The sequence below is a fragment of the Lactiplantibacillus songbeiensis genome (assembly GCF_005405125.1).
In the GTDB taxonomy this organism is placed as follows: Bacteria; Bacillota; Bacilli; order Lactobacillales; family Lactobacillaceae; genus Lactiplantibacillus; species Lactiplantibacillus songbeiensis.
On record NZ_BJDL01000009.1, the window covers coordinates 1 to 115,343 of the forward strand.

Consider the following 115,343-nt stretch of genomic DNA (forward strand, 5'->3'; position numbering starts at 1 on the left):
AATGTTCAATCAACAAATTTAGCCGAGAGGTTGGTTCCTAAAATGCTCAGCCGTGTCGTTGGCCTTAGTGCGAGTGGCCTTGGCGTTCCAGCGTTTTAGGAACCAACCGGCAGGCGAAAATTTCAACTAGCACCAAGCGTAGAGAATTAATTCAACAGGAGGTAAGCCTATGACTAAATTAGCAAGACTAGCACCAACAGAACTCGATACGTATCTATCTAAACTGTTTAAGCAACAACTTGCAGATCATCAGATTGATTACCAGCGACAAATTAGTGAGGATGTCGCCATCGGGGCGTATGACGATGAGGGTCAGTTAGTCGGCGGTTTATTGATGAATCGGCGATACGACCATGTTTATATTAGTCGCTTGGCGGTTGACCCGACTTATCGCGGGCATCGGTTAGGGACGCAACTTGTGCAGGCTGCGGAAGCTTGGGCGCGTGAGCAACAAGTGTTAACCATTACGCTGTCGACGCGTGATTATCAAGCGGTCGATTTCTACTTGAAATGTGGGTTTCAAATTTACGGGAAAGTGGCCGATTTACCATTCAAAGGGGTTACCACTGTTTATTTCGTGAAACGTTTAATTGATTGATCGTACCAAAACAACCCTAATGCCAATAACTGGAATTAGGATTGTTTTTAATTTTCGGTCATCGTCACAGCCTGAATATAGTGTTCACCCCATTGGTCCATTAGTTTGATAATTGGTACTAGACTTTTGCCCAATGGGGTCAAGCGATAGCTGGTCTTAATTGGCACATAGCTGGCATCAACTTGTTTTTGAATAATCTGATCCGCTTCTAATTGAGCCAATTGCAATGACAACATGCGACGGGTACAGCCGGGTAACGTCTTCAAAAGTTGCGTATATCTTAATTCTTGTTGCATTAAACGACAGAGAATAATTGACTTCCATTTACCGGCTAAAAGTTGCAAGGTGGTGTCTAAAGGACAAACTTCGCCGTGACGAGTTTGCCGAGTTACTGCGTCCATCATTAAAACCTTCTTCGATTGAATTTAGCTCAAATTATAACTGATACAGTTTATTTTGACTGCTTAGAACGATTGGTTAGTAAGGGTAATTGCTAGTACCAAGTATCATTAAATTCCCGTATTGTGTTTGTGGCAGCTTCCATTAAGATTGGCATTAATGGGGGTGTTGATTATGGGCTTAAAAGTCAAGTTATTAGTGAGTGGGTTATTTTTAATTGTTTTCGTGATTGGGGCGGATTCGTTTATTATTGCGCCATTGTTGCCGGCGATTGAACGTAGTTTTCAAATCACGGTCAGCCAAGCGGCGTTTTCAGTGTCAGTCTATGCATTTTGTTATGCTGTTGGGGCACCATTATTTGGACCATTTGGTGATCGCTATTCACGCAAACGATTGTTGTTGATTGGTATTGGATTCTTTTTAATCGGCAGTTTGGGTTGTGCGCTGGCCGTTAATGTCATGAGCTTTTATGTTTTTCGTGCCTTAGCCGGGATTGGTGCTGCGCTGACTTTGCCGAATGTCTGGGCCCTAATTGGTCAAACGTTCCATGGGCAACAGCTAAACTTAATAATGGGCATAACGATGTCAGCCTTGTCATTGTCGATTGCCATCGGGGTGCCATTAGGTTCGGGGTTGGCTCAATTGGCTAATTGGCATTTAGTATTTTGGACATCAGCTGTTTTAGCGATTGGCACCTTAATTTGTTTGTGGTTCGTCGTGCCGACTAGTCAACCGATAGTTAAACCGCAACGATTAACATATTTGCACTCATTTAAACTGGTTTTTAAAGCGCAACGGACTAGGTTGCTCTTAACAACGACTTTAGTTTGGATGTTAGGCTTTTATTTGGTATATACATTTTTAGGTAGTTACGCGATTCATCAGTTTCGGCTTAGTCCGTTTCAAGTTGGAGGTTTGTTCAGTCTTTATGGTTTCAGTAATTTTGTGGCGAGTTTTTTAAGCGGCTATGTATCAGTGAAGCTTGGATCTCTGCGGGCCGTTCAACTTAATGGCGGTCTTTCGGCACTGCTCATTATTGGCTTAGCGTTTAATCACCAAAGTATGGTTTGGCTGGCAATTTGTTTAGTCTTGTTAGCGTTTGTCCAGGGTTTTGGTGTAACGGCGTTAAATACGGTGGTGGTGAACCTAATCCCATCACAACGATCAACGGTAACGGCGTTCAATAGTTCATTTTTATATTTAGGATTAACTTTAAGCTCAGTATTAGGTGGATTGTTATATACAATTATTGAATTTAGCGGGATTTGCGTGGTTGCTAGTATCGCCTTATTGTTAGCGGTTGTGGTAACTCAATTAGTCGTTAAACAAGTTTAAAATAGTCTTCTTTAAGGTCAATAAAAGCGCCAACCTTATTTAATTTTCAGAATAAGGTTGGCGCTTTTTGAAGAGAATACATTTAAATTAATGCTATTGTTTAGCCAGCATCTCAGTAGCGAATTGCTTAACTTCATCAATTTGGGCTGGCTTTAAATTGCCACCACTGGAACCTAACAACTTCATCCCTTTACCACCCATTAATTGATGGAAGTGACCAATAACTTGAATCCCCTTTGACTCGGCAATTTTAGTCAACGCTTTGTCGGTTGGGGTCTCAGGACCACCAGAAGTTGTGAAAAGGGCGATTTTTTTAACTTTATTGCTATCCAAGGTTTCCATAAACTTAGAAGCAGCCTTGTCCGGACGCATGAAGTAGGTCCCACCACCCATAAAGAGTAGGTCGACTGGTTCAAGGTCAGCTGGTACTTGCTCGGCTGGTACGCCAGCGACGGCGGAAATTTGTTCGGCAAATGCCTTAGTATTGCCATTACGAGTTTGATAACGAATTGCGACTGTCATAGTAAAGCCTCCAAATTGGTTAGATATAAATAAATCGTTTCATCATTTCTAGTATAGACGGGTTTGAAAACGATTGCAAAAGCTGGCCATCCATAAGCTAAGGTTACTTAACTAAAGGTGTTTTGACGGTAACAAATTCACCAAAACGATGATGCCAAATCTGGGCATGATGTTGTTTGATCTGCGCCGCGGATAACGTCGTACTAGCCATCGTCGTAATTCCATCCATTAAGAGATCAATCTGAAAGCCAAGATGAAAGGCCACACGAACGGTCGTGTCTACACAATATTCAACTTGAGCGCCGCAAATCTCGATATGGTTTAGATGATTCATTTTAAGGTAAGCAGCTAAACCAGTCTGATAGAAAGCATCTGGCTGGGTCTTGATGTAGTAAGTATCGTTGTCACCGTGATGTAGTTCAGTAAATAACTGCCAATTTGGACTACCCACGGCCATGCCTGGTTCAGTATGTTGGATGAAAATAATTGGTCGTTGGGCGGCTCGATATTGGTCAATTCGTTTATTGATAGTAGCTACAACCTGATCCCGATGTCATTTAATTTTGTGGAAACTTTTCTAGGCGATAGAGTTGCTCATCGTCTACTTGTTGGTTTTGATTTTTAAAGTGGTAGCCAAGGTGTTGATAAAAATTGACGGCGGTGATTGATGCTGGAATTTCAACGCGTTGGGCTTTTTTGAAGTAGGCGTCTTGTTCCAAGGTTTCGATAATTTGTCGCCCAATCCCACGACCTTGGTAAGTAGGTAACACAAAAATAGTGAATAAAGAATATTCGGTGGTGATGCCCCAATAAGATCCAATGGCTCCGGTACCAACTAGTTTGGCTTGGTCACAAGCCACATAGAAGTGGGTTTGTTGGGCTTTTTCGATAAAAAAAGCGGGTGACATGCGATCAATTTCTGTTTGTAAGTAATGGGCTGAATAATCTCGGCGGTTTGACTGCTTAAGGGTCGTGGCAACTAATTGGGCCGCCTGTGCTGCATCAGTTGATTGAAAGCGTCTCATAGTAATCATTAGCAAGCCTTCTTTTAGTTAGAATAGCATTTATTATACAACAAGTTTAGCGTGGAATTCTAATCGATTTTTAATTTTTCGGACGATTAACAAGATAATTTACAAACTATTTATCAAGTCTTTACAAGAATACGACTGGGTCTCAACAATCGAGATGATGCTTGGTTTATTAACTGAACTTGCTGACCACCGTTTTTTCGTCAATCGGTTTCGATATAGTATAAAACTAATAATCGGGGTGCTAGTACTAATTAAGGAGATGAACCATAGCAACAGTTTGAGTGGGGGCTCATAAACGGCTATGTTACAGAACCGTTACAAAATGTTTCTTTCAGAAAACGGAAAGGCAACAAATAAGTCTTTTCAGGTGTATTTGGACATTCTGTTTTTATTGCTTGGTAGACTGGTTGATGAATCAAGGTAAACTTTAAGTATCAGATTAGTTGGGGGATGTCAGGTATGGCAAAACGAGCTTTAAATTTCGTTATTCAGCATTTAGGAGTGTGTTTGTTACTCACATTGGTCTTGGTCATTGCGGTTGATGCTAGTTGGGAGGTCTATCGTTATGGTGGCGAAGCTTATTATTTACGGATTAAGCGTTCAGCCGGAACCGTTGCGTTAACAAAACCGGTTGGCATGACGATTACCGGGTACCGTTATCAGGGGCAAGCCACTAATGCGCAAGGACAAGTGCGGGCAGTGGCATTTAAAACGTTTCCAGATAACCCGGGACCACTTCGGCGTGGGGAGTTTGTAAAAGTCACGGTTAATCCACATTATGGGGTCACGGACTATCAAGTTGTTCGATCGAGTCAGGTGCCGGTTAAGGCAGCCAGTTATATGAACTAAAATTAGAAAGACCGGTCAATCCATTTTGTTGGATCAACCGGTCTTAAATTAATTTAGAACCAAACTTGTGATAGGAACGTTGCTGTAGCAACCCCTTCATAAGCTTGGGCGGTTTTGGTCGTTGCTTGGAATAACTTAGTTACTGTAGCGGGTACCGCCAATTTGTGGGTAAGGGTGAATCGTGATAAATAGTGGTTAACCTGCGTCGCAACCAGCTGATAATTTTCATCTTTTTGTAGTTGCGTGGCATAACTCAGAATTTGTGCCTGTAATTCTGGATATTGTTGTACTTCAGAATCCCCATAGACGGCACTAAGTTGTGTTAATAATGTTTCAGCTTTTGGATCTTTTAACATGATAACTCCCCCCTCATAGATGTCCTCATTATAGGCGTCTCGATTAAAGGCTACAAGTTGATTAATTAAATTTAACAACAATTATTTTGGGCTGTTTTCATTAGTCACTAATGAAATATCAGTAGTTAGTTGCTTTAAAAAGGCGTTGGCCGCAGCCGATAAAGGGCGGCCTTTCAGCCAAACTAAGCTGGCGGTCGATACCAGACCAGGAGCCAATGGGACAAAGGTTAAAGCGGTGTGATCGGTATTAATGATACCATCCAGACACAAAGCGGCGCCAACGCCAGCTGAAACTAACATCGAAGCATTATAAAGCAAATTGTAGGTGGACACGACTTTAAAATTAGCGGTACTGTGTCCGAGCCAATCCTCAAATAGCGTATTCACACCCTTTTGTTGGGGCACAATTAAGTCCAACTTAGTTAGGGTCGCAGCGTCAATTGTCGAGCGGCCGGCTATCGGTGAACTACGGGGAACTAAGACCCCCCAGCGACTCACACCAGGTAGGCGGATGAAGTCGTAACGGTCGGACATTAAAGGTGACATCACAATACCAAAGTCAAAAACACCGGTTTGAAGCCGTTCGGTGACGGTATCGCCATTGGTGCTATATAAGTTGACTTGGACGCCAGGATGATCGTGTTTTAACGTGTTGATCGTACGGGCCACGGTCCGCATCATTTGAGCTTCGCCACTGCCAATCACAACGGTGCCACTAATGGTTTTGGCGCGGTGAATGTTGGATAGTGTTTTATCAACTAAATCGGTGATCTGTTCCGCTTGATGGGCTAAGTATTGCCCGTCTGGTGTTAAGACAATCTCACGACTGCCGCGTTCGAATAAGCTAACGCCTAATTCATCTTCTAAATCTTGTAACTGCCGTGAAACGGTTGGTTGGGAGACATGTAACTGGCGAGCGGCTCGGCTAATATTCTTTGCTTGAACCACCGCTAAAAAATAAGATAAGACTCGCAGCTCCATAATGTAACCTCCAGTATAACTAAGTTGTATATGTATCCATTTTACATAAGCATTAGACATGTTACAAGTCAGTTATTATACTTGGTTTTGTCATTAAGTCTAAATTAAAGAGGTTATTAAAATGATTAAAGATAAAGTTGTTGTTATTACCGGCGCTTCCAGTGGGATTGGGGCGGCAACTGCCATTCAATTAGCGAGTCAAGGTGCAAAAGTTGTGTTAGCGGCTCGTCGTGCTGATAAGCTAAAACGATTAGTTGAACGGATTGAACGACTTGGCGGCCAAGCAGCTTATCAAGTAACTGATGTGGTCTCACCAACTGACAATCAGCGGTTGATTGAATTTGCTAAGGCAACGTATGGTCGGGTTGATGTGCTATTTTTAAATGCTGGTCTGATGCCGAATTCACCTTTGTCCGCTTTAAAAACGGATGAATGGAATCGCATGGTCGATGTGAACTTAAAAGGTGTCTTAAATGGGATTTCATCTATTTTACCGACCTTTAAAGCCCAAAAGGTTGGCCAAATCATTACGACGTCTTCGGTGGCGGGTTTAAAAGCTTATCCTGGTGGTGCCGTTTATGGCGCAACCAAATGGGCGGTCCGCGACTTGATGGAAGTCCTACGCATGGAATCGGCACAGGAGACTAGTAATATCCGAACAACAACGATTTATCCGGCGGCGATTAAGTCGGAACTATTAGAAACGATTACTGATCAAGATGTCGCTAAAGGAACTGCTGATTTGTATGATCACTACCAGATTGCGCCTGAACGGGTGGCAAACTTGGTGGCTTTTGTGATTGATCAGCCAGCCGATACCACGGTTAGTGAATTGACAGTTGGACCGACGAATCAGCCTTGGTAAACTGAGTGTCAGACAAGCACGCCTTTAAGCTATAATGGTTTAAAAAGGGGTGGTCAATTGACAATACCAGCAGCAAACGCAATCTATCCGAATCCAGCAATTAAAGAAGTTGTCTTCATCAAGAATGTGATTAGGCGGCCGAGTATTGAGGTTGGCGATTATACTTATTATGATGATCCGATTAATCCGACTGACTTTGAATCACATGTCACGCACCATTATGAATTTTTAGGCGACAAGTTGATTATCGGTAAATTTTGCTCAATTGCGAGTGGCATTGAGTTCATTATGAATGGCGCTAATCATGTGATGCATGGTGTTTCAACGTATCCATTCAATATTTTGGGTGGTGATTGGCAGGCCTTTACGCCCGAATTAGCCGATTTACCGTTTAAAGGCAATACGGTCGTGGGCAACGATGTCTGGTTTGGCCAACAGGTGACCGTTTTGCCGGGAATCACGATTGGTGATGGGGCCATCATCGGTGCGAACAGCACGGTGACAAAAGATGTCGCACCTTATACAATTGTTGGCGGTAATCCCGCGCAAGTGATTCGACCACGCTTTGCTCCAGAAGTTATTCGGGCACTTGAGAAATTAGCGTGGTGGCAACGTGACCTTGATTGGATTACGACGCATATTCCAAGGTTGACACAAACGACACCGACCGTCTCGATGATTGAACAATTGATGGCTGATACAAGCGTTACGGATTCGAAATCTGAAAAGTAATTGTTACCTACAAAGTTCCGACCGATAAGTAAACCTCGGTCGGGACTTTTATGCTTCATCGTGCTTCTTCCAGAGACTGTTTACTGATGTGTTTGTCAACAATTCCAATGCAGAAAAGCTGTAAACTACCAAGCATTAAAATAATGGAAATGTTGGCTATGAATTTTTTGGACGGCTTGATAAAACGATAGAATAGATTCCGGTTCGCTGTATCAAGGAACAATTGATGAGAGCTCTTTCATAGGTCACGGCTTCTTTCACTTAGCACTATCTACAAGACCTTAACGACATCTGGAAGTTGCTCAGAAAAGCTGACCAGTAATTTGTTTGATTAATAGTATAAAAGATTTTTAAAATCAAGGGTTTCAGTTAATCGTCAAGTGTCCTATTATAGTCAATGTAGTTGAACTAATTAACTTTGGAGATGGAAAAATGAAACGACGACAGTTATTATGGATGACGTTGTTGGGTGTTTTAGGATTAGTGCTTGGTACTAGCATGACGATGACAGCGAGTGCTAAGTATGCCGGTCATAGTGCAACACCAACCGAATTACGGGGAACGTGGTATCAATACCAGGGTCACCATAAGTGGGAAAAGATTGTGATTACTAAGCATGCGTTTAAGCGGAATGGAAAGACTTTGTATACGCCCTACAAGAAATCGTGGCATAAACTAGATGTAAAGCGTAGTAAAAAGGGTCAAGGGGCTGGCTATGGTTTAAAGGGCTATGGCGGCACCAACTATGTCTTTAACGGTAAATTTAAGTATGATTACCAACATCTAGGTTCTTTTTGGCTGTCATCTAAAAAAGTAAATGGCCATCGTGTCATGAAATCGTACTACAACATGGGTTACTTTAGTGTTTATACGCATCAAAAATTAAAGCACAATTACAGTTATGAATATAAAGGCAGTCAGTATATGAATCAGATTGGCCGTTAATTTTTGTGATTAAAGCTAGTAATTGACTGCTTTAGGGGAACCGATAAAATCGTGGGGCGATAGTCATGGCATCCAGAACCAGAAATCTTTACGGTGTTGTCATTAATTTTGTTTTAGTACCGATAGTTTTAATCCTTTTTCCGTATCTGGTTAAATCTTTTATTCCAGAAAGCTTCGGTCAGTTGGCCGATGATGTTGCCATTGTGGTAATTGCAGGCTTACTCAATCATTATTTGTGGCATGTTAAGATTCAATTATTTAATCGCCAGCGACTGGGGATGCAGCTGTTGCAGTGTTTACCTGCAATCCTATTTCTATTGTTTTCCCGGCTACCCGTTTGGCTAAGTGTATCGTGGCAGCGGCTGAATATTCGAATCCTATTGACGGTTATTTTTGTTGCACTGGCCGAAGAGTTGGTTTTTCGAGGCTTGTTATTACCATTAAGCTTGTCAGTAACGCATCAGCATGACTTTTTGGCGGTGGTGATTAGTAGTATCGGTTTTGGCTTTGCACATATTGTGAATATCGCGCATATGCCAATCACCGTGGTCCTTTTACAAATCATCTTAGTCGTGGCGACTGGTATCTTGTGGGGGACGGTCTATCTAGCAACGCATAATTTGTCGTTAACGATTTTGCTACACATCTTGGACGACCTACCGTTATTCCTGACGAAATCAGCCGGGGGACTTTCAAACGTGAGTGCCAATCAACTGGCATTAGCGGCCGTGATTTACTTGGGTATCACGCTGCTTTTCTGTGGCGTTGCCTTGTTACAACTTCATTGGGCACATTTAGCCGAAGCTCGGTATTAATAGTATACAAAAGCTTGGGAGATACCAAATCTTTGGTGTCTCCCAAGCTTTTGTAAGCTCAGCTAGACCAGAACTTATTAAAGAAATTTTAAGTTGCCGCTTATTTTGTCTATCATCATCGCCAACCACCCTTAAAATCGCTTACAATAGAATTAAGTTGAAAAAGGGGGTCGCTCAGATGACCGAACGTACCACATCACTGGAACAAGGGTTAACAGCGGCCGAGGTGCAGGCCCGGATTGACGCGGGCCAACAAAACGAACCGTTACCACCATTAACGCGGTCGACCAAACAAATCTTTCGGGATAATCTATTAACGCTATTTAATTTAATTAATGTCATTTTAGGTGGCTTGGTGTTCTTCACCGGTAGCTATAAGAATTTATTGTTTTTAGGTGTCATCGTAATGAATACTGCGATTGGCATTTTCCAAGAGCTACGTTCCAAACGGCAAGTCGATAAATTAGCCATTCTGTCGGCGGCTAAGAGTCAGTTATTACGCGATGGCCAAGTTACGGCGCACGACCAAGCTGATATTGTTCAAGATGATGTGATTCAAGTGACGCGGGGCGACCAGTTACCCGTTGATGGCTTAGTTCGCGAAACGACTGGATTAGAGGTCGATGAATCTCAAATTACCGGGGAAGCTGATCCGGTCATTAAAGGGATTGGCGATGCGATTGTTTCTGGGAGTGTGATCCTCGGTGGTCATGGCCTGATTCAAGCTACAGCGGTTGGCCATGGGAGTTTCATTAAGAAGTTGGCCCGTTCGGCGAAGTCGAATCGCCGGACAACGAGTCAATTGTTAACGATTATCAATCGGATTATCAAAATTCTGACGGTGACAATCATCCCCTTAGGCGCGGCGTTATTTATTTCGACACTGTTACGTGGTGAAAGTCAGACTCGGGCCATTTTGGGCACAGTGGCGGCGATGGTCGGCATGATTCCAGAAGGTCTGGTCTTACTAACCTCCGTTGCGTTAGCTGCCGGGGCGTTCACGTTGGGCCGACATCAGGTCTTAGTTCGGGAGTTACCCGCGATTGAAGCTTTAGCGCGGGTCGATGTCTTGTGCTTAGATAAGACCGGGACGATTACGAGTGGTCAATTAAAGTTTGATCACGTGGAACCGTGGGCAGATGCTGCCGCTGACCAAGTCACAGTGACGTTAGCACAAGTCGTGACCGCCATTAATGATGATAATGAGACGGCGCAAGCCTTGCGAACCGCGTTAGGACCAACTAAAGTAACTGCAACAAAAGTCTTACCATTTTCGTCAGCCCGTAAATGGAGCGGCGCTAGTTTTGACGGCCAATCTATTGTTATTGGGGCGCCCGAGTTTATTTATCAAACGGTACCAACGGATTTAAAGCAACGAATTCAACAATTAGCACAACAAGGGTTTCGGGTCTTAGTGATGGCTCAGGTTAGAGAACTAACCACGCCAAAACCAACGGATCCAACGGCACTAGGCTTAATTTTGATTACTGATGAATTGCGACCACATGCGAAAAATACGTTTGGCTACTTTGCCAATCAAGATGTGGCTTTAAAGGTCATCTCAGGCGATAATCCAGTGACAGTAGCTAGTATTGCGGATCGAGCGGGAATTGCTGGTGCGCAACAACTGATCGATATGAGTACAGTCGGTCCAACCCCGGATTATGACCAATTAGTGGCGGATTATACGGTCTTTGGCCGGGTAACGCCACAGCAAAAGGCCGGCCTGATTAAAGCCTATCAAACGGCGGGACACACCGTTGCGATGACGGGCGATGGGGTCAACGACTTATTAGCGATGCGGCAGTCGGATTGCAGTATTGCGATGGCGACTGGTAGTGAAGCGACGAAGAGTTTAGCTGATTTTGTGTTGTTAGAATCGAATTTTGATGCGATGATTCAAGTCTTGAATGAAGGTCGGCGCGTGATTAATAATATTGAACGGGTGGCGGCCTTGTATTTGATTAAGACCATGTACTCGGTCGCTTTGACGTTGATCTTTGTGTTTATGAGTCACAGTTACCCGTTTGAACCGATTCAGTTGATGCCGATTTCATCATTAATGGTGGGCATCCCAACGTTTTTCTTGGCGCTACAGCCGGACTATACCCGAATTACTGGGCGTTTCATGAAACAAGTAATGGAGATCGCGGTTCCGGCAGCAATTTGTGTGGTCGGTTATATTATCGTGATCGACTTACTAGGGACTGAATTTAACTTGGACTTCGCCACGACGTCCACCTTGAATGTGCTAATGACTGGGATTATCAGCCTGAACGCCTTGTTGATTGCGGCGCGGCCGTTGAGTCGCTTTAAGATCGGGTTAGTAGCGGTGATGGCGAGTTTATTTGTCATTTGCTTCTTGTTTGCGGGGCAGATCTTCTCATTGGTTAACTTGCTAGATTGGCAGTTGGCGATGATTTATTTACCGTTAATGCTGAGTGCTTATCCGGTCTTTATCGGGTTGCAGAACGGCTTAGGTAAACGGGTCCTGAGTAAGATTCGTTGGCGATAGAATTAGTGGAGTGAGATATTTGTTTTATAATTTGCTATACCGTATGTTAAAAATTTATATTTACCAATAATAGTATTCGGGTTCGAATTTATTCAGAACCCGTTTTTTGTATTTAATTATGTTTTTGCTATACTAAAGCAATGCTGTATTAGCATAGTAAATCAATTATTTCAAAATGGCTTTTAATTAAAGAATGCAAGGAGGTATACATTGACAACGGATAAATTTCAAAATCCCAAAAATCCTGTTACATATTTATCCAGTTTGGAGCATAAAGTGACATACCAGGGTATTGGAGCCGCACGTACTGCTACTCAACTACAACAATCTTCAAATTTTATGAACTCTGATAAAGCAAAAAGAATGTTAGCGAATTCAGATGGGCTGTCGAAGGCAGTAAAGTGGCAGAATGATTTATCAGGATTAATGCATACATCGATGGAAGATTATATTAATATTGAAAGTGCTTTAACAGCAAACAATAAATTTCCGACTATTCCGATGAATACTTTTAATAAAGATATGCGATACTTGGAAAAATTTTCACCCCAAAATATAGGCCTTACACAATTTGATTCACCTTTTTCGAGTTTGGCAAAGAGTTACCAAACTCCAAGAATACCAAGCTTAGCAGATCTGACAAAAAAGGTTTCGAAGATTTCACCTAATTATGGTGGCCTTAGTGATGCTATGAATCACCTGAACTATAAGAGTGCTATTTTTACGAGAAATCCGTTAGCCTATACTACGAGTGAGAGTATAAGTCGAAGAATGGCCAAAAATGTTCTAGGTGTACAGTATAATAGACAGACTCGCGATAAATGGGGGAAAATAATTGATTCTAATTATGTGAATCACCCTAGTTTTAATGCGAGTTTGAATGCAGTAGTTGAGAAAAATACAAATAAAGAAATAAATGACTATACACCTAATGAGCAGCTTTCTGTAGCGGCAACTGAAGACCTTTTAAAAAATAAAATAGCTGGTGCTCCTAGTCTAAAATTATCTTCCGAAGAATTATATAAGCTACAATCGTTTTTATCGAGGACACCAGCTTTAGCTTTGAATAATGAGACGGCTAGAAAACTCTATAATTATTATTCAAGTGTTAAAGTTGAAAAACAATATATTAAAGATCGATTGTTTCATGGACGCTCTAGAAGTTTGTTTAAAAGGAAAACTCCATTTGTTCAGGATGAGTTGGAATCCACAGCCCCATGGGGATTACCATCACAGGGAAGATTTAATATAGCTAATCAAAATTTATATTATGCATCAGATGATATGGATTCATTAGCTTCCGAGTTAAAGTTGCAAGATGGTGAAGTCTTTGACGCAATAGAGTTTGAAACAAATGAAAAGTTAGGAGTCTTAGATTTAACAAATGGAGATCAGAATATATTGAGCTTTTGTTTGCAAAAAGTATCGTCGGGGAGTAATGCTCGTGTTGAGTATCAGATTCCTGGGTTTATTACACAGTGTTTGCAATGTAACAAAGATATTCAGGTTATAAAAATCAAAAGTGCCGTATCAGATACTGCAACAAATTATATCTTTTTGAATCCATCTTTTAGGGATTATATGAATCAGGATAATGTTAATTTTCATTTGTCTAGAAAGTAAATTCAATGTTTGACAATATTGATTTAACTTTTCTAACGGAGGCGCACAACGCGTGAGACTGCAACAGCTGACTGAAACTGCGATTGGGGCGGCTTTAGCGATTATTTTAAGTTATTTGATTATTTTTCGGGCACCTCAGGGCGGCTCGATTTCATTAGTGATGGTACCAATTTTATGGATTGCGCTTAAAAATGGAGTGTGGGCGGGACTGCTCTGTGGCTTGATTACCGGATCGGTCACATTCATGTTTGGTGGCTTTTTTGTAGCACCGCTGCAAGTCCTGTTTGACTATGTTTTGGCTTTTGGGTCAATCGGACTGGCCGGACTATTTTCTAAACCGTTGTTAACGGCGGTTAATCAACATCATCAACGCCGACTCGTTGGAACGGTGATTCTAGCTGGCAGTTTGGCTGGTATCAGCCGCCTGTTATTTCATACATTAGCCGGGATTGTGTTTTATACCTCATACGTGCCTAAGGGTCAGCCAGTGTGGTTATATTCGCTCACTTATAATAGCTTGTATGTGATTCCCGATACGATTCTGGCGATTGTCGTGGTGTTACTATTGGTTGCCCGGGTACCACGGTTGTTGTTGCGTTAGTCTTGATTGACAAGGTAATCGTTATCATGCTAAACTAACAACAATTAATTTGAGGAGGGTTGTCGTATGTCGGTTAGTCGTTAAGCTTTTGAGCAACGATGTAAAAGTGGGAATAAGCCCACCTTATTTTCGTGTACCCTAAAGACTTAATGATTTAACGCGACAAACTGACACCCGTAAACGGTCTTTTTTGAGGTGCAGTGAGTAGCTAACTTACGGCGCTTTTTTTGTCGCCTGATTTAGGGTACCGGTATGAATGAAAGGATTATTAAAATTGACAATTGATTTAAAGAATTATGGGGTAACACCTCATTTTGAAACGGCTGCTAAAGCTCAGCCAGAATTAGTTTTAGCCCGGGTGACAGAACAACACCGAGAACAATACCGGGTAGTGACAACTCAAGGTGAACGCACAGTGCAAGTTGCAGGTAAGTTCAGCCATACCGTTGAAGATGTGACGAGCTTTCCAGCGGTTGGGGATTGGGTGTTAATCACGCCAACCAGTACGGCTGATGAACAAAGTGTTATCCAAGTCGTGTTACCACGTCAAAGTGTACTGGCACGGGCCGCTGCCAGTAATGGGCAGACTGGTCAACTAATTGCCGCTAACTTAGATACGATCTTTATTTGTATGTCGTTAAACGCGGACTTCAATGTTCGGCGAATTGAACGTTATCTAACGATGGCTTGGGACAGTGGCGCCATGCCAGTAATTGTGCTGACCAAGGCAGATTTATGTGACGACCTGTCTGATAAGTTAGCAGCTTTGGCTGAAGTTAGCATGGGTGTCGACGTAATCACTTGTTCTTCAGCGACTGAAGCGGGTTTTGATGAACTACGAACTTATATCGGCAGGGGCAAAACAATTGCGTTTGTCGGTTCATCGGGGGTCGGCAAGTCCACCCTGATCAATCATTTGCTAGGTAAGACCCTGCTAGCGACGAAGACGATTCGGGCTGATGATGATAAGGGTCGCCATGCCACCACGGCGCGGCAATTATTAGTTTTGCCAACTGGTGGTGTGGTGATCGACACACCGGGTATGCGGGAACTGCAGCTATATACGGGTGATTTATCGAAGACATTTGAAGACATTACCGCCTTAGCGCAGCAATGTAAGTTTCGGAATTGTTCTCATCAAAGTGAACCCGGTTGTGCCGTACAAGCGGCGATTGCGGCGGGCACGTTGGATGTGAAACGGTTCAAGAGTTATCAGAAATTACAAGCTGAAATGGCGTATAGTGGAATGAACGCGCGCCAGCGGGAAAATGAAAAGATTAACCGCTTGTTTGGCAGTAAGGCCGCGATGAAAGTGGCAACGCGAGCGTTTAAAAATAAATAAGCAGATGACTAAAAGATGCGCCAACCAATCGTAAATGCGACTGGTTGGCGCGTTTTTTGCGTTAAGCTAACTGACTGGCAATCGTTTGGCTACAACGGGTTAACGCGTTGGCCAATTGCTTTAACTGATGTCGGGGTAACTGGGCGATTGACCCGGCAATGCCTAATGATGCAATCACTTGTTCATCTTGGCGAATCGGAACGGCCAGACAGCGAATACCGAAGCTACTTTCTTCGTCATCTAATGAATAGCCTTGGGTACGAATGACCTGAAAGTTTTGGGCCAGCGCAATGCGGTCGTGTAAAGTATATTTTGTCGGCTGACTCGTCAGTTGGGTCAATAAATAATCACGCTTGGCACTCGGCAGGTAAGCCGCAATACATTTACCGAGGGCGCTTTCGTTGATGGGTGCCGCCAAGCCAATCTTATGGTATTCGGCCAATGAGTGATGGTCGTCGATGACTTGGGTAATGACCACATCGGGACCGTTTAAAATGCCAATATAAGCCGTGACGTGATATTTTTGCGTGATCTGTTGAGTAATTGGTACGGCGATCCAATTGAGCTTTGGCCGGTTAAATTGGGTTAGTAGCTGATTCTTAGTGGCTAACATATAACGTTTATCGGTTTTTTTGACGTAGTTTAGTTCAACTAAGCTAGCTAACAGCCGAAACGCAGTCGTCTTGTTCAGATCCAAGTCGGTCGCAATCGTCTGGAGTGAGGCTGAGTCATGGCGGGTCAAATATTCCAGAATTTGCAGGCCTTTTGCTAAGGTACTCGATAAGTATTGTGACATTAAAAATCCTCCGGGCTTTATTATATTTCAAATAGTGAAACTTTTCGAGCTGTTTTGCCACTGATCACTAATCGGCAGTATGGTAGCCCCATACCGAATCAGGTAGTCAAACAAACTTAAGGGGTGTCATACTAATGAAAACAGTAGTTATTACCGGTGGCGTGTCAGGAATGGGGCTTAGCGCCACTAAATTATTCCTAAAAAACGGTTGGCAAGTTGCGATGGCTGACTATAATGCCGACCTAGGAAAAAAGGTTAAGACTGAATTGACGAAAGACTATCCAGCAGAACGACTCTTATTTGTTCCAACCAACGTTGCGGATGCAACTTCCGTTAATCAGTTGCAGGCAGCTGTGGTCGACAAGTTTGGACAGGTCGATAGCGTGATTAATAATGCAGGCATTTTTACAGGCGGTCAGCTGCATGAAGTGGCTGAAACTGATTGGGACCGGATTATGGCAATTGATGTCAAGTCAATCTTTTTGATGGCTAAAGCTTTTGTGCCGGGGATGATTGCGCAAAAGTCCGGGACGATTGTCAATACAGCGTCCATTTCCGGGTTAATGGGCGATTATCAGATGGCAGCTTATAGCGCTGCTAAAGGTGCGGTGATTAATCTGGTCAAATCAATGGCGCTAGATTATGCGCAGTACCATATTCGGGTGAATAATGTGGCGCCCGGGCCAACGAATACGCCAATGTTTCAAGCTAATCCGCAGGCTGTGATTGATCAATTTATTGCGGCGAGTCCGTTGAAAAAGTTGGTTGAACCGGACGATATTGCGCGGACGATGTATTTTCTAGCAACCCCAGCGTCTGATCCAATTACGGGTCAGACGATTCCGGTCACAGCTGGTTTTGGACTGTATAGTGGCCAACCGGTGCAATAAGATAGTTAAAAAATGTGCGTTTGTTTTTTAGCTTAATCTTGATAATTAGGAAGTTGTTGTTCAAGCCGCGACTGAGAAGTTAATGGCCATGGTCGAAGCTTAAAAATAGAGGGTTGAAAAAAGTTGTTTGGTTAGCCTTGACGGTAATCAAGCAACTTTTTTTGTGGCTACTGGGTTGTCAGCCGATGAAAAAGATGTTAGTGTACTAACTGTAGTGGTACACGTGATACACAACCTGAAATGAGGTGACAAAATGGCTTTTGCAACGAATGGTGCGCCGTATTATGAACAATTAGTGATGCAGATTAAACAGCAGATCGTTCAGGGTAGTTTACAACCGGGGGATAAATTGCCATCAATTCGTGCGATGGCAGCGGAGATGCATTTGAATCCGAATACCGTGAGTAAAACGTATCAATTATTAGAAAGTCAACAGGCCGTTTATACGGTGAAAGGACGGGGAACGTTTGTGAATCAACCAACGACAACGCAGGTTAATCCCATCGCGATTGATGATATGCAAACAAAATTACAAGATTTATTAACCGAAGCACAATTCTTGGGGGTTACGGAAAGTCAGGTCAAAGATTGGGTCAAAAAAGCTTATCAAACAGGGGGAAAATCAGATGAGTATTCAAGTTAAGGGATTAAGCAAACAAATTAATCGTCAACTGATTATTGACAAGATCAGTTTCGATTGGCAGCCAGGCCGGATTATCGGTTTGGTGGGACGGAATGGCGCCGGGAAAACGACGCTATTTCGTACGATGGCGGATCACTATTTATCAACGACGGGGACGCTGGTTATCGATGGTCAAGATGTGAAACAGGCCCCACAACAACGGCAACAGCTTTTCTATATCGATACACAAAATAACTTTTTCAACAATCAAACGCTGGCTCAAATCGCTGCCGTCTATGCATTAGGTTATCCCGCGTTTGATCAGGACCGGTTTCAGCACTTATTAACGGCTGAAAGCTTAGCCGGGACGAGTCGGTATCGGCAATTGTCAAAAGGCCAACGGATGTTATTTCAAATTTTACTAGCCTTAGTCAGCGGGACTCCTTATGTGATTTTAGATGAACCATTTGACGGGCTTGATATTTTAGTTCGGGAACGAATTGTGGCTCGGATTGTTAGTGAAGTGGCTGAACGTCAGACGAGCTTTTTAATTTCATCGCATAACTTAGAAGAATTAGATGGGTTGTGTGACCAAGTCTTATTCTTAAAGGATCAACAGCTTGTTGCTAATTACGACCTGGAGGATTTACGTGAACAAGCTCGCAAATTCCAATTAGTCTTTCCATCCAAAACGGTACCCGCCGTGGTTAAGACGGATGGCCAGTTAGTTAAAGTCTATGGTCGCGTCTTAGAAGTGTACTTTGATCATTATACCGACGCCATCGATGCGGGTTTAAAAGCAGCGCACCCAGTAATGATGACAGCGTGTCCGTTGACAATTACTGATGTTTTTCGGGTGAAGTTAGGTGATCCACGGGCCGTGATGGTGGGTGATTAGGATGAGTAACCAAACTGTAAATCGATTATGGCGGTCGCAAAGCAAGTCGTGGTTCCGCTGGCTGATGATTACATTAATCCTCATCGGCTGGGTCACGGCGATGCAGACGACGCAAAGTCAACATTCAGCGGTGACCATGACGCGTAGCGAACGACTGCGCCAAGCTAAAGATTATCGCCAACATCCTAAAGAATATCGGGTGCATGGTAAAGTGGTTAGTCTAACAGTTTATAATGATAATCAAAATCAGTTCTTCTTAAAAAATCAGTTCAAGGTCAAGGGTATGGATCGGACTATTGAGCGGAATCCTACAATTGGCTATTATAGCGTCCTCATATTAGCTGGGCTATTCTTGGCCTTTTGGGGTCGCCGGACGCACTATACTGAGTTTTTACTCAGCCTTGGCGCGACCCGGACACAATTGTTTTTAGTCCAATTACGGCAATTAGTTTGGTTGGTGGGAACCGTTGCGGTGGCCCAATTAATCCATTGGGGGTGGATTATTGGCGTTATTCCAGAAAAGTATCAACGGTATCGCTCGCTTAGCGGCCTGTTCGGTAATAGTGTGTCGGTTGTGATGATTGGCGCTGGTCTCTTAGTATTGGGCTGGCTGATTGGTCAAGTAACGCCACAATTTTGGCTAGCTGGTGTGTTGGGGTTACTTAATTGGCGGTTTTTTAATGGGATGTTTACCAATTCTGGTTATCTCAGTTTCTTTCTGGGACCGGACGCACCGATTCCCGCTGGCTGGTTCTATGAACATTATTATCTGGCTAGCTTAATGATTGGTATCGCGACGGTACTAGGGCTAATTTTGATTTGGTGGCAGTCGCAACAATGGACGGCTGATGAGATGGCCGGACCGACGCAGCGACTACTAGCAACGAGTCTATATTGTGCTAGTTTTGCCATTGGCGTGGGGTCAATTATTGGTGACGTCTTTATTCAATCACTAAATCTGTTCAATTCATCAGCACCGTGGTACGAATTGGTAGGTATTGTTTTAGCGCTAATGGTTAGTTTGGGTTGGCGTTACAATCAAATTCGCCGTTTGAAAGGGGTGTCCCAAGTTGCCTAAATCATTATCAAAATTAGTTTTCCGCCAACATTGGCCACTTTTGTTAGGGCTACTAGTGATTTTAGTCGGCGCCGGGGTGTTCCAAGGGTTAAGTGGGACCCAAATGTGGCATAGTCAAAATTCGACTGAGTTTATGCAGATGTCGATTGATAATGAGCTACATTATCAACATGCGAGTCATCAGTATGTTGACAGTGATGGTCGGCGATATGCGTCAAAGAAAGCTTTTTATCGTGAGTGTCAGCAATCAATGTTGCAATTATATCGCCAGAATCCAACTAAAAAGACCAATTCAATTCGTGGCATGTTCGGCACCGGTGTTAATGTGTATTATTTTGTGATTGCAATGATTGCGGGTATTACCATGATCTGGTTGACGCGTCGACGCTATTTAAATGAATTCTTACAAGGCGTCGGTTATCGGCGAACTCAGATCTATCAGCAACAGACGCTTTTCTATGGGGTTACCACAGCACTAGGTGTGATTGTCGGGAGCATTGCCAATCTGGCCATTTTAGCTGCCAGTATTCCACAGCAGTACTTTGCGTATTTCAAGTGGTCTTTTTGGCTACGCGATTTAACCAACGATGTCTTGATGGCGGTGATGTTACTGTTAGTAGCCGGGTTACTCAGCCTAACGATTAATAACGGGGTGATCGTCTTTGCCTTTCTGTTTGCAATGTATTTGGATTGGTGGTTACCGTTGGCGGTCTATCGACAATCAGGAACGCACTATGGGGCTAACTTCTTATCTCGAAACTGGGTCTTAGGAGATAGCTTAGTCGTGTTATTAGGTCTGGCTGCTTGGATTGTGGGGCGCTGGTTGAGTCATCGTTATTCCAATGAACAACGCCAACAAGTCATTTTAGTTGCTGCGCTACGACTGCCGGTAATCTTATTATTGAGCTTGCCGGTTGGTTTACTGGTCAGTCAAGTCATTAATGGGTTGCTATCCGCAGAACATGGCCTGATCAGCTTTGCCATTAGCTGGGTCCTGGGAGTTGTTGGACTGATTGCATGGATTTATAGGCCTAAATGGAGTCAACGCCTTTGGCAAATGGTTGCGATGTTACGCTAGTGGCTAATTAGTGAACTAAAATTAAGGCAAAATTAAGAGCCCAAGGGAATGAAGTGCAATCACTTTAATCCCTTGGGCTCTTTTTCTGCCTTAAATAGTTATAGATGAGGTATTTGACAAAACGAACGTGATTATCTGAGTCTGGGTAGATCGGTTAAGAAACTGTAGCAGCTCGCTTTATTCGTAATGGTTTTTGCAGGCAACAACGATTAAACGCTTGTCCTTAACTGCATAAACTAATCGATCTTTACTATTGATTCTTCTTGACCAGCCGTCTTGATACTTCAATCGTTCGGGCTTTCCTAGACCATTTCCTAATCCGTCTCGTTGGATTGACTTAATTAAGTTGTTGATTCTTTTTAAAGTCTTGCGATCTTTGTTTTGCCAATCGATGTATTCAGTCCAAGCTTCATCTAAAAATTCAATTGGCATTGGTTATTCCTCACTGTTTTCTAAAAGGTGATGAGCATGAAGATCTTGGTTGCTATTCACTTTTTTAAAACGTCGGTTAAGTTCTGTCTGATTGGCTTTACCATAAAATGGATCTTTAACCTCAAATGGTAAGCCACCTTCAAGAATACTTTTTTTAATGAAGATATTAATCGCAGTCGAAAGGTTAAGGCCAAGGTTATCGAATATTTTTGCAGCTTGTTCCTTATCTGCAGGGCTAGTTTTGACAGAGATTGAGACTTTCTTTTTTTCAGTATTTAACATAATGTTCACCTCATTAGAATAGTAACACGAAACACATACGCCGTATATTAGTTAGGCCTATATTGTGCCTGAATAATCAAAAAGTGACAATCGGATTAATTTTTTATAGGACGATTTATCAGATAGCACCTGTTTTGCAAGTCCCCCCTAAATTCTTGTGTAATTAAAGATATTATACTTTTAAAACAATATATTTATGGTAAGATATAGATATAGTATAAGTGTTTAATAATAGCGGATGGATATTCTTTATATGACGTTTATTACAGGGCCTGCTTGATTACTGCAAATAGTTGTCAGATAACTGTTTGCAGTTCTTTGAAAGTTGATTTTTATACGTTTATTTAGACTTTTTTGGTGGTTATGGATAATTTTTAAACCTTTAACAATGTGTTTGAGGGACGCATTAATTTCAGGCTAGTTAGATTTTTGGACGTTAAATAGTTAAAAAGATGCTAGGGGGATTTATTGTGAGTAATATGAAGCAACACTTTAAGATGTATAAAAAAGGTAAAAAGTGGCTAGTGGCGGGAATTGCAACTTCATTTCTAGTTTTTGGTAGTAGTGACTTAATTGGTCGAGCAGATACGGCAACGAGTACGCCAGCCAAAACTAATGACGCCGCCGAACAGGTGACTGAGACACCAGCAGCTACGAAGACGGTCCCACTTAAAGGTGAGTCCGCTTCGCCCGCAACAGCGAGTGTCGATCAGTCGTCGTCAACAAGTGTGCCAACTACTGAGACACAATCGTCAGCTGGTAGTGACTCCTCCTCAGCCTCCTCAGCCACCAGTGAGACTAGTACACAGTCGGCGACCTCAGCGACCTCAACCGTGTCATCGGATAACGCGAGCGAAGCCAACAGTAATCAATCACAGTCATCCGCCCAACCGGAAGAAACTGAACAGTCAGTTTCGAGTGAGGCTGGTTCGGCCCAACCGGCTGCGGATAAATCAGCAGCAAGCAACGTCACGTCAGCGGCAGCCACTACACCGCAAGATATTAGCGCTAATACCCCAGATGTTAATCAGATTAAGACAGTCACACCAATGCGGATGCGGGCCTTGGCCCAACCGTTAACTAAGGCTGCCGATGAAACGATTGATCAATGGATGCCAAATAAGACCTTACAAACGGCAATTTTGAATGCGCTGAATAAAGGAAATTATGGCAAGACGTGGGCCAGTGTAGCTGATATTCAACAGTCGGATTTACTGTTATTAGATAAATTAGATATGAGTACCTATTTAACCTATATTGATGGAAAAAGTTCTTTTTCACTTGAAGGCTTACAGTATGCCTCGAATTTAACTGATTTAAATTTGGCTAATGATTTAGATAGCAATAAGTATTTTCGTGGCGACATCACGGATATTTCACCGTTAGCGTCATTGAAAAACTTAACTCGTCTTCAATTAGTTCTCCAGCGGGTTTCTGATATAACGCCGTTAGCAAATTTAACGAAATTAGTCGACTTGAATCTTTCAAATAATGAAATTGCCGATTTCTCGTCACTAAATGCTGCCCAGTATACAAAATATTTTTATTATGCCGCGCAAAATGTTTTAGCGGATGTCGTGTACATCCCAACCACCGGCAAATATACGGTGACTAGTCCAGTTAAACCACCTAAGGGCGTAACTTTCCACTTGGATACACCGGTTAACGGGAAAGCAATTTTTGTCGTTTCAGCGAATCAGCCGGATGCGTCAGTCAGACTTTATTACAATGGTGGAACTGATACGCTGACGGGTGATCAGCTGAGTTATCAAGTGACTAAAAATCAGGTGATGCCCGGACCAGCCAGCATCCCCAATTTTCAATATGCGATTATTCAAAATCCATATGCTTATTACATGATGTCGACTTTTCTTGATGCCAGTGGTAGCGACATTGCAGAGCTGTTTATTCCCTACATCGTCGCAAATTACGCCAAAGATGTCACGGTCAATTACGTCGATGAGCAAGGTAACACGTTGGCACCATCCGAGACCTTATCAGGACTGATTGGTGAGAACTATACGGCCACGGCTAAAACATTAACCGGTTATCAACTCGATGATCAACCTACAACCATCACGGGTGCCTTTTCGGATGTTGAACAAACTGTGAACTTCGTTTATAAGATGGCTTATTCAACCGTGACTGTCCATTATCAAGATGCCAGTGGTCAGACTATCAAGCCAGATGTCACAGTAACTGGCCAGATTGGGACAGACTTCGCCATTGATTATCCAAGTATTCTCGGCTACACGTATGCGTCTACGCAAGGTAATGCGACTGGGACGTATGGTGACCAACCGACGGAAGTAACGTTCGTTTATAACGCAGCTTATTCAACGGTGACCGTGCATTATCAAAATGCAGCCGGTGATACGATCAAAGCTTCAACGACCGTTACCGGTCAGATTGGGACGGACTATGCGATTGATTACCCGACAATTTTAGGGTATACGTATGATGCCACGCAGGGTAATGCGACCGGAACATATGGTGACACACCGATAACCATTGTCTTCATTTATAAAGAAGCTTACTCAACGGTAACGGTACATTATGTTGATTTGCAGGGCCGGTCGATTCGGGCTGATCAAGTCTTAACGGGTCAGATTGGGACGAGCTTTGACATCAACTACCCAGAAATTCTTGGTTACACGTACCAGACAACCCACGGTGAAACGACTGGGACGTATGGTGACACGCCATCAACGGTGACCTTTATCTATCAAGCCGCTTACTCGTCGGTTCTAGTTCATTATCAAACGGCTGATGGGCAGTCCATTCAACCTGATGCGACGATTACCGGCCAGATTGGAACGGATTATCAACTTACAGCGCCAGACATTCTTGGTTATCGGTATCAATCAACCCAAGGGAATGCCAGTGGCACGTATGGGAACACGCCAGCGGAAGTCACCTTTATTTACACCGTGGCTAAGTCAACGGTAACGGTGCATTATAAGGATGCGGCGGGTCAAACCTTGCAAGCTGATACCGTGTTAACGGGTCAAGTTGGGGCGTCATATCAAGTCACAGTGCCAACTTTATCCGGTTATCGGTATCAAAGTACACAAGGTAACGCGACTGGCACTTATGGTGAGACGCCAATTGAAGTCACCTTTATCTATGACCAAGCGCACTCAACCGTGACCGTTCATTATCAAGATGAAGCTGGCCAAACGTTACAAGCTGATACCGTGTTAACAGGTCAAGTTGGGTCAACCTATCAATTGACGGTGCCTGATATTGACGGTTATACGTATTTGGCAACGCGTGCTCAAACTAGCGGTGTCTACGGTGAAATGCCAATTGAAGTGACCTTTGTTTATCGAGCCAATGCGGTTACACCGCCAGTAGTTACCCCGGATCAAGCAACGACGATCACCGTCCATTATGTGACGGCAGCTGGCACGCAATTGGCAGCCGATAAGCTATTTACCGGTAAGCCTGGTGATCCGTACGCCACGACGGCGGCGATAATTAGCGGTTATCAACTGATTGCACAGCCAACCAATGCCAGTGGGGTTTTAGGCACGGATGACTTCGAGGTTACCTATGTTTATGAACCGGCTACGGATACCGGAGTTGGTGATCAGATTAATCCGGATGACGGCGATGATGTCGATAACCAGCAACCAGAGCCAGGCAAACCTGGAACTAAGCCAACTGCTAAGCAGCCGGTTACGCCTGGGCAGCCAACAACGGAAGCTTTAGCTGCTAGGATTACGCCAACGGCTAAGGCTCAGGTGACAAAAGTCAAGTTGCAACCGGCGTCAACTGGTAAAACACCAGCTGCAACGCCACACGCCGTCGCAACTTTACCACAGACTGATGAAGCCAAGTCGTCACCGGCATGGGGCTTAGCAATTTTAGGTAGTTTGCTAGGTTTAGCTGGCTTGAAGCGGCGCCGTCATAACTAAATGATCGTAAAAGCGTGTTAGCTCTGGTCAAATTGACCAGCTAACGCGCTTTTTGCGATCAATCATCGGAAGGGTAATTAGCGAGGCTAAAAGATGCTACTTACCTAATATCGGTGTACTATATAGGATCAGATATATAAATGGAATTAAATAACAAAGGAGATTTTTAAATGACCCCAATTAAAATGAGTGATCGTCTGGTCACCTTATTACAACAAAAACAATTTACGACGCAAAACTTAATCTTATTCGCTGATGACGGCGGTGGTAAGTACTCGCTACATGGTGGCGCCTGCTCAATTGGCACCAAGTTTACGATTGCGGCAGTTGACCAGCCAGATCCAGAATATTCAGTACCGTTAGCCAATACAGCCAACTTGAAGTTATGGACATCAACTTATGACTTAATTTTCTTCACAGATGGCCTGGTCATGGATTATCAACAAGGTCGGATTTCGCTTAAAGATAATGCTCACATGCTAGATAATGCCGTTCAACTAGCACATGGCGCTGAAATTTTAGCGGCGTTTGAACAAGGTGTGCCCGCTGATAACTTAACTTGCTAATTGTAAAAAAGACTGACAACCGCCTGTTTGTCAGTCTTTTTTAGACACTAGCGGCCATCAATTGCCAAATTGCTTCGAAACGTTGCTGATAGTCAGGCAAGTTCCAAGTGGAGCTAAAGTTTGGCAACATAAACGTTGCAAACGCTGATAGAATCGCTTCAGCCGTCTGGGTATCCGTTGTGGGATAACCCATGATCGTATTAATCGTCTGATAGGCCGGTTGTAGCACAGCTCGTAAAACCAAGGGATTATTGTCCACGTAACGGGTGTTCAAGTCAAACATCGGTGGATTCGTATTAAAAGTTTGTTTCTTAGCATTGACCAAATCCCAGAGCCAAGTGTGTAGTTGCTCAGTCGGCGTAGCGGCGGGCTTAGGTTGAACCTGATGAAGAATCGTTTGGCTAAACCAAGTCATCGTCACAGCTTCCCAGAGCGCTTGTTTGTTTTTAAAATGTTTGTATAGCGCGGCATGCGTCATGCCGAGTTCTTGGGCAATTTGCGCTAGGGTGATGTCAGTGCTACCAGTTTGATCAATCAAATCGGCGGCGGTTTGAATAATTTTATCACGGGTCGATTGGGTCATGTTGCGGTCATCCTTTCGTTTAGTTCAGTTTAACATATTTTAAGCAAAAAGTTACTTTATATTATTTTTGTAACTTAAAGTAGCGCCGGCTTTTTTCGATTTGGGTAATCTGTCAACTGCTAAACTTTATCGAAAATTAATAACTATTTATTGTTTATCAATAATAATTGTGTATAATTAAGTCAACAGGTGAGGGGTGCTAAAAATGAGAAAACGAACGAGTTTATTGAAATTAGCCTTAATTGTCATTAGTCTAGCAATCTTATTGGCAGCAATTTTTGTGGTTCCCGTGATGATCCAGATGGGAAACACTGATTTACAAGGTTGGGGCTATCCTTTAGGCGTCGGTTTATATGTTTTATTAGGCTTAGTCTTAGTGGCGATTGGGCAGTCATGGCACTTACTACGACTGATTGAACAACAGGCCGTTTTTTCGGCGGATTCCGTTGTGGCGCTAACTTGGATTAAAAGGTGTGCGTATGGGGTCACAGCAATTTTTGTGGTGACTTGGCCACTATTTTATGTGATTACTCAGGCTACGGATGCGCCGGGAATTTTACTGATGGCCATTATCCTGACGGGGATTGCGTTAATCATTGGCATTTTTGCCAGCATCTTAGCCCAGTTATTAGCAAATGCCGTGCAGTTGAAACATGAAAACGAGTTGACGATATGATTACGGTAAATTTAGATGTGATGTTGGCAAAACGGAAGATGAGTTTGACTGAGTTGTCGCAAGCGGTTGGGATTACGATGGCGAATTTATCGATTTTGAAGAATGATAAAGCTAAGGCCGTCCGATTTTCGACATTGGCAGCCATTTGTCGGGTGCTGGACTGTCAGCCGGGTGATATCTTGGTTTATTCGGCAACGTGACGATGACCCGCAATGATAATATGTGACAATTAGTTAATTTACCAGCAATAATTAAGGCATATGCACAATTCAAGTGATTTAACCCTAACTCGGCCTTGACATTTTAGGTCAATAGCCTTTTACTAATAAGAGTATTACTGGTTGTTTTTTGAACAAAATTCGGCTTTTTGTCGGCTAAAATAATTAATCAGTAACGGTAAATTTAACTTAAATTTCCAGGCGTTTGGTCTGAAAAACTAACAAACTAAGCAATAAAGAAGGTTGATCAATGACTTGGTCTAATTGGCATGTTTCGCCATTTTTAACCAGTGTTTTCTTTACTTTAGGAGTATTAACGCTTTATTGGGTCTCGTTTAATTGGCTCACATCGTGGCTGCGTTCGCGACATATCTCGTTTGATGAAGATCGACTGAATGCGTGGTATGGTGTCATCTACATGGTGGTCTTTGTGTTTTCAATTCAGATGATTATTGTGGGTAAAAACTACTCATGGCAGTTTATGAATTTTGAACTGATTGCGATTGTTTTCTGTGCGTATTTCTTGAATATTCACGTCCCATATTACTTTTTCTTTCCGATCCTGTTGGTCTATATGCTATTTGACCACTCAATCGGTTATTGGCAATCATGGGGCCATGCCCTGACGTTAGCGGTTTTCTTTACCGTTTTAAATGTCATTCGGGTAAAATTTCAAGACCATCGCTGTGCGCCCATGATTTACATGCTTGTTGGAGTGCCGTTTGGTGGGGTGTTATGGTTATGGATGAAGCTCAAGTTTAACTTTTCATGGGCCATCTATGGTCAAGAATGGCTTTACTTGATTATTTTCGAGGGCCTGCTTTACATCTATGTCACGATGCTCTCACAAAATAGTCAGACGCGGTTGCAATTGGCACAATTTGCCAGTCACGATGCGTTGACCCAGACAGAGAACTTTGCGGCTTATACGGGGGCAGTGCAGTATTTATTCAAGGACAGTACGCAGCATCAACGGCCGTTATCGATGATGATGTTTGATATTGATCACTTTAAACAGGTTAATGATACGTATGGTCATCTGGCGGGGGATCGGGTCTTACAGCAAGTGGCGTTGACCGTGCAAACGGTGCTGGACGCTAACGATACCAAAGTTAAGCTGTATCGAACTGGGGGCGAGGAATTCAACATCTTGTTTCCGGGCTATACGGTCGCCCAAACGCAGACGATTGTGACTCAGATTTTTAGTGCCATCAATCACCAGTCGATTCAATTCGGTGCCCGACAGATTGACATCTCAATCTCAGTCGGAGTGTCCGCAGTGGCGGGCGCAGATGGCTCGCCGCTCGACTTTTATAATCGAGTCGATCATAACTTGTATAACTCTAAGCGAAATGGCCGGATGCGGATTACCAGCATTTAAGGAGACGTCAGTTCGTTAAAATAGCCATCGTTTAAAAAAAGTAACCGCTGGATTAATTTCCGGTGGTTACTTTTTTTGTGACAACTTATTTAGAGTCATCGAAGCGTTTGGCTTGTTCGCTCCAAGCGGCTAAGTGCGTATAGACAGTTGTTAGGTCGGCCTCGCTAGTGTCACCGAGGACTTGGTCCCAGAGCGCTTGCTTGATCTGCCGAATCGTTGTACACGCTTGGTCTCCAGCTGGTGTCGTCTTGATCCAGGTGGTGCGGTGATCGGTATCGTCAGGGGTCCTGGTGATATAACCAGCCTTTTCTAGACGCGTCATCTCACGACTAACTAGGCCTTTATTAATCGCCAGTTCAGTCGCGATTTGTTTAGCCGTGACTGGGGCATATTCACCGATGAAAAGGAGAAAATTCGCGTTACTAGCGTTGATTTCCGGGAGTGTTAGGTCATGCGTCATCGCAATTTGAAAGCGCCGATGCAAAGCGCCGATAAATTTGCCGAGTTTAGTAATGTCCAAAATAACGACCTCCTTTAGTTAAAGCTATCATAGCATATAGTTGACAAATAAACTATATTCAACTAAACTATGATAGTTGCTTTATCAACTATATGGAGGCTAAGATGACTTTTAAAAAACGAGTGCTTTTTACACTACTAATGTGTACCGGTATGGCTAGTAGTATGAGCTGGCTAGGAATGGCGACTAAGATGGGGATTAATCAAGGGATGTGGCGTATATTTGGCTTGGCGTTACTACCAACGATTGGCTTTGCATTTGTGTTTAATTTTGTGGTGGTCGGGACGTTGACCCAATTATTAATCAAATGGCGGACTCGCAATATGGTCGATCAAACGGCGATACTTTTGAAGGCTAATGCCATGCGTGGTTGGACGATGTTATTGGTGATGTGTTTGACCATGAGCACGCGTGCCTTAATGATGAATGGCACGTTGTTTCATATGACCATAACGCAATTTATTCTAGGCTTCTTCGGTACCCTGACAACGGCTTATTTCGTTCGAAATATTTTTATCATGCCGTTGGTTCGGAAAATTTTAGCACAGGTGATGCCAAATTAAGTCGTCTGGCCGGATGCTTGGACAATCATAAAAAAACTAAAAGTTGAAAGTTAATACTATACAAAAATAGACATGAATCACTTCATATCTGTATACTTAAAGTGCCTAAACTCAGACGTACAGAGGCGTGTCATATCCGTGTCTACTATACAATATAATACTACCCCCGGATTGTTGATGACTAATCCGGGAAATAGTTGCTATTATTTTATTGTACTGAGATCAATAATTTCTAATTGTGCGAGGTGAGTATCTAACCACCCATGGCTTTACGAAGAAAACGCCCATTCGCGAAATAGAACATGCAAAGGAACTCAGAAAGGAATGGCATGATAACAATGAAAGTTGATAGTCTGATTACAGAAGAACTAAAAAATTCTGAGTTTGCTGCAGCCTACCGTGATGAGGGAGAGTTGCTTGATACGGCTATTGCCCTTTATCACGCTCGTGAATTAGCAGGCTTAACTCAGGCCGAGCTGGCGGAACGAGCCTCGACAACGCAATCTACTATTGCCAGAATTGAACGTGGTGACAATGTGTCGTTCAGCAAGTACGCACAAATTGCACATGCATTAGGCAAGCGTGTAAAAGTTAGCTTTGAATGAAAATCTTTATTTTTGAACCATCTCACAGCTGACCCTGCATTCGTATTGCTGCCATACTATAGTCACGTGGAACCTATGAACGACGAATGATTTTAGAAACAGGAGAAAAAATGAAAAAGTTGGGTTGGGTGTATCACTTGAGAAAGGTGATTTCAAACTAGAAATTCCAAAAATTGTGCACTTTATCTAAAGGTTGAAAGTTAATAATGTACAGTAAAAGTACTTATGTCACAGCCCCAATGCACAATAAATCAGAAAATACTAATATTTAATGCCACAGGTCTTTTGTATCAAGGCGTGTGATCCGCTTTGTGCTTTTAATCTTTAGATAAAAAAACTCATGCTGACTGTAACTAAGTGATAGTCAGCATGAGCTTTTTTATATAGTGTTTTAAATTTAGTCTATTGGTCTGAATCAGTTATTAACGTTAACGTTTTGGTGCCGCGCGAAGTGGCCACATAGCGACGATGATTGCCAGCTGCAGTATCCAAGTAATAAGGATTCATCCAATCGACAATGACGGCATGATCAAATTCTAGGCCTTTAGCAACCGGCAATGCCATCAGATTAAGTCCCGGTTGCACCGTTTGATGGCTGGCAGCTGTCAAATGATGGACAATTGGAAACTGGTTTGCTAGCGTATCAGCACTAGCTTGATTAGGCGCGATAATGCCTACACTTTGGCCGTTTTGGACGGGTAACTGATCAAGCACCGATTTTAAATCCGCGGTTGTGACTGTTTGTGGCGTCAAACCATTGGCTTGCACAGCTTTGATTCGCGATTGCCAATCACCAGCGAATTGCGCAAAATAGGTCGTAATGGCTCCAGTCGCTCGATAACTAGTGGTTAATTGGAGCGGCTGAATCGTCTGATTGGTGAAATAGGCGGCAATATCTGGTGCTTGGCCGGTTAAACGTTGCCGATGATCACCAACAATTGTCAGTTGCGCTTTAGTGAATAACGCTTGTAGCATCAGCCAAGTATCAGCATCATAATCTTGGGCTTCATCGACAAACAGCGCGGCGGTAGTGGTTTGTTGATAATTGGTGATTTTAATTAAGAGATAGAGTTGGTCATAGGTGGTTAGGGTCGCCAAGTGCCATTGCGCAGCTAACGCGTCCCAGTCTAACCAGTGACTGACATCTGCAGGCAATTGCTGCATTGCCGTTAGCCATCGCCAAGCATGTTGCATGCGCGTTAAAAATGAGGTTTGGCTGTCAGTTTGGGCATAAGCTTGTGGTGATAAACCTGCCGGGGTCGGAAGGAAGGGCTGTTGCAACAAACGATCCAAGGTGGCCAGATGGTTATCAGCTAGGTTAGTCACTGTTAATCCCAAGCGAGCACCGACTGCTTGGATTAAGTTGGCGTAAGTACTAGTCAATGGTTCAGCTTCACCCAAGGCTGGTAACACGCCGCGAATATAGCGACTAAAAGCGGTATTCGGTGTCAAAATCAAGATGTCGGCGCTGGTCCAAGTGTCGCGGTGACGGTAAAGTTGGTAAGCTACGCGTTGTAGTAATACCGAGGTCTTACCACTACCAGCAACGCCGTCAACTAGCACAACTTGATGGGTGCTTTCACGAATAATGGCGTTTTGTTCCTGTTGAATGGTGGCAGTGATCTCTTGTAAGCCACCGCTACGGTTTTCAGCTAAGACGGCTAACAATAGCGGGTCACCAATCGCTGATTGCGTATCGACGACTTGTAACAACTGATCATGATCAATTACGAATTGCTGCCGCGCTAGCACAGTGACGGGGATGTCACGACCGTTTGCCTGATAACTGGTTGCGCCAGTGCGATTGGCGTAATAGGCATCGGCGACCGGGGCGCGCCAATCATAGACTAAGTCATTAGCCTGAGCATCGGTGTAACCGACTTTGCCTAAATAGTAAGCTTCTGGATCATCATCACCATAATCTAATTGTAGCTTAGCAAAATAAGCTTGTGGCAATAACAGTTTGGCATGGGCCAGTCGAGTCGCGGCCGTTTGTGCGCGGGCATTTAAAGTATCGATTTGGCGGTTATTGGCTTCGATACTGGCAAAGGTATCCAGCGTCTCAGTGTATGTGCCTAAATCCAAATGACCGTCCGTTCCCAGTTGGCGTTTGACTTGTTTCGCTTCCGTGGATAAGTCGGTCAATTGGGTCGTAAGCGTCGCAATATCGTGTTGAAATTGTTGGTACAGCTTGTGCAAATGTTGGGTTTCAGTTAACATGTTGCCACCACCTCCGAGCTACTAGTTTACACGCTTCATGATAAATTAATAGTCTATTTTTGGCAGCGCTAGCATGGTACAATAGAGATGAGGAAAAGGACCATTGTTAGCTTTAAACTGAATTTAAAAGCCATCGTCGTTTTTGGACGATGGCTCTTTTTAATATGCTAAACATTTTTGGTCCAATTTAAGATGCCGATACCAAGTAAGATTAAATCCATCAACAATAAGCCAACAAACACGGGGGCGAATTGTAAAATCAAAATGGCGATGATGCCCAGAACCAGCCATCGCGTTGGCCAGGTGGCTAATGGTTGAACGTTGAAGCGGGGTAATCGTGTGAGCGCTAGTAATGCGAGTAAGGACGCCGCTGTGACTAAGCTAAGACCACGGTAGTAGACCAATTGACCGGTGCCTAACGTCTGACCGATAAAGAACGATTGCAGGGTTAGACATGCAATTAAGAACCGATGAATCCCGCGGAAAAACGAAATTGGCCAATAGCGATCAGCTTCAATCTTACGTTCATCCATCAAGGTGTAGTAAATCATCCAAGTCCCGATAATACATAATAGTGCCAGGCCGAAGTGGGTGTAATCGGCGAGATGGGTATGTTCCGCCGTCATATGTTCAATAATGCCCGCTAACGATTCGCCTAAGACAATCATCGTGAACAACCCGTAACGTTCTAAGATAGCTGAGTTAAGTTCGAACGGAATCTGCCGTTGCTTAAATTCACGGTCAAAATTGCGATGTTCACTCATTACGGTACTGACGAAGATCAGTAGACTAATGATAATTAAGGCCTGTTGCAATGGGAGACTGGGTAACCAGATACTACCGATTAAAAGCGCTTCACCAACCACATAAGCAATCAAAAACGGCCGGGTCGTGGTGGCATGTAAGGGGTCGTTACGCATGGTTTGCCAGTATAAATACATGTAAATTAACTGATTGAACGAATAGGCCCAGATAAAGCCGGTATAGTGTCCGGCAAAGGCTTCCCCAGTAAAGGTCGCTGTAATGGCAATAGCCACGACTTGCAAGAGTGCGAAAAATAAATTACGTAGGTTGTTTTGACCATGCAAATCAAAGTATAGGACCATATTCGTCCAAGTATTGAAGAAGAATAGGAATAAGACCCAGAATGTTATAAAGCCGAATAAATTAAAGTGTTCGGTTAAGTTTTCCACGAATGTATGAATAATAACAACATAAATTAAATCTGAAAAGAGTTCTAACCAAGAGATTTTACGGTTATCAATCGTTTCAGTAATCGTGCGGGGCGTTCCCCACCAAGATTTTGGTGCTGGATTCACGAAGTTTTCCTCCTTTATAGTCAAGTTAGTAAATATCGTATGAAAGATCATAGAAGCTTGGTTCGTCTACCGGATTAATTTTACTGCCAATTTGAATACTGTCAGCTAGTAATTGATTGAAGTCAGCGGTCATAATCTCGTGATGTTTTTTGAGAAAAGTCACCAAGTCAATCCATGATTGTTGATTATCTTCACTAATTGTGCCATCAAGGTTATCAGCGAGATAGGCTATCAAGTTAAAAAATGCTTTTTGAGTGATTGGTAATTCAAAATCGAATTCTGAAAAGACTGCAATAACCCCGGAGGTATGGGTTTCATGAAGATAGATTCCGGAAGCATTCCAACGTATCTTAACCGTATCCCATTTTGGATTAAAGTCTGAATAGAGTAACGAAAATCCAAAATCAGTAAGGTTATTTAGTTCGTCATCTGGGCCAAGACGATTTGCAAAAAAGTTATCAGTCTTGATGCCCCATATTTTCTGACTTAGGGAATGATAATCTGCATTCAAAATGTTTTTTTTGACTTTTACAAAAGCTTTCATAGATGCCTCCTAACAATAACTAAATTGGCATTTGCCGGATTTCGGCAGTGACATAATCAATAAACGCTTGAGTTAACGGCGCCGGCTGTTGGTTCTTGCGCCAAATTAAAGTATGCCGGGTCTGACTAAGTGGACTAAATGGGACGAAGGCTAATGGGCCATCTGGATAAAAGTCTAGGACACCATCAATCCCGATGTCATAAAAACCATGTTTGGTCAGTAATGGGACCACGTTGTTTTCCAAGTTGCGATCGCCACGAAAGTTCAGGCTGGTCGCGTCAATCCGTAACCAGGCGGCAATTTGATTCTTAACAATGCTACGGCGTGAGCCTAATAAAGGCAGTCCTTGCAAGTCAGCGCCAGTGATTTGGTCATGAGTCGCGAGTGGGGCGTCTTTGGCCATGATGAGTCCCCAAGTTTCGGTAATTGGAATTGCATGCGCCCAGTATTTAGCGGATTCGACTGGTTCTAACAAGACCCCGACATCTAGCTTACCTTGATCTAATTGCGTCCGAATGGAATTGCCATCCGCGCTGTAAAGGCTGAAGGTGACGTGGGGGTGTTGCTGTTGAAACGCAGTTAACCAGTCAGCCACGACGGTTGAAACTTTGCTTTCAACACAACCAATGCGTAAGTTGCCTGCTAAACCGGTTGCTTGTCGCTGCAGATCTTGTTTCGTTTGATCCAGATAACTCAAAATTGTTTGCGCCCGCCGTTCGAATAAGACGCCGGCATCAGTGAGGGTAATCGACCGTTTACCACGAATAAATAACTGGGCACCGACTTCCGCTTCTAAATCCTTCAGTTGCCGCGATAAAGTTGGTTGCGTGGTATGTAGAGCATCAGCGGCTTTAGTGATGTTACCGACTTGGGTTAAGACGATAAAATAGTGTAATAATCGCGTTTCCATAAAGGCTTCCTTTCTATCATACATAAAATACATGGTAAATCATTAAAACTAAGCATTTTACATTATTATTAGGCCCCCGTATGATGATGTCAATGAGTTGAACTTGAAAGGAAGCTTTTTAGATGGCGCAATGGACAATGAAACAACTAAATGAATTTGCAACAGCGGATGACATGCATGTGTCTCCGTTTTATGAAGATGGTAAAACGTATGGCACCCCGACGTGGATCTGGTCGGTCGTAGTGGATCATCACTTGTACGTTCGGGCTTGGAACGGGCAGCAGTCGCGGTGGTATCAATCGGCTAAGCAACAACGGGCTGGCCGGATTCAATTGGCTAACCAAACGTTCGAAGTGACTTATACGCCAGTAACCACAGATGATCAGTTGACCGCGGCAATTAGTCAGGCGTATGAAACGAAATATGCTGGAAGTCCATACTTGCCACCGATGTTAGCGGCGGGGCCAATTAGTGCGACCGTTCGTTTAGACTTAAAATAGAGGCGAGAAACTAATGACAACACAACCAAAAATTGCTTTAGGAACCTGGGCTTGGGGCGATACGCCGAATGGTCAAGTCTTTGGCAATCAGTTAAGTACTGCTGATTTGAAACCAGTTGTTGATGCCGCGATGGCTGCTGGCTTAACACTTTGGGACTCCGCCTTGGGGCATCGGAAGAAAAAGTCGGTGAGCTCTTACAAGCTTATCCGCGTGACAGCTATCAATTATCAACGAAGTTCACCCCACAAATGGCCGCGGGTGACAGTGACCATGAAGTTGCGGATATGTTAGCTGGGAGTTCGAAACGGTTAAAGACTGATTACATTGACCTGTACTGGATTCACAATCCGGCCGATGTTGAAAAGTGGACGCCGCAATTAATTCCATTAGTGCAAAGTGGTAAGATTAAACAAATCGGCCTTTCAAACCATAATTTAGCCCAAATCAAACGGGTTAACGAGATTTTAGGAACGGCTGGTATTCAAGTCTCAGCGGTTCAAAATCATTTTAGCTTACTGTATCGGTCTTCAGAAGCAGCGGGGATTATTAAGTATTGCCAAGACCACAACATGACGTTCTTCGCTTATATGGTCTTGGAACAAGGTATCTTAACTGGGCGCTATAGCGTTGACCAACCGCTACCGGCTGGCAGTGCGCGGGCCGCGGCTTATAATCAAGTCTTACCACAGATTGGCGCCTTAGTGGACGCCTTGACTGAGATTGGCGCCGCGCAACAAGCATCCGCTACCGAAGTCGCGACGGCTTATGCTTTAGCTAAGGGCACCACGCCGATTATCGGGGTGACGAAAGCCAAGTATATTCCAAGTGAGGCTAAAGCGATGGCCTTAACCTTAAGTCCAGCTGAGATTGACCGCTTAGAAGCGTTAGCGCAAGCGGCCAATGTCGATACCAAGGGCTCGTGGGAAGCGCCGATGATTTAAAAAAGTGAGGTTATATCACATGACAACAGACGTTTTTGCACATATTTTACCGCCAAAATTTTTAAAACAGATGCAGGCACTTAATCCTGACATCTTAGATCAATTTCCCTATATGAAAAATGACTTATTAACGGATCTTCAGCAGCACCGGCAAAGCTTACTAAGTGGTCATCAACAAATCTTATCAGTGGTTAATCTGAATCCCGAAGACTTTGTTGATCCTGTTCAAGCAGCAGACTTGTGTCGAGCGGCTAATGATGAATTAGCCGCAACGGTGCGTGCGAACCGTGATGTGTTCCCAGCTGGTGTGGCGATGATTCCCATGAATAATATTCCCGCGGCGCTGCAATTAATTGATGACCAAGTGGCACATTCCGATGCGTTAGTCGGTATTCAATTGTTTACGCAAGCCTTGGGTCAACCGATTGCGGCTAAAGCTTATGAACCAATCTTTGCTAAGATGGCCGCAATTGGCGCTCCAATTTGGTTGCATCCCGTCTTTGACACGCATAAGACAGATAATAATCTAACATTTAGTTGGGAATATGAACTAACACTGGCGATGGATGGTATCGTTAATGCCGGTTACTTTGAACAGTGGCCCGACTTAAAAATCATCGTGCATCATGCTGGTGCAATGGTACCTTACTTTAGTGAACGGATTAAGTATATTCAAGGTGAAGCGAAATTAGCTGATTTCAAACGGTTTTACGTCGATACCGCAATCCTGGGGAATCCGAAAGCATTGGAGTTGGCAGTGGACTTCTTTGGCAGTGACCACGTCTTATTCGGCACTGATTCACCGTTTGGCATTCCACCAGTGGGGCCAACTGCGGTGATTGAAGCTGCGGTGGCAGCAATGGCGATTACGCCAGCGCAAAAACAACAGATTTTAACGACGAATTGGCAACAGTTAAATCGTTAATTGAGGGGTGAAAGTTGAAAATGATGACGGAACATGAAAAATTATTAGCTGGTCAAGATTATGATTATCGTGATCCTGAATTACAAGGCATGATTCAACGTGGTAAAAGCTTGCTACAAACCATTAATACCAGTACTGATTCAAAGGTACGCACAACCGCCATGCAAAGCTTTTTCGGCCAAGTTGGCGACCGGTTGACGATTAACGGGACTTTTAGTGCCGTGTATGGTCAGCATATTCAGGTCGGCGATGATGTCTTCATTAATGGCAACTGTACGTTTCAAGATTCCAATCGCATTACGCTAGGTAATCGGGTTATTATTGCGCCCGATACTAAGTTGTATTGCGGCGCGCATGCTTTAGATGCCACCAAGCGGTTTGGAACGCGAGCAGACGGCAGTCACTATCTGATTACTTATACGAAGCCAATCACGATCGGTGATGATGTGTGGATCGGTGGTAATGTCACCATTATTGGTGGGGTCACGATTGGCAATAACGTGGTGGTCGGTGCTGGTGCGGTCGTCACCAAAGATGTGCCAGCTAATACGGTTGTTGGTGGCGTGCCGGCGAAAGTGATTAAACCGTTGCCACCATTATCAGTCGATTAAAGTGAGGCTAGGATGATGAGACAAGCACCATTGTTTAGATTGTTCCGGTTAAAAATCAAGCCGACAAAACGAGCGGCTTTTCTGGCAGCGGGGCAGCATAATTTACAACAATCGATTGCAACTGAAGCTGGTACTTTAGCGATGTATACTGGTCACACAGACAACGCTGGCACGGATAATGTGGTGCTAGAGGTCTATCGTGATGCGGCTAGTTACAACGTGCATGCTAATTCACCGCAGTTCAAAGCGTTCAAACAACTTGCGGCCCAAACTGTGGTGAGTCAGACGCTGACGACCTTGCGACCACAAGTATTAATGGAACAAGGGCCAGCATTAAAAGCGACTGAACAGCCGCGTGAATGTATCCGCTTGGCAGAATATACTGTAGCTACAGCTCAGCTTACCTCGTTTAGAGCGGCAGTCTTGGCAACTAACAGTCAAATTATGGCGATGAAGCAAGGCTTAGTTGCGAATTATTGGGGTCAAGTTAGTGATGACCTACAACGGTGGTTGCAGGTGACGATTTTTAAAGATTCAGCCACAGAACAACAAGTTGCGCAGGATCAACAATTTCAAAAACAGTTTGTCAGCGATTATGGTCAGCCAAAATTAACGGTCATCCACCCAGATGGTCTGGTCAATCAAGGTTTATTGGCATTTAAAGCATAAAAAATACTGACATTATTGGACTTGAGTCGTCCGATGATGTCGGTATTTTTGTGTTTGAAGTTATACTCAATAAGTATTGGTAGTTTGTTGTTACCAACTAATTGAAACTTGAAAGTATATTGGTCATTGTTAGTAACAAGAACTAGTAATATCAAGCTTTAATGATGCGGAGCTGCTACTTAATTGTTATTAAATAGCGTTAATATTGGGGCTATTTAGTGGGCCATTTGTCAATCAACGCTGTAATCAATGGCTTGACACGGGCCCGCTGAGTTTTGAGGTAAACGGCATAAATCGGCATCTGCGCGTTAGCATCACTGATTGGAACGGCCACGCGACTGTCATCAGTCATGACCCGGGTGTTGAAATCAGTCTCAAAGGTGGATAGATTGGTACTGAAGTACGGAAAGTCGGCATACTTGGTGATCTCGGCTAAGGCGTCGAATGCTTTTTGGTAGAAAAACTTAGCATCGGGAATCGCTTGTTGAATAATCTCGCGCCATGGCCCAATCTTACTCAAAACGATAAAGCTTAAGCCAGCCAGTTCTTTAAAGGTAATCTGGGATTGATTGGCTTGATACATAAATTTGTTCAAATTAACGGCGAGTTGTTCAGTCCCAATCAACTGACTTTCAATCGTTGCAGTTTCCAAGGGGGCGGCCGCTAATAGTAACGTTTCAGCGTTGTTCCTTAATTTTGTTGTCACGTCGGCTGATGCCACTAAGTCGTCATTGATGGTCAAGCTGAACTTGTCACTGACCAGTGGCAATAGATATAACGGTCCCGGAATCGTCGTGCCAACTGTAATCGTCCGTTGTGTCTGATCAAAATTCTGAATGCTGGTGACAAATTGATCTTGGTCCGCTAAGAGTTGCTGGGCTTGTTGTGCCGCGAGTTGACCAGTTGCGGTTAGACTGAGCCGATTGGGTTGGCGATCGAATAAAGTGACGCCTAAGTCAGTCTCCAGCTTTTGCATGCCACGGGTAATCGTTGGCTGGGTCACGTTTAATTTGGCGGCGGTCGCGGCTAATGTGCCAGCCTTGGCAAACGTCACGAGTTCTTCCAATAAGTAGGTCTCGAGCATGAGTTCACTTCCTAGTATGCGTTACTTGTATACTAGCATGCTTAACTAGTAATTTTCAAATCCTCGGTCTGGGTCTAAACTAATCCTATTCAGAAAAAGGTGAGGACTTATAACGATGACAAAAGTACCGACAGTAACTTTAAATAACGGTGTTGAGATGCCGCAACTTGGTTTTGGGGTCTTTCAAGTGCCAGACTTAGCCGAATGTGAAGCGGCTGTAAGTGAAGCCCTAGCAGCCGGTTATCGGTTAATCGATACGGCGACTGCGTATCAAAATGAAGCCGCAGTCGGGCGAGCCATTCAAAAGAGCGGGATTGACCGTAAAGACTTATTTATTACGTCAAAACTCTGGGTCTCGGAATTCACGTATGAACGAGCGAAGCAAGGTATCGATGATTCACTACAACGGTTAGGCTTAGATTATATGGACCTTTACTTGTTACACCAACCTTATGGTGACACGATGGGGGCTTGGCGTGCTTTGGAAGAAGCGTATCATGCGGGCAAGATTCGCGCGATTGGCATCTCGAACTTCTATGCGGATCAATTGAAAAACTTAGAATTAACGATGACGGTCCAACCGGCTTTGAATCAAATCGAAGTCAATCCGTGGTACCAACAGTCTAAAGAAGTCCAATTCAATCAGCATGAACAGGTTCGTGTGGAAGCCTGGGCGCCATTTGCAGAAGGCAAACAAGGTCTCTTTACGAATCCGACTATCGCTAAAGTTGCCCAGGCTCATGGCAAGTCCAATGGGCAAGTTATTCTGCGGTGGTTGTTACAACGTGGGATTACCGTTATTCCAAAGTCCGTTCATCGCAGTCGCATGATTGAAAATATGAACGTGTTTGACTTTGAGTTAAACGATGCTGAAATGCAGACAATGGCAAGCTTAGATCAAGGGGTAAGTCAATTCTTTGATCACCGTGATCCGGTCACGATTGAACAAATCTTTGGTTCTAGTTTAAAAAAATTACATGAATAAGCGAGGGGTTTAATGATGACAACACCAACAATTAAATTAAATGATGGCAATGAAATTCCAGCAATTGGTTTCGGTACGTTTCAAATTCCGAATGACGGATCGACGTATGCGGCAGTTAAAGAAGCGTTAGCGGTTGGGTATCGACATATTGATACCGCCGTAGCTTACTTTAACGAAGCGGAAGTCGGCCAGGCTGTCCGAGATAGTGGGATTCCGCGTGACCAAATCTGGGTAACTAGTAAATTATGGTTACAAGACTTTGGCTTTGAGGCTGCCACAAAAGCGATTGACGTTTCCTTGCAGAAGCTAGGCCTGGATTACATGGATCTCTACTTGATTCACCAACCTTATGGCGATGTGCCTGGGGCTTGGCAGGCGATGGAAGCCGCTCAAAAAGCGGGTAAGATTCGGTCAATCGGGGTCTCCAATATGACGCCTAAGATTTGGCAACAATTCATGCCAAAATTTGACACGTTGCCTGCTGTCAACCAAGTGGAATTTAATCCTTACTTCCAACAACGGGCGTTACGAGATTTGATTACTCCAGCTGGCGTTAAAGTAGAAGCCTGGGCGCCTTTGGGTCAAGGCAATCAAGCCTTATTGACTGATCCAGTCGTGACTAAGTTGGCTGCCAAGTATGGTAAAGATGTGGGTCAAGTGATCTTACGCTTTGAAAATCAAAGTGGAATTATCATCTTTCCCAAGTCGGTTCATGCCAGTCGAATTAAGAGTAATTTGAATATTTTTGACTTTGAATTGACCGCTGACGAAATGGCTGAGATGCGGGCGTTAGACCAAAATAAGGGCCAACATGATCCTGACGCTGCCGGTGTTAAAGAGATGTTACTAAATGCTTTTGATGTCCATGCTAATGATTGAAATATAACAAAAATCCGATACGACCTTTTCTAAGGAATATCGGATTTTTATTAAAATTATTGTATTTGTGATCAACCAAAATAGTGATTATTTAGCTTTTTTTAAACTGTTTTCTAATGAATTGTCTGTTAGTTTATCTAAAGTATTCTTAGTCTGTTGTAGCTCAGTCGAATTGTGTCCATTATTTAAAAGTGTTTCTGCTATATGATTTGCAAAATCAATCCAATACATAGGACTTTTTGCTAGGACTGGATCAGTCACAATAAATTTAGCCTTTTTAATTAATAATTGTTCAAAATCAGAAATTAGTTCTTTGTCACTCATTATTTAACCCCCAAAAAATTAATTTTATCTTATCGATAATATTTTTTTGAATACCTTGTTATCAAATTGAACGTGTGACCAGTTGGATTCTACTTTTGAGTTATTTCATCATGTAATGATTTAACTGGTCACTAATACCGCGGTCGGCGTGGTGATGGTTGATAACCAGCGGCCTGTGCCGCAGCTTCATCAGCAAATGGCACGGCATTGCGGGGACGATAGCCGCGATAGTTTTGGGCTGGCGTGTAATAGAGCATGGTACGTGAATCGCCCCAAACCCGTGAATCACCAACTGTGGATACTTTATTGTCAGGGACCCCTGTAGTTGTTGGGTGGGTCTGCGTGGTCCTACTGCTGGTTGCTGAAGATGTGGCAGTTACACTGGAACTGGACGCTGCCGAACTTGAACTTGCTTGGGTGATACTACTTGTAGAACTAGATTCTGAGTCACTAGTATCAGTACCTGATGATGATTCGGACTCACTGTCAGCCCTTTCATCGGCACTGCTTGAATCCTTATCTTCATTCTCGTCTTCGTCGGTACTACTCGAATCTTTATCTTCCTCATCATCTTTATCGGTTGCATGTGAAACGGCTTCAGTTGCTGAGTCATCACTTGAGTCAGTTGTGGTGTCACTCGTCTGACAACCAATCAAAAGAACACTTAGCATCACCAACATTAGTCCTAAAGACAACTGTTTAACGCTTTTCAAAATAAATTCCTCCATAAATATAAAATATTCGTGAGTTTTGCTCACTACATCTGTATAGATACGTATTTATGCGAGGTTTCCGTTTTTTATTTTTTAAAAAGTTAATCAAGCAAATCATGCCACGTTTATCAATAGGTTAAGCACGGCTGAAACAAGAGGGTATTTTAAGCGCAAGCAGAGCGATAAAAATCCTTGTAAAACTAACTCAGTAAGGGCGAACCTCTAGGGTTACTTATTGGTGTAGGACTGATAGAATAGATAAGGTAAGAATAAGTGAAATGAGGTGAAATAAGCATGCTACTATTAAATTTATTATTAGTCTATTTGGTTTTGCGTAACGTGGTGATAGAATCGCAATTAGAATTGCGCTCGAAGTATCGTTGGGGGCAAATCGTCGTTGCGGCGCTATTACTGATCTGGAGTGCTTATGGTGGCTTGACGGACTTCGCCGACTTATTATTCTGGTCCTTATTTATGATGATTAATATTATGATGGGAACAGGTGGCTTGGCTGCCAAGAACTTGGTATTACCAGGGGCCTGGTTCCGGCGAACCATTGCCTTTGACAAGATTACCGGCATTCAAATTGCGGCAATCCCCGCATTGAATCAGAAGAAACGGGTCATCGTTAAATTTGTATTGGACTCGCGCCGTGAAATTAATATGATTTTCACTGGAACCGTCACGACGGTGAAAGAAGCGTTACAAAAGCGGATCGGTCAAAAAGTAGCAATCGAAGTTTCAAAATTTCAATAAAGCTAACGAGTTAACGCTAACGACAAATCAGTCACTAGCGTTTTTTTTAATAACCATTCAGTGTTGTCAATAACGTTGTCGGTCAAACGCTTTAAATCTTTTTGAGCATCGTGGATAGTTATAGTAGTTGTTGTCATAGTGTTAGGCCTTTCTATTTGATAACTTGACTTTAGCATATCTACTAAAGACCTGGTTGATCATTTGGTTTCAGATTGTCATTCGATATGTGATGAGTGTGCTGATTTAATACAAAAATTGGCCGTTATTTGTCAGGTGTTTTTCCGTATACGATGAGAACACGCTTGTTTCAATAGGTATTACCAATAATTAATGCTGGAAATCCATTATTATCGTGTGGCTTTTGCTATAATTAATCTAATTGAGTTTAGATGGCGGAGGAACACATGGAAAAACCAGATTTTCAGTTAAAAATTCCAGCTGAGGTTGGGGAGCAACTTAAGCTGCAAGACGAAACGACGGCCAAACTAGTGGTCAAGCGGGGACGACTAGTGGTTCAGATCGAAGAGTCACGGCGTAACTTGTTGCAACGGTGGGCAATTTTGTGGCCACTGTTGTTGGCTTTAGTAGCTAGCATGAGTTATAGCGGCTATTGTATTTGGCAAAAGACCCGGTATGTGAAACTATCCGGTGATAATTCTTTAGCGACGGGCATCATTGTTTTAGGTACCGTGATGGGCACCATCCTATTTGCAGGGTTCCTGATTGGCGACCGCAAGAATCCGCATAATCATTTTGTGAAGAATATTTATTGGCGAAACTTTCCAGTCATTGTGTTGTCATTTGCGTTGATTCTGGCATTGTTTTTAATTGGAAGTATGTGGCTGTTAGGGATGCTGTTTCGTGGTGCGAGCTTTGACTACTTGACGGCTAGTATTGTCGTTTTTGTGTTTAGTTTGTTCAGTAACTTGGCGATGGTCTATTTTGCCCAAGCGATGGATGTGAACGTCTTATCGACCGTACTGACCGTGGTGATTATTAGTGGCGTGGTGATTTCAATGGCCGTTAATAATGAGCGGTATTGGTGGCAACATAATCTCAGTTTCTTAGGGACTAGTCATGCGTCTAGCGGCTGGCAATTTAATGCCACATTAATTTTTTCAGCATTACTCATGATTGCCTTGGTCGATTATCTATTCGTTAGTTTACAAGCAGCGTACCCACAATCACGGCGATTGTTTGTTTTACGGGGACTACTGACGATGACGGCGGTTGACCTAGGTCTGGTGGGTGTTTTTCCAAATAACGTCTCGTCACACTGGTTGCATGACCAGTTTGCCATGTTCCTGGTTTATCTGATTATTGGGTTAATCGTAGGGATTCGCTGGTTACTGCCGCAAGTTACGAAAGACTTTCTCTACCTATCATATGGTATCGGCGTTGCCTTAGTTGTGGCGGAAATTCTCTATCAAGGCATTGGCTACTTTTCGTTAACGGCGTTTGAAATGGTGGCGTTTGCGCTGGCATTCGGCTGGTTATTGCTCTTGCTAGATCGAATTGAAACAATCGTCGATACGGGGATTGAAAGTGAAATTATCAGAAATTTGGAACAATAGCATCGAAATATAAGTGAATAGAAGCGGTCGTTATGCTAAGGAATCGGTTAGCGTAGCGGCCTTTTTTGATGGACTCAGATAGCTCGAATAAGTTTGAAATAAATTGTGGAAAGTTGCCATAAAATAACAATAGTTAAAAATAATTAGATGGTCTTAAACTGTCCAAGTTAGTCAAGCGGGTTAAACGGTTAGCTTGCCAAGCGCCTCGATTTATTCAATTTTGAGCCATAAGTAAACATTATATGATTTTCCACAATTAGCTAAGTGAAATTGCTGAAAAGTAGTTAATCATTAAAAAAATTATAATTAAAATTAATACTTGAATAAATAGGTGGTTGACTTACTAATAAAATTAAACTCACTGTTTACTGGTATGTATTTTGACTAAACTAGCTTAAAACGCTGATATATCAACACTTTAGGCCGACTTTTGTATTGAATCTTATATGTTGAGGGGCTATACTATCAATGAATGGGAGCTATTAATGTAATTAGTCATAAATGGCATCATCGAACGGGAAACTAGTTACGGCGTATCTAAAAGGGGTCGGTATGATGAATATAAATAAACAATGTTTTTTAACTAATCAAAGTGAACACTACAAGATGTATAAAAAAGGTCGCTTCTGGTTATTTGCTGGAGTATTAGTGCTGACAGCATGGCAGGGTAATGTCACGCCAGCACAAGCGGATACTACGGAGACAGCTGAAAGCGCTGACAGTTCGGCTACGACTGCTAAAGCAGTCATCGCTGACAAAACGGTCACTTTATCAACCAAAGCTACGACTGATAGTAGCGTTAAACCGGCTGGGACAACTGGCTCTGATGACGCTAGTACCAGTGATGTTGATCGTTCAAGTGAGTCAGCCACGACGCAGCCTGATAAGGCAACGTCAGATAGTGATGTCACCACGCCTAAGGACCAAACGACCTCAACTGATAGTCATGTGAATACAACAACGACTCAGAAAAGTAAGCAGGCAACTGCTGTAACTGATGCCAGTCAAACTAGTGAAATATCTAAGTCTGATACCAGTACGGACAAATCGACAGATTCAACGGTAAAGACTAGTCCCGACGTGACACCAATTAACGATAAAAGTGATGATACTCAGAGCTCAAAACCAGCCACCACTGATTCGGATAAAGCAGCTGTTTCTGAGTCAGACCAAATTGTGACACCTAAGACTGACGAGCCCAATACGCCGGTAACGACTGGCGACCAAACGACGAATACGCCAACAGCGCAAACGGTAGTGGTTAATAATCTAGTGACTACGACCCAAGTTAATGACCTAACTACTGATTTGCCAACTAATGGTTTATCGAATGCTTTGCTTGGCACCAGTAAAAGGGTGATGCCGCTTGGGGTCACGGCTAATGACCAGCAAGTCTTGAACAAACGGGCCTTATTAATGCGTGCCGCCGCAGTTCCGGCTGATATTGCCAATGGGACATCGGGCACGTGTACGTGGAAAATCGACAATGCAGGCACCTTGCATATTAGTGCCGGCGAGCTAGCGCCAACTAAAAATACTTGGGAACAATATAGTAGCGCTATCAAATTGATTACGTTTGATGGTCCCGTTAAAGCGCCAGTGAATGCGAATGGCCTCTTTAATTATTTACCAAATTTAACGACGATTACGAATCCAGAGCAGTTGGATGTCAGCCAGACGACCTCAATGAGTAACATGTTCATGAAGGATCCTAACCTAATTAGTCTAGATCTGCATACCTGGAAGACTAGTGCCTTGACTTCAATTGGGAGTATGTTTTGGTATGATACCAACCTAGTGAGCGTCAATATGGATAATTGGGATATGAGTCATGTTACCGGCTTTGGAAGCGCATTCTACTATTGCTCAGCGCTAACGACTGTTAATGATGCCGGTTGGGATACGAGCAATGTCACTAATATGGACTCAATGTTTTATCGTGACGGTAACCTCACGACTTTGGATGTTAGTGGTTGGAAGACTGGTAATGTTACGAAGATGGAGCAGATGTTCGATGGCGTAAGCAGCCTAAAGACGATTGATGTTAGTGGTTGGGACACGAGTAAAGTCACGTCGTTTTATCTCCTATTTGGTGGCGACTGGGCGGTGACTGATTTAGCGGTTGGCAACTGGAATACGAGTAAGGTCACGACTATGAATGGTACTTTTGCTGGTTGCAAGTCATTAACAAAATTAGACATCGGTAATTGGGATACGAGCAATGTCACCGATATGGAAAGCATGCTCACTGGCTGTAGCGGCCTGACTAGCTTAGACCTGAATACTTGGGATACGAGTAAAGTCACGTCCTTCATGTTTATGTTCAACGATGATACTAATCTAGCTGACTTGAAAATCAACAATTGGGATACGCATAGTGTGACGAATATGAGCACGATGTTTGATAGTGATGATAGCCTAATTAACCTTGATCTAAGCGGTTGGAATGTGAGCCATGTAATCAAAGCAGATAATATGTTCGATGAAGTGCATAACTTAGTTAATCTAAATGTTACAGGCTGGGAGTTAGCTAGTGTGACGGATACAGGTAACATGTTTTTAGATTGCTGGAATTTGAAAACTTTAGAGTCTTCTAAGTGGAATCTAGCCAGTTTAAACGATGCTGGGGCCATGTTTATGAATGATTATGTCTTAAATGGTCTAGACTCAAGCCAGTGGCAGTTGGGTAATTTAACGAATGCCAACTCAATGTTTACCAACTGTAAACAGCTATCAACACTGGATGTGGCTAATTGGCAGACTGGCAAGTTGCAAGATACTAATAGTATGTTTATGAGTAACAAGAGTGCAACGAATCTAGATGTCAGCAAATGGGATACCAGTAGCTTACAAGACGCGACACAAATGTTTATTTACGATAATGGCCTCAAGACCGTTGCCGTTGACGATTGGAATACGAGCAATTTGGTTTCTGCACAAAACCTATTCTATAGTATGGATAATCTCGAAACGGCGAATGTTTCCAAGTGGGATACGAGTAAGCTACAAAATGCCCGGTTTATGTTTTATTGGGATACTAAATTAAAAGGTGTCGATGTCAGCAAGTGGGACACCGCTAACTTAACCGATATTGCGGGAATGTTTGCCAATAATTACAGCATGACTGACTTAGATTTAAGTAACTGGGATACTAGTAGTCTCACCGGGATGAAATGGCTGTTCTATGGCGATATCAACTTGAAGACGCTAAATCTAGCGAACTTTAATATGCGCTCCGCAGATAACTTAGCTTTAATCTTTGACACTGATACGGCACTACAAAAGCTAACCCTTGGTAAAGATGCCGTGTTACAAAATGATGCGCTTAACGTCTCCTTACCAGATGTGCCAACTAATGCGACGTATCTGGGCCGTTGGATTAATACGGAAGGGCAGACGTTCACCTCGCCAGAATTGATGGCATTGTACCCAGCTAATGGAACGAGTGTTGCGGATACTTATACGTGGTTAACGAACAAGTCCAGCTTAGCCATTAAAGATACGACCTTGATTCAAACCCCAACGAATAGCTGGCGTGCGAAGGATAACTTGATTAGTGCGACCGATAATGCCGGCCAAGCTTTGAACGTTGGTGATTTGAAGGTCACCGGGACCGTCGATACTACGACACCCGGGACTTATCAAGTGACCTACCAAAATGGAGACTTTTACAGTGGGGTTGCGACGATTACGGTGTTAGCAACTAAAGTTTCGGTCAACGCCAACGATATGACGGTCATTCAAGGTCAATCATGGCAAGCGAGTGATGACTTCAAAGCTGCCACCGATGCCACGGGTCAAGCCGTTGATTTCAGTCGAGTCACGGTTACGGGTGATCAAGCTGTTGATACAAGTAAAGTCGGCGCCACGTATGCCGTCACGTACCGTTATCAAGATGTTAACGGCAATCCGGCCAGTCAGACGGTGACGATTACGGTGATTGCGAGTCAGGTCGGCATTGACGCTAAAGATGCGATGATAACCCAAGGTCAAGCTTGGCAACCAGCTGATAGTTTCGTTAGTGCGACGGATGCGACTGGGCAACCGGTTGATTTCAAACAAGTCACGGTGCTAGGCGCGGATCAGGTTAACACGCAGGTTCCTGGGCAAGTTCAAGTAACGTATCAATATACGGACGCCTATCAAAATCTTGCAACTAAGACTATGACGTTGACCGTGCTTAAAACACAAGCGGCAGTTGACGCTAAAGATATGACGATTATTCAAAACGCAGCTTGGCAACCACGCGACAGCTTTGTGAGTGCTACTGGTGCCGATGGTCAATCAGTTGATTTTAGTCAAGTTAAGGTGAGTGGTGCGGATAAAGTTGATTTAAACAAACCTGGTCAGTATCAAGTGACGTACCAGTATACGGATAGCTATGGTAACGAGGCAACGAAGACTGTCACTCTAACCGTGATGAAAACTCAGGCGACCGTTAATGCTCAAGATATGACCGTGACGCAAAACGGGACTTGGCAACCGAGCGATAGCTTCATCAGTGCGACGGATGCGACTGGTAAGTCTGTTGACTTCAGTCAGGTTCAAGTCAGTGGTGCTGATAAAGTTGATCTAAGTAAACCTGGTCAAGCTCAAGTGACATATCGTTATACAGATGCGTATCACAATGTGGTTACTAAGCCGGTCACTTTAACTGTTAAAGCGGTGGCTACAACGCCAACCGAACCAGCTACGACTCCTGATAATGGTAGTCAGACGGTAACCGTGCCTGATACACCGACAACGAATGCTGCGGCGGATCATATTGCGGTTGCCCCAACGACACCTAATCAGCCAGTTATACCGGCTCAAACTGCTGTTAAGCCAACGCACTCAACAGCAACTAAGGGCAGTACGACCACGACCTGGCATGGGGCCAAGATTACAACTAAGTCAACTGTGACCACGTCAAAACCAGTAGTTAATGGTACCAAGCCAGTTGCCAATCAACCAGTCCAGCTGACAACCACGACAACGGTTCAAGCGGCCAAGATTAGCTTGTCGTCAACTAAATCAAAGCCAGCAGCAAAGTCTGTTGTCACCACGTCATTACCACAAACTGGTGATCGAACAGAAGCTAGTGCCACTGGATTAGGATTATTGCTATTAGGCCTGAGTTCGTTAACAGCGTTCTTTGGTCGGAAACGGCGTGAACGTTAATAGGTGAGTTTTTAAATGAGTGTCAACTCTTAGACGGGTTGACACTCATTTTTTAGACGGCAAAGATGACAGAAAATGATTAATAGCTTAATTGAGCGTGTTAACTATAAAAATCAGGGATTGATTAGAACTGAGTTGTATAACAAATTATAATGTCAATAAATATTAACGCACACTAATCCAATTAGTTCTTAAATGGTTTTGACCATGAATTAATAAAAATAATATAGTTGCTTTTTATAATGGGTCACAATAAATTGTTGTAAGACTTAATTTTGCTAACCAATTAATTACGGTTATGTATCTGAACGCATAGTATATAAACCGCTAAACGACGGGATTTGCGGCAATTTACAAATTGAATTAATCAAATTAACAGACTATACTAACCTCATAAACTAAAAATTAATATTTTAATAATTAAAAATGATCGAATAGCCCGATTATTCAGTGTTACGGACTACCCGTTTAAAGGGGATTTTAACATGCGTCACACACAACGACTCACGTCAACAACATCACCAAAAGTTCATTACAAAATGTATAAAAAGGGGCGCTTCTGGTTATTTGCTGGCATTGCCGTTTTAACTTGGCAATTGAGTAGCCCGTCTGCACAAGCCGATACTGATGAGAGCAGTAACTCGGAAGCCGATACGAGTAGCACAACTTCCGCTTCACAGTTGAGTCAATCATCGGTCGTTTTGAGTTCGAGCAGTTCAAGTAGTAGTAGTCAACAGAGCTCAACTAGTAGCTCGTCTTCAAGTTCGAACAGCTCAAGTAGCCAAGACTCCTCAACGAGTGATGGGACTAATGATGGGAATGCGACGGCTACGACGAAAGCGACCCAAACGAGTAGTCGCTCACAAACTACTGAAAATAATGATTCTGACGGTCAAACTGCGCAAAAAGTAGGCAGTTCAACGACGAGTTCATCAAGCACCTTATCCAGTACTTCGTCTAGTAGTAGTGCTTCAAGTGAGTCGAGCAATAGCATATCTGAGACAAGTAGCTCGGATACTTCGAATACGCTGACTAATGCTGGCCAACAATCAACTGATAATTCTAAGACACCAACTGATCAAAGTGCGGGTACAACCGATATCAACCAGTTAACCAACGTTCAATCAATAACCGATGATTTGACTGCAGATTCAAGTAATCAGTTATTGGGCGCCAATCTAATGATGTCACGCCTGGCGATGCCGGTTGCAGCTAATTTAACTTTAGGTGGGACGTTAACCGATCGAGCCAGTTTGTTGCGGAGTGCCGCAGCTACCGCAGCCACAACCGTTGCCAGTGGCGCTTTTAAAGCTGGCGCAACTTGGGTTTTAGACAGTGATGGCGTCTTGACGATTACTGGTAATGGTGGCGGCTTAGATGACACAGTCTTTAATGCTGGAACTGGTAACTCGGCTAGTCCTTGGGCGGCATATGCCACCCAAATTAAGTCGGTAGTTTTTGATGGCCCGGTTAAAGCTGCGGCTAATTCAAGTGACTTATTTACTAACATGACCAATTTAACGACTGTTGAAAACGCCAATAACTTTGATACTAGTACGGCAACGAGTCTATTCCAAATGTTTCGTGGTGATACGGCCTTAACAAGTATTAATGTCAGCAATTGGGACACGAGCAAGGTGACCAATATGGCGGATATGTTTAATGATACGGCTGCGTTAACAACTTTGGATGTGTCTGGTTGGCAGACCGGCAATGTGACTAATATCGCTAATATGTTTTGGGGCGATGCAGCCTTAACGACCTTGGATGTTTCTAAATGGGATACCAGCAAAGTGACTGATATGGCCTATGCCTTTTACAACAATAAGGCCTTAGCGACCTTGGATGTCTCCAATTGGCAGACTGGCCAAATGACGGATATGGCTTATGCGTTTACTAACGATAGTAGTTTAACCACTTTAGATGTCTCTGGCTGGGATACTGCTAATGTGACCAATATGAATCGCTTGTTTAATGGTGATAGTGGCTTAACGACGATTGATGTCTCGAACTGGAATACCGGTAAAGTCGGGACAGCACCTATTGATACTTCGATAGCATTAAGTTTGCCCGGAATGGCTTACATGTTCGCTGGTGATAAGGCCTTGACGTCTTTAGGGACACTTGGCACGACCAACTGGGATACAAGTCATGTACAGGATATGCAGTGGATGTTTGAAGGCGATGGTAATCTAGGGACAGTTGAGGTGTCCAATTGGAATACCGGTAATGTCACTAATATGGCTTATATGTTTGGTATGGCGGGGATATCTAATAAAGTCTTAACCTCACTAGATGTCTCAAAGTGGAACACGAGTAAAGTGACTCAGATGCAGTCGATGTTTAATAGCGATTCAGCGCTAGCAACGCTAGACGTATCCGGTTGGGATACAAGTAAAGTCACCAACATGAACTCGATGTTTAGTAATGACAGTGCGCTAACTGCATTGGATGTCTCTGGCTGGAATACGGGTTCGGTTAAAGATCTGTCAGCGACCTTTTCTGGTGTATCTAAGGTCAAGGTTCTAGATGTTTCTAATTGGAACACGGCTAACGTGACGACACTAGGTAACACTTTTTATAACGACTCAGGCATTTCAAAATTAGATGTTTCTAAATGGAATACAAGTCAGGTAACTAGTATGTCCGAAACATTTGGGGGTGTTACCGGGGTCGCAACATTTGATGTTAAAAATTGGGATACAAGTAATGTCACGACGATGCATTATATGTTTTATCGGACTAGCAAAAATGTTAATGGTGTTGCCACTGGATTAGAGACCCTCGATCTATCATCGTGGAATACGAAAAAAGTTACGGATATGACGTACATGTTTACTTATGATGCGGCGTTAACGAATGCTAATCTGACCGGCTTAGTTGATGGTTCTGCAGTGACATTAAATCATATGTTTGATAGTGCCGCTGTTGTTAATGTGACTGGCTTAGATACCTGGGATACAAGTAAAGCCACGTCAATGGCTTACATGTTTGCTTCAGCAACAACTGGTACGACCCTAGACCTATCTAAATGGCAAACTGCGGCAGTTACTGATATGACTGGTATGTTTGCCAATAATCAAAACAAGACGCTTGAAAATTTAGATCTCTCTAACTTTACAATGAGCGATTCAACAAAAATTAGTAATATGTTAGCCAGTTTAGCTAGCTTGAAAACGATTAGTTTAGGTAAAAATACCTTGTTAAGCAACTCAACGGGTAATGCTGGCTTACGTGAACTAGTTCCAACCGAAGCTTATACGGATCGTTGGGTCAACAATGAAAAAGCGCTAAATACCACGGATAGTTTAACGACTTTATATAGTAGTCCCGCTACCGCCGTTGCGGATACGTATACGATTCAGACGAACCAGACGAAGTTGGTCCCAGCAGATGCGATTACGATTACAGTCAATCCTGCTTTGACCGGGACGGCCGCGACTTGGCAAGCTAGTCAAGGGTTAACCACTGCAATTGATTATTATGGTGATCCGCTCGATCCAGCAACGCTAGCGACCGTCACGAAAGATGGAAATGCGTACACTGGGACGACGATTGATTTGACGACTAATGCCGCTGCTGGTGTTTATCAAATCTTGTATAGTTATACGGACCCGTCATTGACTCGGGGAGCAACAACAATGGTTGGGACGACCGTTACCGTGTTAGCTAATCAAGCTAGCTTTAAAGTCAACCCAACGGCGACCGTCATTGCCGGTGATCCTGCTTGGACACCAGCCAATGACTTTGTCAGTGCTACGGATGTTGATGGCACGTCTTTAAAATATACTGATTTAACTAACTTAACTGTGACCTATACGAACGCTGACAATCAAGCTGTGACCGAAGCAGCTGTTTTAAGCAATCCAGGCGCTTATACAGTGACTTACGCCTTTGACGATTCGCAAGGCAATCCACAAACGGCGACGACGGCGTTAACCGTGGCGGCTAATCAAGCTGGCTTAACCGCAACGGATACGGCGCTATATACAACCGATACTTGGCGGCCAGATGCTGGATTAGTGGCCACTGAACCCGATGGTACCAAGGTTAATACGACTAATGGGGTCACGTATACGATCACTGATCAAACCACTGGGACGGCCGTAACGAGTCTTGATACGACTAAACCAGGGACTTATACCGTGGATTATCAGTTTACAGATACTCAAGGGAAGACTTGGTCTAAAGCCGTAACGGTAACGGTCAAGGATGGCACAGCCGCGGTCGATACTGGTGACGACCAGACCCTCTATACTGGGAATCAGTATGTACCAAGTCCAGTGAGCGCAGTTAACGCTGACGGGTCTGAGGTCAAGACTGGATTAACGACTACGATTAAGGATGCCGCGACCGGTCAGCCGGTCTCAGCGATTGAGACGACTAAGGCCGGGACTTATATTGTGACGACTAGTTTTGTTGATCAAAATGGTCAAACGCAAAGTGGCGCCTCAAAAGTGACCATCGTGGATAATAGCGGTGCGGCGACACCAGGGATTGATCAAAAACTATACACTGGCGATGCGTATGTCCCAAGTTCAGCTTCAGCGAAATATGCGGATGGCTTGGCAGTGGCAGCTAAAGATATCACCACCACGATTACCGATACGACAACTAATACGCCTGTGGCTGCAATTGATACGAATAAAGCTGGTAACTATACGATTACCACTAGCTTTACGGATAAGAGTGGCGCAGTACAAAGTGGGACATCTACGGTCACCATCGTGGACAGTCGCGGTGCCATTCAACCAGGCACCGACCAGACGCTTTACACCGGCAATGACTATACGCCAAGCGAGGTTGTTGCGAAATATGCTGATGGGTCATCCGTAGCGCCAGGTGATTTAACCACGACGATTAAGAATGCGGCTAATGAACCAGTGTCGTCGATTGATACAGCCCAAGCTGGAACGTACACTGTAACGACTAGTTTTACGGATCAAAGCGGCAAGGTACAAAGTGGGACGTCAACCGTTACCATTGTAGATAATAGCGATGTTGTTAAATCAGGGCCTGATCAAACGCTTTATACCGGTAATGATTACACTCAAAATAAAGTTTCAGCAACATATGCCAATGGAGACACCGTTGCACCGGCTGACTTAACAACCACGATTATCGATGCCACTACAGGTAATGAAGTAGCAGCTATTGATACCGGCAAAGCTGGTGTTTACAAAGTTATCACTAGCTTCACTGATCAAAATGGGAAAACTCAAAGTGGCACGTCTAAGGTAACCATTGTAGATAATAGTGGTGCCGTTCAACCAGGTGCTAACCAGACGCTTTACACTGGTAATACCTACACACCAAGTGCAGTTGTTGCGAAATATGCCGATGGGTCTACCGTAGCATCAGATAAGGTAACTACGACGATCAAAAATGCGGCGAATGAAACCGTGTCGTCGATTGATACGACCCAAGCTGGAACATATACTGTGACGACTAGTTTTACGGATCAAAGCGGCAAGGTACAAAGTGGAACATCGACTGTCACCATTGTTAACAATACTAGTGCGGTTCAAACCGGTGCTAATCAGACCCTTTATACTGGTGATGACTATACCCCAAGTGCCATTTTAGCAAAATATGCCGATGGAACTACGGTTGCAACTAATCAGTTAACCACCACGATTGTCGATGCGACAACTGGTGATTCAGTGGCTGCGATTGACACGAAGAAAGCTGGCAACTATATCGTTACAACCAGTTTCACTGACCAAAATGGCAAAACGCAAAGTGGATCGTCAACCGTCACCATCGTAGATAATAGTGGTGCTGTTAAACCAGGGACTAATCAAACGCTTTATACGGGCAACACTTATACCCCAAGTACAGTTGTCGTAACGTATGCCGATGGGTCTACCGTAGCGTCAGATAAGTTGACCACGACGATTAAGAATGCCGCTAATGAACCAGTATCAGCGATTGATATGACCCGAGCTGGGACGTACACTGTAACGACTAGTTTTACGGATCAAAACGGCAAGGTACAAAGTGGGACGTCAACCGTCACCATCGTAGATAATAGTGACGCCGTTCAACCAGGGACTGATCAAACGCTTTACACGGGCAACACTTATACCCCGAGTGCAGTGACCGCGACCTATGCGGATGGTAGTTCAGTTGCGGCTGACAAGTTAACAACCACGATTACCGATAATGCTACGAAGCAGATGGTCTCAACCATCGATACAACTAAGCCTGGGTCTTATACCGTTATGACCCAATTTACTGATCAAAATGGGCAAATTCAAAGTGGCACTTCACAAGTGACCATCGTGACTAACACAAGTGCGGTCGATGCTGGGACTGGTCAAACCTTGTATCAAGGGGATACCTATACGGCTAATACCGTCTCTGCAACGTATGCCGATGGTCACAAGGTTCCAGCTAATGAGTTAACCACGACCATAACGAAAGATGGACAATCAGTCGCAGCAGTTACGCCTGATCAAGCTGGGACGTATACGATCACCACAAGTTTTACCGACAGAAATGGCAAGGTTCAAACGGGCCAGTCAACAGTCACCATCAAACCAACCGCCGGAGCAATTACGGCAGGTGCGGACCAAACGCTATATGTTGGTGATACGTACCAAGCAAGTGCGGTAACCGCAATCAATGCGGATGGCACACCAGCGGATGCTAGTGTGGTGACAACGACTTATACTCGTGATGGTCAACCGGTGACTGGTGTTGATTCTAGTGTCAGTGGTCAGTATGTGATCACTTCGACCTTTAATGATGGTCATGGCCAAAACTTGACGACAAGTTCGACGGTTACAGTCAAAGCGTTGACTGGGACGATACAAGCTAACGATGCGACCTTGTACGTGGGCGATACAACTTGGGAACCAAGTCATAGCTTAGTCAGTGCCACTGATTCGGCAGATATGGATGTCACCGCTCAAGTCGTCACAACGATTAAGACGGCGGCTGGGACAATTGTGTCAGCGCTTGATACATCGACGCCAGGCACGTATCAAGTGACGTACAGTTTTAAAGATGTGAACGGGCAAACGAAGTCGAAAACGATTGCAGTAACTATCGTTGCAGCCAGTGATGCGATCCGCTTGGCTGATAAGACTAGTTTCGTTGTCGGCGATACTTGGACGCCAATAACTAACTTAACGGCGGCAACCGATATTGATGGCAGCGATGCTACCGCTAAAGTGACTTATCAGGTCACCCAAAACGGGCAAGTGGTTAGTGATGTCGACATGCAACAAGCTGGGACTTACGAGGTCACTTATCAATTTACGAACCAACAAGGTCAGGTGACTAGACAGACGCAGACCGTGACCGTTAATGCTAGTCAGGCAGCCATTACCTTAACTGGTCAAACGGCCATTCCAGCTGGTTCAACTTGGACGCCTGCTGAAAATTTGGCTAAAGTGACGAATACAGATGGTAGCTCGGTTGATGCCAGTCAAGTGACAGTCAACATTACTAAGGACGGTCAACCCGTGACGAGTGTTGATACAAGTAAAGTTGGTACTTACGTTGTGACGTATAGCTTTACCAATCAGCAAGGTCAGTTAACAACGCAAAGTCAAACAGTGACAGTGGCCGCTAATCAAGCAGTAATTAGCTTAACGCCAAGGACGACGATTGTTGCCGGCTCAACTTGGACACCAACTGCCAATCTGGCAAGGGTGACCGACGTTGATGGGACACCAGTTGCAGCTGATCAGGTCGCTATTAAGGTGACTAAAGCTGGTCAACCCGTCAGTGGTGTTGATACGAAACAAGCTGGGACTTATGTTGTCACGTATCAGTTCACGAATCAATTAGGGGTTGTGACGACGGCTAGTCAAACAATTACCGTTGTGGCTAATCAAGCTGTATTGACCGTAATGCCAACTGTGGCTGTCACAGCTGGCACGACTTGGCAACCAGTTAGTGCGATCTTAAGTGCAGTGAATACGGATGGCAGTACGATTAACCCTAATAGCTTGATGGTCACGGTCACTAAGAATGGTCAGCCAGTCGCTACCACGGCAACGATGACTGCCGGGACTTATGTGGTGACGTATAGCTTTGTTGATGCTACTGGTCAAACGCAACGGGCCCAAACAACCGTGACCGTTACGGCGACTGCGCCAACTGGTCAGACTGATGTGCCAACAACAACGAAACCAGTGACAAAACCAGCGACTAATGGCACTGCCACTGCAGTGATTAAGCCGACCAAGCCAACTAGTACTAAGCCTAAAGTGAGTGTGGTGCCGGTCGTTAAAGCGGATACCAATGCTACTTGGGTTGGTAATACGTTGCGATTAGCACCACAGCCACGGCCAACTGATCAGCCAGCTAAACTAGTTAAGCCAATTGATACAGGCACCACAGTTAGTGATACTAAGGCAACCACTGAAACTACTCAAAACGCGGCTATTACAGTTGTCCCTGTTAAATCAGCGATTAAGACAGTTAAGTCGTCGACTACCGCACAGGATTCGGCCAAAGCTGGTGCTAAGACGTTACCGCAAACTGATGAAACCTCGGCGACAACGCCGACACTAGCCGGGAGTTTGTTGCTAGCTTTCAGTAGTTTGTTAGGGGTTCTAGGCCTTGCAGAACGGAAAAGACGTTAATAAAGTTTCATGAGACTAAAAAAAGATCTCACCAATTGGATTTGGTGGGATTTTTTTAGTGCCAAAAAGAATAACTATCAGACTAATAGATATTTAGCAATTGTTGATGTATGCGGATAACGCGTGCAAAAGCTTCGATGTCTAGAAGCGTGCCAGTACTTTCGATATGGCGACCAATAATACTAAATGTATGGCATTGTAGCGGATTAACGAAACCGTTGATTTTGGGATTGTTATTAATTGGAATGAACATTGTTTTTAAGTGATTATGTGTCGCATGTGTGATTGGTGACACTGTTACTTGTCCAGTAATTCAGAAAATCCAGCTGTACTGAGAACGACGGCGGGGTGGCGGTCACACTGTGAGGGCTAGGAATCTACCCAAACAATCTCTCATTGAACTGGTTTAAGGGCATGGACGGCTTTAGAATTCATTGTCTAATAACACAGTATTTTAAGTAATGAGTTAAGCAAAAAAGTTTACTTATTCAAGCACAAATAACCGCTTTCCGGGGCTAATAATTAACGATTGCAATCAGTTTAAAAATGACGCTACTGCCATTATAATTGCAGTATATAAATAGGATTAGCCATGCTAACTGGGTGACCAGCTTGGTAGAAAAAATGGGGGCGTTTGGAACAATGACCAATCAGAATAAATACTTAAGTATGCACGAGATTGCGGATGTTTTAGATGGAAAATGGGTTGTAGCACCAGCCGATGATCAGGAGCTGATTGAACACTACGCGGTTTATTCAGGCGAATTAGTGCACGAGGACCATGCTAATTTGTGGTTTGCGATGGACTTGCCAACTTGGCAACGGGGCACCGGTAATCACGGTATTTACGCCCGAACCTTTGCAGACTCGCATCCTAAGATAAAGCAACTACAGCGGTTTCTAAAAATGGCGATTGTGCAACATCCCGTCGATGCGCAGGTCCCACAACTACAAGTTGAAGATCCGTATGCCGCGATGGTCACTTTATTTAAGTTAATTAATGCCGATAATCCCAGTCATAATATTGGGATTACAGGCACAGTTGGTAAAAGTACCATGAAAGAATTAGTGGCGTCATTGTTAGCGCTTAATACGACTGTCAATAAGACACCGCTAAATCATAATTCACGGACATCATCACGGATTTCAGTCTTGAATAATCATCATGCGGATTATAACGTGTTAGAAATTGCCTTAGCCTCACTGTGGTATGGCAAAAAGAAAGTAGGCATCGTTGAAGATATCAAGCTGGACTTAGCGATTTTAACGCAAGTTGGGGTTGGACAAAGAGGTATTGATGAACATCAAATGGCTGATTTTAAGACGCGAATTGCTTATGGACTGAAACCAGGCAAACCATTTTTAGTTAATGGTGATATTGCAAATATTGATGATGTTTTAAAAGGTGCGGATCGATATACACAAAATGTGGTGACGTATGGATTCAGTTCAACCTGTGATTTTGTTGGTCAAGTGACAACGGCAGGGGTTTTGATTGTACGCCATCAGGGTCATTTAGTCGCATCGATGTCCGTTAATGGCTTTGATCGAGGCTTAATTAGTAATGTCATTGGTGCTTTAGCGACCTATCAACTATTAGTCGGCGATTTAGATGCCAAGTCGTTAGCGGCTTTTGACAGTATCTGTCGGGTTAAGGCCGCCAAGAATACTAAAACAATGACGATTAACCAGCATCAGGTGACGATTGTGGATGATACGCATAATGCTGAATTACTGTCGATGCAAAACTTTATTAACTATGCACAAGCATACCGCGCACCAGCAACAACTAAAAAAATTTTTATTGTCGGGCGAATTATCAATTTAGAAAAGCAGGCACAGCGAGTCTATCAACAGTTAGTGACGACTTTTAATCACAGTCAGTTTGAGACTGTTTACACATTTGGCCCTGAAATTGATCAGATTGCCGCTGACTTTGAATCGCAGTTATACGGTGGGCATTTTACGTCAGTTGACGCTTTAATTAAGACATTAACCCAACAGGTAACCAGTGATACGCTTATCTTCATTAAAGGATCGAGTCGGAATTCTAATATTAATCGTATTAGTCGCCAATTACTCACTAAGGCGGACTACTTTGTAACACGGGCAGATGAGCTTGCTATTTCGGATATTTGTCCGCGGTCAACGGCCTACACGTGCAATGGTGTTGGTCGCCTATTAGTAATTTTGGAATGCTTAGAACGGCTAACTTACAGTAAGATCAGAGTAACTGATCTTGTCAAAATCACTCAAGATTTGGCCAGCGATCGTAGTGTTAATAAAGTTGGACTGAAGGTTGGCGATACACATACGCTGTTGGAGCTACTGAGTGTTGCCATTGTTGCCCCTGCGCCTGATGTCATCATTAATCTAGCCGAGTCGATTTTTGGCGGTAATCAAGCGGCAGTTCAAGGGTTGCGAAAAAAGGCTGCTCAATTAGGCTTATCAAAGCAGGCGTTAGTAAATATTACTGGTCGCCCAACCCGTTCAGCACAGCGGACTTATTTAAGTGATTTGGAAAAGATTGGTGCGGCCTATATCAAGTTGCCGAATGAATTCTTTAGTTTGCTAAGTTTACAGCGAGCAAATTTAACCAATCAACGGTTAGGCTATCAGAAACGTTCGCAGTTATTAAAGACTGGGAAAGCGTATGGGTCAGTGTTCTTCGGTCCTAAAGAAACCAATGGCTTAATTTTCTTTAACGATCAATATGGCAAGCGTTTCAGTGCTTTTATTAATGCGCCACATGTCAGCTACATTGATACTAAGATGGAACAGCTAGTTGATGGTGGTTTGGCAGCAACGGCGGTAATCGCTCCTAAAACAACGGTTAACTTGAAGCAACCGATTATTAATCTACTCAGTGATACGTATTTTGGTGAGATGTATACCCGGGCACGTAAACGAAATAAAATCGATGATGCGTTACAAAAGTATGGTTACGGGTACTCTTTTGAAAAGTTAGGCCGGTTCTTTGATGATTCAGCCTATAATATCTGCAACTTTGAAGCGGTCTTTGCGGAAAATCCACATACCTTGACGGGAATCAAACCGTTCATCTTGGATGCCAAAACTGAACCGACCTTGAAAGAACTAACGACCCGTCATTTTAATTTAGCTATGTTAGGTAATAATCATGCCAAAGATGCGGGAGCGACAGCTTTAACGGAAACCATTCAAGCGTTCCATCAGGCTGGCATTGAGACAATTGGGGCTGGACGTGATCAGACGGATAGTCGACACTTTGTTGAATTTAACTATCAAGGTCAAAAAATCGCGCTATTCAATGGTTATTGGTATCGTAATTCCGCTTACAATTTATTTGATTTTTATGCGAAGTCGGCTAGTGCCGGGGTTAATTGTTTAGATACCTTGGTATGGGAAGATGTTCAAGCTTATCGGCAGCAAAATCCAACCGCTAAAATTATTGTGAGCGCCCATTGGGGAAATGATTTTCATGAAGCAATTATGCCGGTCCAACAGGCTACCGCTGAAAAATTGGTGACGGCTGGGGCTGACTTAATCATTGGTCAGGGTCCGCATATCTTGCAGCCAATCAAATATGTTGGTCATGCACCAGTTATTTATAGTATCGGTAATGGGGTTTTCAATAATAATGGTGAGTTCGTCAAACGTGGTTGTCCAGCATATGGGGCGACAGTGCGTTTAGATTTAAATCAACATCGCTTATATTTATGTCCGTTTTATGCTAATAATCGTGAGACATTCTGGCAGCCGGATTTCGTGAATGATACTGATTTTACTGAAGCAGCGGGAATCTTTGGAGCGGATTACGCGACAACTAAGCTGGATGGGTTGAATGCTGTGGTTATACCGTTTTAGGCGTAGTCCACATAGTATTGATGACGCAGGTGCATGTCAATGGTGAGCTTGTCTTATGATTGTCAGATAGAGGCTAGCTTAAATATAATCAATAAAGTGGGGGATTAACTTGGTAACATTCAATGGTGACTATTTTAGTATGCAAGAGATTGCAGAGATTATCGGTGGTGAGTGGGTTATCCCGCCAGTAGACGCAAGTTTGCCGATTAAACACTATGCCGTTTATCAAGGTGAACTTTCAACAAGTGATCAAGCCAACCTGTTTTTTGCAATGGATGGTCCAACTTGGGTCAAAGGGACTGGCAATGCGGGTATGTATGCTGTCAATCCACCTGATTCTCATAAATTCGTTCATAAGTTTGCCAATCAGTTGCGGATGATTGTCGTGCAACGGCTGATTAAAGACGTTAATGTCCCGCAATTGAAAGTCACTAACTCCTATGAAGCGATGAAGCAGATTTTTGCTTTGATTAATGCGGCGCAACCAAGTCATAATATCGGGATTACAGGCACAGTTGGCAAAAGTACGATGAAGACCTTGTTGACGGGCCTGCTAAAACTAGTCGCGCCAACGCATAGTACCCCGACAAATCATAATTCACGAACTTCAGCACGGATTACGGTGATGAATAGTGTTGGGACAACCTATAACGTGCTTGAAATTGCTTTAGGCGCTTTCTGGTATGGTAAAAAGCCGAACAAAGTCGGTATTATGCAAGATTTAACCTTGGACTTAGGTATTATCACACAGGTTGGGATTGGTCAGCGTGGTTATGACGAGCATGCGATGGCGGAATTCAAAACACGACTTGCTTATGGTTTAAAACCTGATCGGCCGTTATTAGTGAATGGTGATATTAAAAACTTAGCTGAAGTCAAAAAATTGGCGCAGCGTTATACGTCGCAGATTATGACGTATGGGACGCAGGCTGACTGTGATTATATTGGTCAAGTCACCGATGGGTATTTACAAGTCAGCCATAATCGACAGTTACTGGCAACGATTGATGTTCGCCACTTTGACGCGGGTTTGATCAGTAATGCGATTGGCGCCATCAGTGCGATGACCTTATTGCAAGGCAGATTTGATGTTGCGTGGCAGGAACCATTACAACAACTTTGCCAACTTGCCAATCCGCGGAAAGTGCATACTTTTATGGTCAATGGCCATCAAGTAACGGTATTGGATGATACTCATAATGCAGAAGTTTTATCGATGCAAAACTTTATTGATTTTGCACAGGCTTATCAGGTAACTTCCAATACTCAAAAAGTTTTTGTCATGGGTCGGGTTATTAATTTAGGTGATAAGACACGAGCGGTACATTTACAGTTAATTGAAAAGTTAATGCAAAGTCACTTCGATCGACTCTATACGTTCGGGCCAGAAATTGGTTCAGTCGCCGCTGCTTTTAAGACTGCTAACTTTGGTGGGCACTTCGACCAGCTTGAGTCGTTATCACGAACCTTGATTCAAGCTATTCAGACTGATACCGTGATCTTTATTAAAGGTTCTGGGAGAAATTCTAGTATTACAAGATTAGCGCCAACCTTAGTCAGAAAGGCATTGTATTACAGCAGTGGCGCTGGTGACTTTGCGATGACGCGAGTGGCACCAAGTTCAGGTGCCTATACGCAAAACGGGGTTGGTCGATTATTGGTGATTCTGGCTTGTTTAGAACAGTTGAGTCAGGGTAAGTTGCATTTAACGGATCGAGTGACGATTACCCAGGATTTAGCCCGGGATCACAGTCAACATAAGGTTGATTTGACGATTGGGGATCAGTACACTTTATTAGCATTGCTAAATTTAGCTATTGTTGCGCCAGCACCAGATGTTATCGTGAATTTAGCCGAATTCGTTTACGGCGATCAGCAGACTGCCAAAACCAATTTGGCTAATCGTGCCCAAGCATTAGGCTTGTCGGCTCACGCATTTGTTAATGTGACCGGTCGACCAATGCGCCAACCGCAACAGACTTATTTAAGTGATTTAGAAAAGATTGGGGCGGCATTTACTGAAATTTCAGATGACTATTTTGAGTTGTTGAGCCTGCAGCGGGCGCAGTTAGCCCCAACTGGTCCAATTTATCAAAAACAATCGCAACTACTAAAGACGGGGCAGGTCTTTGGATCATTGTTCTTTGGGGTTGCTGAGACTAATGGGCTACTCTTTTTATACGATGGTCATCAGAAACAAGCACTAGGCTTTTTGAATGCGGCAACAATTGCCGATGTTGACCAACAAGTTAGTGCCGTTGTTAAAGCCTGATAGCTTTACGATTATTAAGGATAAAAAAGCTCACCGATTAAATTCGATGAGCTTTTTTGATTTAAGCCTTAAGATCTGTATTAACTGTCGTCGATTCAGTCGGGTTAAACGTCCAACCGCCTTGCCGATCTTGTTCATAGACCATTTCAATGACGGCACCGGTCCGCATGTTGGTGAAGATGAATTTAATTTCGCCGGCATTCCGGGTGGCATAGCGGACGGTCATGCCATTGGTATCATCTTTACGAATCACATCGACCGCAGCACCTAACTTTTCACCAGTCTCATAAAAGCTTTCCATTTCAAATCCATGATTTGCAGTCATTTTTCCATCTCCCTTTATGTCCTATCAGCTTTATTATCGCAAATATGGTTGGATTAAATCAACTTAAAATGTTGTAGGGCAGTCACAATACCATGATCGTCATAACGGCGAGTGACATAGTTGGCTTGTTGTTGCACCGCTAGATCCGCATTGCCCATCGCAATCCCGACGTCAGCGGACTGCAGCATCGAAACATCATTATAACCGTCACCAAAGGTATAAACAGGAACGGCAGCTAAGTCGGCCTGGGTCTGTAACGTTGCAATGCCGCTAGCCTTGGTCGTCCCGTTAGCGACCACATCAATACAAATATCAGAATTACGGTAGAACGTTATCGTTGGAAACTTTGCTTGTAGCGTCGCTTCCAATTGTTGACCGGCCGGGGTCTCATCGATAAAGGTTAAGGCTTTCGTAATCGCACGCTGCTGAAAATAAGTGGCATTAACGGTTGGTAACGGCCGGTGAATTCGTTGATAGTTTAACCGTACCAAGTCATCAATCTGACTGATGGCCATACCGTCATGATTTGAGACTGCAAAGCTAATGGCATTTTCAGTGGTCCAAGCAGCTAGATCACGTAACACGCTGGCCGCTAAGCTATCTTCGAATAACTGGTCACCAGCCAAGTAAACGTCGGCACCATTTGCACTGACGATGGCCTCAAATTGACCAGTAACAATAATGTCCGCAATTTCCAAGCGGTCTCGGCCGGTAGCAATCACGGGTAAACAGTCATTGGCGCGCAAGGCTTGTAACGCTTGTTGATTTTCGGTGGAGATTTGTTTGTCGTCATTTACTAAAGTTGCATCAAGATCGAAGGCGACGATTGCTTTAGTCATAGTTAGTTCCCCCAATAATTAAAGGTTCTCTTCTAATATCAGCTTGAATGCAGTCACCGTCAAGTCTTTTTTGTGATCGCTTACATAAACTTGTTAAAGTCAAAAGCACCAGCATTACGGATTTAATCCATATGCTGGTGCTTTTGGAGGCTTATTTAGTTGCCAAGGTTAATGTAAAGACGGCGCCGTGTGGCTGGTGATCACTAATGGCAATCTGGGCGTGATTCAAATCAACGAGCCGACTAACAATAGCTAAGCCTAAGCCGGTTCCAGGAATTTGTTGCGACCGGGCTTGGTCAACACGATAGAAACGCTCGAAGACTTTGGCTTTGTGGTCATCATCGATCCCAGTACCAAGGTCGGCAATGGCTAAGGTTGGCTGACCATTTATGCGACTAGTGGTTAAGGTAATGGGCTGATCAGCAGGTGAATATTTATTGGCATTGTTCAAGAGCGCGACTAAAATTTGTTGCAAGCTATCTAGATTGATCATGGCCATTAAAGGTTCGGTCGCTAAGTCTAATTGTAATGGCTGACTAATCTCAGCTTGATAATTTTCAACAGTTTGTTGAACGACCTGATTCACATCTAACTGTTGCCGTTCGATGTCGACATGGTCCATCCGTGAGAGTCGCAGCAGGCTTTCAACTAGCGTCTGCATGCGAGCCGATTCTTCGTCGATAAATTTTAACGATTTCGGAATGATTTCCGGATGTTGTTCACCACGACGATTGATTAGGCTAATATGGCCGCGAATCGCCGTTAACGGTGTCCGTAACTCGTGGGACGCATCCGAGACAAATTGATGATCACGTAAGACCTGGTCATTCAGTGATTTTAAGAGCTGATTGATTTCGGTACCTAAATCATGAATTTCATCGGGGTTATCCGGTACGGGCAAGGCTTCATGATACGAAATATTGGCACTATGATTGATCTGCTTAGCAGCGGTCGTCAAGCTGGCTAACGGTTTATTCAAGCGGCGCGCTAGCCAGGCGATGATGAAGTAGCCTAACAAGCTACAAAGAATCAAGACTAGGACTAACACTTCTAGAATCAGCTTAAAGATATGTGAAACGTCTTGAAAGCTGGTCCAAGTTTCATAGTAAATGTGGTCTGATTTCATGGAAGCGCGGTAAAGGAATCCGTATTTTGGTAAGTACCAGACAGATCTCAAGATTGGCATTTGGTAAGCATCAGCTTTAAGAAATTTAACGGTTCCTTTGGAATAAAAGGTATGTGCTTTGCGTTTCGGAATATTCGTCTGCACTTTAACAAAAGTATTTTTCGTATTGATTGGACTGTTGATACTCCACCGGTTCCAGTCAGGTTCATCATCAATAATGGAACGATCGAGACTTTTTGTCAGTGCCCGAGCTTCGTCGACCCGATTACGGGTTAAGCGGTAGCCGACGACTAGTGAAATACTAGTGCCAGTGATCAGGACGATCAGAAGCATCATCCAAGTAAATGAACGGGTGATTTGGGCCACGTTCGATTTACCGCGTAGATTAAACATGGGCATCATCTCGCAAACAATAACCAACGCCACGGACCGTATGAATGAGCTTACGATCAGCTTCAGTGTCAACTTTATGTCGTAAGTAACGTACATAGACATCGACAATATTAGGTTGCCCATCAAAATCAATGCCCCAGACTTCATCGAGAAGTTCATCTCGGGACAAGGTCTCGCCGGCGTGTTGCATGAGTGTTAATAATAAGTCGTATTCACGCTGGGTCAATTGGATTAAGTGATGGTTACGATGCACTTGGCGGGCCTTAGTATCTAGCTCCAAATCAGCGAATTGATAAACGGCCTGGGTATGCTTAGTCTGATCCGCATGGCGTAAGATTACCCGGATACGAGCTAAGAGTTCTTCGGTATCAAAAGGCTTGGTAATGTAGTCATCAGCGCCACCGTCGAGACCCGCCACTTTATCACCAACGTAATCGCGGGCGGTCATCATGATTACCGGCAGGGTATCGTGCTTACGGATGCGACGGAGAACCTCTAAGCCATCCATTTTCGGTAACATCCAATCCAGAATCACGAGGTCTAAGCTGTCTTTTTGTTCCGTGTAAATGTCATAAGCTTGCTGACCATCTAAGGCGGTCACGACCTCATAATCTTCAAAGGTTAATTCTTGTTGTAAGAAGTCAATGACGCTGGCTTCATCATCGACCAATAGTATTTTTGCCATGCAGACACCACTTTCTAATTTCTCTACGCTTGGTGCTAGTTGGTTTAAATTGCCACTCTGGTTGGTCCAGAATCGGCTGGAACGTGGTGGCCACGTTTGTGAGCCGAAGAGCGGTCTCACAAGCCGGGCTTTGACTAACCCGGAAAAATCCGGCTAAGTCAAACGACACCACTGAGCCAATTCTGGCCCGCCCGCCGTTAGTTAGTCGATATTTATAAAATGTTCAATCAACAAATTTAGCCGAGAGGTTGGTTCCTAAAATGTTCAGCCGTGTCGTTGGCCTTTGTACGAGTGGTTTGATCGTGCTTAGACTAACGACAGCTTTGAAGACCGGGCTTCAAAATGGTCCATGGCGTTCCAGCGTTTTAGGGCCCAACCGGCAGGCGATAATTTCAACTAGCATCAAGCGTAATTTCTCTTAATTTCAGTATAACGATAATTCGTGCCTTGAACCAATCATTTTGATAATAAAATGATTGATTTATGCTTGGGGCTAGTTGGTTTAAATTGCCACTCTGTTCGGTCTAAAATTGGCTGGAACGTGTTGTCCGCATTTGAAAATCTTGAGTGTTGGCTTTTACCACTAATTTTATAAAACAATGAAAAGCCAGGCCAACTATCAGCCTGGTTTAAGGGTTAAACAAGGTGTTGTTTCTGGCAGTACCAACCATAGGCAAGGTAAGTGATTAAGCTTAGTAACGAAAGGGTTGCCCCAAGCTTTAAGCCAGATACCTGATAATGCAGGCTAATGGTTTGTTTGCCATTACCAATATGAACTAAAGTCAGACCGTTCAGTGCCTTTTTAGTCGTGGTAGGTTGGCCATTCACGGTTGCCGTCCATGCCGGATCATAAGGAATTGCGGTATACAACCAGTTTTGCTTGTTGGGGTTATGCATCGTTCCTGTAACGGTCGTATTAAACCCAGTGGCACGATAAGTAGGGACCCAAGCACTTGTTTTTAACTGTTGGCTAACTTGTTGGAACTGAGTTAAATTCAAGCTAGCAAGCACCACTTTAGGCGTTAAACTTTGGTGTTTTGTCTTGAAGGTCAGTTTAACGGTCTGACCTTTGTTGAAGTTGCCTAAATCTAGTAACATCTGATGTTCATTGGCATCAACGTTCGGCGCAATCAACTGGCCATTGACGCGGAAAGTCGTGTATTTGGTCGTGCCACTAATATCATCGTAATACAGTGGTCCGGTCGCCTTAACCTTGATGGTTGTGGTATGCAAGTTATGGTACATCAGTGCTTGGCGATCAATGGTGACCTGGTCGCTAGCGATCGTGGCGGTTACAAAATAAGGTGTTGAACTTGGTCGTAAGCTTTGTAAGCTATTTTCTTGGTTGGCCAAGGCGTGGGTTTTCAGCAATTGAATCTTACTGAAACCATGATTGACAGCAAAGCCCATCCCTAAGTAACTCAGATTAGGGGTTGTCTGAGCTTGTCCATCTCGTTGTAGCATGATGTCATTTTTAATGCCTAATAACATGCTACTGACGGGGGTTAACCCTTGTGAACTAATGCGCCGCGCATTCTTGCCAAACAGACCTAATGATTTCAGCGTCTGCCAAGTCGTCTGATTCAAGGTCGAACTGTAATAGTTAATACCATGGAAGTTGAATAACAACGGGTCATTATAGTTATTATATTTTTCCTGATAAGCTTTATTGATCAGCGTATTTGAATTATCGACTCGATAAAGTTGGCCATCGGGATCGTTGACGGCTGACATCTGTTTATCTTCCGTTTTATAGGCTTTTTGATAAATGGTCTGATTCCCAAATTGGGTGGTCCGCATACTTAGCAGACTATTGGCACCCAGTTCACTCATCATTAGACCGGTAAGTAACACCGTCCGAATCGTGCGTTGGGTGGCGAATAACACTAAGCTGGTTAACAGCACATAGCCGAAGCTAAGTAATAACGCGTTGCGAGATACCGGTGTTTTAGCCGCGCGATTGGCCAACCAACCGATTACCAATAGCCCAGCTAGCAGTGTCGGTAAACCCCATTGCCACTTACGTGCGATTTTTTGTGGCCGGGCCTGCCAAGTAGCGAAAGCTAAGCTAATCAAGACGAAGCTGAAGAAGAAGGCGTCTCGGAAAGGAAAGCCTTCTGGTTGTTGAAACATGTGCCATACAGTATCTAATAAACGGATGCCCATACTGAGCAACAGTGCGATGACTAAACTTCCAGCATGCCATTTGTGGGTCCGGCTAATATCAGGATGAACGAAGTAAGCTAAGGTCAATAAGACTACCGCCGTTGTACTGAATAAGGTAGGGGCGTGAACCAACCGATCAGCGTAAGTATTCGCCCCAACGCCTAATTGGCTTAAAATATCGAAGCCGTACTGTGGGACTGGTAAGAAGTTCGTCATTGAATTGGCGCTTTTAGCGGTTTGCAACATGCCAAATGCCGTTGGAATCAATAGGAATAAGGTCGTGACTATGCTTAAGGCACCAGTTAAGATTGCTTTACCAACGAGGGTCCGGCGTTGTTTAAAGTCAGCGCTAAAAGCTTGACCAGGTGTTTTAGTCTCAAACCACATATAAATGAAGTAATAAACGACGAATAAACAAGTCATATAACCAAGATAAAAATCAGTAATAATGCTGAGCCAGAGCCACCAGAAGAAACGGGCACTACGTCCAGTCGCAAGCAGATAATCTAAGCCGTCCAATACTAAAGGTAGCCAGATTAAAGCATCTAACCACATCAAGTTAAAGTAATTCAACGCGACAAAGCCACATAAGCTAAAGGCGACACCAAAAATAGCGGCTGACCAGCGTTGTGAGTGGTAGTGGCGTTGTAAATAGATTGTCATCGTTATGGCAATTGCGGTGACTTTTACCATTAGAAGCACTGTGATTCCAGTTGGTAAGTTAGCCGCTGGAAACAACAGGATAATCAAGTTAAATGGACTCATTAAGTAGTAGGCCAAGGTTGGGACCACGCTACCACCTAGGGATTGTGAGAAGGAATAGAGCTGAAAATTTTGATGGAGTAAAGCGTAGCGATAGGCGGTGAAAAAGGAGAGATATTGTGTGCCCATGTCACTGATTAATAAATTATGGTTGCCAAATGGGGTGATTTGTTGGTGCCACAAGACGGTACTAATCACTAATAAGGCTAAGCTACCGGCGATTAATGGGCCGTGCCAAGTTGTTTTAATGTGTTGCATGAGCTGGACCCCCAGTCAGATTAATGAACGGTGCGGCGGTTTAATTTTGTCAATGCCCAGGTGTTTTTATAAGTTGTTTTTTAATTACCATAAGTGACGGTCAAGAATAATTCAATTAATGACACAGCTTTGTTAAGCCAACTTTTTTGAGGCTGAATTAACGCCGGCTTACTGTTGTTAATTGGGCTGCATGCGTATAATAATGACAATCTTAATTAATATTGGGGTATTAATTAGCTTGTATCGAGAGTTGAACAACAAGTTTGATTATAAGTAATCGTCAAGTTCGGGACCAATTAGAAAAACTAAACCGTTTCTGAAAATTTCTCAGATTAAGCCTTAATTAAGGATTTTGGTTAATGGCGAGTGTCTTATGGATTTTTAGACTTATCAGTCGGTCATGATTGATGAGCTGAGTGTGGGTTAAGTATCAGAATATGAGGGGGCGTTAACATGGCAGCACCACGATTAACGATTATTGTTCCGTGTTATAACGAAGCGGCGGTTTTACCTAAGTCGTCGCAGGTTTTAGGCACAATCCTAACGAAAATGATTCAAAGTAAGCAGGTTAATCCCCGCAGTCAGATTTTATTCGTGGATGATGGGAGTAGTGATCAGACCTGGACGTTGATTCGGCAATTAGAGCAGGATAATTTAATCTTTAGTGGTTTAAAATTCAGTCGCAACTTTGGTCATCAGAATGCGTTAATGGCTGGCATGCAAGTGGCTGGCAAGTTTGCCGATGCGGTGATTACGATTGATGCGGACTTGCAAGATGACCCGCAACTGATTCCGAAGATGGTTACCCAGTTTAGCGACGGTAACGATATCGTCTTGGGGGTGCGTAATGATCGGAGTAGCGATTCGACGTTCAAACGGTGGACAGCCGAGACGTTTTACAAATTAATGCGACAGATTGGGGTGCAATTAGTCCCAGACCATGCCGATTTTCGCTTATTGAGTCACCGGGCTGTGCAGGCATTGATGCAATATTCAGAGACTAATTTATTCTTGCGAGGTATTATTCCACAATTAGGCTTGCCAACGAGTAAGCTCTTTTATCGCCGCAAACCACGCTTTGCTGGGGAATCAAAATATCCATTTAAGAAGATGCTAGCGTTTGCGCTAGATGGCATCACGTCGTTTTCAATTGCGCCGATTCAAGCGATTATGGTGTTGGGGATTGGGGTGATCTTGATTAGTTTAGGAATGTTAATATATACGGCAATTCGATTCTTTACTGGCAATGTCATTAATGGCTGGACCTCATTAATGATGAGTTTGTGGTTCTTAGGTGGCATTCAGTTGATTGGAATTAGTGTCATTGGGACGTATATCGGGAAGATTTTCGCCGAGGTTAAACACCGTCCGCGCTATATTATTGAGATCGATGACTATTCTGCCGCCCAGCAGCCGCAGTTAGTGGCTAAGTCATCACGCGGTTAGACCGGATGTCACGGGTTGCGAAAGCCGTGAATTGGTTAGCGGCCAGTATCTTGTGCTGGGCAGGACTGTTCGCCGCGCTACAACCAATTCACTTTTTTGCCGATCAAGACTGGGTCCAACCAGCGGTAATGGTCTTGCTAGTGCTGGCATTGTTAGTTATTTTAAACGGGTTACGGCGGTGGGTGACACGTTGGTCAGCGATAACGTATCGGCGCGTCTTAATTGGGGTGATACTTTTAATTGGGGTGACCCAATTAATTGTCGCGTGGCAATTTGTTGATGTGGGCCGTGCCGATGCTTACTTTGTACGCAACCAAGCCATTGTCCTAGCACAAGGTCGTCATCACTGGAATGACTACTTTCTGGTGTATCCAAATAATGTCAACTTTACGTTATTAGAAGCGGCGTTAATTAAGCTCGGCTTGAGTTTGGGTCTTCAGACACCATGGGTAGCACTTAATATCAGTCGTTTTTTGTGGCTTGATACCGGCTTAGCGGCTGGTTTAGTTATTATCAAGCACTGGCAGCGATGGCAACCGGGGGCTTTGGCGTTAGCCGTGACTTGGTTGTTAAGTGTGCCCATCTATGCGTTTGGCCTATTTGCCTATACGGATGCACTAGTGATGCCACTAACGGTGGATGTTTTAGCGCTAGCGTATCTGGCTAAACAGACGTTTGGCTGGCGACAACTGGTGTTAGGTTGGCTTGGTTTAGGCTTAGTTGCGCTGGGCGTGGCTATGAAAGCCAACTTAATCGTGTTATGGCTGGCCTTGATACTGAGTCTGATGGTGGCCGTTTGGCAACAGCGCGTCACTTGGACTTGGTTAGTTCGCGCTGTGGTGGCACTTGGCCTTGGTGTCTTCGGCATGCAACCCTGGGCGCATCAAAGCGGCTATCAAAAACAAGCCGCGGATGCGTTGCCCACGACGAGTTGGCTGGCGATGAGTTTGAATCCTAAGCTGGCCGGACAATATAATGCTACTGACATGCAGCTGATTCGCCAACAACCATCAGCCGCTAAAAAGCAACAAGCCGCACAAAAGCTAATCAGGCAACGCTTAACTAAAATGGGTGTCTGGGGCAGCTTAACTCATTTATTCGCTAAGTTTCGTGTCTTTTGGGCAACTGGTGACTTTGATAGCTTCAAGTTAACGACGCAATGGTTACGAGCGCCGACTTGGTATTTGCAAGGACAACGGGCCTGGCAATTCTGGCTGGTCACTGGGACGCAGGTGGGGTTCCTAGCGTTACTATTAGGCAGTATTTGGACCTTAGTCACGCCGACCCATTACCGCTTTGGCATTAGCCTACTGGCATTAATGATCGTCGGCCTGACCCTATTTCATGTTGGTTTATGGGAAGTTGAAGCTCGCTATGCATTACCGTTATTACCAGGCTTGATGTTACTAGGGATTAACGGCTGGATGACGATACCAGTGTGGCAGCCCCAACGGCGAAAGCTAGTGAGTTGCTTAGCTGGATGGTTGACAATTTTCAGCTTTATCAGTATCTTGCAAACCAGTCAAAGTAGGTCTCAAACGAGTCAGATTGTGGCTCGCCAAGGGAATGGGGCTTATTTTACCGCCACCAGTCAAGCTTTGCAGCCTGGACAAACCAAAACGTTACTGATACCAACTAGTGGTGTCAGTAATCAGGTCCAATTGTTACCGGTGACTAAAAAAGGTCGGGTCTGCTTGACCATTAGTACTCGGCAAGGACTGGTGCGGCAAGTGACCGGTACACCGAACCAGTTGGCGCAGGTCACATATCCGCGAACAGCGCAACGCCAACTATATTTACAACTTAAGAATATCGGTCAATCCGCGGTGAGCTATAGTGCCGCAAATGCGAATTATCAGCAAACGACGGGTCAGCTTCTCAAACGACCACAGGCCAGTTGGCGGTACTATATTGTGAATACGCATGCGGCGGTTACATTAACCCGTACAAGTACGATTGGGTTAATGCTAGGAGCTGTTCTGGTAGCGGTGTTAGGCAGTGTGTGGTACCGACCACGCGCTGATTAATAAAAAAGTCCGTTTCAACATCAGCTGTGGGTGATGTTAAAACGGACTTTTGGCTTACTTGGAGATGATCGATTACGTTTGATGCTTGACTTAGTTTTTGTTGCTAGTTTAATTAAGCGGTTTTATGACTACTCCCATTAGCGCGCCGGTAGCCGAAGTAGAACTGGATGGCGGCTAATACGACGTTGACCCAATTCAGTACTTGGAACCAAGTGGCTAAACTGGCCACCGAGGTTGCGCCATAGAAGACCCAGAAGCCGATAATAACAGCAGCCACGTTAATCCAGGCAAATGTCTTTTGTAGTTGTTCATTATCCAGATCGAACCACATCCAAATGACGTTAACAACAAACCAAATTGCTAAAATCCAAAAAATCCATGTGAACATAATACTTACCTCATTTCTCACTTAGATTTGAAAGCGCTGACCCATCTCGCTTTCAACAAGACCATCATAAGGCCAAGTCACGGGGGCGTACACTAGCAAAATGTTGACAAACGTTGGCTTTCGGACAATTATCAGACAAAGTGTTCGAAAACCAACGTTTAATTTGAAAGTGACTGTGTTATGCTAGAATTAACAAGCAAAAGCGAGGCGTAATATGGTTAAAGATGTCCGGAAAATTAAGACGGAGCGCGATATTCAACAAGCATTATTGACGTTATTAACGCAAAAGACGGTGCGACAAATCACGGTCGCTGATATTTGTCAGACGTCGTTAACAAGTCGTTCGACCTTTTATGCACATTATATAGACAAGTATGATTTATTAGAAAACATGGTCGCGGTTCATACAACTATGTTTGCCCAACAAGTTCATGTCCGATTTATGCAGATGATTGATGGGCAGATTGATGAACTCGTCCAAGGCTTATTGGCGGATATGGCAGATAAACGGCCGGCGATTCAAATCTTATTTACGATTCACGAAGACCATGCTGATCTACAAGCCAACTTTCGGTCATTATTATTAAAAGAATGGCAACGGTTCATTGCGCCTTATGGTGACGCGATGCAAGTACCCGCGGACCTGATGGCAACGATGGGAACCAATGTGCAAATGACGGTACTCGAATGGACTTTGGCACATGGCGACGTGTCAAATGCGGCGGTCGCCGATGCGATTGATACGATTCGTAAAGCAGTGTTGCTACAGATTCAACCGGCAACAAATTAAAAATGATCTTTCAGAAAGATCATTTCCTGAAAGATCATTTTTATGGACGGCGCTCAAATCAGTAATGAGAGGCAAGCTAGAGGAACCAAAGTCGCAACTAAAAGGGCGATACTAACCAGTACATCATTCTTAGTTAATAGGTGGTGAAGCTTTTTTATTATAATCATCATAAACGCAACTTCTTTCTATAAATAACTATTGTGACCATTTGTTAAACAATCTACTCGTATTTGATGACCTAAGTATACGCAGTTGATGAATTGGTTGCCCCTTATGCCGAGTGAAGGTTATCTGAGAATTTGTCAGATTAATTTCAGGAAAGCTTACTTTTGACCTTAGATCGGTAAGACTGTGCATGCTAATGTTTTGAGTTGTCCCACAACCTGAACACACAAAAACCGACTTGCCACCTTAACGGCAAGTCGGTTTTTGTGTGGAATAACTTATTTAGTGTGATTAAGCGTGGTTAGATTCGTCGGCATTTGACGGACTTTTTTCATGGCGTGGTCATGATTAATCTGAGCAACGATTTCAGTTAGGTTAACTGTTTTCGTCTGATCATCCCGAAACGAGTGGACGACAAAACTGTGATAAGTCACGTTGCCTTGTGAGTCGAGCTTAAACCAGTTGGGCTCTAATTGTTTGGCTTCAGCTTTGATATGTTTATCCGGCCAGACGAGATACTTTGCCTGCGCATGATAAATTTCGACTTGCCAGCCACGGCTAAAATCAGAAACTTCTTGCCAACGCTGAATGTGCGTGTATTTAATGCCGTAGTAGATAATACTACTATAGCGTAAGTCTGGATGGCGCTTTAATTCAGTCATGGTTAATTTAGCAACTGGCTTAGGAGTAGTAACCTTTTTAGGTTGCTTGTTAGAACTAGCGGTGGCTGGGTGAGTGGTCGTTGGTGCTTTTTTTGATCCAGCGACTAATAGACCACCGCCAATTAAAACCCCTAATAATAGTAGGAAACCCACTATTTTTAAAATTCGTTTGGTCATTATCATCATCACTTTCAAGGGCTCTTATGCGTATCGCTATATCATAGCGCAGTTGTTAGTTCATTAGCAACTGCGTGGAGCAGGAGCCAAAAAAAGACGACCCGCCGCCCTAAAGGCAGCCGAGTCGTCTTATTGTTTTATATGTCAGATTTGTAAGTGCTGATTTGGTTTAATACCAGTGATGTGCTTGCCAGAATTTCTTTGCATGTGTCCATGAACCATAACGGCCGCTAACGTATTTGTTAGCCATCTTTTCTTGGTTGACGGCGGAGTAGTTACCATGTAAGTAAGCGCGTAATAATTGGTAACGGCCGTAACAGTTCCCGTTGCGTGCTGTGTAACTAAAGCTTGATTCACGGTAGGCAATCCAGTTTTTAGCGGCTTTTTGTTTCTTAGATAAGCCAGCATTGATTGCTTTAATTTGCTTCTTTTGTTTGGCAGACAACCGGGTGGCAGCTTGAGCTGTTGTGGTTGCCGTTTGTGGTAACACGTCGGAAGCAACATTGGTCGTTAAGCCAAAGCCCATTCCGAACAATAATAAGAGTGCTGCTAATTTTACTTTGATTTTTGACATATAGTTTAAAAACTCCCCGTTAATTAATCGCTACATACTAAGATACACGATTAATGTTGCAGTTGTATTACTAAGCAGTTACGCGTCTATCACAGTTAATTACAATTGATGGAAACGATTTAGGTGTTAAATGATTATTTGTCGTATCAGCGGGTACTTGTAAAACTTAATTCGGACTTTTACTTGACTTGAAACCCGTTCGATACTTTATAGTGAATTTGGATCAAAAAAAACGGTTTAAGTGTGAATCAGGTGGCCACCGATACGCTTAGCTTAAGTTAGTGGAGGTAAAGGATCATGATGAAGTTATTTCAACGTAAACACCAAATGCAGTTAGTCGCCCCAGTTAATGGCTTGTATGTTGATTTACGGCAAGCCGGGAGTCAAGGTGCCAGTGTTGGCTTTGCCGTGGAGCCGATGGTCGGTGAAGTGCAAGCCCCAATTGCCGGGACCGTGACACAAATTAGCAACCAGCGGTTAACCTTGATCGCTGATCACGATTGTGAAGTGACGGTGCAGTTAGGCCAGCCTGATGGTCACGCTGAAACTACCGCTTTTAATTGGTTGGTTGCGGTGGGAGACTCGGTGGTACCAACGACTCAGCTAGCTATGATGGACGTTGATGCCTTGCATGTGGCTAACCAATCGGCATTGGTGACTTGTCTTGTCACTAATCGGCAACCAAGTGACTTTGTCATTGAAAAGACGGGGATAGTTAGTCACGGTGACCTGATAGAAAACTTTAAAATCAAAAATTAGCAATCTATTATATAGGTAGAAACTAAAACAGTTTGGTTCACTAGCATGAATGGTGAACTAAGCTGTTTTAGTTTAAAAAGCCAGTGAACAATCTGGAAAAGACCGATATAATCTGTCTTTACATTAGTTATCAGGTTATAACTCACATTAAATGGTTAGCTGGTTGAACCAGGTTTAATGAATTGCAGTAGAATTAAGTCGTGGGCGAAATAATTTTGATTGCTAAGTTTAAGATGATTCCATTATTGAATGCAAATAAATATAATTTGGTTATAAAAGGCGGCTTAATTGTGGTAAACTTAATCTTGAATTTAACAATTATTCATTTTTAGGAGGAATTTGAAATGCAGTTAAAGTGGATCAAGGTTGGGCTTAGGGGTCTAATAGCACTTATCTTTGCGCTGGTAAATGTAAGCGCTATGCAAACGGTGCAAGCTAGTACGTTGAAGGATAGCACGTATAACGAGGTGCCGGTCCACGTGAGGAAAGATGAGAATGGTGCTCCCAGTGCAATACCTTCGACGGCTCAGTCTTCTTTTTCTCAAAGTGCAAAAGTAGTCGCGAATAACGGCACATATCAAGTAACTATTGCTACCAATGATCCAAACAAAATGATGCAAAGTGTGACCGTTAATGGACAAAATGCATTAACGGATAATAGTATTAGTTTCACACTTTCTGAACCAACAACTAATGTAAAGATTACATTCGATTTAGAGATAAATATGCCAGGAATGCCTAAACCTATAAAAAAGACGGAATCAGCATGGCTGGTTTTCGATTGGAGCAATGTACCGACTGTCACGGCACCGGCAGCTTCTGAAGTAAATGAGGGGACGTCATCAGTTGTAACAACGTCGACAAAGGACAATACTACACCGGCAAAGTCAGCTGATTCGACACCGGCTGCTTCATCAGCCCCATCATCAAGTAGTACTAGTGCCAAGACTAAGACTAATGATGCTAAGAAGACCAGCACTACACCAACGACCAAAGCTACTACAACTAAGGCTAAAACAACGCGTTCAGCTTTAGATACAACTGGTTGGACCTATGAAGTTTTACAAGCGGATAATAATCAGGTTTCCGCTGCTAATAAGTTTTATACCCATGCCGCTAAAATCACTAAGGTTGGGAATCACTATCAAGTTCAACTAACGGTTAAATACGCAAAGAACTCGGGGATGCAGGCGCGCGGATTTAAACCAATCACTACTGATGGTGAAGCCGCTCAGAATGTGATTTATGGGACGAGTGGTAAAGATTATGTGGTGACTTATACGTTTAACGTCAATAAGTTAAGCGATTTGAATCAGCTTATTAAAGGCACCGTACATGTCGCGGTGCCAACTGTTGGCATTAACCAAGACTTTACCGTACGATTTAAGTTCAGCCATCAAGGGACTGCGATTAATCATGCGGCGGACAGTGCCCAAGCTGTTCCAACTAGTAACAAGCCGACCAAAAATGGTTCAACTAATGGTGACGCGGCGGATACGGCTACTGGAAATCACCATGGCAACTTGCCACAAACCAGTGAACGGCGGGCCGTTTTGGCTAGTGTATTAGGACTCGTCACGCTATTGGCAGTGAGTGGCGTCGTTCTTTATCGGAAAAGTCGGGTGATAAAATGACTAATAAATGGCTAATGACCGCTGGTGTACTGGGATTGAGTCTCTTTGGCTTAACAACTGGTGCGCAAGCTAAGTCCGTTAATTATTCAGCATTAAAATATGGCACTAATCAGTCATCGATTGCCAGCAAATACTTTGTCAAACCAGCAAAAGTGGTTGTTAAACATAAGAAGTATGTGGTAACGATGCATTTGAAGACGGCCAAGTCGCTGGGTAAATATCCGGTGCAAGTTTTAAAGGTGAACGGCGCTAAACCGCAGCATGTTCGCAAAGTGCGGGATAAAAAGGGCAATTCGAATATTTACTATTCCTTTACCACTAAGAATTTGAAGAAAAAAGTAACGGCGAAATTATCGATTAACGTCTTGCACGTTTATAAAGCGACCCATGCGATGAGCTTCAAGTTCAAGGCATCACAGTTGCCTAAGTTGAAAGCCCACGTCATCACGAAGGCAGTGGTCACGTCTACCAAGGCGACTAAGGAAACTAGTCCAAAAAAAGGAATCGCACTGCGGCCAGTTCTTCAGCTAAGTCAGCCGCTAGCAGCAGTGTAACGAAAGTCAGTTCAAAAGCTAAACCGAGTGCTTCAGCTAGCTCTAAGGCGACTAGCCAAGCTCAATCATCAGCGACAATGCAAGCTGATGGTGATCAGGTTAACGCTAAGTCTAAAAAAAGCAATTCAGCTAAGCCTGCTAAGCATCAGACGCCAGCTACTAGTGAGTCACCAGACAAACCCGTTTTAATGGGTTCCGTTGCTGGACTCCTGGTTGTCGTAGGTGGCGCTAGCTGGATAGCACTACGGTCACATCGGTATTAAGCATACTAAAAAATCCGTTTAACTAATTAAATTAGCTAAACGGATTTTTTAGTGTGCTAGTAACATTTCAGGCTGATCGAAAAACGTTTGTAACTCATTAAAGAAGTGACTCACGTGAACCCCGTCAGCGGTCGCGTGATGAATCGTGATTGATAGCGGCATGGTTGTCTTCCCCTGGTTAGTGACAAATTGGCCAGCTTGAAAAATCGGGAAGAAGGTTTTTAATGGCGTCATTGGCAATGGCGTATAACTACTAAAGTTAACCCAAGGCAAGCTACCGATATTGACCAAATTAGCGGACTGTGGGGCTTTCGGCATTGGGCCGGGAACATTGCGATAAGCGTTTATATCAGCCAGGTAAGCTTGATTAAACGTCGCAAAGTCAGCGTCATAAGCGGTCCATAGATTAGCCATCGTCTCATCAGCATGTAAAATCGTATAGCTCGGATGTAGAACGTCAAAAGTCACCAATTGATCGTTAACATAACTCACTCGCATTTCCGGATGTTGTGTTAACAGGCGGCTGACTAGATAGAGATACGCCGGATTAAACTTAATAGTATGGGCTTTCGTCCAAGTCAAGGTCTTAGTGATGTCCAAGTTGACGGTCAAGCTAAACCCAGTAGGCATTAGTTTAGTAAAGTAATAAAAGTAATCGCGCCGTGGCCAAGTTGCTTGCTCGATAGGCGTAAACGTGGTGTTTAAGTTATTAGTCATGTGGCACATCCTCCCAATCTTTTGGTTGGCGATTGTAACCTCGATCATCGAATGGCTTAAGCTTAGCTAGCCATTTTAACTTCAGCGTTTTCAACGTTTGACGCATATTGGTGACATCGGCGGTTTCGGCTTGCCATAAAACGGTGTATTCAAAATCAGTTGGCGCTTGCGAATTCCAATCTAGTTGTAAGGGCGTGTCACGGTAGAAGTTCTTATCTAGGTTAAGTTGATAAAAATGCCAGCGATTATGCAGATTGGCCGCAGTATCAATAAAAATCTTTTGATTACGACGATTCTTAATCTGAATCACCCCATAGTAAGTTGGGGCCAATTTATAAGCTTCGCGTAGTTGTTTCTTATGTTCAGTATCCATATTAGTTCCTTTCAGTCGGTCGCCAGTAATTACGACCGTCAGCAGTTCGTTTCAAAAAGCCATAGTCGATCAAGTAGCGACGTACGGTCACATAGTCAAAGTAAATCGGCTGTAAGTAAGCATTTAAATCTGGTTCGGTTAAAGATTGTTCAGCTGGAATCTCAGTAATAATGCGTGTCAAAATAGTGATGATAACCTTTTGTTTTTTAGGCCAGCGTTTTAGCCGTAACGGTTCTTGTGAGAAATCAAAATAATGTTGCAACGTCTGAGCTGCTTCATCTTCGGTAATCAGCCAGCGATCATCTGGTTGACTAGGCTGCTCAGGAACATCGATAAGTTGATCAGGTGCGGTCTGTGAGTCAAAGACTTGATCATAGATGGCTAAGTAAAGTTTTGCTTGTTTTGCTTTTTCACGAAATGTAAATTTCTGATGCCGAATCGTCGCCGCCGCAACTTGTAATTGTTTTGCCAAGTCCTGGTCTTTAATATCGGTTGCAAAAGCTGTCAGTAAATCCTGCTGCTTAGTTGTTAGCGTATTGTAGCGACTAGTCAAATGAATGAGCTGATTCAAATTCCCACCGTGTACCAGTTGTAGGTGCTGTTCAATCTCAGTCACGGGTGTTTCAGTTAACCAGTTAGCAGGGCAGTAGTTACATTGGCGTTCATTAGCAACTGGATGCCAGCCGTTTATAAGGTCAGCTAAAGTTAGTTTAGCTAGGTCCATAGGTGTTCACCTCTCAATAGGTCTAAATATACATTTGTTTACTGAAACTGTCAACAAGATACTAAAACTAAATGTTTATTATAACAGTAAACGGGAATTGCTAGTGTATCAGTTTTTAAATAAATATACAAAAATATGTATTGAGCGAGTATAATATAGGTACGCCATGTTAATCCCTGGGGGGGTATAAGAGATGGTCAAAATGTGCCTAAATGTAACTTCAAAAGTTTGTAGTGAGCTGAGGAACAGTAATTAGTAAGAAAAGGTTGATCAATAGCCACAGATGTTCAACGCACGAAATTACTGACTTATTATCATCGAATGAGTCATGCAAAATTACCTTTGAAATCCAAAGTTACAATAGCATTGATATAAACAAAATAGTTGGTTCATTTTAATATATGATATATGTAATTTCTTACTTTAACTAATATATACAAAAAAAACAAAACCCAGCCACCAGCTTATTCTGTCCTTACCAAAAAAGCCACCCAAACTTAGGTGACTTTTTTGTACCCTTATGATGCCAATCGACGATTAACACGTTGACGGTGCCAAGCTGTTAAACGAAGATAGCCAGCAATGACTAGACCTCCAATCAAAATCCCCAACGCATTCGCTAAAATATCATTGATATCGCTACTACGATTAATTAAATAGTGATGGGCTAAAAAGTATTGCGTGATTTCAATACTACTACCAATCATTAAGCCCACAAAGCCAACCCCGAACAACGATAGTCGTGGCCACATCCGTTTTAGCAACAGACCCAATGGCAAGGTCAAAATAACATTTTCCCAAAACCCGAGATTGCTAAAACTAAAATTTGTTAGATTTACGCGACCAATCCCAATCGGCATCATATAGAGAGACGTTCCGGAAAACGAAATTGGGGTAAACAAAATTGTGGCCAAACCAGTAAAATAGGCCAGCTTCAATAGCGCTAACCAGCGATGGCGATGACCAACTATCAGGATCAGTAAGCCACTCAAACCCGCTATCAATAAGATGAATAATAAAGGTTTCCAGCGCATCGAACCACCTCCGTTAAATTCTAAGTTATCTTAGCCTACCTTAAATTTAGGGATAAAAGGGGGAATCGGTGGGGGCTTTACGCTTTCTTGGACGCTTTAATAAAAACATAAGTAATCTTACATTGAAAAAGCATCATTATGAGAACTTAATGGATAATAAGCCACAAAAAAAGCTGACTAACTTGTTTTATTACAAGATAATCAGCTTTAACAGTTACTTTTTAGGGGTTAATTGATCTACCAAGTCAGCACTTGGTGACACATATAACGTTTTTTGACCTTCATAGATCACAAACCCTGGTTTAGCGCCATTAGGTTTGCGAATCCGTTTAACTTGCACATAATCGACTGGGACCGTAGCCGATTCACGGGCTTTAGAGAAGTAGGCAGCTAAATTGGCGGCTTCAGTCAAGGTTTGTTCACTCGGATTCTCAGCATGAATAATCACATGGGAACCAGGGATTTTCTGCGTATGCAACCAATAATCTGTCTTCCGGGCCGTCTTCAAAGTCAATTGATCATTTTGGCGGTTATTCTTACCAACGGAGATTTCAGTACCATCAGTTGCGAAGAATTGTTGTGGCTGACTGACTTTTCGTGAACTACGCTGTTTCTTCTTGGTCTTCTTTGGCTTCAAATAGCCTTGTTGCGTCAGTTTTAGCTGTTCGCCAACATAGATGACCGCGTTTTTTTGCTTCTGGTAACGTGAGAAATACTTCTGGGCGTTCCGCGAAGGTGAAATTTGATTAGATAATTGAATCTTTAACGGCTGATTATCATGATAGTAATCTGGCAAGGTGATTTCGGTCATCCCGCGTTTCACTTCATATAAATAAGTCGTTAAGATTTCGCCCTTTAAACGGAGCTCGTCAGCTTGCTTCGTATTTGCCAAAGTTTGTTGCAGCTTTTTGTATTTCTTGCGGTTCTTCTTCAAATCATTCCGAACCACCCGAATCAAATTACCCGCTTGCTGTTGAACGCGTTCACGCTGAGCCGCATCTTGATAGTAGAAATCAAGCAGGGTACTCAAAGAATCAAATTGGCGGGTCTTAGTTCCAAAGGCGGAATAATTGCTAGCCGCAAACATGGTTTTATTAGTTTTCAACGTCAGCAACGTGGGTTGCGGATCATCAAAGGTGGCTAAAAAGTGTTGATAGTGCGCTTTTAAATCACCAGTTTGATGAAGTTCTTTGGCAAATTGCAAGGCACTATCACGGCCAAGGCCTTGATAATGCTGCTGTAATTGTTTGGCAAGCACATCTTCATTTGGATACTGCTTAACTAAGTCCAAATAATCCGTATTCGGGGTAAAGGGATCAAGCTTGTCTTGCTTCGGTGGTTCAATATAAGTTGCGCCAGGCAATAAAAGCCGATACCGATTTTGGTCCGCACCAACGTGTTTGATCACATCCAGGATTCGACTGGTCTGCTGATCAACTAAGATCACGTTACTGTGGCGTGCCATAATTTCAATAATTAGGGTGAGCTGTTCGGCGTCACCTAATTCGTTACGTGTCGTAATGGTTAAGTGAACTACCCGATCATTCGCCATCTGCTTAATCTCAGTAATAATTGCCCCTTGCAAATACTTTCGCATCATCATTGCAAAGTTAGTGGGCACTGCTGGATTCACATACGGAATCCGAGTTACTTGAATTCGCGGATAAGTCGGGTCCGCCGACAATAGCAGCGGCCAATTCTTACCATTCGCGCGAATCGTTAAAATCAGTTCATTTTGATAGGGCTGATGAATCTTCGTAATCCGCCCATTCAATAAATTTTCGTGTAATTCGGTGACCATGGCATGGGTAAATAGTCCATCAAAAGACATGTGATCACTCGCTTTCATTAATTAGTTTCGTCCAAGACTGTCATTAAAACAGTCAACCTTTACTAGTATACATGGGGTGACAGCGTTTAAACAAGTTTTATGTCGCAACCGGCTTGATTTAACGACTGCTTAATAAAAAAATTAATTGTTACATACATAAACCGATTTAACCCGTTTTTTAACAAAATACGGGTTTTAAGAAGAACTTGCATATTGTATAATACAAAGTGAATTCTAATTACGAGGGGGACCTATCATGAAATCAAGTTTAGCCGCGCTGGCGGACACCGCCAAGCAACAAACCGCTATGCTCAAACAAATTGCTAAAGCCCAAGGTGTTACTGTGGCAGAATGGCAACTACTCTTAAAATTACAAGCCGGCTTTAATACCCAAGAAAAGTTAGCTACTGAAATGCAACTCGATACGTCAACGTTAAGTCGCCAATTAGCGAGTCTCGTCAAAAAAGAAAAACTCAGCAAAGAAGCGGTTGGTCGTGATCGGCGCCAATTAATCTATTCGGTCACGTCAACTGGCGAAAATGCGGCAGCCGTGATCAATGCGGATTACGCCAAGTATGAAGCTACCGTATTTGATAAGTGGCCACAAGATGAGCAAAACCTATTACGGATTTTATTAAACCGCTTAAATAAATCAGTTGATCGGACTTTAGCACCCTAAGCCACGTTTTACCGATGTTGACAAGCTGGTTTCAAACTAGCTTTTATGCTAAGATTGTGATTATCAATTTAGATGAGAAGTAGGTGTGTGTCATGAAGATTGCTGTTGTTACTGACAGCACCAGCTATTTAACACCGCGAGAAGTTGCCGACAACGATATTCATGTCGTCCCAATTCCGGTCATTATAGATGGAAAAGTGTATCAGGAAGGCGTCGATATTACGACGGAAGACTTCTATGCCAATATGAAGTCTTTTAAGTCCTTTCCTAGTACCTCCCAGCCACCCGTTGGGGAAATGATTGAATTTTATAACAAGCTGGGTGACCAAGGGTACGATGCGGTCATCAGTATTCACTTAGCAAGTACGATTTCTGGCTTCATTAATAGTCTTGAAAACCTACGTGACGAAGTGGATCATATTAAGCTCTATCCATATGATTCTCAGATTACGGTGCGTTTAATGGGGTACTTAGCGATAGAAGCCGCCCGCATGGCAAAAGCCGGGCATACCGTTGAAGAAATCTTGGCGCGTCTCGATGATTTACGTGACTCAATGGGCGAATACTTCATCGTGGATGATTTACAAAATTTAGTCCGCGGTGGCCGCTTATCCAATGCGTCAGCGTTTATCGGTAGTGTGCTACGGATTAAGCCAATCTTGACCTTTGATGATAAGCATGAAATCGTGGCTTTTGAAAAGGTTCGTTCTACTAAGAAGGCCTTAGCTCGCGTTGAGCATCTATTTGCGGAAGCCCAAGCTAAGATCGACTATCCGTTGCGAGCGATTATCGTCCAAGGCAATAACTTGGATGCGGCGCAAGCTTGGAAAGCCAAGTTACAACAAAAATACCCAGACATGCCAATCGACATCACTTATTTCGGCCCGGTCATCGGGACGCATTTAGGCGATAAGTCCTTAGCATTAGCCTGGTTGAAAGATATTGATAAGGCGTATTAAGATGACGTATTTATTTTCAAATGTGACTTATAATCGCGCGGCCGCTTATGCGTTACGTCAGGCCGTCTTCGTGGAAGAACGCGGGATTCCAGCCAACGTCGAATTCGACACTAAAGATGACGATGAACGCTTGTATCTTGTGGCTTACGAAACGCCAGACTTACCCGTGGCAACGTTGCGCTTAGAACCACAATTACACCATGTGATGCGGTTTGGCCGGGTTTGTACCCGCCAGGATCACCGCGGACAAGGGATTGGTCAGCAATTATTAACGCGTGCCGAACTTTGGGCACAAAATCATGGCTATACGAGTGGTCTGATTCATGGTGAGTTAACGGCCCAAACGTTTTATGAACGTTGCGGTTATACCGTTACAGCCGGTCCTTATGATGAAGACGGTGCCCCAGTTGTCGTGATGAAAAAGCATTTTTAGCAATCAGCTCTGAGCAATTTTGTTCAGAGCTTTTTTTGCACACTATTTTGGTTCAGCCCGGTGGCATGGTATCATATAAAAAAGCTTAAAAAGGGAGTTGTTGAAACCGAATGAAAACTCGGGCAGCATTAAAAACAGAAGTTAAACAACTATTTAAAGGGCGCTGGAAAGACGCCATCTTACTCTGTATCGTGGTCAGCTTGTTATCAATCTTCAGTGTGGCCGCTAACTACACGGACCAAGCAACGTCTGGGCATACCAGCATCACTAGCAGTACGGATAATATCCAGCAGGGCGCTTCACAGGCGTTGGCGGCCATCCCAACCATTTCTTGGGCGCTTATCGCCACGGTTTTAGGTGCCTTAGCCGTGGGTGCCGTCATCAACTTTGTCTTCTACTGTGTGGTTAAACTATTCATGGTTGGGACGATGTATTCAATGCTCGACTGGGTTCGCAATCCAAGTCGTGAGATTCATCCCGTCAGTGATTCAACGGTTGGTTTCACGCGGCCATACGCTTGGCCAACGGTAGGGTTAGTCGTGTTACAAGCGATTTTCCTAACACTTTGGAGCCTATTGTTGATTGTCCCTGGCATTATTAAAGCCTTTGCATACTCACAAACTTACTTTGTGTACAAAGACCTCGTTGCCGCCACACCAGCTGGACAACCCCGGCCTAAGCTGACCTTAGCCATTACTAAGAGCCGTCAATTGATGCGTGGTCACAAGATGGAATACTTTGTCCTACAACTGAGTTTCATCGGTTGGGCCATCCTTTGTGGGATCACCATGGGCATTGGGCTATTATGGTTAGTGCCATATCGTTACGGGACCTTTGCTAATTATTATCAAAATTTAGTTGACCTTGATCAAGCAAACGAAGCTGCGGCTAGCATGGCAGCTTAATCCAATCAGCAGTGACCAGTCTAAATGCTGGCACTGCTTTTTTGTTGAATCTAATCAACATTGCAACCGTATTACATTTTATCGACAAACCCCGTTTTCACTGGTGTTCACTAAGTAAAGTGCTTATGATGGTATTTAGTAAAACATAGGGGGAAGCAGTTATCATTAAGTCTAAATTAATTAAGCAACTTAGCTTACTAAGCTTAGCCGTGACCATTTTAGGAACAGGTGCAACTAGTACCGTTGCGCCCGCCGTTCAAGCGAACAGTGTCGCACAACAAGCCCAAGCCTTGGCTAAGCAGTATCATTTTAAAGGTCAAATCATGTTAACTAAAAACTATGCTGGCAAAGCCCAAACGATCTACGTCGGCGATGCAAATCACAAAAAGAAGCTTAAGAATAATCAACACACCATTTACCCAACCGCTTCGCTACAAAAAGCGATTACGGGTGCCATGATTCAGCAACTCATAGCCAAGGGTAAGTTAAAGATGACGACTAAACTAAGCAAATATTACCCGCAAGTTGCTTATAGTTCTCAGATTACGGTACGCCAATTACTTGATCATACGTCAGGTATCCAAATGGCGGAAACAACGCCCAGCACTGTTTTATCAGAACAACAAGCCTATCGTTATACACTAAAGCAACTAACGTCAACCGGTGCCACGACGTATCACTATACCAACGCTAACTACACCTTATTGGCAGGCATCATCACGAAGGTCACCCACAAATCGTATCAGCACAATCTACAGACTCGCATCATTAAGCCACTTAAGCTAACCCATACAACGGACAAATATGCAGCGAAAAAGCCACTGACGGCCGCAGTGAGTTATCGGGCAGGGACGAACTACCATGCCCGCAGCTATCAACGGCGCTTATTCTCCAGCCTCGTTGGTGCCGGAAACTTATACACGAATGCCCACGACTATTACAAGATTATGTGTGGGATGCGCAACGGTAAATTATTGACCCGCAATCAGTACCAGCAGTTACGCCATAATTATCAAGTGCGCTACGCTGGCGGGATGTATCGCTATGCGGATGGCACTAAATCCAACCATGGCGCTGACAACGGTTACGATAGCTATATGTATGCAACTGAAGGCAATCAACACGCCATCGTTTACTTCGCCAATCAGCGCGCAACCATTGACGCGAACAGCTTTGCGGCCAAACTTTACGCGTTAGTTCGCTAGGCACCTAAGACATTTTTGTAAAAATATGGTAAACTGGCGGAAGCAAGAAAGGAAGTGCGATAGTTAATGCCTGAACAACAGCCGACGCGCATGTCGCGCTTAAAAGCCCGGCAAGAATCGTCTAGTCGCAAGCGGTCGCAACCTAAAGCCCCAAAGAAGCCGCAAATGCCAACTGGTCCTAAAGGAACTAAACCGCCTAAAGGCCCTAAGAAAAAACGGCATCTGTCACTTTGGCTCCTAGCGCTAATCGTGATTGCACTTGGTGGGACCATTGTCTATTTCGTCAAGGCCTCGACCAGTCAAGATCTGGTTAAAACCACCGCTAGTTCAAGTATCACCAGCAGCAGTAAAGAAAAATCTTCATCTAAGAAGAAGCATTCGAAATCTAGCAGTGATAGCGATAGTGACAGTGATGATACCGCCGATACCACGACCGATGATGGGACGGATACCGCGCAAACGGATGGCACCACCAGTACAGATGATCATCAAACTGGGACAACACAGTCACAAACGACAACCCAGCAGCCAGCCGCTAGCTCCAGTCATACGGCCCCAGCGACTAACAACAATCATCACAGTACTAGTACCGCCAGTTCCAGCAGTCAAGCCACGAGCAGTAGTCATGCCAGTTCAACAACTAGCAACAGTAGTAGTCAAGCGTCCAGCAGTAGTACCACGACGAATTCAACGAAGACCTTTAGCTCTAAGTCATCGGCCATTCAATACGGTGAGTCACACAAAGGGGACTACACTGTCGTCAATGGCGACAAGAATGGGACTTACTATAAAGTCACGACGAAATAACTTGTAAAAATGCTTAAAACCTAAGACCAGGGCTGTTTTTTCAAACTAAAACTCGGTATACTAACAGTAAAGCTTTAGAATCGGAGTGGTGGGTTTGAATCAACAAATGGACATAAAATATCCGGGCATCTTTCGGGATGAGGGCACTTATTGGGGCGTCCGCTTTCCAGATGTGCCTGCCGCGCAAACCTTTGGCGCTAGTGTTCAAAAAGCGGCCGATAATGCGGCTAGTGCACTCGCCGTCGCGTTATTTGAACAGCCGATACCACCGGCGTCTGACCCGCAGTATTGGCGATTAGCATCTAACGAATTCGTGGCCTGGATTACCATGTCTAATGCGACCTTTGGCCCGGGCGACACTGCCCCAACGCCTATGACTTAATTTAAGTTTATTAACGAACGGTTTGCCAGCTTTGGCAGGCCGTTTCTTATTGTATTTAGGAGGAATTACCTTGCAAAGCCATCCATTGATTTTTGATACAAATATTGCGAAAAACAAGCCCGAAAATATCCGCCATCCCCACAATAATTGTCCCTTCTGTGATCCAACGACATTAACGGATGTCCTAGCTCAAGATGAGGACCGGATTTGGCTGATGAATAAATTTCCAACTTTACAAGCCACTTGGCAGACCATTGTTATTGAAACGGCCGATCACGACGGTGACATCGCCACGTATTCAACTGAACAAAACCGCGCTGTTTTCGGCTTCGCTTTAAAACACTGGCAAGAGATCATCGCCAGCAAGCGGTTTGAATCCGTCCTGCTATATAAAAACTTTGGTCCGCATTCTGGGGGCAGCTTACGCCATCCACATATGCAAATTGTCGGCTTAGATGATGTTGATGGCTATGGCAACATTGTCCCGGCCAACTTATCCGGCTATCCGGTGGTGACTAACGGCAGTCTCAGTGTGACCGTTTCTGACCAACCTGTGATGGGCTTCGTCGAATTCAACGTTGCTACCGCTTGGGAAGACCATGACCAATTGGCCGATGCGGTTCAAAAAGTCGTTCAATATACGTTAAATGATTATTTCAAAGGTCGTTGCGACAGTTACAACTTATTCTTCTACCCAGTGGGCGACCGGGTTGTCTGCAAGATTGATCCGCTATTCAACGTATCACCATATTACATTGGTTACCGCTTGGCGCAAGCTGACACACCGACTCGGATGCGGGAGATTGCGGCGGAAGTTCGGACCAAATTTCAACCTAGATAACCACTTAGGGCCTGAAATATTCAGTAAAGCAGGCATTATGTTATGATTGAGTATGAAACCTAGGTATAATTAAGCTTACGCTTAGTACTAGTTAGTTTAAATTGTCACTCTGGTTGGTCCAGAATCGGCTGGAACGTGGTGGCCACGTTTGGAAGCCAAAGAACGGTCTTCCAAGCCGGGCTTTATCTAAGTCGGAAAAGCACCGACCAAGATAAACGACACCACTGAGCCGATTCTGGCCCGCCCGGCGTTAGTTAACGGGAAATAAAGAATTAATGATTGATTAGTTTCAGTTCAGTCATTTAGCCGAGAGGTTGGTTCCTAAAATGCTCAGCCGTGTCGTTGACCTAAGTACGAGTGGTTTTTTCGGACTTTAGGCCAAGGCCAGTTTTGAAGACCGGGCTTTGGCTTCAAAATGGCCCATGGCGTTCCAGTGTTTTAGGAACCAACCGGTAGGCGGCAATTTCAACTAGCATCATGCGTAATCAAATTTATTAAAATGTTTAGTGGAGGCATGCAACGTGCAAAATTTAATTCCTGGCGATATGCTTGAAGTTAATCAAAAATTAAAGTGGGAACTCGATAATGGGCAGACCGCGGATGAAGAAAGCGTCATTAATGATGCCGTGTTAGCTGGTGTCCAGTACTATACGGACGAAGCCCTCGAAGGTCATTATTGGACGGTCAAATGGAACGCTAATCACGATGCCATCGATCTCTATGGCATGGCTGGTAAGGTCGTTGGCGCCATTAAGCCAACCACTGCTAGCTTAGCTGATGACTTTCGTAAGGATTCCCAAGGTTTATTTATTCGCATTGAAAAGGAAGTTGCGGTCATCGTCCGCGACAATTAATTCCTGAACTTGAAGTGAGGTGGTCACGATGTTTGATCAAGCTGCTGAACGTTACGCGACCTTTGGACTGGTCGCAAAATTACCTAGTGAGATCATTGATGGCATCTGGGGCATCATTGATGACGATTTACAAGGCGTTGTCACCTTGCCACGGGTCTTACAGTTTGCTTTGATAGCCCGGCATGGACAAGTCACGGCGGTCTTTGATGATCAGCAAGGATCGATCTTTGAATTTGATCTACCATTCAATTATGATCGCGCATATCCAGAAACCATCGCCGTCTTAGATGATGGTCATTATCAAACAATGATGTTGTTAGCTGAGTTACAAGCTTAAAAAAATCGCGTTGGGCTATTCCCAAACGCGATTTTTTGTATCCACGATTTGTTCGTTCACTAACTGCTCGTAACTGGCTTTAATCGTCGCACTATGCCACCGATACGTCTATAATCAGCGGCAAAGGGAGGGGATTATTATGCTGAAAAACTCAACTTTAAAGTTACCTTGCATCGTCGACCAAGCTACGGAAGAATTCGCTGACGGGATGCTAATTGGCGACCTAGATGCCCAATTACAGGACGCCATTTTAACTGACTACCCGCAAGCTACGGCGGATCAGTTTATTTGCAGTGAACACCTCGTTCATTATCGGATGGCTAAGATGGATCAGATGATCCAAAAAGACTATCAAGCCAATAAAAAAATCAACCACCGTTTAACGCAGATTCTAGCGAAAAATACGTATCAAGTGGTTGATGTTAACCGCCAATTAGAGAACTCACTGACATTCGGACAAAAAGTTGCCGATGCGGTGGCTCGGTTTGGCGGGAGCTGGGCCTTCATTATTATTTTTATCGGTATTATGCTGCTATGGATGTTCGTCAATCTCTTGCAATTATTCGGACTGCATTTTGATCCCTATCCCTTTATCTTATTGAACCTATTTCTCAGTATGGTAGCCGCGATTCAGGCGCCATTAATCATGATGAGTCAAAATCGCGCCGCGGAATACGACCGGTTACAGGCGGTCAACGACTTTCGGGTCAACTCGAAGTCGGAAGAAGAGATTCGCGTCTTACACACCAAAGTAGACCATGTTATTCAAGAAGATACCCCGAACTTGTTGGAGATTCAAAAGATGCAGACGCAGATGTTAGGCGAAATTCAGTCACAAATCAACGAATTACGTCGCTTACAAGCCAAGCAGTCCTAATTTACTTGTATTTGAGCTCTAAACGACTCATCCAGTAGCCAAGCAAGCTACCCGCAATTAACGCCACGCCACTAACTAAGTACGTGCTCAAAGTTGCCCCGGCATAAGAGATACTTTCGGCAGCGTGTGGGTTGGGCACTAAGATCAAAATCGTGCTTGCAACGACGATGCCTAAGATGAAATGATAAACGCGCGAATGAAACCGGCGTAATAAGTAATCCATTGCTTTAGAGAACAACGCCATCGCTAAGAGACCACCTAAAGCAATCGGTAAGTAAACGCCGAGTAGGTCAAACTGTTTAAATCCGGTCAGCATCGGCGTAAATAGCCCTAGAATCAGTAACAGGTTCGATGGACTTAAGCCAGGCACTAGCACGCCCAGCGCAATCAAGACACCCGCAACGATGAAGCCGCCAAAGTTAGCTGGTAAGGGACCAAAAATATCGCTCATGAAGTAGAGTAGCCCACTGCTAATCAGCAGGGTACCGAAGAACCATAAGTAATCGGTCCTATCGCGTGGTGTTTTGGCACTGGCCGTTTGCATGAGTGACGGTAACGTCCCAATAATGGCTCCCGCAAAGCCCCACAGGACAATTACTTGAGCTTTAGCTAACAAAAATTCCAATGGCGCCGATAGCAGGGCAATCCCAACAATGCCACCCAAGCCAACCGGTACAAAATACCAGAAATCTTGCTTAAACCGTTGGCGGAAGTGCGCCATAAACCCCAGCAGCCGTTCATAGATCCCCAAAATGGCGGCCAAAACCCCGCCAGAAACCCCCGGTAAAATAAAGCCCAAGGCAATGATGACACCTTTAAAAAAGCGTTTCAGAAAATGATCGTTTTGATTAGTCATGGTAAACTCCTTATTAAGTCTGGCTAACGGTCAAGATTAGATTAAACATACCAAATTTGGCCGGGACTAGCAATCAAAACCAGCTGATTTAACGCAATCCCAGCAATTATTTCTGATTAAAGTAGTGAATTAATTTGCTCACCAAGACGTTTTAGCATAAAATAGAACAATATGAAAAAATGCTAAGAATTATAAAAGCCGGGCAAAATCGCTATCTCATAGTGTTAACGCCTTGGAAAAAAACATTGAATTAATAGAAAGTTGAGGCTATATGGAAAATCAACAACTTGCACGTAAGCTAAAACGCCGTCACGTTCAAATGATTGCCCTAGGTGGGGCGATTGGGACTGGGCTATTCCTCGGTTCCGGGTCAGCGATTCGGCAAGCCGGGCCATCGATCTTATTAGCATACGCCATTGGGGGCTTATTCTGTTACTTAATGATGCGGGCGTTAGGTGAATTACTGCTTTCCAACACGAAGCTCCATTCATTTTTGGAATTTATCAACCTTTACTTAGGAAAAAAGTTTGAATTTGCGATTGGCTGGACGTATTGGCTCTGCTGGATCAGTCTGGCAATGGCCGATCTGACTGCCAGTGGGATCTATATCCGCTATTGGTTTCCTTGGATTCCACAATGGGTGACGCCACTAATTATTATTTTGATTCTACTGGTCTTTAACCTATTGTCCGTCAGTGCTTTTGGCGAACTGGAATACTGGTTCTCAATGATTAAAGTCGTGGCCATTATTGCGTTAATCGTCACCGGCGCTATCTTGATCGGTTCTTCAGCGCATGTCGGCGGTCAAACCGTTAGTGTCACCAATCTTGTGAGTCACGGCGGGTTCTTCCCGAAAGGCTTCGGCGGCTTTCTCACCTCATTCTCGCTAGTCATCTTCGCCTTTACCGGGATTGAAATGGTGGGGATTACGGCCGGAGAAGCTGAGAATCCGGAAACTGAATTACCTCGTGCCATCAACAGTTTACCGATTCGAATCTCATTCTTCTACGTTGGTGCCTTGTTTGTTATTATGTCGATCTATCCTTGGGACCAAATTGCAACGACGCAATCGCCGTTCGTGCAAGTCTTTAGTGATATCGGGATTAAAGCGGCCGCCAGTATTATTAACTTCGTCGTCTTAACAGCGGCTTTATCAGCTTGCAATAGTGCCATCTTTAGTACCAGCCGGACACTTTTTACCTTGGCACATGGTCAAAACGCGCCGAAGTGGATGGGGAAGGTTAACCGTTATAACGTGCCCGCCCAATCATTAGTCTTTTCATCGCTGATTTTACTAGTGATCGTGGTGTTAAACTACGTGATTCCTAGCACCGTCTTTACGTTGATTTCAAACGTAGCGACGACTAACTTCATCATCGTTTGGTGTTCGTTACTCATTTGTCACTACGTCTATAAGCGGACCGCTGATAGCAGTCAGAATCCGTTCAAACTACCATTGTTCCCAATGTCAAACATCGCTACCTTGGTCTTCTTTATTGCAGTGACCGTAGTATTATGTTTCGATAGCGTAAATCGTTGGGCGGTAATTGGGTCAATTGTTTGGTTTGTGGTCTTACTGCTGATTGAATCCGTGATGCGCCGTAGACAGACGATCGACTAAAAAACAAAAATAGCTCAGTAAAAAAGATGGTCAACCTCAATTAGGTGACCATCTTTTTACATTTAGATAGACGTTTTAAGTGGTCGGTGACTGTAACTGCGCCACAACTTCAGTCGTATCCTTTAAAATCACGGCCTGATCGGTTAGCGACATGATGCGATGATGGGCAAAGATATCCGTTGTTAACGCTTGGTAGGCCGCCGTAGCCAGTATCCAACAAGTATCCGTATCATAGTCACGCGCATTCAAGAGGTCGTAGCCTTCACTTTGATCAACGTAAACTTGAAAGCCAATACCAAGTTGTGCTTGAAGGCGTTTGGCATAACGTTGAAACAAGGCACGGTTAGAGGCTTGATCCGGTGTAGGGCCAATCACACGGTCACCCAAGCGAATATCTGGGACAAGTAAGACTTTCAAACGGACACCTCCTATCTTTTGTTAATTTAGATTAACTGTTAAGTCTATTTTAGCTGATATCGCGGACTTTTGCAGGTTTAAAAATCGAATCTGCATTGAAAATGGCTATCATTATTTTCAATTTGCGTGACGAAATCGACGCATTTTTAAAAGACTTATTTTATAATTAGCCGCATAGGGGGAGGCTTAACAATTTACAAACGATTCTATTCTTAGGAGGAATATTTGCGAATGTTAAAGTCTAATGATCGAAAGGTTCGTTTTAAGCTGTATAAACACGGTAAATTATGGGTGGTTACGGGAATAACTGCCTTAGTTTGGCAAGCTGGCGCCATCGTTGGGCAGGCGGATACCAACAAGTCTACTACGACGCCTGCACCAGTGACCGTTAAAGCCGCGGTTGATCAACCAGGAAAGACGGCTGTTTTAAGAACGACTGTGCCGGACAAGCAACCAGCTAAAGCACCGGAAAAACCAGTTGCAGAAGTGGTAGACAATCTACCGACCACCAAACCAGCTGATGCGACACCAACTAAAACACCAGAGACCAATCCTGCCAAACCAGATGTACCGAACGACAAGCAACCAACCGTCGATGCTAGTCAACAAGACAAACAACCGGCTGAAACTATTAAAGTGCCAGACACACCTAAGCCAACAACACCTGACCAACCAGCCGGTAATAAACCAGATTTGGCTGATTCCAAACCAAGCACCCCAACACCTGACCAACCAGTTAATCTTCCGACTGGAGAGGTGAGCAAGCCTGACTCACCAGCTAAAGATGATGTCAATCAGGGAACACAAGATATTATTCCAAACAATGTTAAGGACTATGCTGATCACAATAAACCAATCAAAGCTTATACTGATACGGAAACCGATCCTCATGACCACAAAACTAACCTAGCTGAAGGTCTCTTCGGTACTAGTGAATGGTGGATCGATGACGATAAAACGTTGCATATTGGCAAGGGCGAATTAGCCGACACCAATATTTGGGATCAAATTAAGGCAAACGAACTAAGTGAAAATCCAACTGAACCAACTCAACCTTGGGGACCTCAGACGAACGTCATTAAGACGATTAACTTTGAAGATACCGTTGTTGCTGGCGCCGATTCTTCTGGTCTTTTTTCAAATATGCCTACTTTAACAACAATCACTGGCCTAGATAAGTTAGATACCAGTAAAATTGTCAACATGGCGCTGATTTTTGCCCAAGATGCGGCGCTCACCACACTAGATTTATCGCATTTCACGACTGGCAATACAACTAATATGCATGGTAGCTTCAAAGGTTTAACCAACGTGACTAGTTTAGATTTATCTCACTTTGATACTAGTCATGTTACCGATATGGCCAATATGCTAGCGGCCAATATGAATCTGACTCAGTTAAATATTTCGTCACTGGATACTAGTCAGGTAACCAATATGGAATTGATGTTTGCGATGGATATGTCGCTACCTACACTAGACATTTCAAACTTTAAGACCGCTAACGTCACCAATATGCATGGCACCTTTACCGGGATGGATGCCCTTAAAACGCTGGATTTATCACACTTAAATACTAACCAGGTCACTGATATGACTGAAATGCTAGCCGAAGATGGTCGTTTAACCCAGCTCGATCTATCAACCTTAGATACTAGTCATGTCACCAACATGATGGGCCTATTTATGGAAGATGGTGCCTTGGAACAACTTAATTTGGCCAACTTAGATACCAGTCACGTGATTTATATGTCGCATATGTTTGACGGCTTGACCAGTCTTAAATCACTGGATGTGTCTAGTTTTAAGACCGGCAATGTGATTGACATGTTTCATATGTTTGACCAAATGGGTGAATACGCAGAAAATGGCGATGACGGACTGGTTACCGGTAACCCAATCGCGATCGACATTTCTAACTTTGATATGCGCAACCTTGACTATTTACAAGATGCTCTAAAAAACACCCCTTTGGCAATTAGGCTTGGACCGAATAACGTCCTCTTTTTAGATAAAGAATACTATAACCAACAAGATTCCGAATTAAACCACCCACAAACATCAGGTCTACAAGCCTTTCCAGTCAATACGATCTATCAAGGAAAAAAGTATACTGGCAAGTGGTTTGATACCAAAACCCATCAAGTCTATACAACAGCCGAAGTCGTTGCGCCATATACTGTTGATAATCATGGGCCAATTGCGACCTATCAACAACAAAGTAATTTTGAAGTGCAAGACAGTACCATCCGTGTCAACTCAAAATGGCAACCTAGCAACAACCTCATCAGTGCGACCGATGACGACGGTAGTAACGTGACCTTTAATGAAGACCGTCGTCGAACGACCACGGGACCCCAATTATCAGTTTATGACCAGCCAAATACTCAGGTTCCAGGCAACTATACCGTCGTTTATAATTTCACTGATTCAGTGGGCTTCCAGGCGATTCGCAAGTCAAAAATCATCGTCACCGGCTTAACCCTAAACGAAACTGAAAAGCGACTCAGCACCACCGCACCATGGGAACCGCTCAGCAATGTGAAGCTAGCTGTCGATGCCCAAGGAAATACCGTCACCACGACTGGCGTTACAGCGACCATCGTCAATGATAAGGGCATCGCCGTGACTAATTTTAGGACGCCCGGTCAATACGTCGTTCACTACCAACTAACCGGCGATGACGCTAGTGTCGTTGAAATGCCACTAACCGTGTTCAGTTTAGCTAAAGTCACACCTAAAGACATGGCCATCACCCTTGGCACCACCTGGCAAGCCAGTGATAGTTTCAGTGCTGTTGACGAAAACGGCAAGCCTTTAACGCTAGCATCGCCAGGTGTCAACCTTGTTGGAACACCAGACACCAAGACGCCTGGTAACTATGCCATCACTTATACGTACACAGATACGGCCAATCATGCCGTTAGCGCCACTGCCAAGGTAACGGTTGCGGGAATCTTACTCAATCAAGATCACTTACAACTGGTCACCACCGCTGATTGGCAACCTCAGACTAACCTAAAGACTGCGGTTAACGCTGACGGTCAGCTGTTGACAGCTGCTGATCTACAAATTACGGTGACAACGGCTAAGTCACGAGCTGCTACGGCATCGACCACTTTAACAAACCAGTTAACAGCGCCCGGGACCTATCTTGTACGCTATCAATTTACCGATAAATTAGGCCAACACCAAGCGACCACGTTAATCACCGTCACTAGCCAAGCCATCGTCAATGCCACTGATCAAACGCTACACGTCGGTGATACCTGGCAACCACAGGCTGGTTTTGTGAGTGGTACCAACGAGCATGGACAATCGCTTGCTTGGGCTGCAATTACGGTTACCGGACAAGTAAACACCGCACAGGCTGGGCAATACCCAGTCACATACGCGTATACTGATGCAGCCGGTAACATGACTGCTAAAACTGTGACGGTCACTGTTCTAGGAACAACTTCCGGCGGCGGAGACAATGGGAATAACGGTAACAATAATGGTGGTAATGGTAATGACGGTGGCAATGGTAGTACTGACAATGCCAACGATGGCACTAGTCCTGACACTAAACCGGAACCAACGCCAACTGAGCCGGAACAACCCACGCAATCAGAAGATGCTGGGGTGGTGACAATGCCAGCAGTACAACCAAGTCCAGCTAAAATCACACCGGTTAAACCGATATCATTAGTCTCACCAACATTACCGCAAACCGATGAAAGCTCGACGACACCACTTTCAGTCATTGGCATCGCTGACTTAGCCTTAAGCAGTTTAATAGCGATGTTCAAATTCGCTAAGCGACCTTAAATACAGTGCTCGCTTAAGACAAAAGTAACCGCCCTGTTATCTAAGAAGTAGGTAACAGGGCGGTTACTTTATATAGACAATGAAGCCGTCGTGCATTCAAATCCACGGCGGTTTCGTTGTCTACTGCTATATCAGTTTAATCAAAACCAATCCCGCAACCCCAATCAACGCCGCATACGCTAACGCTGGTAGAATCGTCTTTCGCAAGATGGTACCTTCTTGGCCATCCAAACCAACGACTGAGCTAACTGCGACAATGTTATGCACACAGATCATGTTCCCAGCCGCAGCTCCAATCAATTGGGCGGCTAGGACGACGGGTTCACTCAAATGGGCGTTAGCCGCAATATCAGCTTGAATCTGACCGAATGTTAAGGTGGAGACCGTCGTGCTACCAGTAACAAATGAGCCTAATTCACCCAAGAACGGCGCAATGATGATCCAAATACCGGCCAAGTATTTAGCTACAAATTTGGCGATGTACATCGGCATACTTGGTAAATTGGCACTGTTCAAACCGGAATTAGTAAAGACCTGGACCAAAATCAAGGTGACGACTAACGCAATGGCTGTATTGCCCATCGAGGCGACGACTTTTTTAGCAGTTGGCCAAGCCGCCTTTAACGACCGCGCTTGAATGAGCAACCCAATCAAGGCGGCTAGCGCTAGAATGGTACCTGGTGAATACAATAATTCCCAGTCAGAATTAATCGACTCAAAGCCCATAATTTGCGTCCAAGACAGGTTCAGATGACTAGTTAACCAAAGCTTCAACGGTTGTAATACTCGAGACGTTAACAGTAATACCACGACCAGCAGATAAGGGGACCAAGCCGTCAATAATGACATTGACCCAGCAGTCTTAGTCGGCGTTGCTGAAGCGGCTGGTTGTGCCGTCTCAGTCTGCCAAGGGGTCGTTTGTACGGTCTTCGGTAATAACCAGTGATAATGCAGACTGACGATAGCGACAATCAAAGTAACAAATGGCGCAATGATTGACACAAATTCATAACTAATTACCATTGCGGTGATGAGAGCGACCACGCTGTACACTAAACCAATCACTAACGCCCATGGTAAGACCGCTAACCACTGCTGCCACCGATGTTTCTTAGGTCCAAAACTCCAAACTAAGATGAAAATCAGTAGGGCCGGCATTAAAGCACCGACGAACAAATCTAGTTGGGTGACACGCTGACCGATTAAGTTCAACAAATCAGACTTTTCAGTCACATTACTTAACCCCACCGTTAACGGCGTGCCGACCGCCCCAAACGCGGCGGGGGTTGAATCCGCCACTAAGGCTAAAATGACAGCAGCCATTGGCGAGAAGCCTAGCGCAATTAATAAGGGGGCCGTCACCATCGCCGGTGTCCCAAAGCCAGAGACACCTTCGATTAGCCCGCCAAATAAGAAGGCGACTAACACCGTTTGTAACCGCATATCTGCGGATAAGGCCTTAAATCCTTGATTAATCCGATCAATCGCCCCAGTTGCTCGCAAGCTATTGAGCATGAGCAGGGCGCCAAACAAGATCCATAAAATCGGTAAGGACTTGTGGAGTGATTGTAAAATGGACGCACCAATCACGGCTGGCGACAGGTGCCAGAACAGCATCCCTAAGATCACGACGACGATGGCACTAATGCCCATACCACGGGTGGCGGGCAGGTTCAGGCCACCTAATAAAACGAGCGGTAAAATAATCGCCGCTAACGCTACTAAAATCATACTTTAACCTCCTTGTTAACTTACTATGCCGCATGTGAGTGACGTTTAAAAAATTGTTGTCCATAAATCGTGATGATTGAAATTAACAATGATAAGATGACTAGCGGCCACGTTAGCGTGTGTAAATAGGTCATCTTCAAGGCGGCATTGCTAGGATTAAAGAAAGCCATTAGCTTCAATTGATTGATGGCACTAGTGGCCACTAGTAGGCCAAAGAAACACAACTGACATAACAAGCCCCCATACGTTGAAAAACGATACTTATTAATAATCGCTAAATCAGGATCGTTGGCTTTATCGGTATACACACTCGTATTAATCGCTGGATTTTCATAACCAACGTACAACGCAATCAGCAATAATCCGACCAGATATAATGCCGGTATCGTGGTCAAAATGAGTAAATGGCCGACAATCAGCGCAATCTGGGCATCGCGTTTGGCAATGGCATCAACTTGATGTCCAATCAGATTAAACAGTGGGCGACCTGCTTCGAACCCTAGTAGATACATCGCAAAAGCCAAGTACATCCCGTTTTTACCCAAAATAAAGTAAGCAAAGAAACTGTTATAGAGCAAAACTAAGCTTACTAGGAAACCACGGTTCACAATGCGTAATTTATTGGCCGGCATCGCCCGCCAGTCCGCCGCTAGTTCAATATTTAAGATCACAATTGCGAGAACCACCACGCCTAAAACATACGGCAGGGCAATCGACAAGCTGGCTTTTCGTAAGAGCGTCAATAAGCCCATCGCACCGAATAGGATGACAAATAGCACAATGCGCCATAATTTGAGTGGCGCCCGCTTGGTTGGTGCTTGTTGATCGTAGAAGGCCAATGAGAATTGATTTAGCAACCGACCCGCTGGTATGGCAATTAGAAATAAGATGGCTAAAATCACGAAAGCAAGCCGATACTGCAAATCAAACTTAAAATCAGCTACGAACAATAACGCTAAGGCTGCGAAGATGACCCAGTACAGGCGTTTTAGCTTAAAATCCGTACTCGTGGTCAAATGTAATTTAATCGTTAAGAAGTAGGGCCAAATGTTCGCTGACGTGTAACCTAAGCAGAGTGCCCCGGCAATTAAACAGCCAAGGCTACTAGTGACACTATAAATCACACTACCAATCACCCCTAACCACAGACACATCAGCAGGTAGGTACTCGACTTTAGATTTAAGCGCTTCGTCGAAAAAATGCTGGCTGCCCGAGCGACGTAAAAGACGACAATCGCCACGAGATAATTGACGCTGTGGGTCTGTTGATACTTAAATAGAATCAAGACATACGGTAAGACGATGCCAATATTGGCTAAAAAGTTCAAGGTTGCAATTGACACATCTAAAAATGAAGTTCGTAATTTTCCCAAGCTTGTTCACACACCATTCTGTAAATTTCCTAATACAAGTATAGCAATTTTCAACCGTTAAAGCTGGTCAGAGCGATTGAAAAGCAACTACTTGGTTTGGTTAATCACTTATCACTAGAACTGATTGTTTCTATTCAGCAATCCAATTCGTTTACCTTTGTCATAATTTGCTGTATATTACAGCATAGTAGGTAAGCAGAAACGATTGCCTCTGGTTGGTCAGGCAACCTAAAAACCAGATAGTTTTGCTAGTGACGCTGTCGCTAGCCCCGTTCGCCGGGAACAAAAAAACCGGATAATTTTGTCAGTAGTTCTGCTACTGGCCCCGTCCGCTGGGGACAAAAACCTGTTTTTTAAAATAAGGTCAGTGACATCAATTAGATTTGATGTCACTGACCTTATGCCATATATAAAACCAATTAAAATTTAAAAGAGTCCTCACTTTTTCTGTAACGACTTTCGTTCCGGACTGACCCAGGTGCCTGAGCCAAATCCCAGAATAGTCTTTAAAGCAGGAATAAACGTCATCACCACCGTTACCGGATTGACCATCCAATAAAATAGCATGTACAGTGGGGCAAAGTACCAATACTTCAGCTTAGCACCGCGATGATCCAGTAACAAGGCAGCCAGTAGTTGCATAAACCCAGCCATCAATTCAAAGGTCACGAAGATAAATGACATCATAAAGCCATGGAAAATTCGCTCATAATTTCCCGTAAACAAGAAATAAAGCATCAACGCGATGAACATAATTGTCGTAATCACGAAGAAGAAGGACCAGATAATCGACAATGTGGAATCGACGAACATCGAAATCTGATAACGCCGCTGAATCGGGTGGAAGATGAACTTTTTAATATTCGTTAACCAGACTTCAGTTCCACCTTGGGCCCAGCGTTTACGTTGCTTGTAAAGATCATGAATGGTTTCTGGAACGTTCATATGGAAAACAATGTTCGGGGCAAAGCGGGGCACGGCGCCCACCATTTGGTGATCCCAAGCAATACTAATATCCTCGGTCGCCCGGTTTTGCCGAAAACCACCCACATCAATCAAAAAGCTCTTCTTATATAACGTGTTAGCACCACTATAAGCATACATGGAGTCATTAATCGATGTTTGGCTACGTTTGATCACCCCAACAATACTTGAAAATTCGACCGTTTGCGATTTACCTAATAATTTTGTCCGGTTTTGCACATCCATATTAGCTGTCACCGCAGAAGTATTCATATCCCGATCATGCACAAAGAAATTCATATACTTCATCAATGCATCTTTTTCAGGAATTGTATCCGCATCGTTACTTAAGATATACTCACCTTTGGCGAAATACATCCCAATATTAAAGGCGTGTGCTTTCCCTTTATTCTTTAAAATTTTAACCGTCCGCAATCGCGGATATTTAGTCTGTAATTCCGCAATAATTTCAGCGGTGCGGTGCGGTCGGTCGACCCATCATTCATTACCAGGACCTCAAAGTTCTCGTAATTGAGCTCTTCGAAGAGGTAAGTAATCGTTTCTTCGATCATGACTTCTTCATTGTGCGCTGGAATCATAATGGTAATCAACGGTTGCTTGGCTGGTGGGATCGGCTGCCAATCCGTATCCCGCTTATTGGTCTTTAAAAAGCGATAGGACAACGCGCCCGCGAACCAAAAAAAAGAGCCAACCACTGGATATAAACAAAGAATCAGTAAAAAGATATTCAATAACGTCTGACCCAGCGTTGCCTCTAAAATATGATCAATAAATATATTTACCATTGATAACTCCCATTCAGTCTAAATCATTAATGTCCTGTTCATCATATAACTTTTGAATTTCATCGGTGTCTAGATTTTGTTCAGGCTTAACTTCATAATAACGAGTGTTTTCCCGCGATTCCGCATCGCCAAACCGGTCATCCATAAATTTTGCCAGCGCTTTTTGCCGACGTTTTTGATTGATGGGATTATAGGTTGGCCATTGTTCAACCACGCGATCACGTTTGCGATTTTGAATGATCGTCATCGTGACTGCGAATAATGACGTTAAGACGAATGAGAAAAGGAGTAAAATCCCGATAAACTTGAATTCAAAAACACCTTCTTGATACGACCAGATTCGTAAGACCCGTGGATCATAAGTCGACCAGATGGACAAGGCAGTCACCGTTATCGGAACGACCACTGCGACCCAACCGAGTAAGCCGACTAACGTTTGCCAAATCTTTAATAACCAGTGACCATGGTCAAAGTAGGCATCGGTATAAAGCTGTTGTCGTTCACGCTCGGTTTCTTGCTCAGTTTCAGTTGCTTTAGCTTTTGCCATTAAACGTCACCTTTCGTTTCATCTATATCTGGATTAATGGGCCGGCCAAATAGATAGCCTTGTCGAATATCAATCTTCAACTGTTCAGCCAACTTTTCATCCGCCTCATCTTCAATCCCCATTAGGATCAAATCAATATGGTTTTCTTTTGAGAGTTTGTTCCAAAACTGCAAGTTCAAATCTAGCCAGACAGACGGGTCGTCCTTACGAAAACTCCGCATCGAACACTTGAGTGAATCAATATCACTTAACATCCATTCAATACTTTTCAGACTGTCCAAACTAGATCCCACGTTATCAATCCCAAAGGTCATCCCATATTGCCGGGCTTCACGAATCCGGCGCCGAAATAACGGTTTATTGATTCGTTTTGGTTGAAACTGCGGTGTGTATTCAATCGCCAAACGCATCGGTTCAATCCGTGACAACGCCCAACGGACAAAGTAACGAAACTCTGGACTGATAATTTGATCATATTCCAAGTTAATGGATAACGTAATCGGTTCCTCGGGTAATGACTTGAAGGTATCGTCAAGTAAAAAAATGACCCGCTGTAGGGGAAGGGAATCGAGTTGTTTCGGTAACGACCATGACCCATCCGGATTATGTTGTCGCAATAGACATTCATAACCAGTCACTCGGTTCCGGTAATCAACTTGCTTTTGAATAAAGTACCGGAGCTCAATGGCATCATTTTCTAAGTAATTATTTGAACTCTTACGAGAATACCAATAGTAGAAGACGACGGTCCCAATGAAAATAATCGCAATCACTAATGTTGCCCATAAAAGCACCGTTTCTAATTGTGCTAATGACATCTTAATCAAATCCTTATTAGTTGCCGACTATCTGGCTAAACTGTGTTCCTTCACTTAACGATTTACAGCTGGCTAGACTAATTTTATTTAAAGTATAGTCGTTAAAGCCGGGCATTTCAATGGACGAATGACTTAGCTGACTACTAATAATAGCCGCTTTGAATCATGTATAGTATATGAATATACAATTACTATACATGATTATAACTAGCCATTAGTCTATTGATCTATTTAGCTTAACTTAATTTAAGTTAACTCAATTATAAAATCTTTTTCTTTCAAAAGAACGTATGTTCGTGTATAATGAAGCTATCGAATGAACAGGGGGACGGTCCGATGCAAACTTTAGATTATCGAAAAGAACCGCATGGCGTGTACTTTTTAATTGACAATAAGTCCTTTTACGCGAGCTGTGAATGCGTGGAACGCGGGTATAATCCGCTTAAAGTGCCGTTAGTCGTGATGTCAGAGACTGACAATACGAATGGCGGTCTAGTACTGGCCACTTCCCCTGAAGCTAAGCAGCTTTACCATTTGCAAGCCAACGTCTCACGCCAGCGGGATTTACCGAATGATCCGCAATTAGTCGTCGTGCCACCACGCATGAATTTGTATATCAAACGCAACTTACAAATCAACGCCATCTTTAATCGTTTTGTTGCCGACTGTGATTTATTACCGTATTCGATCGACGAGTCGATTCTTGATTTAACCCATTCTTGGCAGCTCTTTGGCGATAGTCCCCGAGCTGTCGCCAAACGAATTCAACACACGATCCGCCACGAATTGGGTCTATACACCACTGTTGGCATCGGCGATAATCCGGTGCAAGCTAAGTTAGCGCTAGATTTGTACGCGAAACACACACCGGACTTAATCGGTGAAATTCACTATCATACCGTGCCACAAACAATCTGGTCAGTTCAGGACTTAACCAGCGTTTGGAGCATTGGCCACCGTACGGCTAAACGACTCAATCGACTGGGAATCCACAATATGAATGATTTGGCTCACGCCAATCCGTACTTACTTAAGCAGCAGCTAGGTCTCATGGGCATGCAGCTTTTCGCCGTAGCTTGGGGCATTGACCGGTCACAAGTCAGTGAACAGACTGGTCCTAAAGAGGCCAGTCTTGGCAATTCGCAAGTCTTGCCGCATGATTATACCCAACCAAAGGAAATTGAAACGGTCATTAAAGAAATCGGTGAACAAGTTGCCTCGCGATTACGACACCATCATCAATTAACGAGCGCCGTTTCCTTGTCAGTCGGTTTTGCTTACGCTGCCAGTACCACGGATGGCCGGGCAGGCTGGACGCAAGCGGTGCGGATTGACCCGACTGATAGTGACCCTGTCTTGACGCAAACCTTATTGCAACTCTTTCGTCAATATTGGGACGGTCAAGCGATTCGCAATCTGGCTGTCTATACCTCAAAGCTCAGCCCCAAACAGGGCCAGCAGTTGAATCTATTTACCGGAGTCGAACAACAAGTTAAAGCTGATCGGATCGCCTTAGTCGTTGATCGGGTGCGCGCGCGCTTCGGCTTCACCAAGTTAGTCTACACTAGTAGTCTGTTACCCGGAGGCACCGCCATTCGCCGGGCATCCCTCGTTGGCGGCCATAATGGAGGTAATGCTTATGAATAAAGATGTCCGCATTATTAATGACCGCTTAGCTGCGCAATTTAAACCAGTCAGTCAAAGCCGCTACTGGCTACAAATCGTTGATAATCATTACGGCGGCTACTATAACATCTTCTTCAACCACCAACGTAAATGGCAACGGTTGCGGTCGATTCCGTTACATACAATCAAGACGTATGACCTGGCTTACCTGGAAACGGTCGTTCACGACTTACAACAACTAACGCAACTGACCATTGTCTACGACGGCTTTACCGATCAATACTGGCCACAAAGTCAGCGTCTGATTCAAAGAAAGAAGCATGGCTATGAGTGACTCAAAACCCGCGTTTGATATTCGCGTTGTTCAAGACTTCTTCGACCATGTCTACCAAGACCGCGGTATGGTGAAGTGGCAGGGGTTCTACTTGAGTGATCATACGAATGCCTTAAAAAAACAGCGGGCCAAGCAAGCCCAACATTATCCTGAAAAACCCGTTCAGTCGTTGACAGTCAAAACTGACTACCTGCAACAGGCCTATCTTAAGAATCAACCCGTGAGCATCCAACTGAATGAACGCGACCGTGACGGCCACTTATTACCTGATGTGGTGGGACAAGTAACGGGCTATTATGAAACGACGATTGTGCTGGCTGGTTGGCAATTAGTAGCCCTAGACAATATTCGTCACGTTGCCCTCGTTTCGACAACTAATTGACTTAAAACACCCGCTAATTAGGCTTAGCGGGTGTTTTAAGTCAATTTTGCCACTTGTTTAGCTGTTGCTGAATTTGGTTCTTTAACGTTGCTGGAACTTTTATCGGGGTAACTGCTGGTCCCAGATACAATAACCAGCTGGCCGCCAATGCTAAATCCGACTGACTGGTCACATCCACGTAGTCTGTATAGCGTGCGGTTTGTTCAAACGGGTCTAAATACTGTAACAAGCGATCTGGACGATGCAGCCGTTTGAATTGTTGAATTGCGGCAGCACCCAACTGGACGATTAAATTTGGCTTAGGTTGCGCCTGTTTAATTTGGTCAGTGATATCCGCCGGTAACTCGGTAGCATCGATGGCCACTTGTTGGATTTGGCCTAATGGTAGCGTGCGCGTCTGTTGCGCGGCTAACTCAAAAATGACAACTTGCCAGGCTGGTCCCTGATGATACAAATACTGAACATAACTGTCGTAGGTTTGCGCCGACGCCATGGTTATCCGTAAGTGACGGCTAACTAAGCTGGCATTGATCATTGTTTTCAGCATGGCAGGGGCTAAGTCGGTCAGCTCTAATAAATCGACGTTGGCCGGATTGGTATTCTCAAAACGCAATAATTGCTTCAACTCAACCAAAGCCTCTTGCTGAGACTGTGAGGCGATGGCTAATAGCTTTTCCGATAAGGTCTGGCGATTCTTCAAAAAGGGCAACTGGGTATTAGTTGTCGCCATAAAGCTGACGAATAACGCCTTTAATTCGTCGGTATTGAATTGAACCGCCGGCAAGAGTTGATTTCGCATGACAGTAAAGCCACCATCGGGACCCACGCTCGATAGTAGCGGCATGCCCAGTTCTTGAATCGTTGCCAGATCACGGGCCGCGGTACTCCGTGAAATTTGAAATTCAGCCATGAGGTCACTGATGGTAAACTGTTGCCGATTGTTGATATAACGCATTTCGGTATTGATACGAGTCGTTTTATTCATTTTTCTTCCTAATAGGTTCAGTTTTTGACACGATTACTAGGTATCATAGCATTATTCAATTCAAGGGGGCAACAAATAATGTCAAACTACGAAATTTCAGCTAAACCAGCTTTTACCGTCCTAGGTCTTGGGACTATTTTAACCGGGGACTACCGTCAGATTCCGGCTCAAAAACAAACCTTTTGGCAACAAGTCACCACTGATGGCCGATATCAAGCTTTACAGCAACAGGCCCAAAACGCCTTACAATTCGCCGTTAACGAAGCTGTCGATGGCGTAATGCATTTCTATGCGGGCGTCCAGACCGCCGCCAATATCACTACCGACAGCGCAGACGAACGGGCCATTCGATTCCCAGCGAGCGACTACTTAGTGGTCACTGGTAGCGCCGACACCGCTTTAGACTTGTTCAATCAATTAGAAGGCGCTGCCTTTGGTCAAATCTTACCAGCCCTGACTGATCAAGCTTACGTTGGCGGCCCCAATACATCGGTCATCACGGCCACCACGGCGACGGAAGTCAAAGGGGAGTTCTGGGTGCCACTTAGCACTAAATAGGCTATCAAAAAGACTAATCACCACATCGTCTGAACGTATTCAGGTAGGTGTGCGGTGATTAGCCTTTTTTTACCAGCCCCAAACAAATCTACCACGATTAATTAACACAAATTCCTTTCAATCTAAACTTTAAATTTGCCGCTAAAGCTAATTATTCAAGTCATTTGCCACTAAGTTGAACGCTAGGAGATGCTATAATACAAGCTGATTAAGTTCAGTAATCAGTTGATTAGTTGTTAACAATTGAATTGTATAAAAACAGCAAGTGTTATATAATTACACTTACCCGTTTTAAAGGAGGGTCCCCTCAACGCTATGCGTAAATTAGAAGATCATTTTTGTTTCTTAATGTATGTGACTTCGCGAGCAATTCAACGGGCCTATCAACCGGAACTTGCCGCGCAAGCCATCACTTATCCGCAATACCTCGTCTTAGTACTCCTAAGCGAACAACCCGCACTAACTGTCAAAGCGATTGGTCACTGGCTCGACCTCAGTACCGGGACCGTCACGCCATTACTCAAACGGATGGATCAAGACGGTCTCGTTAGTCGTCATCGCAGTGAAGCCGATGAACGTCAAGTTAAAGTCGCTATCACCGCGGCCGGTCGCGCAAAGCGAGCCGCCATTAGTGATTTACCAGAGACCTTAGTCGACAAAGCCCAACTCAGCGATGACGAATGGGCAACGATGACTAAGCTCGTGCATAAATTAATGACTAATTTAAAATGATGCGCTTAATTAAAAAGACCGTCAGTGAGCCAAGCCGATGCTTAATTCACTGACGGTCTTTTTGTGTGCCATTGTGGCTGAATAACACTTAACCAGTATTATTTATCAATATTTTTATTGCAAATACAGCAAAATAATTATAAACTGGATTTTATTCTAATCAAAGGGCGGTGACGATAATGACGCAACCAGACGTTTTACGCCAAATTGGGACGATTGCCCGGGCCTTAGATGCCATCAGCAACGTTGAATTTCAAGCTTTGGCACTAACCAAGGGCCAGTATCTCTACTTAGTTCGCATCTGCGAACAACCGGGTATCATTACGGAACACTTAGCCCAACAATTACGAGTCGATCGGACAACGGCCAATCGTGCGGTCCAAAAATTAGTGACCCAGGGCTTGATTGAAAAACGAGCCGCCAAGGTGAATCGCAAAAATAAAGAGCTTTTTCCTACCGCGACTGGATTAGCGCGCTATCCGCAAATCAAGCGGGAAAACACTTATTCTAACCAGGTCGCGTTGACCGACTTATCGGCGCAGGATGCCCAACAGCTGGCTGAATTATTAGCCAAGGTCAGCGATCGCGTAACCGCCGATTGGACCACCGTTAAGCAAGGCGGCCACCGCCCATATTAAAATTGAAAGCAGGTCTTTTGAATGACAACCCCCAAACTTCAAGCACTAACGGTTGATGACGTAAACGCCTTACAAGCGATGAGTCTGACAACTTATCGTGAGACGTTCGCGGCCGCTAATACCGAAGCTAACATGCAAGCTTACTTAGATAGTGCCTACAATCTTCCCAAATTAACCGCTGAATTGCAGAATCCTAACTCCCAATTTTTCTTCATTATCCGTGACGGACAACGGGTCGGTTACTTAAAGCTCAATACCGGCACAGCTCAGACCGAAGCAATGGGACCAGATGCCTTAGAAGTCGAACGCATTTATATTTTGCCCGCTTATAAACATCAAGGCCTCGGTAGTGTGTTGATTCAAAAAGCCATTGACTTAGCCCGAGCTGCCCATAAGACCACCGTTTGGCTCGGCGTTTGGGAACATAACGAACCAGCTAAGCAATTCTATCAGGCGCATTGGGGCTTCAAACAATTCAGCTCGCATCATTTTGTCATGGGTGACGATGTGCAGACTGATTTATTGATGATCAAGCATTTAGATTAAGCGTCTATTTGACGACACGATGCAGCCAAGCCCAGACAAAGACCAGACTATTTAGTCCGAGCAAGCACAAAATCGCTACCATAAAGATCATCCGAGCCGTGTTAAGCCAAGTAAATTGCCAGAAAAGCGCACTGATTAGGAAAAGGTCTAAACCAGTGACCAGCATCATTAGTAAGTAGCGACTAGTCGGCAGCCCCGGTAAAACCAATAAATCCAGCCACTGATTCAGCGGCAACTCGCGCAACCCTAATAATAAGAGTGGTCCGAGCACTCCGACTGATAACCCAAACGGTAAACTGGCTGGTAATTGCCAAGCTAGCGCTTGCCCCCAGAAACCGTAATGGGTGACCATCGGCGTTTCCAGATGTGTTCGGGCTAGGGCGATGCCGATGGGTTGCAAAATTGCCAAGCTTAATAAAGTCGTGGTTTGTTTATCCATTAAAAGGCCTTCTTTACTTGTTTTACTGAGCATACCGTGATGAGTTACTGCAGCACTACCATCACCACGTAAAGTCTCGGTAAAAGAACTGTAAATCCTCAGCCAAACGAATGTATTGACAATTACTATACATTTAGTATGATTAGGTTGAGGTGACGGTCATGGATAATCCTAAAAACATTGCGGTTTCGTTTCGCGTCAATGAACAAGACAAGCAACAAGCAGCGTTAATTTATGATGCGCTCGGATTGAACTTATCAACAGCATTTAACATGTTTCTAAAACAAACAATTGCGGTCGGTGGCTTGCCATTTGCCGCTAACAACCCAGCTTACAGTGAAGCCCAATTGCCTGAAGTACTCAAACAATTAGCGCAGCTGCGCCAAACTGAATCGGACTAATCTCTAAGGTCTCATCATTAACGTGATGGGGCCTTTTTCGTTACCAGTTAGTTCAACGTGTTTTCAGACGTTGAATACTGGTGTTTTTGCCCCCAACATCCGTATAATAGGCGCAATTCATTAAATGAATCATATTTGAGAGTTGATTAGACCAAGGTTTACTAGGATTTGGGGGAGATTGTTGATGCACGTCATTATAAATTTAGCGATTACAATTTCGAGTCTTTTTTATTTGTATTTCTTATTCAATATTATGCTAGTCAATCATTATCGAGAACCGACCACGACACCTAAAAAGGGCAAGCAACCGATGCGATTATATTTAATAATCCCCGTCTTAAATGAAGCGGCGATTATTCGAAAGACCATCACTCAATTGTCGGCGCAATTGGATCAGTTACCGAAGACGATTCAGGCCCAGATTATTGCGGTCGATGATAACTCAGCCGATCGAAGCCTTAGCGAGCTGGCCCAAACCGACTCGCCTTACTTACAAGTCTTACATCGCGCCGGCAATGAAAAGCAAGGGAAAGGGGCCGTTCTAAATACGGCCATTCAGTATTTGCAGCATACGCTGGCTAAAGATGCTGACCCAGAACAAACGGTTGTTGGGGTACTGGACGCCGATGCCTTTATGACCAGTCAGGACTTAACGGCTGTCGTCGCCAACTTTGAACAGCAACCTAAAATGGCGATGCTACAAACTGGGGTTAGTATCTATAATCAACCCAACTGGTTATCGCGGATGCAAAATTTTGAGTTCATGTGCGTCAATAGTGCGACGCAGCAATTGCGTAATCGGTTAGGGCAAGGCATCGCCAGTGGTAACGGTCAATTTGTCCGCCTGTCTTTAGCATTAGTTAATCCGTGGGGCGACCGTTTACTAGAAGATCTAGAATTTACGTTGCGCACCTGGTTACTCGGACGTCAAGTCCGGTTTACACATACCATCGTGGTTCAACAAGAAGGTGTTGAAAAATTACGGCCGTTCTTTAAACAACGGGTTCGTTGGTGCCAAGGCGCGGTGCAGTGTATGCATTACTTACCAGCCTTATGGCGTTCCAAAAATCTCAATTGGTTTCAGCGAATTGATACGACCTTCTGGATTTTAATGCCACTGACTGGCTGTATCGTCCCGGTGACCAGTCTTGTCACCCTAGTTATTCTCATCATGCGAAGCCTCCAAGATTGGGTCACTGGCTGGCACCACGTTGCTTTAATGACCGTTATCTTAATCGCCTTATTCGCGTGCTTAGTCTTAGCTATCCTATTCCAACGCAATTCCGCTGATGCCAAGCAATCCGCTAAGTTCTGGCCCGCCTTATGGGATAGCATTAGCTTTCAAGGCTATCTCTT

102 protein-coding genes and 2 pseudogenes (1 of these 104 running past the window's edge) are annotated in these 115,343 nt (G+C 43.9%); 64 read left to right on the plus strand and 40 right to left on the minus strand.

Going from position 1 to position 115,343, the window contains the following annotated elements:
- The first annotated feature begins 169 nt into the window (after positions 1–169).
- Positions 170–598 (plus strand): GNAT family N-acetyltransferase, encoded by a 429-nt coding sequence (locus FFM77_RS03380; RefSeq protein ID WP_137634341.1) that lies wholly within the window; start codon positions 170–172, stop codon positions 596–598.
- 47 nt (positions 599–645) lie between these two features.
- On the opposite strand, the gene FFM77_RS03385 is transcribed toward FFM77_RS03380, so the two are convergent.
- A complete protein-coding gene (locus FFM77_RS03385) occupies positions 646–999 on the minus strand; it encodes a winged helix-turn-helix transcriptional regulator (RefSeq protein ID WP_223876770.1) in 354 nt (117 codons plus the stop codon).
- 172 nt (positions 1,000–1,171) lie between these two features.
- Between FFM77_RS03385 and FFM77_RS03390 the strand changes: the two genes are divergently transcribed.
- Positions 1,172–2,332 carry an MFS transporter gene (locus tag FFM77_RS03390; protein ID WP_223876771.1) on the plus strand — a complete coding sequence of 387 codons (1,161 nt, stop codon included), beginning with the start codon at positions 1,172–1,174 and terminating at the stop codon, positions 2,330–2,332.
- A gap of 93 nt (positions 2,333–2,425) precedes the next feature.
- On the opposite strand, the gene FFM77_RS03395 is transcribed toward FFM77_RS03390, so the two are convergent.
- The 3 genes and pseudogenes from FFM77_RS03395 to FFM77_RS03405 all read right to left on the minus strand — a co-directional run bounded on the left by FFM77_RS03395 (position 2,426) and on the right by FFM77_RS03405 (position 3,888).
- On the minus strand, positions 2,426–2,854 hold the full coding sequence (locus tag FFM77_RS03395; protein ID WP_137634344.1) for a flavodoxin family protein: 429 nt from the start codon (positions 2,852–2,854) through the stop codon (positions 2,426–2,428).
- A gap of 103 nt (positions 2,855–2,957) precedes the next feature.
- Positions 2,958–3,389 (minus strand): annotated as a pseudogene (locus FFM77_RS03400) (isochorismatase family protein); the annotation flags it as partial.
- 22 nt (positions 3,390–3,411) lie between these two features.
- Complete coding sequence (locus FFM77_RS03405; protein WP_137634346.1) at positions 3,412–3,888, minus strand: GNAT family N-acetyltransferase; 477 nt, start codon at positions 3,886–3,888, stop codon at positions 3,412–3,414.
- 459 nt (positions 3,889–4,347) lie between these two features.
- Here FFM77_RS03405 and FFM77_RS03410 point away from each other — a divergent pair, with 459 nt between their 5' ends.
- Positions 4,348–4,737: a YxeA family protein gene (locus tag FFM77_RS03410; RefSeq protein ID WP_171001546.1), complete on the plus strand. Its 390-nt coding sequence runs from the start codon at positions 4,348–4,350 to the stop codon at positions 4,735–4,737.
- Positions 4,738–4,790: 53 nt separating this feature from the next.
- On the opposite strand, the gene FFM77_RS03415 is transcribed toward FFM77_RS03410, so the two are convergent.
- Positions 4,791–5,093: a bacteriocin immunity family protein gene (locus FFM77_RS03415; protein WP_137634348.1), complete on the minus strand. Its 303-nt coding sequence runs from the start codon at positions 5,091–5,093 to the stop codon at positions 4,791–4,793.
- A gap of 81 nt (positions 5,094–5,174) precedes the next feature.
- Positions 5,175–6,074, minus strand: coding sequence for a LysR family transcriptional regulator (locus tag FFM77_RS03420; RefSeq protein WP_137634349.1), 900 nt, complete (start codon positions 6,072–6,074; stop codon positions 5,175–5,177).
- A gap of 121 nt (positions 6,075–6,195) precedes the next feature.
- Between FFM77_RS03420 and FFM77_RS03425 the strand changes: the two genes are divergently transcribed.
- The 8 genes from FFM77_RS03425 (at position 6,196) to rsgA (ending at position 15,512) form a co-directional block, all read left to right on the plus strand.
- Complete coding sequence (locus tag FFM77_RS03425; protein WP_137634350.1) at positions 6,196–6,939, plus strand: SDR family oxidoreductase; 744 nt, start codon at positions 6,196–6,198, stop codon at positions 6,937–6,939.
- 57 nt (positions 6,940–6,996) lie between these two features.
- Entirely contained in the window at positions 6,997–7,671 is a 675-nt protein-coding gene (locus FFM77_RS03430) for a Vat family streptogramin A O-acetyltransferase (RefSeq protein WP_137634351.1), read from the plus strand.
- Positions 7,672–8,103: 432 nt separating this feature from the next.
- Positions 8,104–8,616, plus strand: a complete 513-nt coding sequence (locus tag FFM77_RS03435) for a hypothetical protein (protein ID WP_137634352.1) — start codon at positions 8,104–8,106, stop codon at positions 8,614–8,616.
- 65 nt (positions 8,617–8,681) lie between these two features.
- Positions 8,682–9,431 carry a CPBP family intramembrane glutamic endopeptidase gene (locus FFM77_RS03440; RefSeq protein WP_137634353.1) on the plus strand — a complete coding sequence of 250 codons (750 nt, stop codon included), beginning with the start codon at positions 8,682–8,684 and terminating at the stop codon, positions 9,429–9,431.
- Positions 9,432–9,609: 178 nt separating this feature from the next.
- Positions 9,610–11,946, plus strand: a complete 2,337-nt coding sequence (locus tag FFM77_RS03445; RefSeq protein ID WP_137634354.1) for a cation-translocating P-type ATPase — start codon at positions 9,610–9,612, stop codon at positions 11,944–11,946.
- A gap of 210 nt (positions 11,947–12,156) precedes the next feature.
- Positions 12,157–13,569, plus strand: a complete 1,413-nt coding sequence (locus FFM77_RS03450; RefSeq protein ID WP_137634355.1) for a hypothetical protein — start codon at positions 12,157–12,159, stop codon at positions 13,567–13,569.
- Between the two features lie 52 nt (positions 13,570–13,621).
- Positions 13,622–14,170: an energy-coupled thiamine transporter ThiT gene (gene thiT / locus FFM77_RS03455; RefSeq protein WP_137634356.1), complete on the plus strand. Its 549-nt coding sequence runs from the start codon at positions 13,622–13,624 to the stop codon at positions 14,168–14,170.
- 256 nt (positions 14,171–14,426) lie between these two features.
- Positions 14,427–15,512 (plus strand): ribosome small subunit-dependent GTPase A, encoded by a 1,086-nt coding sequence (rsgA, locus tag FFM77_RS03460; RefSeq protein ID WP_137634357.1) that lies wholly within the window; start codon positions 14,427–14,429, stop codon positions 15,510–15,512.
- Positions 15,513–15,573: 61 nt separating this feature from the next.
- On the opposite strand, the gene FFM77_RS03465 is transcribed toward rsgA, so the two are convergent.
- Positions 15,574–16,308, minus strand: a complete 735-nt coding sequence (locus tag FFM77_RS03465; RefSeq protein WP_137634358.1) for an IclR family transcriptional regulator — start codon at positions 16,306–16,308, stop codon at positions 15,574–15,576.
- A gap of 134 nt (positions 16,309–16,442) precedes the next feature.
- Here FFM77_RS03465 and FFM77_RS03470 point away from each other — a divergent pair, with 134 nt between their 5' ends.
- The 5 genes from FFM77_RS03470 (at position 16,443) to FFM77_RS03490 (ending at position 20,874) form a co-directional block, all read left to right on the plus strand.
- Complete coding sequence (locus tag FFM77_RS03470) at positions 16,443–17,198, plus strand: SDR family NAD(P)-dependent oxidoreductase (RefSeq protein WP_137634359.1); 756 nt, start codon at positions 16,443–16,445, stop codon at positions 17,196–17,198.
- 253 nt (positions 17,199–17,451) lie between these two features.
- Entirely contained in the window at positions 17,452–17,841 is a 390-nt protein-coding gene (locus FFM77_RS03475) for a GntR family transcriptional regulator (RefSeq protein WP_137634360.1), read from the plus strand.
- Positions 17,825–18,718, plus strand: a complete 894-nt coding sequence (locus FFM77_RS03480) for an ATP-binding cassette domain-containing protein (protein WP_137634361.1) — start codon at positions 17,825–17,827, stop codon at positions 18,716–18,718. Before FFM77_RS03475 ends, FFM77_RS03480 begins: the two co-directional genes overlap by 17 nt.
- A 1-nt stretch (position 18,719) precedes the next feature.
- Positions 18,720–19,796 (plus strand): hypothetical protein, encoded by a 1,077-nt coding sequence (locus FFM77_RS03485; protein WP_137634362.1) that lies wholly within the window; start codon positions 18,720–18,722, stop codon positions 19,794–19,796.
- Positions 19,789–20,874, plus strand: coding sequence for a hypothetical protein (locus FFM77_RS03490; protein ID WP_137634363.1), 1,086 nt, complete (start codon positions 19,789–19,791; stop codon positions 20,872–20,874). Before FFM77_RS03485 ends, FFM77_RS03490 begins: the two co-directional genes overlap by 8 nt.
- Positions 20,875–21,051: 177 nt before the next feature.
- On the opposite strand, the gene FFM77_RS03495 is transcribed toward FFM77_RS03490, so the two are convergent.
- On the minus strand, positions 21,052–21,306 hold the full coding sequence (locus FFM77_RS03495; protein WP_137634364.1) for a Txe/YoeB family addiction module toxin: 255 nt from the start codon (positions 21,304–21,306) through the stop codon (positions 21,052–21,054).
- A gap of 3 nt (positions 21,307–21,309) precedes the next feature.
- Positions 21,310–21,588 (minus strand): type II toxin-antitoxin system RelB/DinJ family antitoxin, encoded by a 279-nt coding sequence (locus FFM77_RS03500; protein WP_137634365.1) that lies wholly within the window; start codon positions 21,586–21,588, stop codon positions 21,310–21,312.
- A 479-nt stretch (positions 21,589–22,067) separates the two neighbouring features.
- Here FFM77_RS03500 and FFM77_RS03505 point away from each other — a divergent pair, with 479 nt between their 5' ends.
- The gene (locus FFM77_RS03505; protein WP_223876776.1) at positions 22,068–25,508 is read left to right on the plus strand and encodes a MucBP domain-containing protein; all 3,441 of its coding nucleotides are present in this window, start codon (positions 22,068–22,070) and stop codon (positions 25,506–25,508) included.
- 170 nt (positions 25,509–25,678) lie between these two features.
- Entirely contained in the window at positions 25,679–26,074 is a 396-nt protein-coding gene (locus FFM77_RS03510) for an iron-sulfur cluster biosynthesis family protein (RefSeq protein WP_137634367.1), read from the plus strand.
- Between the two features lie 40 nt (positions 26,075–26,114).
- Here the strand turns inward: FFM77_RS03510 and FFM77_RS03515 are convergent, their stop codons facing one another.
- Positions 26,115–26,657, minus strand: a complete 543-nt coding sequence (locus FFM77_RS03515; protein WP_137634368.1) for a TetR/AcrR family transcriptional regulator — start codon at positions 26,655–26,657, stop codon at positions 26,115–26,117.
- 205 nt (positions 26,658–26,862) lie between these two features.
- Here FFM77_RS03515 and FFM77_RS03520 point away from each other — a divergent pair, with 205 nt between their 5' ends.
- The 3 genes from FFM77_RS03520 (at position 26,863) to FFM77_RS03530 (ending at position 28,932) form a co-directional block, all read left to right on the plus strand.
- Positions 26,863–27,333 carry a DUF2975 domain-containing protein gene (locus FFM77_RS03520; protein WP_137634369.1) on the plus strand — a complete coding sequence of 157 codons (471 nt, stop codon included), beginning with the start codon at positions 26,863–26,865 and terminating at the stop codon, positions 27,331–27,333.
- Entirely contained in the window at positions 27,330–27,533 is a 204-nt protein-coding gene (locus FFM77_RS03525) for a helix-turn-helix domain-containing protein (protein WP_137634370.1), read from the plus strand. The genes FFM77_RS03520 and FFM77_RS03525 overlap by 4 nt, the downstream gene beginning before the upstream one ends.
- A gap of 268 nt (positions 27,534–27,801) precedes the next feature.
- On the plus strand, positions 27,802–28,932 hold the full coding sequence (locus tag FFM77_RS03530) for a GGDEF domain-containing protein (RefSeq protein WP_137634371.1): 1,131 nt from the start codon (positions 27,802–27,804) through the stop codon (positions 28,930–28,932).
- Positions 28,933–29,017: 85 nt separating this feature from the next.
- Here FFM77_RS03530 and FFM77_RS03535 read toward each other — a convergent pair whose 3' ends face one another.
- A complete protein-coding gene (locus FFM77_RS03535) occupies positions 29,018–29,452 on the minus strand; it encodes a MarR family winged helix-turn-helix transcriptional regulator (protein ID WP_137634372.1) in 435 nt (144 codons plus the stop codon).
- A 104-nt stretch (positions 29,453–29,556) separates the two neighbouring features.
- Between FFM77_RS03535 and FFM77_RS03540 the strand changes: the two genes are divergently transcribed.
- Positions 29,557–30,015, plus strand: coding sequence for a DUF2798 domain-containing protein (locus FFM77_RS03540; protein ID WP_137634373.1), 459 nt, complete (start codon positions 29,557–29,559; stop codon positions 30,013–30,015).
- Between the two features lie 338 nt (positions 30,016–30,353).
- The gene (locus FFM77_RS03550; RefSeq protein ID WP_137634449.1) at positions 30,354–30,620 is read left to right on the plus strand and encodes a helix-turn-helix domain-containing protein; all 267 of its coding nucleotides are present in this window, start codon (positions 30,354–30,356) and stop codon (positions 30,618–30,620) included.
- 402 nt (positions 30,621–31,022) lie between these two features.
- Here the strand turns inward: FFM77_RS03550 and FFM77_RS03555 are convergent, their stop codons facing one another.
- The 4 genes from FFM77_RS03555 to FFM77_RS03570 all read right to left on the minus strand — a co-directional run bounded on the left by FFM77_RS03555 (position 31,023) and on the right by FFM77_RS03570 (position 35,613).
- Positions 31,023–32,840 (minus strand): AAA family ATPase, encoded by a 1,818-nt coding sequence (locus FFM77_RS03555; protein WP_137634374.1) that lies wholly within the window; start codon positions 32,838–32,840, stop codon positions 31,023–31,025.
- Positions 32,841–33,007: 167 nt separating this feature from the next.
- Positions 33,008–34,159: a low temperature requirement protein A gene (locus FFM77_RS03560; RefSeq protein ID WP_171001548.1), complete on the minus strand. Its 1,152-nt coding sequence runs from the start codon at positions 34,157–34,159 to the stop codon at positions 33,008–33,010.
- A 25-nt stretch (positions 34,160–34,184) separates the two neighbouring features.
- Positions 34,185–34,703, minus strand: coding sequence for a hypothetical protein (locus tag FFM77_RS03565; RefSeq protein WP_137634376.1), 519 nt, complete (start codon positions 34,701–34,703; stop codon positions 34,185–34,187).
- A gap of 19 nt (positions 34,704–34,722) precedes the next feature.
- Positions 34,723–35,613: a LysR family transcriptional regulator gene (locus tag FFM77_RS03570; RefSeq protein ID WP_171001549.1), complete on the minus strand. Its 891-nt coding sequence runs from the start codon at positions 35,611–35,613 to the stop codon at positions 34,723–34,725.
- 122 nt (positions 35,614–35,735) lie between these two features.
- Here FFM77_RS03570 and FFM77_RS03575 point away from each other — a divergent pair, with 122 nt between their 5' ends.
- The 5 genes from FFM77_RS03575 (at position 35,736) to FFM77_RS03595 (ending at position 39,260) form a co-directional block, all read left to right on the plus strand.
- Positions 35,736–36,113, plus strand: a complete 378-nt coding sequence (locus tag FFM77_RS03575; protein ID WP_137634378.1) for a DUF2255 family protein — start codon at positions 35,736–35,738, stop codon at positions 36,111–36,113.
- A gap of 150 nt (positions 36,114–36,263) precedes the next feature.
- Complete coding sequence (locus FFM77_RS03580) at positions 36,264–37,055, plus strand: aldo/keto reductase (protein WP_223876772.1); 792 nt, start codon at positions 36,264–36,266, stop codon at positions 37,053–37,055.
- 19 nt (positions 37,056–37,074) lie between these two features.
- Positions 37,075–37,980, plus strand: coding sequence for an amidohydrolase family protein (locus tag FFM77_RS03585; protein WP_137634379.1), 906 nt, complete (start codon positions 37,075–37,077; stop codon positions 37,978–37,980).
- A 20-nt stretch (positions 37,981–38,000) separates the two neighbouring features.
- A complete protein-coding gene (locus FFM77_RS03590) occupies positions 38,001–38,591 on the plus strand; it encodes a DapH/DapD/GlmU-related protein (protein ID WP_137634380.1) in 591 nt (196 codons plus the stop codon).
- Between the two features lie 12 nt (positions 38,592–38,603).
- Complete coding sequence (locus FFM77_RS03595; RefSeq protein ID WP_137634381.1) at positions 38,604–39,260, plus strand: putative quinol monooxygenase; 657 nt, start codon at positions 38,604–38,606, stop codon at positions 39,258–39,260.
- 211 nt (positions 39,261–39,471) lie between these two features.
- On the opposite strand, the gene FFM77_RS03600 is transcribed toward FFM77_RS03595, so the two are convergent.
- Positions 39,472–40,344 carry a LysR family transcriptional regulator gene (locus FFM77_RS03600; RefSeq protein WP_137634382.1) on the minus strand — a complete coding sequence of 291 codons (873 nt, stop codon included), beginning with the start codon at positions 40,342–40,344 and terminating at the stop codon, positions 39,472–39,474.
- A 115-nt stretch (positions 40,345–40,459) separates the two neighbouring features.
- Here FFM77_RS03600 and FFM77_RS03605 point away from each other — a divergent pair, with 115 nt between their 5' ends.
- Positions 40,460–41,329, plus strand: coding sequence for an aldo/keto reductase (locus FFM77_RS03605; RefSeq protein ID WP_137634383.1), 870 nt, complete (start codon positions 40,460–40,462; stop codon positions 41,327–41,329).
- A gap of 12 nt (positions 41,330–41,341) precedes the next feature.
- Positions 41,342–42,208, plus strand: a complete 867-nt coding sequence (locus FFM77_RS03610) for an aldo/keto reductase (RefSeq protein ID WP_137634384.1) — start codon at positions 41,342–41,344, stop codon at positions 42,206–42,208.
- A gap of 87 nt (positions 42,209–42,295) precedes the next feature.
- On the opposite strand, the gene FFM77_RS03615 is transcribed toward FFM77_RS03610, so the two are convergent.
- The gene (locus FFM77_RS03615; protein ID WP_137634385.1) at positions 42,296–42,532 is read right to left on the minus strand and encodes a hypothetical protein; all 237 of its coding nucleotides are present in this window, start codon (positions 42,530–42,532) and stop codon (positions 42,296–42,298) included.
- 131 nt (positions 42,533–42,663) lie between these two features.
- Positions 42,664–43,245 (minus strand): hypothetical protein, encoded by a 582-nt coding sequence (locus FFM77_RS03620; protein ID WP_137634386.1) that lies wholly within the window; start codon positions 43,243–43,245, stop codon positions 42,664–42,666.
- 294 nt (positions 43,246–43,539) lie between these two features.
- Between FFM77_RS03620 and FFM77_RS03625 the strand changes: the two genes are divergently transcribed.
- From FFM77_RS03625 to FFM77_RS03650, 6 genes are all read left to right on the plus strand, one after another.
- On the plus strand, positions 43,540–44,001 hold the full coding sequence (locus FFM77_RS03625) for a hypothetical protein (protein ID WP_137634387.1): 462 nt from the start codon (positions 43,540–43,542) through the stop codon (positions 43,999–44,001).
- Between the two features lie 404 nt (positions 44,002–44,405).
- Entirely contained in the window at positions 44,406–45,575 is a 1,170-nt protein-coding gene (locus tag FFM77_RS03630; RefSeq protein WP_137634388.1) for a DUF998 domain-containing protein, read from the plus strand.
- Between the two features lie 555 nt (positions 45,576–46,130).
- Positions 46,131–50,735 (plus strand): BspA family leucine-rich repeat surface protein, encoded by a 4,605-nt coding sequence (locus FFM77_RS03635; protein WP_171001550.1) that lies wholly within the window; start codon positions 46,131–46,133, stop codon positions 50,733–50,735.
- A gap of 485 nt (positions 50,736–51,220) precedes the next feature.
- The gene (locus tag FFM77_RS03640) at positions 51,221–59,335 is read left to right on the plus strand and encodes a BspA family leucine-rich repeat surface protein (protein WP_137634390.1); all 8,115 of its coding nucleotides are present in this window, start codon (positions 51,221–51,223) and stop codon (positions 59,333–59,335) included.
- A gap of 642 nt (positions 59,336–59,977) precedes the next feature.
- Positions 59,978–63,181 carry a CapA family protein gene (locus FFM77_RS03645; protein ID WP_171001551.1) on the plus strand — a complete coding sequence of 1,068 codons (3,204 nt, stop codon included), beginning with the start codon at positions 59,978–59,980 and terminating at the stop codon, positions 63,179–63,181.
- A gap of 109 nt (positions 63,182–63,290) precedes the next feature.
- Positions 63,291–65,453 (plus strand): glutamate ligase domain-containing protein, encoded by a 2,163-nt coding sequence (locus FFM77_RS03650; protein ID WP_137634392.1) that lies wholly within the window; start codon positions 63,291–63,293, stop codon positions 65,451–65,453.
- A 61-nt stretch (positions 65,454–65,514) separates the two neighbouring features.
- Here the strand turns inward: FFM77_RS03650 and FFM77_RS03655 are convergent, their stop codons facing one another.
- The 5 genes from FFM77_RS03655 to FFM77_RS03675 all read right to left on the minus strand — a co-directional run bounded on the left by FFM77_RS03655 (position 65,515) and on the right by FFM77_RS03675 (position 72,007).
- Positions 65,515–65,778 carry a hypothetical protein gene (locus tag FFM77_RS03655; RefSeq protein WP_137634393.1) on the minus strand — a complete coding sequence of 88 codons (264 nt, stop codon included), beginning with the start codon at positions 65,776–65,778 and terminating at the stop codon, positions 65,515–65,517.
- Positions 65,779–65,831: 53 nt separating this feature from the next.
- Positions 65,832–66,617 (minus strand): Cof-type HAD-IIB family hydrolase, encoded by a 786-nt coding sequence (locus tag FFM77_RS03660; protein ID WP_137634394.1) that lies wholly within the window; start codon positions 66,615–66,617, stop codon positions 65,832–65,834.
- A 151-nt stretch (positions 66,618–66,768) separates the two neighbouring features.
- On the minus strand, positions 66,769–68,136 hold the full coding sequence (locus FFM77_RS03665) for a HAMP domain-containing sensor histidine kinase (protein ID WP_171001552.1): 1,368 nt from the start codon (positions 68,134–68,136) through the stop codon (positions 66,769–66,771).
- Entirely contained in the window at positions 68,129–68,821 is a 693-nt protein-coding gene (locus FFM77_RS03670; protein WP_137634396.1) for a response regulator transcription factor, read from the minus strand. The genes FFM77_RS03665 and FFM77_RS03670 overlap by 8 nt, the downstream gene beginning before the upstream one ends.
- A 636-nt stretch (positions 68,822–69,457) precedes the next feature.
- Positions 69,458–72,007 (minus strand): YfhO family protein, encoded by a 2,550-nt coding sequence (locus FFM77_RS03675; RefSeq protein ID WP_223876773.1) that lies wholly within the window; start codon positions 72,005–72,007, stop codon positions 69,458–69,460.
- A 453-nt stretch (positions 72,008–72,460) separates the two neighbouring features.
- Here FFM77_RS03675 and FFM77_RS03680 point away from each other — a divergent pair, with 453 nt between their 5' ends.
- Positions 72,461–73,453, plus strand: coding sequence for a glycosyltransferase family 2 protein (locus FFM77_RS03680; RefSeq protein ID WP_137634398.1), 993 nt, complete (start codon positions 72,461–72,463; stop codon positions 73,451–73,453).
- 5 nt (positions 73,454–73,458) lie between these two features.
- Complete coding sequence (locus FFM77_RS03685; RefSeq protein WP_171001553.1) at positions 73,459–75,480, plus strand: hypothetical protein; 2,022 nt, start codon at positions 73,459–73,461, stop codon at positions 75,478–75,480.
- A gap of 112 nt (positions 75,481–75,592) precedes the next feature.
- On the opposite strand, the gene FFM77_RS03690 is transcribed toward FFM77_RS03685, so the two are convergent.
- Positions 75,593–75,868, minus strand: coding sequence for a hypothetical protein (locus FFM77_RS03690; protein WP_137634400.1), 276 nt, complete (start codon positions 75,866–75,868; stop codon positions 75,593–75,595).
- A gap of 214 nt (positions 75,869–76,082) precedes the next feature.
- Between FFM77_RS03690 and FFM77_RS03695 the strand changes: the two genes are divergently transcribed.
- Positions 76,083–76,658 carry a TetR/AcrR family transcriptional regulator gene (locus FFM77_RS03695; RefSeq protein WP_137634401.1) on the plus strand — a complete coding sequence of 192 codons (576 nt, stop codon included), beginning with the start codon at positions 76,083–76,085 and terminating at the stop codon, positions 76,656–76,658.
- A gap of 443 nt (positions 76,659–77,101) precedes the next feature.
- On the opposite strand, the gene FFM77_RS03700 is transcribed toward FFM77_RS03695, so the two are convergent.
- Together FFM77_RS03700 and FFM77_RS03705 are read right to left on the minus strand one after the other, a co-directional pair.
- A complete protein-coding gene (locus tag FFM77_RS03700; protein WP_223876777.1) occupies positions 77,102–77,671 on the minus strand; it encodes a hypothetical protein in 570 nt (189 codons plus the stop codon).
- A gap of 160 nt (positions 77,672–77,831) precedes the next feature.
- On the minus strand, positions 77,832–78,236 hold the full coding sequence (locus tag FFM77_RS03705) for an aggregation-promoting factor C-terminal-like domain-containing protein (RefSeq protein ID WP_137634403.1): 405 nt from the start codon (positions 78,234–78,236) through the stop codon (positions 77,832–77,834).
- A gap of 297 nt (positions 78,237–78,533) precedes the next feature.
- On the opposite strand from FFM77_RS03705, the gene FFM77_RS03710 reads away from it, so the two are divergent.
- The 3 genes from FFM77_RS03710 (at position 78,534) to FFM77_RS03720 (ending at position 81,183) form a co-directional block, all read left to right on the plus strand.
- Positions 78,534–78,995, plus strand: coding sequence for a PTS glucose transporter subunit IIA (locus FFM77_RS03710; RefSeq protein ID WP_137634404.1), 462 nt, complete (start codon positions 78,534–78,536; stop codon positions 78,993–78,995).
- A gap of 344 nt (positions 78,996–79,339) precedes the next feature.
- Positions 79,340–80,629 (plus strand): NEAT domain-containing protein, encoded by a 1,290-nt coding sequence (locus tag FFM77_RS03715; protein WP_137634405.1) that lies wholly within the window; start codon positions 79,340–79,342, stop codon positions 80,627–80,629.
- Positions 80,626–81,183, plus strand: coding sequence for an NEAT domain-containing protein (locus tag FFM77_RS03720; RefSeq protein ID WP_137634406.1), 558 nt, complete (start codon positions 80,626–80,628; stop codon positions 81,181–81,183). The genes FFM77_RS03715 and FFM77_RS03720 overlap by 4 nt, the downstream gene beginning before the upstream one ends.
- A 311-nt stretch (positions 81,184–81,494) precedes the next feature.
- Here the strand turns inward: FFM77_RS03720 and FFM77_RS03725 are convergent, their stop codons facing one another.
- The 5 genes from FFM77_RS03725 to FFM77_RS03745 form a co-directional block, all read right to left on the minus strand.
- Positions 81,495–82,163 (minus strand): chloramphenicol acetyltransferase, encoded by a 669-nt coding sequence (locus FFM77_RS03725; RefSeq protein WP_137634407.1) that lies wholly within the window; start codon positions 82,161–82,163, stop codon positions 81,495–81,497.
- Positions 82,156–82,536, minus strand: a complete 381-nt coding sequence (locus FFM77_RS03730; RefSeq protein WP_137634408.1) for a GIY-YIG nuclease family protein — start codon at positions 82,534–82,536, stop codon at positions 82,156–82,158. Before FFM77_RS03730 ends, FFM77_RS03725 begins: the two co-directional genes overlap by 8 nt.
- A gap of 1 nt (position 82,537) precedes the next feature.
- A complete protein-coding gene (locus tag FFM77_RS03735) occupies positions 82,538–83,260 on the minus strand; it encodes a DUF2087 domain-containing protein (protein WP_137634409.1) in 723 nt (240 codons plus the stop codon).
- 518 nt (positions 83,261–83,778) lie between these two features.
- Positions 83,779–84,294: a VanZ family protein gene (locus FFM77_RS03740; protein ID WP_137634410.1), complete on the minus strand. Its 516-nt coding sequence runs from the start codon at positions 84,292–84,294 to the stop codon at positions 83,779–83,781.
- A gap of 214 nt (positions 84,295–84,508) precedes the next feature.
- Positions 84,509–86,125, minus strand: coding sequence for an NFACT RNA binding domain-containing protein (locus FFM77_RS03745; protein ID WP_137634450.1), 1,617 nt, complete (start codon positions 86,123–86,125; stop codon positions 84,509–84,511).
- Between the two features lie 256 nt (positions 86,126–86,381).
- On the opposite strand from FFM77_RS03745, the gene FFM77_RS03750 reads away from it, so the two are divergent.
- The 11 genes from FFM77_RS03750 (at position 86,382) to FFM77_RS03800 (ending at position 94,404) form a co-directional block, all read left to right on the plus strand.
- Positions 86,382–86,804: a MarR family winged helix-turn-helix transcriptional regulator gene (locus tag FFM77_RS03750; protein WP_137634411.1), complete on the plus strand. Its 423-nt coding sequence runs from the start codon at positions 86,382–86,384 to the stop codon at positions 86,802–86,804.
- Between the two features lie 92 nt (positions 86,805–86,896).
- Positions 86,897–87,763, plus strand: coding sequence for a DegV family protein (locus FFM77_RS03755; protein ID WP_137634412.1), 867 nt, complete (start codon positions 86,897–86,899; stop codon positions 87,761–87,763).
- A 1-nt stretch (position 87,764) separates the two neighbouring features.
- A complete protein-coding gene (locus FFM77_RS03760) occupies positions 87,765–88,196 on the plus strand; it encodes a GNAT family N-acetyltransferase (protein ID WP_137634413.1) in 432 nt (143 codons plus the stop codon).
- A gap of 110 nt (positions 88,197–88,306) precedes the next feature.
- Positions 88,307–89,101 (plus strand): DUF975 family protein, encoded by a 795-nt coding sequence (locus tag FFM77_RS03765; protein WP_137634414.1) that lies wholly within the window; start codon positions 88,307–88,309, stop codon positions 89,099–89,101.
- 209 nt (positions 89,102–89,310) lie between these two features.
- The gene (locus FFM77_RS03770) at positions 89,311–90,306 is read left to right on the plus strand and encodes a serine hydrolase domain-containing protein (RefSeq protein ID WP_137634415.1); all 996 of its coding nucleotides are present in this window, start codon (positions 89,311–89,313) and stop codon (positions 90,304–90,306) included.
- A gap of 66 nt (positions 90,307–90,372) precedes the next feature.
- Positions 90,373–91,113: a hypothetical protein gene (locus FFM77_RS03775; RefSeq protein ID WP_137634416.1), complete on the plus strand. Its 741-nt coding sequence runs from the start codon at positions 90,373–90,375 to the stop codon at positions 91,111–91,113.
- A 94-nt stretch (positions 91,114–91,207) separates the two neighbouring features.
- Positions 91,208–91,495, plus strand: coding sequence for an RNA-binding protein (locus tag FFM77_RS03780; protein ID WP_379893101.1), 288 nt, complete (start codon positions 91,208–91,210; stop codon positions 91,493–91,495).
- 70 nt (positions 91,496–91,565) lie between these two features.
- Positions 91,566–92,336, plus strand: coding sequence for a DUF4931 domain-containing protein (locus tag FFM77_RS03785; protein WP_137634417.1), 771 nt, complete (start codon positions 91,566–91,568; stop codon positions 92,334–92,336).
- Between the two features lie 521 nt (positions 92,337–92,857).
- Complete coding sequence (locus FFM77_RS03790) at positions 92,858–93,190, plus strand: hypothetical protein (RefSeq protein WP_137634418.1); 333 nt, start codon at positions 92,858–92,860, stop codon at positions 93,188–93,190.
- A gap of 28 nt (positions 93,191–93,218) precedes the next feature.
- Positions 93,219–93,527, plus strand: coding sequence for a DUF960 family protein (locus FFM77_RS03795; protein WP_137634419.1), 309 nt, complete (start codon positions 93,219–93,221; stop codon positions 93,525–93,527).
- 139 nt (positions 93,528–93,666) lie between these two features.
- A complete protein-coding gene (locus tag FFM77_RS03800; RefSeq protein ID WP_137634420.1) occupies positions 93,667–94,404 on the plus strand; it encodes a DUF1003 domain-containing protein in 738 nt (245 codons plus the stop codon).
- Between the two features lies 1 nt (position 94,405).
- Here FFM77_RS03800 and FFM77_RS03805 read toward each other — a convergent pair whose 3' ends face one another.
- Positions 94,406–95,260 (minus strand): DUF368 domain-containing protein, encoded by an 855-nt coding sequence (locus FFM77_RS03805; RefSeq protein ID WP_137634421.1) that lies wholly within the window; start codon positions 95,258–95,260, stop codon positions 94,406–94,408.
- A 271-nt stretch (positions 95,261–95,531) separates the two neighbouring features.
- Between FFM77_RS03805 and FFM77_RS03810 the strand changes: the two genes are divergently transcribed.
- Positions 95,532–96,881, plus strand: a complete 1,350-nt coding sequence (locus FFM77_RS03810) for an amino acid permease (RefSeq protein WP_137634422.1) — start codon at positions 95,532–95,534, stop codon at positions 96,879–96,881.
- 75 nt (positions 96,882–96,956) lie between these two features.
- Here the strand turns inward: FFM77_RS03810 and FFM77_RS03815 are convergent, their stop codons facing one another.
- Positions 96,957–97,298 (minus strand): hypothetical protein, encoded by a 342-nt coding sequence (locus FFM77_RS03815; RefSeq protein ID WP_137634423.1) that lies wholly within the window; start codon positions 97,296–97,298, stop codon positions 96,957–96,959.
- 231 nt (positions 97,299–97,529) lie between these two features.
- Between FFM77_RS03815 and FFM77_RS03820 the strand changes: the two genes are divergently transcribed.
- Positions 97,530–101,108, plus strand: coding sequence for a BspA family leucine-rich repeat surface protein (locus FFM77_RS03820; RefSeq protein ID WP_137634424.1), 3,579 nt, complete (start codon positions 97,530–97,532; stop codon positions 101,106–101,108).
- A 126-nt stretch (positions 101,109–101,234) separates the two neighbouring features.
- On the opposite strand, the gene FFM77_RS03825 is transcribed toward FFM77_RS03820, so the two are convergent.
- From FFM77_RS03825 to FFM77_RS03845, 5 genes and pseudogenes are all read right to left on the minus strand, one after another.
- Positions 101,235–102,839: an L-lactate permease gene (locus FFM77_RS03825; RefSeq protein ID WP_137634425.1), complete on the minus strand. Its 1,605-nt coding sequence runs from the start codon at positions 102,837–102,839 to the stop codon at positions 101,235–101,237.
- 23 nt (positions 102,840–102,862) lie between these two features.
- Positions 102,863–104,212 carry a hypothetical protein gene (locus FFM77_RS03830; RefSeq protein WP_137634426.1) on the minus strand — a complete coding sequence of 450 codons (1,350 nt, stop codon included), beginning with the start codon at positions 104,210–104,212 and terminating at the stop codon, positions 102,863–102,865.
- A 438-nt stretch (positions 104,213–104,650) separates the two neighbouring features.
- Positions 104,651–105,981: pseudogene (locus FFM77_RS03835) on the minus strand (glycosyltransferase family 2 protein).
- A gap of 13 nt (positions 105,982–105,994) precedes the next feature.
- Positions 105,995–106,528 carry a hypothetical protein gene (locus FFM77_RS03840; RefSeq protein WP_137634427.1) on the minus strand — a complete coding sequence of 178 codons (534 nt, stop codon included), beginning with the start codon at positions 106,526–106,528 and terminating at the stop codon, positions 105,995–105,997.
- Entirely contained in the window at positions 106,528–107,346 is an 819-nt protein-coding gene (locus FFM77_RS03845) for an EAL domain-containing protein (RefSeq protein ID WP_137634428.1), read from the minus strand. The genes FFM77_RS03840 and FFM77_RS03845 overlap by 1 nt, the downstream gene beginning before the upstream one ends.
- A gap of 336 nt (positions 107,347–107,682) precedes the next feature.
- Between FFM77_RS03845 and FFM77_RS03850 the strand changes: the two genes are divergently transcribed.
- The 3 genes from FFM77_RS03850 to FFM77_RS03860 are packed head-to-tail and all read left to right on the plus strand — an operon-like array spanning position 107,683 to position 109,688.
- On the plus strand, positions 107,683–108,993 hold the full coding sequence (locus tag FFM77_RS03850) for a Y-family DNA polymerase (RefSeq protein ID WP_137634429.1): 1,311 nt from the start codon (positions 107,683–107,685) through the stop codon (positions 108,991–108,993).
- Positions 108,986–109,306 (plus strand): acetyl-CoA carboxylase, encoded by a 321-nt coding sequence (locus FFM77_RS03855; protein WP_223876775.1) that lies wholly within the window; start codon positions 108,986–108,988, stop codon positions 109,304–109,306. Before FFM77_RS03850 ends, FFM77_RS03855 begins: the two co-directional genes overlap by 8 nt.
- Positions 109,299–109,688: a hypothetical protein gene (locus tag FFM77_RS03860; protein WP_137634431.1), complete on the plus strand. Its 390-nt coding sequence runs from the start codon at positions 109,299–109,301 to the stop codon at positions 109,686–109,688. The genes FFM77_RS03855 and FFM77_RS03860 overlap by 8 nt, the downstream gene beginning before the upstream one ends.
- 40 nt (positions 109,689–109,728) lie before the next feature.
- On the opposite strand, the gene FFM77_RS03865 is transcribed toward FFM77_RS03860, so the two are convergent.
- A complete protein-coding gene (locus tag FFM77_RS03865) occupies positions 109,729–110,673 on the minus strand; it encodes a helix-turn-helix transcriptional regulator (protein ID WP_137634432.1) in 945 nt (314 codons plus the stop codon).
- 78 nt (positions 110,674–110,751) lie between these two features.
- Between FFM77_RS03865 and FFM77_RS03870 the strand changes: the two genes are divergently transcribed.
- From FFM77_RS03870 to FFM77_RS03885, 4 genes are all read left to right on the plus strand, one after another.
- Positions 110,752–111,231 carry an effector binding domain-containing protein gene (locus tag FFM77_RS03870; protein WP_137634433.1) on the plus strand — a complete coding sequence of 160 codons (480 nt, stop codon included), beginning with the start codon at positions 110,752–110,754 and terminating at the stop codon, positions 111,229–111,231.
- 315 nt (positions 111,232–111,546) lie between these two features.
- Complete coding sequence (locus tag FFM77_RS03875; RefSeq protein WP_137634434.1) at positions 111,547–111,963, plus strand: MarR family winged helix-turn-helix transcriptional regulator; 417 nt, start codon at positions 111,547–111,549, stop codon at positions 111,961–111,963.
- A gap of 179 nt (positions 111,964–112,142) precedes the next feature.
- Complete coding sequence (locus FFM77_RS03880; RefSeq protein WP_137634435.1) at positions 112,143–112,601, plus strand: MarR family winged helix-turn-helix transcriptional regulator; 459 nt, start codon at positions 112,143–112,145, stop codon at positions 112,599–112,601.
- 21 nt (positions 112,602–112,622) lie between these two features.
- Positions 112,623–113,147, plus strand: a complete 525-nt coding sequence (locus FFM77_RS03885) for a GNAT family N-acetyltransferase (protein ID WP_137634436.1) — start codon at positions 112,623–112,625, stop codon at positions 113,145–113,147.
- A 4-nt stretch (positions 113,148–113,151) separates the two neighbouring features.
- Here FFM77_RS03885 and FFM77_RS03890 read toward each other — a convergent pair whose 3' ends face one another.
- On the minus strand, positions 113,152–113,586 hold the full coding sequence (locus tag FFM77_RS03890; RefSeq protein WP_137634437.1) for a hypothetical protein: 435 nt from the start codon (positions 113,584–113,586) through the stop codon (positions 113,152–113,154).
- 161 nt (positions 113,587–113,747) lie between these two features.
- Here FFM77_RS03890 and FFM77_RS03895 point away from each other — a divergent pair, with 161 nt between their 5' ends.
- The gene (locus FFM77_RS03895; RefSeq protein WP_137634438.1) at positions 113,748–113,987 is read left to right on the plus strand and encodes a type II toxin-antitoxin system RelB/DinJ family antitoxin; all 240 of its coding nucleotides are present in this window, start codon (positions 113,748–113,750) and stop codon (positions 113,985–113,987) included.
- 184 nt (positions 113,988–114,171) lie between these two features.
- On the plus strand, positions 114,172–115,343 hold the 5' portion of the coding sequence (locus FFM77_RS03900; RefSeq protein ID WP_137634439.1) for a glycosyltransferase family 2 protein. Its footprint extends 121 nt past the window's final position; only the first 1,172 of its 1,293 coding nucleotides appear in the window; it begins with the start codon at positions 114,172–114,174; its stop codon lies off the right edge, out of view.

Excerpts from the sequence above, each read along its gene's own strand:
- FFM77_RS03380 (WP_137634341.1), top strand. The coding sequence starts at position 170 with ATGACTAAATTAGCAAGACTAGCACCAACAGAACTCGATACGTATCTA.
- FFM77_RS03385 (WP_223876770.1), bottom strand. The coding sequence starts at position 999 with ATGGACGCAGTAACTCGGCAAACTCGTCACGGCGAAGTTTGTCCTTTA.
- FFM77_RS03390 (WP_223876771.1), top strand. The coding sequence starts at position 1,172 with ATGGGCTTAAAAGTCAAGTTATTAGTGAGTGGGTTATTTTTAATTGTT.
- FFM77_RS03395 (WP_137634344.1), bottom strand. The coding sequence starts at position 2,854 with ATGACAGTCGCAATTCGTTATCAAACTCGTAATGGCAATACTAAGGCA.
- FFM77_RS03405 (WP_137634346.1), bottom strand. The coding sequence starts at position 3,888 with ATGATTACTATGAGACGCTTTCAATCAACTGATGCAGCACAGGCGGCC.
- FFM77_RS03410 (WP_171001546.1), top strand. The coding sequence starts at position 4,348 with ATGGCAAAACGAGCTTTAAATTTCGTTATTCAGCATTTAGGAGTGTGT.
- FFM77_RS03415 (WP_137634348.1), bottom strand. The coding sequence starts at position 5,093 with ATGTTAAAAGATCCAAAAGCTGAAACATTATTAACACAACTTAGTGCC.
- FFM77_RS03420 (WP_137634349.1), bottom strand. The coding sequence starts at position 6,074 with ATGGAGCTGCGAGTCTTATCTTATTTTTTAGCGGTGGTTCAAGCAAAG.
- FFM77_RS03425 (WP_137634350.1), top strand. The coding sequence starts at position 6,196 with ATGATTAAAGATAAAGTTGTTGTTATTACCGGCGCTTCCAGTGGGATT.
- FFM77_RS03435 (WP_137634352.1), top strand. The coding sequence starts at position 8,104 with ATGAAACGACGACAGTTATTATGGATGACGTTGTTGGGTGTTTTAGGA.
- FFM77_RS03440 (WP_137634353.1), top strand. The coding sequence starts at position 8,682 with ATGGCATCCAGAACCAGAAATCTTTACGGTGTTGTCATTAATTTTGTT.
- FFM77_RS03445 (WP_137634354.1), top strand. The coding sequence starts at position 9,610 with ATGACCGAACGTACCACATCACTGGAACAAGGGTTAACAGCGGCCGAG.
- rsgA (WP_137634357.1), top strand. The coding sequence starts at position 14,427 with ATGAAAGGATTATTAAAATTGACAATTGATTTAAAGAATTATGGGGTA.
- FFM77_RS03465 (WP_137634358.1), bottom strand. The coding sequence starts at position 16,308 with ATGTCACAATACTTATCGAGTACCTTAGCAAAAGGCCTGCAAATTCTG.
- FFM77_RS03470 (WP_137634359.1), top strand. The coding sequence starts at position 16,443 with ATGAAAACAGTAGTTATTACCGGTGGCGTGTCAGGAATGGGGCTTAGC.
- FFM77_RS03475 (WP_137634360.1), top strand. The coding sequence starts at position 17,452 with ATGGCTTTTGCAACGAATGGTGCGCCGTATTATGAACAATTAGTGATG.
- FFM77_RS03480 (WP_137634361.1), top strand. The coding sequence starts at position 17,825 with ATGAGTATTCAAGTTAAGGGATTAAGCAAACAAATTAATCGTCAACTG.
- FFM77_RS03485 (WP_137634362.1), top strand. The coding sequence starts at position 18,720 with ATGAGTAACCAAACTGTAAATCGATTATGGCGGTCGCAAAGCAAGTCG.
- FFM77_RS03495 (WP_137634364.1), bottom strand. The coding sequence starts at position 21,306 with ATGCCAATTGAATTTTTAGATGAAGCTTGGACTGAATACATCGATTGG.
- FFM77_RS03500 (WP_137634365.1), bottom strand. The coding sequence starts at position 21,588 with ATGTTAAATACTGAAAAAAAGAAAGTCTCAATCTCTGTCAAAACTAGC.
- FFM77_RS03505 (WP_223876776.1), top strand. The coding sequence starts at position 22,068 with ATGAAGCAACACTTTAAGATGTATAAAAAAGGTAAAAAGTGGCTAGTG.
- FFM77_RS03510 (WP_137634367.1), top strand. The coding sequence starts at position 25,679 with ATGACCCCAATTAAAATGAGTGATCGTCTGGTCACCTTATTACAACAA.
- FFM77_RS03515 (WP_137634368.1), bottom strand. The coding sequence starts at position 26,657 with ATGACCCAATCGACCCGTGATAAAATTATTCAAACCGCCGCCGATTTG.
- FFM77_RS03520 (WP_137634369.1), top strand. The coding sequence starts at position 26,863 with ATGAGAAAACGAACGAGTTTATTGAAATTAGCCTTAATTGTCATTAGT.
- FFM77_RS03525 (WP_137634370.1), top strand. The coding sequence starts at position 27,330 with ATGATTACGGTAAATTTAGATGTGATGTTGGCAAAACGGAAGATGAGT.
- FFM77_RS03530 (WP_137634371.1), top strand. The coding sequence starts at position 27,802 with ATGACTTGGTCTAATTGGCATGTTTCGCCATTTTTAACCAGTGTTTTC.
- FFM77_RS03540 (WP_137634373.1), top strand. The coding sequence starts at position 29,557 with ATGACTTTTAAAAAACGAGTGCTTTTTACACTACTAATGTGTACCGGT.
- FFM77_RS03550 (WP_137634449.1), top strand. The coding sequence starts at position 30,354 with ATGAAAGTTGATAGTCTGATTACAGAAGAACTAAAAAATTCTGAGTTT.
- FFM77_RS03555 (WP_137634374.1), bottom strand. The coding sequence starts at position 32,840 with ATGTTAACTGAAACCCAACATTTGCACAAGCTGTACCAACAATTTCAA.
- FFM77_RS03565 (WP_137634376.1), bottom strand. The coding sequence starts at position 34,703 with ATGAAAGCTTTTGTAAAAGTCAAAAAAAACATTTTGAATGCAGATTAT.
- FFM77_RS03570 (WP_171001549.1), bottom strand. The coding sequence starts at position 35,613 with ATGGAAACGCGATTATTACACTATTTTATCGTCTTAACCCAAGTCGGT.
- FFM77_RS03575 (WP_137634378.1), top strand. The coding sequence starts at position 35,736 with ATGGCGCAATGGACAATGAAACAACTAAATGAATTTGCAACAGCGGAT.
- FFM77_RS03585 (WP_137634379.1), top strand. The coding sequence starts at position 37,075 with ATGACAACAGACGTTTTTGCACATATTTTACCGCCAAAATTTTTAAAA.
- FFM77_RS03590 (WP_137634380.1), top strand. The coding sequence starts at position 38,001 with ATGATGACGGAACATGAAAAATTATTAGCTGGTCAAGATTATGATTAT.
- FFM77_RS03595 (WP_137634381.1), top strand. The coding sequence starts at position 38,604 with ATGATGAGACAAGCACCATTGTTTAGATTGTTCCGGTTAAAAATCAAG.
- FFM77_RS03600 (WP_137634382.1), bottom strand. The coding sequence starts at position 40,344 with ATGCTCGAGACCTACTTATTGGAAGAACTCGTGACGTTTGCCAAGGCT.
- FFM77_RS03605 (WP_137634383.1), top strand. The coding sequence starts at position 40,460 with ATGACAAAAGTACCGACAGTAACTTTAAATAACGGTGTTGAGATGCCG.
- FFM77_RS03610 (WP_137634384.1), top strand. The coding sequence starts at position 41,342 with ATGATGACAACACCAACAATTAAATTAAATGATGGCAATGAAATTCCA.
- FFM77_RS03615 (WP_137634385.1), bottom strand. The coding sequence starts at position 42,532 with ATGAGTGACAAAGAACTAATTTCTGATTTTGAACAATTATTAATTAAA.
- FFM77_RS03625 (WP_137634387.1), top strand. The coding sequence starts at position 43,540 with ATGCTACTATTAAATTTATTATTAGTCTATTTGGTTTTGCGTAACGTG.
- FFM77_RS03630 (WP_137634388.1), top strand. The coding sequence starts at position 44,406 with ATGGAAAAACCAGATTTTCAGTTAAAAATTCCAGCTGAGGTTGGGGAG.
- FFM77_RS03635 (WP_171001550.1), top strand. The coding sequence starts at position 46,131 with ATGAATATAAATAAACAATGTTTTTTAACTAATCAAAGTGAACACTAC.
- FFM77_RS03640 (WP_137634390.1), top strand. The coding sequence starts at position 51,221 with ATGCGTCACACACAACGACTCACGTCAACAACATCACCAAAAGTTCAT.
- FFM77_RS03645 (WP_171001551.1), top strand. The coding sequence starts at position 59,978 with ATGACCAATCAGAATAAATACTTAAGTATGCACGAGATTGCGGATGTT.
- FFM77_RS03655 (WP_137634393.1), bottom strand. The coding sequence starts at position 65,778 with ATGACTGCAAATCATGGATTTGAAATGGAAAGCTTTTATGAGACTGGT.
- FFM77_RS03660 (WP_137634394.1), bottom strand. The coding sequence starts at position 66,617 with ATGACTAAAGCAATCGTCGCCTTCGATCTTGATGCAACTTTAGTAAAT.
- FFM77_RS03665 (WP_171001552.1), bottom strand. The coding sequence starts at position 68,136 with ATGTTTAATCTACGCGGTAAATCGAACGTGGCCCAAATCACCCGTTCA.
- FFM77_RS03670 (WP_137634396.1), bottom strand. The coding sequence starts at position 68,821 with ATGGCAAAAATACTATTGGTCGATGATGAAGCCAGCGTCATTGACTTC.
- FFM77_RS03675 (WP_223876773.1), bottom strand. The coding sequence starts at position 72,007 with ATGCAACACATTAAAACAACTTGGCACGGCCCATTAATCGCCGGTAGC.
- FFM77_RS03680 (WP_137634398.1), top strand. The coding sequence starts at position 72,461 with ATGGCAGCACCACGATTAACGATTATTGTTCCGTGTTATAACGAAGCG.
- FFM77_RS03685 (WP_171001553.1), top strand. The coding sequence starts at position 73,459 with ATGTCACGGGTTGCGAAAGCCGTGAATTGGTTAGCGGCCAGTATCTTG.
- FFM77_RS03690 (WP_137634400.1), bottom strand. The coding sequence starts at position 75,868 with ATGTTCACATGGATTTTTTGGATTTTAGCAATTTGGTTTGTTGTTAAC.
- FFM77_RS03695 (WP_137634401.1), top strand. The coding sequence starts at position 76,083 with ATGGTTAAAGATGTCCGGAAAATTAAGACGGAGCGCGATATTCAACAA.
- FFM77_RS03700 (WP_223876777.1), bottom strand. The coding sequence starts at position 77,671 with ATGATGATAATGACCAAACGAATTTTAAAAATAGTGGGTTTCCTACTA.
- FFM77_RS03705 (WP_137634403.1), bottom strand. The coding sequence starts at position 78,236 with ATGTCAAAAATCAAAGTAAAATTAGCAGCACTCTTATTATTGTTCGGA.
- FFM77_RS03710 (WP_137634404.1), top strand. The coding sequence starts at position 78,534 with ATGATGAAGTTATTTCAACGTAAACACCAAATGCAGTTAGTCGCCCCA.
- FFM77_RS03715 (WP_137634405.1), top strand. The coding sequence starts at position 79,340 with ATGCAGTTAAAGTGGATCAAGGTTGGGCTTAGGGGTCTAATAGCACTT.
- FFM77_RS03720 (WP_137634406.1), top strand. The coding sequence starts at position 80,626 with ATGACTAATAAATGGCTAATGACCGCTGGTGTACTGGGATTGAGTCTC.
- FFM77_RS03725 (WP_137634407.1), bottom strand. The coding sequence starts at position 82,163 with ATGACTAATAACTTAAACACCACGTTTACGCCTATCGAGCAAGCAACT.
- FFM77_RS03730 (WP_137634408.1), bottom strand. The coding sequence starts at position 82,536 with ATGGATACTGAACATAAGAAACAACTACGCGAAGCTTATAAATTGGCC.
- FFM77_RS03735 (WP_137634409.1), bottom strand. The coding sequence starts at position 83,260 with ATGGACCTAGCTAAACTAACTTTAGCTGACCTTATAAACGGCTGGCAT.
- FFM77_RS03740 (WP_137634410.1), bottom strand. The coding sequence starts at position 84,294 with ATGCGCTGGAAACCTTTATTATTCATCTTATTGATAGCGGGTTTGAGT.
- FFM77_RS03745 (WP_137634450.1), bottom strand. The coding sequence starts at position 86,125 with ATGTCTTTTGATGGACTATTTACCCATGCCATGGTCACCGAATTACAC.
- FFM77_RS03750 (WP_137634411.1), top strand. The coding sequence starts at position 86,382 with ATGAAATCAAGTTTAGCCGCGCTGGCGGACACCGCCAAGCAACAAACC.
- FFM77_RS03755 (WP_137634412.1), top strand. The coding sequence starts at position 86,897 with ATGAAGATTGCTGTTGTTACTGACAGCACCAGCTATTTAACACCGCGA.
- FFM77_RS03760 (WP_137634413.1), top strand. The coding sequence starts at position 87,765 with ATGACGTATTTATTTTCAAATGTGACTTATAATCGCGCGGCCGCTTAT.
- FFM77_RS03765 (WP_137634414.1), top strand. The coding sequence starts at position 88,307 with ATGAAAACTCGGGCAGCATTAAAAACAGAAGTTAAACAACTATTTAAA.
- FFM77_RS03775 (WP_137634416.1), top strand. The coding sequence starts at position 90,373 with ATGCCTGAACAACAGCCGACGCGCATGTCGCGCTTAAAAGCCCGGCAA.
- FFM77_RS03795 (WP_137634419.1), top strand. The coding sequence starts at position 93,219 with ATGTTTGATCAAGCTGCTGAACGTTACGCGACCTTTGGACTGGTCGCA.
- FFM77_RS03800 (WP_137634420.1), top strand. The coding sequence starts at position 93,667 with ATGCTGAAAAACTCAACTTTAAAGTTACCTTGCATCGTCGACCAAGCT.
- FFM77_RS03805 (WP_137634421.1), bottom strand. The coding sequence starts at position 95,260 with ATGACTAATCAAAACGATCATTTTCTGAAACGCTTTTTTAAAGGTGTC.
- FFM77_RS03810 (WP_137634422.1), top strand. The coding sequence starts at position 95,532 with ATGGAAAATCAACAACTTGCACGTAAGCTAAAACGCCGTCACGTTCAA.
- FFM77_RS03820 (WP_137634424.1), top strand. The coding sequence starts at position 97,530 with ATGTTAAAGTCTAATGATCGAAAGGTTCGTTTTAAGCTGTATAAACAC.
- FFM77_RS03825 (WP_137634425.1), bottom strand. The coding sequence starts at position 102,839 with ATGATTTTAGTAGCGTTAGCGGCGATTATTTTACCGCTCGTTTTATTA.
- FFM77_RS03840 (WP_137634427.1), bottom strand. The coding sequence starts at position 106,528 with ATGGCAAAAGCTAAAGCAACTGAAACTGAGCAAGAAACCGAGCGTGAA.
- FFM77_RS03845 (WP_137634428.1), bottom strand. The coding sequence starts at position 107,346 with ATGTCATTAGCACAATTAGAAACGGTGCTTTTATGGGCAACATTAGTG.
- FFM77_RS03850 (WP_137634429.1), top strand. The coding sequence starts at position 107,683 with ATGCAAACTTTAGATTATCGAAAAGAACCGCATGGCGTGTACTTTTTA.
- FFM77_RS03855 (WP_223876775.1), top strand. The coding sequence starts at position 108,986 with ATGAATAAAGATGTCCGCATTATTAATGACCGCTTAGCTGCGCAATTT.
- FFM77_RS03860 (WP_137634431.1), top strand. The coding sequence starts at position 109,299 with ATGAGTGACTCAAAACCCGCGTTTGATATTCGCGTTGTTCAAGACTTC.
- FFM77_RS03865 (WP_137634432.1), bottom strand. The coding sequence starts at position 110,673 with ATGAATAAAACGACTCGTATCAATACCGAAATGCGTTATATCAACAAT.
- FFM77_RS03870 (WP_137634433.1), top strand. The coding sequence starts at position 110,752 with ATGTCAAACTACGAAATTTCAGCTAAACCAGCTTTTACCGTCCTAGGT.
- FFM77_RS03875 (WP_137634434.1), top strand. The coding sequence starts at position 111,547 with ATGCGTAAATTAGAAGATCATTTTTGTTTCTTAATGTATGTGACTTCG.
- FFM77_RS03880 (WP_137634435.1), top strand. The coding sequence starts at position 112,143 with ATGACGCAACCAGACGTTTTACGCCAAATTGGGACGATTGCCCGGGCC.
- FFM77_RS03885 (WP_137634436.1), top strand. The coding sequence starts at position 112,623 with ATGACAACCCCCAAACTTCAAGCACTAACGGTTGATGACGTAAACGCC.
- FFM77_RS03890 (WP_137634437.1), bottom strand. The coding sequence starts at position 113,586 with ATGGATAAACAAACCACGACTTTATTAAGCTTGGCAATTTTGCAACCC.
- FFM77_RS03895 (WP_137634438.1), top strand. The coding sequence starts at position 113,748 with ATGGATAATCCTAAAAACATTGCGGTTTCGTTTCGCGTCAATGAACAA.